104 protein-coding genes and 28 pseudogenes (1 of these 132 running past the window's edge) are annotated in these 114,316 nt (G+C 62.4%); 76 read left to right on the top strand and 56 right to left on the bottom strand.

The window, feature by feature from the left end:
- Positions 1-182: 182 nt before the first annotated feature.
- Positions 183-2,132: pseudogene (locus A4G99_RS22590) on the top strand (heavy metal translocating P-type ATPase).
- Here A4G99_RS22590 and A4G99_RS22585 read toward each other — a convergent pair.
- Positions 2,133-2,957 carry an NAD(P)-dependent oxidoreductase gene (locus A4G99_RS22585; RefSeq protein WP_255359179.1) on the bottom strand — a complete coding sequence of 275 codons (825 nt, stop codon included), beginning with the start codon at positions 2,955-2,957 and terminating at the stop codon, positions 2,133-2,135. It abuts the pseudogene before it with no gap.
- Positions 2,915-3,112 (bottom strand): hypothetical protein, encoded by a 198-nt coding sequence (locus A4G99_RS28085; RefSeq protein ID WP_223302156.1) that lies wholly within the window; start codon positions 3,110-3,112, stop codon positions 2,915-2,917. Before A4G99_RS28085 ends, A4G99_RS22585 begins: the two co-directional genes overlap by 43 nt.
- Before the next feature lie 148 nt (positions 3,113-3,260).
- Here A4G99_RS28085 and A4G99_RS28080 point away from each other — a divergent pair, with 148 nt between their 5' ends.
- The 3 genes and pseudogenes from A4G99_RS28080 to A4G99_RS29125 form a co-directional block, all read left to right on the top strand.
- Complete coding sequence (locus A4G99_RS28080; protein ID WP_223302170.1) at positions 3,261-3,488, top strand: hypothetical protein; 228 nt, start codon at positions 3,261-3,263, stop codon at positions 3,486-3,488.
- A complete protein-coding gene (locus A4G99_RS29130) occupies positions 3,488-3,934 on the top strand; it encodes an MFS transporter (protein ID WP_255359178.1) in 447 nt (148 codons plus the stop codon). Before A4G99_RS28080 ends, A4G99_RS29130 begins: the two co-directional genes overlap by 1 nt.
- Before the next feature lie 55 nt (positions 3,935-3,989).
- Positions 3,990-4,532, top strand: a pseudogene (locus tag A4G99_RS29125) (MFS transporter); the annotation flags it as partial.
- A gap of 37 nt (positions 4,533-4,569) precedes the next feature.
- On the opposite strand, the gene A4G99_RS22575 reads toward A4G99_RS29125, so the two are convergent.
- Positions 4,570-5,220, bottom strand: a complete 651-nt coding sequence (locus A4G99_RS22575) for a helix-turn-helix domain-containing protein (protein ID WP_066148477.1) — start codon at positions 5,218-5,220, stop codon at positions 4,570-4,572.
- On the opposite strand from A4G99_RS22575, the pseudogene A4G99_RS29120 reads away from it, so the two are divergent.
- From A4G99_RS29120 to A4G99_RS22560, 6 genes and pseudogenes are all read left to right on the top strand, one after another.
- Positions 5,198-5,509 (top strand): annotated as a pseudogene (locus tag A4G99_RS29120) (hypothetical protein); the annotation flags it as partial. The gene A4G99_RS22575 and the pseudogene A4G99_RS29120 sit on opposite strands and share 23 nt — an antisense overlap.
- A 91-nt stretch (positions 5,510-5,600) precedes the next feature.
- Complete coding sequence (locus A4G99_RS29115) at positions 5,601-5,804, top strand: SDR family NAD(P)-dependent oxidoreductase (protein ID WP_082838000.1); 204 nt, start codon at positions 5,601-5,603, stop codon at positions 5,802-5,804.
- Positions 5,805-5,817: 13 nt separating this feature from the next.
- Positions 5,818-6,165, top strand: a complete 348-nt coding sequence (locus tag A4G99_RS29110; RefSeq protein ID WP_082837999.1) for an SDR family oxidoreductase — start codon at positions 5,818-5,820, stop codon at positions 6,163-6,165.
- 55 nt (positions 6,166-6,220) lie between these two features.
- Positions 6,221-6,472, top strand: a pseudogene (locus tag A4G99_RS28070) (zinc-binding alcohol dehydrogenase family protein); the annotation flags it as partial.
- A gap of 143 nt (positions 6,473-6,615) precedes the next feature.
- Complete coding sequence (locus A4G99_RS28065) at positions 6,616-7,167, top strand: zinc-binding dehydrogenase (RefSeq protein ID WP_223302155.1); 552 nt, start codon at positions 6,616-6,618, stop codon at positions 7,165-7,167.
- A gap of 1 nt (position 7,168) precedes the next feature.
- On the top strand, positions 7,169-7,807 hold the full coding sequence (locus A4G99_RS22560) for an NAD(P)-dependent oxidoreductase (RefSeq protein ID WP_066148475.1): 639 nt from the start codon (positions 7,169-7,171) through the stop codon (positions 7,805-7,807).
- A gap of 28 nt (positions 7,808-7,835) precedes the next feature.
- On the opposite strand, the gene A4G99_RS22555 is transcribed toward A4G99_RS22560, so the two are convergent.
- Both A4G99_RS22555 and A4G99_RS22550 read right to left on the bottom strand, forming a co-directional pair.
- Entirely contained in the window at positions 7,836-9,083 is a 1,248-nt protein-coding gene (locus A4G99_RS22555; RefSeq protein WP_066148473.1) for a hypothetical protein, read from the bottom strand.
- A 61-nt stretch (positions 9,084-9,144) separates the two neighbouring features.
- The gene (locus tag A4G99_RS22550) at positions 9,145-9,366 is read right to left on the bottom strand and encodes a hypothetical protein (protein WP_066148471.1); all 222 of its coding nucleotides are present in this window, start codon (positions 9,364-9,366) and stop codon (positions 9,145-9,147) included.
- 280 nt (positions 9,367-9,646) lie between these two features.
- On the opposite strand from A4G99_RS22550, the gene trpS reads away from it, so the two are divergent.
- From trpS to A4G99_RS22510, 9 genes and pseudogenes are all read left to right on the top strand, one after another.
- Positions 9,647-10,753, top strand: a complete 1,107-nt coding sequence (gene trpS, locus A4G99_RS22545; protein ID WP_066148470.1) for a tryptophan--tRNA ligase — start codon at positions 9,647-9,649, stop codon at positions 10,751-10,753.
- A complete protein-coding gene (locus A4G99_RS22540) occupies positions 10,753-11,220 on the top strand; it encodes a GNAT family N-acetyltransferase (RefSeq protein ID WP_066148468.1) in 468 nt (155 codons plus the stop codon). The genes trpS and A4G99_RS22540 overlap by 1 nt, the downstream gene beginning before the upstream one ends.
- Positions 11,221-11,393: 173 nt before the next feature.
- Complete coding sequence (locus tag A4G99_RS22535; RefSeq protein ID WP_223302154.1) at positions 11,394-11,810, top strand: QueT transporter family protein; 417 nt, start codon at positions 11,394-11,396, stop codon at positions 11,808-11,810.
- A 75-nt stretch (positions 11,811-11,885) separates the two neighbouring features.
- A pseudogene (locus A4G99_RS28060) lies at positions 11,886-12,692 on the top strand (APC family permease); the annotation flags it as partial.
- A gap of 121 nt (positions 12,693-12,813) precedes the next feature.
- Positions 12,814-13,218 (top strand): hypothetical protein, encoded by a 405-nt coding sequence (locus A4G99_RS28055; protein WP_223302153.1) that lies wholly within the window; start codon positions 12,814-12,816, stop codon positions 13,216-13,218.
- 93 nt (positions 13,219-13,311) lie between these two features.
- Positions 13,312-14,109, top strand: coding sequence for a creatininase family protein (locus tag A4G99_RS22525; RefSeq protein WP_066148466.1), 798 nt, complete (start codon positions 13,312-13,314; stop codon positions 14,107-14,109).
- A 286-nt stretch (positions 14,110-14,395) separates the two neighbouring features.
- Entirely contained in the window at positions 14,396-14,701 is a 306-nt protein-coding gene (locus A4G99_RS22520) for a hypothetical protein (RefSeq protein WP_150123207.1), read from the top strand.
- 264 nt (positions 14,702-14,965) lie between these two features.
- Positions 14,966-16,152, top strand: a pseudogene (locus A4G99_RS30070) (NRAMP family divalent metal transporter).
- A 10-nt stretch (positions 16,153-16,162) separates the two neighbouring features.
- A complete protein-coding gene (locus A4G99_RS22510) occupies positions 16,163-16,936 on the top strand; it encodes a sulfite exporter TauE/SafE family protein (RefSeq protein WP_066148462.1) in 774 nt (257 codons plus the stop codon).
- 30 nt (positions 16,937-16,966) lie between these two features.
- Here the strand turns inward: A4G99_RS22510 and A4G99_RS22505 are convergent, their stop codons facing one another.
- The 6 genes and pseudogenes from A4G99_RS22505 to A4G99_RS29105 form a co-directional block, all read right to left on the bottom strand.
- Entirely contained in the window at positions 16,967-17,623 is a 657-nt protein-coding gene (locus A4G99_RS22505) for an O-methyltransferase (protein WP_066148460.1), read from the bottom strand.
- Between the two features lie 191 nt (positions 17,624-17,814).
- Positions 17,815-18,638: pseudogene (locus A4G99_RS22500) on the bottom strand (amidohydrolase family protein).
- Positions 18,639-18,895: 257 nt separating this feature from the next.
- On the bottom strand, positions 18,896-20,053 hold the full coding sequence (galK, locus tag A4G99_RS22495; RefSeq protein WP_223302152.1) for a galactokinase: 1,158 nt from the start codon (positions 20,051-20,053) through the stop codon (positions 18,896-18,898).
- Between the two features lie 207 nt (positions 20,054-20,260).
- Entirely contained in the window at positions 20,261-20,749 is a 489-nt protein-coding gene (locus tag A4G99_RS30065) for an MFS transporter (protein ID WP_394337479.1), read from the bottom strand.
- A pseudogene (locus A4G99_RS22490) lies at positions 20,713-21,584 on the bottom strand (MFS transporter). Before A4G99_RS22490 ends, A4G99_RS30065 begins: the two are co-directional and overlap by 37 nt.
- Positions 21,473-21,868, bottom strand: coding sequence for an MFS transporter (locus A4G99_RS29105; protein WP_255359177.1), 396 nt, complete (start codon positions 21,866-21,868; stop codon positions 21,473-21,475). The pseudogene A4G99_RS22490 and the gene A4G99_RS29105 overlap by 112 nt, the downstream one beginning before the upstream one ends.
- A 222-nt stretch (positions 21,869-22,090) precedes the next feature.
- Here A4G99_RS29105 and A4G99_RS22485 point away from each other — a divergent pair, with 222 nt between their 5' ends.
- The 7 genes and pseudogenes from A4G99_RS22485 (at position 22,091) to A4G99_RS22470 (ending at position 26,167) form a co-directional block, all read left to right on the top strand.
- On the top strand, positions 22,091-23,050 hold the full coding sequence (locus A4G99_RS22485) for a PrsW family intramembrane metalloprotease (protein ID WP_066148458.1): 960 nt from the start codon (positions 22,091-22,093) through the stop codon (positions 23,048-23,050).
- 13 nt (positions 23,051-23,063) lie between these two features.
- Positions 23,064-23,606, top strand: a pseudogene (locus A4G99_RS29100) (SulP family inorganic anion transporter); the annotation flags it as partial.
- A gap of 124 nt (positions 23,607-23,730) precedes the next feature.
- A complete protein-coding gene (locus A4G99_RS29095) occupies positions 23,731-24,414 on the top strand; it encodes a SulP family inorganic anion transporter (RefSeq protein WP_255359176.1) in 684 nt (227 codons plus the stop codon).
- A complete protein-coding gene (locus tag A4G99_RS28050) occupies positions 24,375-24,632 on the top strand; it encodes an STAS domain-containing protein (protein WP_223302151.1) in 258 nt (85 codons plus the stop codon). The genes A4G99_RS29095 and A4G99_RS28050 overlap by 40 nt, the downstream gene beginning before the upstream one ends.
- On the top strand, positions 24,601-24,747 hold the full coding sequence (locus A4G99_RS28045) for a hypothetical protein (RefSeq protein ID WP_223302150.1): 147 nt from the start codon (positions 24,601-24,603) through the stop codon (positions 24,745-24,747). The genes A4G99_RS28050 and A4G99_RS28045 overlap by 32 nt, the downstream gene beginning before the upstream one ends.
- Positions 24,748-24,834: 87 nt before the next feature.
- On the top strand, positions 24,835-25,023 hold the full coding sequence (locus A4G99_RS22475) for a hypothetical protein (RefSeq protein WP_066148456.1): 189 nt from the start codon (positions 24,835-24,837) through the stop codon (positions 25,021-25,023).
- 52 nt (positions 25,024-25,075) lie between these two features.
- Entirely contained in the window at positions 25,076-26,167 is a 1,092-nt protein-coding gene (locus A4G99_RS22470; protein WP_066148454.1) for an AI-2E family transporter, read from the top strand.
- Positions 26,168-26,256: 89 nt separating this feature from the next.
- Here A4G99_RS22470 and A4G99_RS22465 read toward each other — a convergent pair whose 3' ends face one another.
- Together A4G99_RS22465 and A4G99_RS22460 are read right to left on the bottom strand one after the other, a co-directional pair.
- Positions 26,257-27,126: an AEC family transporter gene (locus A4G99_RS22465; RefSeq protein ID WP_223302149.1), complete on the bottom strand. Its 870-nt coding sequence runs from the start codon at positions 27,124-27,126 to the stop codon at positions 26,257-26,259.
- Between the two features lie 166 nt (positions 27,127-27,292).
- On the bottom strand, positions 27,293-27,961 hold the full coding sequence (locus tag A4G99_RS22460; RefSeq protein ID WP_066148452.1) for a helix-turn-helix domain-containing protein: 669 nt from the start codon (positions 27,959-27,961) through the stop codon (positions 27,293-27,295).
- A gap of 111 nt (positions 27,962-28,072) precedes the next feature.
- Between A4G99_RS22460 and A4G99_RS22455 the strand changes: the two genes are divergently transcribed.
- Positions 28,073-28,774, top strand: a complete 702-nt coding sequence (locus tag A4G99_RS22455) for a DUF502 domain-containing protein (protein WP_066148450.1) — start codon at positions 28,073-28,075, stop codon at positions 28,772-28,774.
- Here A4G99_RS22455 and A4G99_RS30060 read toward each other — a convergent pair.
- Positions 28,765-29,998 (bottom strand): annotated as a pseudogene (locus tag A4G99_RS30060) (M20 family metallo-hydrolase). The gene A4G99_RS22455 and the pseudogene A4G99_RS30060 sit on opposite strands and share 10 nt — an antisense overlap.
- 76 nt (positions 29,999-30,074) lie before the next feature.
- A complete protein-coding gene (locus A4G99_RS22445; protein WP_066148448.1) occupies positions 30,075-30,527 on the bottom strand; it encodes a pyridoxamine 5'-phosphate oxidase family protein in 453 nt (150 codons plus the stop codon).
- Positions 30,528-30,722: 195 nt separating this feature from the next.
- On the opposite strand from A4G99_RS22445, the pseudogene A4G99_RS22440 reads away from it, so the two are divergent.
- The 3 genes and pseudogenes from A4G99_RS22440 (at position 30,723) to A4G99_RS29555 (ending at position 32,714) form a co-directional block, all read left to right on the top strand.
- A pseudogene (locus A4G99_RS22440) lies at positions 30,723-31,468 on the top strand (ABC transporter ATP-binding protein).
- 8 nt (positions 31,469-31,476) lie between these two features.
- Positions 31,477-32,409 carry an ABC transporter permease gene (locus A4G99_RS22435; protein WP_342764548.1) on the top strand — a complete coding sequence of 311 codons (933 nt, stop codon included), beginning with the start codon at positions 31,477-31,479 and terminating at the stop codon, positions 32,407-32,409.
- Entirely contained in the window at positions 32,406-32,714 is a 309-nt protein-coding gene (locus A4G99_RS29555) for an FtsX-like permease family protein (RefSeq protein ID WP_342764547.1), read from the top strand. Before A4G99_RS22435 ends, A4G99_RS29555 begins: the two co-directional genes overlap by 4 nt.
- A 128-nt stretch (positions 32,715-32,842) precedes the next feature.
- Here A4G99_RS29555 and A4G99_RS22430 read toward each other — a convergent pair whose 3' ends face one another.
- Positions 32,843-33,622, bottom strand: a complete 780-nt coding sequence (locus tag A4G99_RS22430) for a hypothetical protein (RefSeq protein WP_066148446.1) — start codon at positions 33,620-33,622, stop codon at positions 32,843-32,845.
- Between the two features lie 486 nt (positions 33,623-34,108).
- Between A4G99_RS22430 and A4G99_RS22425 the strand changes: the two genes are divergently transcribed.
- The 3 genes from A4G99_RS22425 (at position 34,109) to A4G99_RS22415 (ending at position 37,678) form a co-directional block, all read left to right on the top strand.
- Positions 34,109-35,443, top strand: coding sequence for a tryptophanase (locus A4G99_RS22425; protein WP_082837998.1), 1,335 nt, complete (start codon positions 34,109-34,111; stop codon positions 35,441-35,443).
- A 127-nt stretch (positions 35,444-35,570) separates the two neighbouring features.
- Positions 35,571-36,938, top strand: coding sequence for a sulfatase-like hydrolase/transferase (locus A4G99_RS22420; protein WP_223302148.1), 1,368 nt, complete (start codon positions 35,571-35,573; stop codon positions 36,936-36,938).
- A 185-nt stretch (positions 36,939-37,123) separates the two neighbouring features.
- Positions 37,124-37,678 carry a flavodoxin domain-containing protein gene (locus A4G99_RS22415; protein ID WP_066148444.1) on the top strand — a complete coding sequence of 185 codons (555 nt, stop codon included), beginning with the start codon at positions 37,124-37,126 and terminating at the stop codon, positions 37,676-37,678.
- 2 nt (positions 37,679-37,680) lie between these two features.
- Here the strand turns inward: A4G99_RS22415 and A4G99_RS22410 are convergent.
- Positions 37,681-38,077: pseudogene (locus tag A4G99_RS22410) on the bottom strand (DUF302 domain-containing protein).
- A gap of 165 nt (positions 38,078-38,242) precedes the next feature.
- On the opposite strand from A4G99_RS22410, the gene A4G99_RS26270 reads away from it, so the two are divergent.
- The 3 genes and pseudogenes from A4G99_RS26270 to A4G99_RS22400 all read left to right on the top strand — a co-directional run bounded on the left by A4G99_RS26270 (position 38,243) and on the right by A4G99_RS22400 (position 40,947).
- Complete coding sequence (locus A4G99_RS26270; protein WP_190303852.1) at positions 38,243-38,395, top strand: hypothetical protein; 153 nt, start codon at positions 38,243-38,245, stop codon at positions 38,393-38,395.
- A gap of 99 nt (positions 38,396-38,494) precedes the next feature.
- Positions 38,495-39,600 (top strand): annotated as a pseudogene (locus tag A4G99_RS22405) (MBL fold metallo-hydrolase).
- A 73-nt stretch (positions 39,601-39,673) separates the two neighbouring features.
- Positions 39,674-40,947 (top strand): annotated as a pseudogene (locus A4G99_RS22400) (MFS transporter).
- A 60-nt stretch (positions 40,948-41,007) separates the two neighbouring features.
- Here the strand turns inward: A4G99_RS22400 and A4G99_RS22395 are convergent.
- From A4G99_RS22395 to A4G99_RS29085, 11 genes and pseudogenes are all read right to left on the bottom strand, one after another.
- Positions 41,008-42,246 (bottom strand): permease, encoded by a 1,239-nt coding sequence (locus A4G99_RS22395; RefSeq protein ID WP_066148442.1) that lies wholly within the window; start codon positions 42,244-42,246, stop codon positions 41,008-41,010.
- Between the two features lie 257 nt (positions 42,247-42,503).
- The gene (locus A4G99_RS26265) at positions 42,504-42,662 is read right to left on the bottom strand and encodes a hypothetical protein (protein ID WP_190303851.1); all 159 of its coding nucleotides are present in this window, start codon (positions 42,660-42,662) and stop codon (positions 42,504-42,506) included.
- A gap of 183 nt (positions 42,663-42,845) precedes the next feature.
- Positions 42,846-44,124 (bottom strand): annotated as a pseudogene (locus A4G99_RS22390) (ABC transporter substrate-binding protein).
- A gap of 2 nt (positions 44,125-44,126) precedes the next feature.
- Complete coding sequence (locus A4G99_RS22385) at positions 44,127-45,335, bottom strand: ABC transporter substrate-binding protein (RefSeq protein WP_066148441.1); 1,209 nt, start codon at positions 45,333-45,335, stop codon at positions 44,127-44,129.
- Positions 45,336-46,541, bottom strand: a pseudogene (locus A4G99_RS22380) (ABC transporter substrate-binding protein).
- Between the two features lie 75 nt (positions 46,542-46,616).
- Positions 46,617-47,537, bottom strand: coding sequence for a thioredoxin reductase (locus A4G99_RS22375; RefSeq protein ID WP_342764545.1), 921 nt, complete (start codon positions 47,535-47,537; stop codon positions 46,617-46,619).
- A 132-nt stretch (positions 47,538-47,669) separates the two neighbouring features.
- Positions 47,670-48,269 (bottom strand): HEAT repeat domain-containing protein, encoded by a 600-nt coding sequence (locus A4G99_RS28040; RefSeq protein WP_223302145.1) that lies wholly within the window; start codon positions 48,267-48,269, stop codon positions 47,670-47,672.
- Positions 48,269-48,685, bottom strand: a complete 417-nt coding sequence (locus A4G99_RS28035; protein WP_223302144.1) for a hypothetical protein — start codon at positions 48,683-48,685, stop codon at positions 48,269-48,271. The genes A4G99_RS28040 and A4G99_RS28035 overlap by 1 nt, the downstream gene beginning before the upstream one ends.
- A gap of 83 nt (positions 48,686-48,768) precedes the next feature.
- Entirely contained in the window at positions 48,769-49,677 is a 909-nt protein-coding gene (locus A4G99_RS28030; RefSeq protein ID WP_223302143.1) for a TrkA family potassium uptake protein, read from the bottom strand.
- Positions 49,668-50,369: a cation:proton antiporter gene (locus A4G99_RS28025; protein ID WP_255359187.1), complete on the bottom strand. Its 702-nt coding sequence runs from the start codon at positions 50,367-50,369 to the stop codon at positions 49,668-49,670. Before A4G99_RS28025 ends, A4G99_RS28030 begins: the two co-directional genes overlap by 10 nt.
- Positions 50,370-50,445: 76 nt before the next feature.
- Positions 50,446-50,616: pseudogene (locus A4G99_RS29085) on the bottom strand (hypothetical protein); the annotation flags it as partial.
- 291 nt (positions 50,617-50,907) lie between these two features.
- Between A4G99_RS29085 and A4G99_RS22360 the strand changes: the two are divergent.
- Both A4G99_RS22360 and A4G99_RS22355 read left to right on the top strand, forming a co-directional pair.
- Positions 50,908-52,703, top strand: a pseudogene (locus A4G99_RS22360) (S9 family peptidase).
- Between the two features lie 233 nt (positions 52,704-52,936).
- Positions 52,937-53,674 carry a CPBP family intramembrane glutamic endopeptidase gene (locus tag A4G99_RS22355; protein ID WP_066148439.1) on the top strand — a complete coding sequence of 246 codons (738 nt, stop codon included), beginning with the start codon at positions 52,937-52,939 and terminating at the stop codon, positions 53,672-53,674.
- On the opposite strand, the gene A4G99_RS22350 is transcribed toward A4G99_RS22355, so the two are convergent.
- Complete coding sequence (locus A4G99_RS22350) at positions 53,675-53,962, bottom strand: hypothetical protein (RefSeq protein ID WP_066148437.1); 288 nt, start codon at positions 53,960-53,962, stop codon at positions 53,675-53,677.
- A 31-nt stretch (positions 53,963-53,993) separates the two neighbouring features.
- Between A4G99_RS22350 and A4G99_RS22345 the strand changes: the two genes are divergently transcribed.
- Positions 53,994-54,272, top strand: a complete 279-nt coding sequence (locus A4G99_RS22345; RefSeq protein ID WP_066148435.1) for a hypothetical protein — start codon at positions 53,994-53,996, stop codon at positions 54,270-54,272.
- Positions 54,273-54,347: 75 nt separating this feature from the next.
- On the opposite strand, the gene A4G99_RS22340 is transcribed toward A4G99_RS22345, so the two are convergent.
- The 3 genes from A4G99_RS22340 to A4G99_RS29075 form a co-directional block, all read right to left on the bottom strand.
- A complete protein-coding gene (locus tag A4G99_RS22340; RefSeq protein ID WP_066148433.1) occupies positions 54,348-55,664 on the bottom strand; it encodes an AI-2E family transporter in 1,317 nt (438 codons plus the stop codon).
- Positions 55,665-55,776: 112 nt separating this feature from the next.
- Positions 55,777-56,295 (bottom strand): NAD(+) synthase, encoded by a 519-nt coding sequence (nadE, locus tag A4G99_RS29080; protein ID WP_255359186.1) that lies wholly within the window; start codon positions 56,293-56,295, stop codon positions 55,777-55,779.
- A complete protein-coding gene (locus A4G99_RS29075) occupies positions 56,228-56,575 on the bottom strand; it encodes a hypothetical protein (protein ID WP_255359174.1) in 348 nt (115 codons plus the stop codon). Before A4G99_RS29075 ends, nadE begins: the two co-directional genes overlap by 68 nt.
- 589 nt (positions 56,576-57,164) lie before the next feature.
- Here A4G99_RS29075 and A4G99_RS30055 point away from each other — a divergent pair.
- From A4G99_RS30055 to A4G99_RS28020, 5 genes and pseudogenes are all read left to right on the top strand, one after another.
- A pseudogene (locus A4G99_RS30055) lies at positions 57,165-58,537 on the top strand (ammonium transporter).
- Entirely contained in the window at positions 58,534-58,896 is a 363-nt protein-coding gene (locus A4G99_RS22325) for a P-II family nitrogen regulator (protein ID WP_082837997.1), read from the top strand. The pseudogene A4G99_RS30055 and the gene A4G99_RS22325 overlap by 4 nt, the downstream one beginning before the upstream one ends.
- A gap of 156 nt (positions 58,897-59,052) precedes the next feature.
- A complete protein-coding gene (locus A4G99_RS22320; protein WP_223302142.1) occupies positions 59,053-60,162 on the top strand; it encodes a Xaa-Pro peptidase family protein in 1,110 nt (369 codons plus the stop codon).
- A 212-nt stretch (positions 60,163-60,374) separates the two neighbouring features.
- A complete protein-coding gene (locus A4G99_RS22315) occupies positions 60,375-61,640 on the top strand; it encodes a PAS domain-containing methyl-accepting chemotaxis protein (RefSeq protein ID WP_255359171.1) in 1,266 nt (421 codons plus the stop codon).
- Positions 61,641-61,872: 232 nt separating this feature from the next.
- The gene (locus A4G99_RS28020; protein ID WP_223302169.1) at positions 61,873-62,085 is read left to right on the top strand and encodes a hypothetical protein; all 213 of its coding nucleotides are present in this window, start codon (positions 61,873-61,875) and stop codon (positions 62,083-62,085) included.
- 94 nt (positions 62,086-62,179) lie between these two features.
- Here A4G99_RS28020 and A4G99_RS22310 read toward each other — a convergent pair whose 3' ends face one another.
- The 4 genes from A4G99_RS22310 to A4G99_RS22295 all read right to left on the bottom strand — a co-directional run bounded on the left by A4G99_RS22310 (position 62,180) and on the right by A4G99_RS22295 (position 66,247).
- A complete protein-coding gene (locus A4G99_RS22310; RefSeq protein WP_066148432.1) occupies positions 62,180-62,539 on the bottom strand; it encodes a hypothetical protein in 360 nt (119 codons plus the stop codon).
- Positions 62,540-62,668: 129 nt separating this feature from the next.
- A complete protein-coding gene (locus A4G99_RS22305; RefSeq protein ID WP_150123206.1) occupies positions 62,669-63,532 on the bottom strand; it encodes an ABC transporter ATP-binding protein in 864 nt (287 codons plus the stop codon).
- Between the two features lie 75 nt (positions 63,533-63,607).
- Complete coding sequence (locus A4G99_RS22300) at positions 63,608-64,705, bottom strand: iron ABC transporter permease (protein WP_066148429.1); 1,098 nt, start codon at positions 64,703-64,705, stop codon at positions 63,608-63,610.
- A 342-nt stretch (positions 64,706-65,047) separates the two neighbouring features.
- A complete protein-coding gene (locus A4G99_RS22295; protein WP_066148510.1) occupies positions 65,048-66,247 on the bottom strand; it encodes an ABC transporter substrate-binding protein in 1,200 nt (399 codons plus the stop codon).
- Positions 66,248-66,416: 169 nt separating this feature from the next.
- Between A4G99_RS22295 and A4G99_RS22290 the strand changes: the two genes are divergently transcribed.
- Entirely contained in the window at positions 66,417-67,562 is a 1,146-nt protein-coding gene (locus A4G99_RS22290) for a hypothetical protein (protein WP_066148428.1), read from the top strand.
- Here the strand turns inward: A4G99_RS22290 and A4G99_RS30050 are convergent.
- The 3 genes and pseudogenes from A4G99_RS30050 to A4G99_RS22280 form a co-directional block, all read right to left on the bottom strand.
- A pseudogene (locus A4G99_RS30050) lies at positions 67,528-68,807 on the bottom strand (TIGR00341 family protein). The gene A4G99_RS22290 and the pseudogene A4G99_RS30050 overlap by 35 nt on opposite strands.
- A 53-nt stretch (positions 68,808-68,860) precedes the next feature.
- The gene (locus tag A4G99_RS28005) at positions 68,861-69,055 is read right to left on the bottom strand and encodes a helix-turn-helix domain-containing protein (protein WP_223302167.1); all 195 of its coding nucleotides are present in this window, start codon (positions 69,053-69,055) and stop codon (positions 68,861-68,863) included.
- A 60-nt stretch (positions 69,056-69,115) separates the two neighbouring features.
- Positions 69,116-71,352, bottom strand: a pseudogene (locus A4G99_RS22280) (PAS domain S-box protein); the annotation flags it as partial.
- A gap of 5 nt (positions 71,353-71,357) precedes the next feature.
- Here A4G99_RS22280 and A4G99_RS29060 point away from each other — a divergent pair.
- Positions 71,358-71,483, top strand: a complete 126-nt coding sequence (locus A4G99_RS29060) for a hypothetical protein (protein ID WP_255359169.1) — start codon at positions 71,358-71,360, stop codon at positions 71,481-71,483.
- A gap of 4 nt (positions 71,484-71,487) precedes the next feature.
- Here A4G99_RS29060 and A4G99_RS27995 read toward each other — a convergent pair whose 3' ends face one another.
- Positions 71,488-71,637, bottom strand: coding sequence for a hypothetical protein (locus tag A4G99_RS27995; RefSeq protein WP_223302139.1), 150 nt, complete (start codon positions 71,635-71,637; stop codon positions 71,488-71,490).
- An 81-nt stretch (positions 71,638-71,718) separates the two neighbouring features.
- Between A4G99_RS27995 and A4G99_RS22275 the strand changes: the two are divergent.
- Positions 71,719-73,448, top strand: a pseudogene (locus A4G99_RS22275) (DNA mismatch repair protein).
- A 100-nt stretch (positions 73,449-73,548) separates the two neighbouring features.
- On the opposite strand, the gene A4G99_RS25445 reads toward A4G99_RS22275, so the two are convergent.
- The 3 genes from A4G99_RS25445 to A4G99_RS22265 all read right to left on the bottom strand — a co-directional run bounded on the left by A4G99_RS25445 (position 73,549) and on the right by A4G99_RS22265 (position 74,774).
- Positions 73,549-73,677 (bottom strand): DUF4177 domain-containing protein, encoded by a 129-nt coding sequence (locus tag A4G99_RS25445; RefSeq protein ID WP_150123205.1) that lies wholly within the window; start codon positions 73,675-73,677, stop codon positions 73,549-73,551.
- A 73-nt stretch (positions 73,678-73,750) separates the two neighbouring features.
- Positions 73,751-74,227 carry an SHOCT domain-containing protein gene (locus A4G99_RS22270; RefSeq protein ID WP_066148424.1) on the bottom strand — a complete coding sequence of 159 codons (477 nt, stop codon included), beginning with the start codon at positions 74,225-74,227 and terminating at the stop codon, positions 73,751-73,753.
- A 118-nt stretch (positions 74,228-74,345) separates the two neighbouring features.
- Positions 74,346-74,774 carry a hypothetical protein gene (locus tag A4G99_RS22265; RefSeq protein ID WP_150123204.1) on the bottom strand — a complete coding sequence of 143 codons (429 nt, stop codon included), beginning with the start codon at positions 74,772-74,774 and terminating at the stop codon, positions 74,346-74,348.
- 132 nt (positions 74,775-74,906) lie between these two features.
- Between A4G99_RS22265 and A4G99_RS27990 the strand changes: the two genes are divergently transcribed.
- The 12 genes and pseudogenes from A4G99_RS27990 to ptsP all read left to right on the top strand — a co-directional run bounded on the left by A4G99_RS27990 (position 74,907) and on the right by ptsP (position 84,746).
- The gene (locus A4G99_RS27990) at positions 74,907-75,449 is read left to right on the top strand and encodes a helix-turn-helix domain-containing protein (protein ID WP_223302138.1); all 543 of its coding nucleotides are present in this window, start codon (positions 74,907-74,909) and stop codon (positions 75,447-75,449) included.
- Between the two features lie 434 nt (positions 75,450-75,883).
- Positions 75,884-76,300 (top strand): hypothetical protein, encoded by a 417-nt coding sequence (locus A4G99_RS27985; protein ID WP_223302137.1) that lies wholly within the window; start codon positions 75,884-75,886, stop codon positions 76,298-76,300.
- Positions 76,249-76,734, top strand: a complete 486-nt coding sequence (locus A4G99_RS27980) for a DUF5694 domain-containing protein (protein ID WP_255359168.1) — start codon at positions 76,249-76,251, stop codon at positions 76,732-76,734. The genes A4G99_RS27985 and A4G99_RS27980 overlap by 52 nt, the downstream gene beginning before the upstream one ends.
- 61 nt (positions 76,735-76,795) lie before the next feature.
- Positions 76,796-77,221 carry a thermonuclease family protein gene (locus A4G99_RS27975; protein WP_223302135.1) on the top strand — a complete coding sequence of 142 codons (426 nt, stop codon included), beginning with the start codon at positions 76,796-76,798 and terminating at the stop codon, positions 77,219-77,221.
- Positions 77,113-77,784 (top strand): lamin tail domain-containing protein, encoded by a 672-nt coding sequence (locus tag A4G99_RS22250; RefSeq protein ID WP_223302166.1) that lies wholly within the window; start codon positions 77,113-77,115, stop codon positions 77,782-77,784. Before A4G99_RS27975 ends, A4G99_RS22250 begins: the two co-directional genes overlap by 109 nt.
- Positions 77,785-77,953: 169 nt before the next feature.
- Positions 77,954-78,742, top strand: a complete 789-nt coding sequence (locus A4G99_RS22245; protein WP_066148419.1) for an HpcH/HpaI aldolase/citrate lyase family protein — start codon at positions 77,954-77,956, stop codon at positions 78,740-78,742.
- Positions 78,743-78,862: 120 nt separating this feature from the next.
- Positions 78,863-79,846, top strand: a complete 984-nt coding sequence (locus A4G99_RS22240; protein WP_066148415.1) for an aldo/keto reductase — start codon at positions 78,863-78,865, stop codon at positions 79,844-79,846.
- 170 nt (positions 79,847-80,016) lie between these two features.
- A pseudogene (glpK, locus tag A4G99_RS22235) lies at positions 80,017-81,554 on the top strand (glycerol kinase GlpK).
- A gap of 1 nt (position 81,555) precedes the next feature.
- A complete protein-coding gene (locus A4G99_RS22230) occupies positions 81,556-82,509 on the top strand; it encodes an MIP/aquaporin family protein (RefSeq protein WP_066148413.1) in 954 nt (317 codons plus the stop codon).
- A gap of 9 nt (positions 82,510-82,518) precedes the next feature.
- The gene (locus A4G99_RS22225; protein ID WP_066148508.1) at positions 82,519-82,761 is read left to right on the top strand and encodes a hypothetical protein; all 243 of its coding nucleotides are present in this window, start codon (positions 82,519-82,521) and stop codon (positions 82,759-82,761) included.
- 40 nt (positions 82,762-82,801) lie between these two features.
- A complete protein-coding gene (locus A4G99_RS22220; protein ID WP_066148506.1) occupies positions 82,802-83,071 on the top strand; it encodes an HPr family phosphocarrier protein in 270 nt (89 codons plus the stop codon).
- Positions 83,068-84,746 (top strand): annotated as a pseudogene (gene ptsP / locus A4G99_RS22215) (phosphoenolpyruvate--protein phosphotransferase). Before A4G99_RS22220 ends, ptsP begins: the two are co-directional and overlap by 4 nt.
- Positions 84,747-84,751: 5 nt before the next feature.
- Here ptsP and dhaM read toward each other — a convergent pair.
- Both dhaM and dhaL read right to left on the bottom strand, forming a co-directional pair.
- The gene (gene dhaM / locus A4G99_RS22210) at positions 84,752-85,132 is read right to left on the bottom strand and encodes a dihydroxyacetone kinase phosphoryl donor subunit DhaM (protein ID WP_066148411.1); all 381 of its coding nucleotides are present in this window, start codon (positions 85,130-85,132) and stop codon (positions 84,752-84,754) included.
- Complete coding sequence (gene dhaL, locus A4G99_RS22205) at positions 85,129-85,872, bottom strand: dihydroxyacetone kinase subunit DhaL (protein ID WP_082837996.1); 744 nt, start codon at positions 85,870-85,872, stop codon at positions 85,129-85,131. Before dhaL ends, dhaM begins: the two co-directional genes overlap by 4 nt.
- Before the next feature lie 276 nt (positions 85,873-86,148).
- Between dhaL and A4G99_RS22200 the strand changes: the two genes are divergently transcribed.
- Both A4G99_RS22200 and A4G99_RS22195 read left to right on the top strand, forming a co-directional pair.
- On the top strand, positions 86,149-86,505 hold the full coding sequence (locus tag A4G99_RS22200) for a hypothetical protein (RefSeq protein WP_150123203.1): 357 nt from the start codon (positions 86,149-86,151) through the stop codon (positions 86,503-86,505).
- Positions 86,506-86,886: 381 nt separating this feature from the next.
- On the top strand, positions 86,887-87,960 hold the full coding sequence (locus A4G99_RS22195) for a PQQ-binding-like beta-propeller repeat protein (protein WP_066148407.1): 1,074 nt from the start codon (positions 86,887-86,889) through the stop codon (positions 87,958-87,960).
- Positions 87,961-87,977: 17 nt separating this feature from the next.
- Here A4G99_RS22195 and dhaK read toward each other — a convergent pair whose 3' ends face one another.
- From dhaK to A4G99_RS22180, 4 genes and pseudogenes are all read right to left on the bottom strand, one after another.
- Entirely contained in the window at positions 87,978-88,979 is a 1,002-nt protein-coding gene (gene dhaK / locus A4G99_RS22190) for a dihydroxyacetone kinase subunit DhaK (RefSeq protein WP_066148405.1), read from the bottom strand.
- Between the two features lie 156 nt (positions 88,980-89,135).
- On the bottom strand, positions 89,136-89,237 hold the full coding sequence (locus tag A4G99_RS29055; RefSeq protein WP_255359185.1) for a BBE domain-containing protein: 102 nt from the start codon (positions 89,235-89,237) through the stop codon (positions 89,136-89,138).
- 825 nt (positions 89,238-90,062) lie between these two features.
- Positions 90,063-90,421: pseudogene (locus tag A4G99_RS27965) on the bottom strand (FAD-binding oxidoreductase); the annotation flags it as partial.
- Between the two features lie 220 nt (positions 90,422-90,641).
- Complete coding sequence (locus A4G99_RS22180) at positions 90,642-91,490, bottom strand: aldo/keto reductase (protein ID WP_066148403.1); 849 nt, start codon at positions 91,488-91,490, stop codon at positions 90,642-90,644.
- Between the two features lie 171 nt (positions 91,491-91,661).
- On the opposite strand from A4G99_RS22180, the gene A4G99_RS22175 reads away from it, so the two are divergent.
- On the top strand, positions 91,662-92,141 hold the full coding sequence (locus A4G99_RS22175; protein WP_066148402.1) for a DUF6789 family protein: 480 nt from the start codon (positions 91,662-91,664) through the stop codon (positions 92,139-92,141).
- 52 nt (positions 92,142-92,193) lie between these two features.
- On the opposite strand, the pseudogene A4G99_RS22170 reads toward A4G99_RS22175, so the two are convergent.
- Both A4G99_RS22170 and A4G99_RS22165 read right to left on the bottom strand, forming a co-directional pair.
- Positions 92,194-93,943: pseudogene (locus A4G99_RS22170) on the bottom strand (cbb3-type cytochrome c oxidase subunit I).
- Between the two features lie 138 nt (positions 93,944-94,081).
- Entirely contained in the window at positions 94,082-94,483 is a 402-nt protein-coding gene (locus A4G99_RS22165) for a universal stress protein (RefSeq protein ID WP_066148400.1), read from the bottom strand.
- A gap of 225 nt (positions 94,484-94,708) precedes the next feature.
- On the opposite strand from A4G99_RS22165, the gene A4G99_RS22160 reads away from it, so the two are divergent.
- The gene (locus tag A4G99_RS22160; RefSeq protein WP_066148502.1) at positions 94,709-95,482 is read left to right on the top strand and encodes a Sir2 family NAD-dependent protein deacetylase; all 774 of its coding nucleotides are present in this window, start codon (positions 94,709-94,711) and stop codon (positions 95,480-95,482) included.
- Positions 95,483-95,635: 153 nt separating this feature from the next.
- Entirely contained in the window at positions 95,636-96,163 is a 528-nt protein-coding gene (locus tag A4G99_RS22155; RefSeq protein ID WP_066148399.1) for a DUF6789 family protein, read from the top strand.
- A 16-nt stretch (positions 96,164-96,179) separates the two neighbouring features.
- Here A4G99_RS22155 and A4G99_RS26260 read toward each other — a convergent pair whose 3' ends face one another.
- Positions 96,180-96,350, bottom strand: coding sequence for a hypothetical protein (locus A4G99_RS26260; protein WP_190303850.1), 171 nt, complete (start codon positions 96,348-96,350; stop codon positions 96,180-96,182).
- A gap of 145 nt (positions 96,351-96,495) precedes the next feature.
- Between A4G99_RS26260 and A4G99_RS22150 the strand changes: the two are divergent.
- The 5 genes and pseudogenes from A4G99_RS22150 to A4G99_RS26255 form a co-directional block, all read left to right on the top strand.
- Positions 96,496-97,821: pseudogene (locus A4G99_RS22150) on the top strand (PAS domain-containing protein); the annotation flags it as partial.
- A gap of 79 nt (positions 97,822-97,900) precedes the next feature.
- Entirely contained in the window at positions 97,901-98,359 is a 459-nt protein-coding gene (locus A4G99_RS29050; RefSeq protein WP_255359184.1) for a bacterio-opsin activator domain-containing protein, read from the top strand.
- A gap of 214 nt (positions 98,360-98,573) precedes the next feature.
- A complete protein-coding gene (locus A4G99_RS22145; RefSeq protein ID WP_066148398.1) occupies positions 98,574-100,355 on the top strand; it encodes an asparagine synthase-related protein in 1,782 nt (593 codons plus the stop codon).
- Between the two features lie 591 nt (positions 100,356-100,946).
- Complete coding sequence (locus tag A4G99_RS22140) at positions 100,947-101,237, top strand: hypothetical protein (protein ID WP_066148395.1); 291 nt, start codon at positions 100,947-100,949, stop codon at positions 101,235-101,237.
- A 40-nt stretch (positions 101,238-101,277) separates the two neighbouring features.
- Positions 101,278-101,439 carry a hypothetical protein gene (locus tag A4G99_RS26255; protein WP_190303849.1) on the top strand — a complete coding sequence of 54 codons (162 nt, stop codon included), beginning with the start codon at positions 101,278-101,280 and terminating at the stop codon, positions 101,437-101,439.
- A 75-nt stretch (positions 101,440-101,514) separates the two neighbouring features.
- Here the strand turns inward: A4G99_RS26255 and A4G99_RS22135 are convergent, their stop codons facing one another.
- Positions 101,515-103,263 (bottom strand): ATP-binding protein, encoded by a 1,749-nt coding sequence (locus A4G99_RS22135; RefSeq protein ID WP_223302133.1) that lies wholly within the window; start codon positions 103,261-103,263, stop codon positions 101,515-101,517.
- Between the two features lie 938 nt (positions 103,264-104,201).
- Between A4G99_RS22135 and A4G99_RS22130 the strand changes: the two are divergent.
- Both A4G99_RS22130 and A4G99_RS22125 read left to right on the top strand, forming a co-directional pair.
- A pseudogene (locus A4G99_RS22130) lies at positions 104,202-105,049 on the top strand (amidohydrolase family protein).
- A gap of 106 nt (positions 105,050-105,155) precedes the next feature.
- Complete coding sequence (locus A4G99_RS22125; protein WP_066148393.1) at positions 105,156-107,519, top strand: PAS domain S-box protein; 2,364 nt, start codon at positions 105,156-105,158, stop codon at positions 107,517-107,519.
- 28 nt (positions 107,520-107,547) lie between these two features.
- Here the strand turns inward: A4G99_RS22125 and A4G99_RS27960 are convergent, their stop codons facing one another.
- On the bottom strand, positions 107,548-107,850 hold the full coding sequence (locus tag A4G99_RS27960) for a hypothetical protein (RefSeq protein WP_223302131.1): 303 nt from the start codon (positions 107,848-107,850) through the stop codon (positions 107,548-107,550).
- 104 nt (positions 107,851-107,954) lie between these two features.
- On the opposite strand from A4G99_RS27960, the gene A4G99_RS27955 reads away from it, so the two are divergent.
- The 5 genes from A4G99_RS27955 (at position 107,955) to A4G99_RS22100 (ending at position 113,728) form a co-directional block, all read left to right on the top strand.
- Positions 107,955-108,215 (top strand): helix-turn-helix domain-containing protein, encoded by a 261-nt coding sequence (locus A4G99_RS27955; RefSeq protein WP_223302130.1) that lies wholly within the window; start codon positions 107,955-107,957, stop codon positions 108,213-108,215.
- A gap of 203 nt (positions 108,216-108,418) precedes the next feature.
- Positions 108,419-108,778 (top strand): group 1 truncated hemoglobin, encoded by a 360-nt coding sequence (locus A4G99_RS22115; protein ID WP_066148391.1) that lies wholly within the window; start codon positions 108,419-108,421, stop codon positions 108,776-108,778.
- Positions 108,779-109,023: 245 nt separating this feature from the next.
- A complete protein-coding gene (locus A4G99_RS22110; RefSeq protein ID WP_223302129.1) occupies positions 109,024-110,454 on the top strand; it encodes an MFS transporter in 1,431 nt (476 codons plus the stop codon).
- A complete protein-coding gene (locus A4G99_RS22105; RefSeq protein WP_066148389.1) occupies positions 110,441-113,185 on the top strand; it encodes a cation-transporting P-type ATPase in 2,745 nt (914 codons plus the stop codon). The genes A4G99_RS22110 and A4G99_RS22105 overlap by 14 nt, the downstream gene beginning before the upstream one ends.
- 72 nt (positions 113,186-113,257) lie before the next feature.
- Positions 113,258-113,728 (top strand): universal stress protein, encoded by a 471-nt coding sequence (locus tag A4G99_RS22100; protein WP_066148387.1) that lies wholly within the window; start codon positions 113,258-113,260, stop codon positions 113,726-113,728.
- 16 nt (positions 113,729-113,744) lie between these two features.
- Here A4G99_RS22100 and A4G99_RS27950 read toward each other — a convergent pair whose 3' ends face one another.
- Together A4G99_RS27950 and A4G99_RS27945 are read right to left on the bottom strand one after the other, a co-directional pair.
- The gene (locus A4G99_RS27950; protein ID WP_223302128.1) at positions 113,745-114,227 is read right to left on the bottom strand and encodes a hypothetical protein; all 483 of its coding nucleotides are present in this window, start codon (positions 114,225-114,227) and stop codon (positions 113,745-113,747) included.
- A gap of 11 nt (positions 114,228-114,238) precedes the next feature.
- Positions 114,239-114,316, bottom strand: the 3' portion of a protein-coding gene (locus tag A4G99_RS27945) for a hypothetical protein (protein ID WP_223302127.1). The gene runs 336 nt beyond the window's last position; only the last 78 of its 414 coding nucleotides appear in the window; its start codon lies off the right edge, out of view; it ends in the stop codon at positions 114,239-114,241.

Raw genomic sequence — 114,316 nt, 5'->3', positions numbered from 1 at the left:
TATCTCGTGTTCAGAACGCATACTTGTGGACAGGTTGATGATTCTCACCGGCGTATCCCTCTCCAGGGTGGGTGAAGATGTCACACGTCAGTTCGGACAGTCCAGGGGAACCACACGACGCCGAAACACCGTCGTCCCGCGACGACCGTCCGGCACGGATAGACCATCACGGGCACGAGGGGATGTTCCGACGTCGGTTTTGGGTCTGTCTCGTCCTCTCGGTGCCGGTGCTCTACTTCAGCGAGTTCGTTCAATCGACGCTCGGCTACACCGCGATCGGATTTCCGGGGAGCGAGTGGGTAACGCCGGTTTTCGCCGTGATAGTCTTCGCGTACGGCGGGGTTCCCTTCCTCTCGATGGCGCGGGTCGAGTTCGAAAACCGCCAACCCGCGATGATGATGCTCGTCTCGCTCGCCATCACGGTCGCGTTCGTCTACAGCATCGCGGCGGTGTTCGTCCTCCCCGGGACGATGGGCTTCTTCTGGGAACTCGTGACGCTCATCGACGTCATGCTGTTGGGCCACTGGATGGAGATGCGGAGCGTCCGGCAGGCCTCCGGTGCGCTGGACGAACTGGCCCGACTGATGCCGGATACGGCGGAGCGAATCGCGGACGACGGAACGACGGACGAAGTTCCGGTCGCCGACTTGCAGGTCGGCGACCGAGTGCTCGTTCGACCGGGGGCGAGCATCCCCGCGGACGGCACGGTCGAGGACGGCGAGTCGTCGCCGACGAGGCCATGATCACCGGCGAGTCGCGCCCGGTGGGGAAACACCCCGGCGACGACGTCATCGGCGGAACGGTCAACAGCGGGGACGGAAGTCTCCGCGTCCGAGTCGGTGCGACCGGCGACGAGACGGCCCTCGCCGGTATCGTGCGACTCGTCGAGGAGGCACAGGGGAGCAAATCCGGAACGCAACTGCTGGCCGACAGGGCCGCCGGATGGCTGTTCTACGTCGCGCTGGGCGTCGCCGCCGTCACGGCGGTCGCGTGGATTCTCGCCACGGGGTTCGGCCTCGACGTGGTCGAACGCGTCGTCACGGTGTTGGTCATCGCCTGCCCGCACGCGCTCGGATTGGCGGTCCCGCTCGTCGTCGCCATCACCACCTCGATGGCCGCGACGAACGGCGTCCTCGTCCGCGACCGCACCGCGATGGAGGACGCCAGAAACCTCGATATCGTCATGTTCGACAAGACGGGGACGCTCACGGAAGGCAAACAGGGCGTCGTCGGCGTCGAGACGGCGGACGGGTGGAACGACCGGCGGGCATCGGCCGTCGCGGCCGCCGTCGAAACCGACTCCGAACACCCCATCGCCGAAGCCATCCGTCGCCACGCGAACGACGAGGACGCGTCTATCCCGCCCGCGAGCGACTTCGAGAACATCAAGGGACGCGGCGTTCGCGCGACGGTCGAGACCCGAGAGACGCTCGTCGGCGGGCCGAACCTGCTCGATTCCCTCGATGCCGCTCTCCCCGAGAACATTTCTGACTTCGCTCGAACCGCTGGTGAGAAGGGCCAGACCGTCGTTTACCTCGTCTCCGACGGGAACGTCGTCGCCGGATTCGCGTTGGCGGACGTGGTTCGGGAGGCGAGCAAGCGGACCGTCGATGCGCTCCACGGGATGGGAATCGAAGTCGCCATGCTGACGGGCGACAGCGAGGCCGTCGCCCGTTCCGTGGCCGACGAACTGGGTATCGACACCTACTTCGCTGAGGTGCTGCCGGAGGAGAAGGACGAGCGAGTCACGGACCTCACGGCGGGCGGCGAGCGCGTGGCGATGGTCGGCGACGGCGTGAACGACGCACCGGCGTTGACGCGCGCGGACGTCGGCATCGCCATCGGAGCGGCACCGACGTCGCCATCGAATCCGCCGACATCGTCCTCGTGGAGAACGACCCGCTCGACGTGGTGAAACTGATCCGCCTCAGCCGTGCGAGTTACCGGAAGATGCAGGAGAACCTCGTCTGGGCGACGGGGTACAACGTCTTCGCGCTCCCGCTCGCGGCGGGCGTCCTCGCGCCGTTCGGCATCCTGCTCTCGCCCGCCGTCGGCGCGTGCTCATGTCCGCGAGCACGGTCGTCGTCGCCGTCAACGCCCGTCGATTGCGAGGGGCCGACCTGTCGGTCTGATCATCGTACCTCCGACCCCGTCGCCAGATAGCGGTCGGGAACCGTCCGCCCGTCGAGCAGGGCGAGCGCGTTCGTCGCCAAACGGTCGATGCAGGCCACGCTCGCCTCCTCGGTTCGCGCCGCGATGTGGGGCGTCAGCGTGACCGTTTCGAACCCGTGGAGCGGCGAATCAGGGGTCAGCGGTTCCGTCTCGAACACGTCGAGTCCGGCACCGGCGATGGTTTCGTCGCGGAGCGCCCCGACGAGTGCCGACTTGTCGATGACCGCCCCCCGTGCGACGTTGACGACGACTGCCGACGGCTTCATCGCGGCGAACGCCGCTTCGTCGAGCATGCCGCGCGTCTCGTCGGTCAACTCGGTGGTGACCACGACGGCGTCGCTCCGTTCCAGCAGGGAATCGAGCGTCGCCATCGCCGTACCCGTCAGTTCCGCGTCCTCCTGGTCCACGTACGGATCGAACGCGAGCGTCTCGGCGTGGAACCCGTCGAGCAGCGTGGCGAACCGCTGGCCGATTCGACCGTAGCCGACGATTCCGACCGTCTTCCCCGAGAGTTGCCGACCGATGGGCGTTTCGTCCCGCCAGCCGCCGGATTCGAGGACGCGCTGGGCGTGAACCGTTCGTCGGAGCGTCGCCAGCAGGAGGCCGAGCGCGTGTTCGGCCACGGAGAGCGCGTTGAGTCCGGGCGTGTACGTCACCGGGATTCCGTGGTCGTTCGCCGCTTCGACGTCGACGTTGTCGAGGCCGGTGCCGAACTTGGCGACCACCGAGAGGTCCGTCGCTTTCAGAACTCGCCGCGAAATCGGCAGGCGGGATGTGGTGAACACCACGTCCACGTCGGCCAATTCGTCGACGAGCGCGTCCTCGTCGGGGTCGCGCCGACGGTGAGTTCGATGCGCTCCCCCACGCGCTCACGCAACGCCGACGACGGTTGTACGTCCACGTCCACGAGTCCCCGAACCGGTTCCGATTCCGTTTCCATCGTCCCCATCGTCCGAGCGATGACGACCTCTATCGACAAAACCACTCCGGCGAGGGGGGCCGGGTATCGTCGTGACGGCGGAATACCGGTGAAGATTGGGTGACATCCGCCCATTTAACCGGCCGCCGAACCATCCTCGAACTACCAGATGTCCGCTCGCTATCGTTCGCTATCTCGACAGTTACGGGAGACGGTTCGCGGCCTCCGCGGTGACGGCCGGGGCTGGCTGCTCGTCACCGTCGCAATCGGGTGGGCGTTCACGCTCGGTATGCGGTTTATCCTCCCGACGCTGTTGCCCCAGATCGAATCGAATCTCCACATCTCCGACTCGCTCGCCGTCGAGCCATCACCGCCCTCTGGATCGGTTACGCCTTGATGCAGTTCCCGGCGGGGGTGTTGGTCAACCGTCTCGGGGAGCGACGGTTGTTGACCGCGAGCCTCGGTCTGTCCGGATTCAGCATGCTCCTCCTCGGGTTCGCACCGGCTTTCGGCGTCTTCTTCCTCGGTAGCGCGGCCTACGGACTCACGTCCGGCCTCTACGGCCCGAGTCGAGGGACGGTCCTCTCGCGGACGTTCACGCGGAACGCGGGCGCGGCGTTCGGCATCACGTTGGCCATCGGTAGCCTCGGGTCCGCGTTCCTCCCGAACATCGCGGCGGCCGTCGTGACCGATGTTGGCTGGCGGGCCATCCTCGCCGGATTGGCGGTCCCGTTCTTCGTCATGTCCGTATTGGCGTGGAACGTCGTCCCCGAACGTCCCGCCGAGAACGACCGTCCGAGCGACGACCGGTCGGGACACCGACGCCGTCTCCGACGGCGGTGAATCCGACACGGCTTCGTCCTCCACGCTACCGGAGTTCGGCGAACTCGTCGGGACGCTCTCGGACCGCTCCATCCTGCTCGCGACCCTCTCGGTGGCGATTCTGCTCTTCGCCTATCAGGGGATCACCGCGTTCCTCCCGACGTATCTCCAGACGAAGGGGCTGAGTCAGGGAACCGCCGCCCTGCTGTTCGGGTTCATGTTCGTCGTCGGCGCGGCGTCCCAAATCGTCGCGGGCAGCGCCGCCGACCGAATCGGCATCAAACCCGTCCTCCTCGTCGTCACCGCCATCGGCGTCGTCGCTCCCATCGCACTGACGCTCGTCTCCGGAAAACTCGCGATAGCGGTCGTCGTCGGTATTCTCGGTACGCGCATGGCGGTCAACGCCGTCACGAACTCCTTCATCGTCGGCGCGCTCCCCGACCACCTTCAAGGCTCGGCGTGGGGATTCATCAGAACCGGTTTCTTCCTCGTCGGTTCGCTCGGTTCGACGTTTATGGGGGTCTTCGCCGACGCGAACGAATTGAATCTCGCGTTCATCATTCTGGGCGTGCTGTCGGCGGTGGCGCTCGGTCTGTACGCGCTGTTGCCGAACGAGTAAGAACGAATACTCCTCTCTTCCGCTCTCATATCGAATTTCAAGCGAGGAACGCGAACGCTCGGGCTTCGATCTTTCGCATGTGTTCGCTGACCGTGCTTGCATCGATTCCGACGCGCTCGGCGATTTCCCCGTGGGTGGAACGGCGCGGGTTCTCGTAGTAGCCGAGTTCCATCGCGATGTCCAAAATCTCCTGTTGGCGGTCGGTCAACAATCCGGTGAGATCGCTCGTCCCTGGAGAGTACACGCCGATTCGCTCGACTGTGATGTTGATTTCGTCGGGAATTTCTGCGAGCGCTCGCTGTAACACTTCGTTAGTCTCGCCGATCATGGTCACGCGGATTTCCTCCTCGGAGATGTATTCGATGGACTCGAAGAACACCTCGTGCTCGTCGAGCGGCCGGAGAATTCCGCGCATCGAGTCCGGAAGCTGACTGTGCAGATACATGAGTCCGGTACCATCCCCTTCGTCCGAAACGCTGTAGTCGATCACGTCCGGGTTTTGCCCGATCAGTCGGCGCATGCGGTCGGAATTTCCATGGACGTGAGCCAACATGACCATCGTTCCGTCGTCCAGCACGTTGAAGTGGAGGATCGATTTTCGGCCAGCGGAGGATTCGCTAGTGTGCAGTTCGTAGGCAGTCGGGTGAAATCCGTCAGGTCGAGTGATGGTGAACGTTATCGTTCTCATGCAGTATCGGTATCCTGTCCGCTTTGGTCGCCTACCGTGCTACTACTCATGCGACATTACCTTAAATACTGCCCCATTTTCGGGGCAGTCGGTGCATCCGCCGGGAAAACGTAGCGTTCGGTGTGGTCAGACAGCAACACGATGCGTCCGACGGCACGGACGAAAAACGCGCACAGCGCGATACAGCACGGCGACTCTCGACGACGGCGACCTCGATGGTGAGGTAGCCATCGTCACTGGTGGAAACAGCGGAATCGGCGAGGCCACCGCCTTGCGACTCGCCGCGGCAGGAGCGAACGTTCTGATTACCGGCCGGAACCGCGAGCGGTTGGAGGCGGCCGCCGAAGGGGCCCCGAATATCGACGGAATCGTCGACCGACATGACCGATTTCGAGGCACTGAAACGGGTCGTCCAGCGGGCGAACGATCACTGGGGACCGGTCTCGGTCCTCGTCAACAACGCCGCAGCGGCCGGTTTCGGACCGATAGGCGAGCAATCTCCGAAACTCGTCCGTCGGATTTACGAGACGAACGTCATCGGCCCATCGCTGCTTCTGAGGAAGAACCGTCGCGGATCTTCGTGAGCAGGGTGGGACGATAGTCAACGTCGCTGGCAGCGACATTCGACCGAGACCGCACAGCAGCACGTTCGGCGTCTCGAAGCGGGCGATGGAACACCTGACTCGTTACTGGGCGGTCGAACTCGCACCGGAGGTTCGCGTGAACGCGGTCGCTCCGGGACCGACTGCTACCGGCGCACTCGAACGGGCGGGCCTATCCGAGGAGCAACTGGAACGAATGCAAGAGCAACAGACGGTTCCGCTCGGTCGGAGCGCCGAACCCGAAGAAATCGCCGAATGGATCGTCCGGTTGGCGGATTCCTGTTCCGACTGGGTCACCGGTCAGGTGTTTCCCATTGACGGCGGCTACAATCTCATAGAATGAGTTCGCTGTCCGATCACGGGCGAATCAGATACCACGAATTCAGGAGAAATCACGGATGAAAGCAGTACGTATTCACGAGTTTGGCGACGCATCGAACCTCCGGTACGAGGAGATAGAGACTCCGGAACCAGCAGACGGCGAGGTCCGCGTCCGAATTCACGCGGCCGGTGTAAACCCTGCCGATTGTAAAATTCGGCAAGGTGCCCCATTCCCCATCGACCTCCCGTGGATTCCGGGATGGGACATCGCCGGTGTCGTTGACGAGGTCGGGACGGACGTGAGCGAGTTCGAACCAGGCGACGAAGTGTACGGGGTACTGCCGTTTCCAGGCGACGGTGGTGCGTACGCGGAAGCGGTCGCGGTTTCGCCTACGGAGGGAAAACTCGGTCAGAAACCGGCGTCGCTGTCGTTCGAGGAGGCGGCCGGTGTTCCGATGGCGGGACTCACCGCGTGGCGGTCCATGCACCTGACCGACTTGCAACCGGGGCAGCGGGTGCTGATTCACGCCGCGCGGGCGGCGTGGGCCACTTCGCCGTCCAATTTGCAAAGTGGCGCGGTGCCCACGTCGTCGGTACCGCCTCCGGTTCGAACGAGGAGTACCTCCGAGATTTGGGCGTGGACGAATTCGTCAACTACCGCGAGGAGCGCTTCGAGGACGCCATCGAACCGGTCGATGTGGCGATCGACGCGATCGGTGGCGATACCTTCACCCGCTCGCTCGAAATCACGAAGGAGGGCGGGGTCATCGACAATCTCCCGCTGAACCTCACGCCGGAACAGGAGGAGGCGGCGGACGAGCACGGCGTTCGCGTCGAACGGTCGGACACCTTCGACCGGGAATGGCTCGACGAGATTACCGAACTTCTCGAAGACGGCACCGTCGCGCCGACGCTCGATACGGTGTTCCCGCTGGCCGAAGCACAACAGGCACACGAACTGAGCGAGGGCGGCCACCTCTGCGGGAAGATCATTCTCACGACGAGCGAAGGGGACGGGAACTGAAATGGAGGTCGTCGTGTTCGGAGCGACGGGCAGGGTCGGTCGGCACGTCGTGGATACCGCGCTGTTACGGGAGCACGAAGTACGGGCGTTCGTTCGAAGCCCGGAGAAAGTTGATCCGATCCACCGCGACAACAGCCATCTGTCGATCGTCGAGGGTGATGCTCTCGACACTGATGCGGTCGAACGCGCCGTGCAGGGAACCGATGCCGTCCTCAGCGCGCTCGGCCCCGCAGACGGTTCCCCTATCGACGTGGCGATTCGCGGCGGGGAGAACATCCTCGCTGCGATGCAAGCACACGACGTTCCACGGGTCGTGATCCTCGGCGGCAGAGTTATTTCCCATCCAAAAGACCCGTTCTCCGTTTCGGGACGTGTTCTCTCGTTCGCGGTGGACCTCGTCGCAGGCGATCTCACCGGGGGAGGAGAACGACTCATGAGAACGCTCGCGGCGAGCGATTACGAATGGGTCATGGTCAGACCGCCGTGGATCAGGAGCGGTCCACGCACTCGTGACTATCGAACTGGCTACCTCAGACTCACCGCCTTGTCAACGGTCTCACGAGCCAACGTTGCGGCGTTCATGGTTCGAGCGGCGGAGACGGATAGATGGGTCGGCGAGGCTCCGATGATTACAAACTGAGTGGAACGGGTGAAAACTGACTCCTTTCTCACAACGAGTTCCGAAGCGCCCATGTATCTGCTCTCGGGTCGAGATTCGACGGCTCCGCGCCCCGCTCGGTCAGGATTCCGGCGTGGTACAGTATCGCCTTGAACTGGAAGACGGTCGGGGAGTGGTAGACGTTGCCGTTCGTCAGCGCGTTGATTCGAAGCTCTCCTTCAGGGCCCAGGACTCGATTTCTCGCGTCGTCCGTTCCGCGGACGAACAGCTCGATGGTGAACGTGGGATGCAGTTCGTACAGATATTCGACCAGCTGAACGAGATTCGGGTAGGTCTCGCCATCTTCGTGCAACCGCTGCAATTCTTCCACGATGAGCTGCGTCGCCGGATAGTCGAACACAACTCGCCTGGTGAGCAGCCCCCACTCCGGTGCGAGGTCGTAGAAACAGCGCGATTTCCGGTACCAATTTTGAAACTCGTTCAGCGCCCGCTCGACCGATCCGTATCGGCCGAGTGCGAAGCGGACGACTTCGCGTCCGAGGGCGGTGAGACGAATGCCGTTTGGTCGTTTTTTCACGAGTCCGAGCACTATCGCACCTCGTTTCGCACTGTCGATTTCTCGGACGACCTTGTTTTCCCGCATCAGCTCTTCCGTCGAGCCGTCGGCGTAGTAGGCAAGCGGGTATCCGAGGTAGTTCTTCGGATGATTGAGACCGAACGAGTCGTCCACGACGCCTTGGGCGCTCGCTTGAAATCGAATCGCTTCGGCCTCCGTGGTCGTTCGGTTGCCCACGACCCGGGGCAGTTCGAGCGGCGTTACCGCGCCGCCCGGTTCGACGGCGAGGACGCCGACGTTCAACTCGCGGGCGAGCGTCCGAGCGGATTCCGAAATCGCGCTGCTGGGCGCGGTGACGTACGCGACGTTCGCCTCGTGCAACCGGTCGTACGCCTGTACGACCCCGCGCTCGACATCCACAGTCCCCGATTTCGTGTATCCCTTGGCCTCGATCGCTATCAGCGGTGGGTCACTCCCGAGCCGGTTCACGGCCACCAGTTCGTCGTCCAGCGAGCGAACCCCGACGAGGTCGGGGTATCCCGTCCCGATGCAGACGTGATTGAACGGCGCGAGCGTCTCCGTTATTTCCGGTGTGATGGCTCCGTCTGCCAGCCACTGCTCGGAGGTGAACTGCGTATCCACGACCGCATACGTCGTTCCCGCCCCGTCGTCCGGAAACAGGTGACGCTTCGCGTGCGCGAGCACGTGCGGTTCGCTCAGTTCACTCGCCGCGCTAGCCATGGCAGTGGAATTACGACGAATCCCACAAGAACGTTGTGTTGTCCTCGCTTTCGATTCCGTTCTACTCGTCCAACTCGCGCGCGGCCGAGAGCCACCAGCAGTGGCCTCGGCCGCGCGCTTCCGTGTGTTCGAGGACGCCATCGGCGACCAACTCGCGGAGTTGGTCGCCGAGTTGCTCACGGGAGACGGCCAACTCGTCCGCGAGATACGTCGTGTTCACCACCGGCGCTGGCGCGTTTCGAATCGCGGCGACGATCTCTTTTTCGCTGATCTCGGTTGGCATGATGGCTCCCCTACGACAGCCACGGACAACTGCGATTCGGCCGCCATGGCGGCCGAATCGCTCGCTCGGCAACTCGCGTTTGTCACCACTCGCGTTTGTCACCGTCTCTCACGCCCGCGAAACCCTTTTGCCCGCAACTCACGGAGTAGCAACCGGCATGTCTTCGTTCACTACTGCCGGTGGTCGATTTTGGCCGACCACGGCATAGTCAACTGATCCTGTCGTATCGTTTCACCGACAGTCCGTTCTCCACCAGCGGTTCGCTCGGCGGTGATGGCCGATGACCGACATCGACCCGTGGGGCGACGTCGAAATCGCCGACTACTCGGCGACGATGGAGGGGTTCGGCATCGAACCCATCGCCCCGCTCGCCGACCGTCTTCCCGATAATCGCCTCGTCCGGCGCGGCATCGTCTTCGGCCAGCGCGACCTCGAAACCGTCCTCGACGCCCGCGACCGGGGTGACCCGTTCGCCGTCATGACCGGCCTCATGCCCTCCGGCGTGTTCCACTTCGGCCACCTCGCCGTGGTCGAACAGGTCCGCATGTTTCAGGAGATGGGTGCCGAGGTCACCCTCTGTGCGGCGGACATCGAAGCCTACGCGACGCGCGACGTGTCGCTCGAAGACGCCCGCGAGTTGGTGATCGAGGAGTATCTCTGCAACTACGCCGCGGCGGGGGTCGATCTCGACCGGACGGACTTTTACTTCCAGTCGCGGGCGGGCAACGACCACCTCGCCCGGAGCAAACTGTTCTCGCGGTACATCACGGAAAACGAGTTCGAGGCGACCTACGGCGCGACCTCACCCGGAAAGATATCCTCGGCGCTGACCCAGTACGCCGACATTCTCCGGCCGCAGGCACCCGAGAACGGCGGGCCGAAACCGACGGTCGTCCCGGTCGGTATCGACCAGGACCCGCACGTTCGCCTGACGCGGGACGTCGCCTCGCGCTACCGCGAGACCGCGTACGTAAAACCCGCGAGTACGTACCATCGGTTCATGCGCGGGCTACAAGGGGGGAAGATGAGTTCGTCCGACCCGGCGAGTTACATCGCACTCACGGATACCGTCGAGGACGCGAAGCGGAAAATCGACGCGGCGAAGACTGGCGGTCGCGCCAGCGTCGAGGAACACCGCGAGAAGGGTGGAAGCGTCGAGGACGACATGGTGTTCGAACTACTCGCGTTCCACCTCGTTCGGGACGACGACGAACTCGGACGAATTCGGCGAAAGTACGAATCCGGCGCGATGCTCTCGGGCGAACTGAAGCAAATCGCCAAGGAGCGCCTCGAAACCTTCCTTCGTGATCATCAGGAAAAACGCGAGGCGGCACGACCGGACGTCGAGCGATACCTCGCCGAACACGGGTTCGGGGAGGCGACTTGATGCGAATTCGACGACTGCGAGCGGGGGAACTCGTCCGGTTCGTGGACGACCTCTGGGTCCCGTTCGCCCGCGAGATGGCGGAGATGGACGACTTCGACACGCTGGCCGACCACGGGGTCAGGGCGAACGTCTTCTCGTACGTGAAAGACCGTTTTTCCGACGCGAGCATCGCCACGTTCGTCGCGGACGACGACGGCTTGATCGGCTACGTGTCGGTCGAAAAACGGGATTCCCCGCCCGTATTCGCCCGCGGGCCGCGGGGCTACATCGACGGCCTGTTCGTCCGCCGAAGTCACCGACGGCACGGGATCGCTACCGCCCTCCTCTCGCGGGCCGAATCGTGGGCCCGACGGCAAGGGTGTGAGTTCATCTCGCTCGACGTTCACGCGGAAAACCGCGTCGCTCAGTCGCTCTACCGGCGCGACGACTACGTGACCAAACGCCACCGAATGACGAAACGATTGTAATTCGACCCGACGCCCGCTTCCGGTGGGATTCCTGCTCGACGACCACTTCCGGCGGGACTCCTGATCGATGCTCACTTTCGGCGGGACCGTTCGAAACGCGGGTCCAACGTGACAACGTGGAATACGCTTATTATCGTCGCCGCCGAGGACCTACTCTGGTAACAGACCTCGCTATGAGCGTTGCATCCGTGGCCCCGCAACTCGACCAGCACGAACGTCGGAGACTCATCTGGTTGCACGGTCTCCTCGTTCTCCTCGGACTGTGGATCACGTTCTCGCCGCTCACGCTCCGCTCCGAGTTTCGAGTCGAGGATCACGCACTGTTGGGCCTCGCGATAGTTTTGTTCGCTGGCCTCTACGTCGTCGGACTGCTCCGAAGCCGGTCGCTTTCTTTCGTGAGCGAATGGATGATCGCGCTGTTGGGATTGATCGTCTTCGGCATCTCGACCGTTTCCAGTCTCGTATCGGACAACGTTCTCTGGAGCGACGTCATCGCCGGTGGTCTCGTCACGTTCATCGCGGTGTACGTGATTTATACGCTCTGTCGGGTTCGAAAACGGGAACGGGAGGCCGTCGATGCCGATGCGTAAGTGCGTCCCGTCGTGTGGCTACTCCGGGTCGATTCGAGGCCCCAATTCGAGCAGTCGCGTCCTCGCGTACGACGGATGGTGACGGAGCGACTCGGCCTCACGGAAGCCGTTTCGTTCGCCCTCGGTGGGATCATCGGCGGGGGGATTTTCGCCGTCCTCGGCGTCGTGGCACGGGTCGCGGGGGCGACTGCGTGGGTCGCCTACCTCATCGCCGGTATCGTCGTCATGGCGACCGGCTACTCCTACGTCAAACTCAACGAACGGGTTCCTATGACCGAAGAGTCCGGCGGTGCGGTCGCCTTCATCGAAGTCTTTCTCGACCGGCCGACGCTGGCCGGGATGGTCGGATGGACGCTGATCGTCGGGTACGTCGGCACGATGGCGATGTACGCCTACGCGTTCGGTGCGTACTTCGGAGCCATCTTCGGCATCACCGAACTCCCGTTTCTCGGCCTCCCGTCACGGCCCATCCTGTCCCTCCTCGTCATCGTCGGTTTCATCGGCGTCAACCTCCTCGGCGTCCACGAATCCGGCGTGGTGGAGGACCTCCTCGTCGCCCTCAAACTCCTCATCGTCCTGTTGTTCATCATCCTCGGCATCAGGTACGGCTACACCCACGGCCAACTCGAATTCGGGGTCGAACGGACATTGAAACAGCCGGATGCACCCGTTCTCGCGGCCGCAGTCGCGTTCGTGTCGTTCGAAGGGTGGCAACTCCTCTTTTACGACCAGGAGAGCATCGGAAACCCGGTTGCGACGATCCGAAAAGCGGTCTACATCTCCATTCCCGTTTCGGCGCTTTCCTACATCCTCGTCGCGTTCGTCGCGCTCAGCGTGGCGAACCAGCGGGCCGTGATCGCCAGCCCCGACCTCGCGCTCGCCATCGCCGCCCGGGAGTTCTCCGGCAGGATCGGGTATGTCCTGATCGGCGTCGCGGCGGTGGTTCTCGACCGCCAGCGCCATCAACGCGACCCTGTTCAGCACCGCGCTGTTCGCGAAGGGGATGAGCACCGACGACCTGCTTCCCGACCGACTCGCCCCGACGCGGGAAGCGGGCGTCCCGACGAAGACGCTGCTCGTCATCGGCGGACTGACGATTCTGCTGACGGTGTACGGCAGTCTCACCGCAATCACGGAGTTCGCGTCCCTGTCGTTCATCGTCGTCTTCGGCGCGATGAACGCGCTCGCCTACACGCAACGCTCCGAACTGATCTCGGTCATCCCGCTCGTCGGATTGGTTGGAACGGCGCTCTTTCTCCCGATTTTCGTCTGGCATCTCTACACCGCCGAGTTCGGCGTGTTCTGCCTCGTCTTCGGCATCGCCGTCACCCTGATCCTCCTCGAAGGTCTCTACTTCGAACGCGACGAAGTCATGACCGGGGTCGAGTCCATCGAAAAGCGGTTCTGATTGTGGGTTCTCGCTCGCCGGTCACTGTCTGTCCTAGGAGAATCGTTTTCCGGCGTGCTGAAATTTATGCCCTCTCGGCACCCTCCCTCTCGTATGTACCTCGCCGACCAAGCGTGGCCGGACCTCGGGGACTACGTCGCGGAGGAATCCGTCGCCGTCGTCCCGTTGGGTTCGACCGAACAGCACGGCCCGCATCTCCCACTCGCCACCGACCACCTCATCGCCGAAGCGTTGGCCCGCGAGGCGGCCGACCGGGCGGGCTACCTCTGCACGCCGACGATAAACGTCGGCGTCAGCACGCATCACATGCAGTTCCACGGGACGATGTCGGTGGACCCGCCACAGTTCCGCGATTACGTCGAGAGTTTTTCGCGCAACCTCACCTACCACGGTATCGACCGCATCGTCTACGTCAACGCCCACGGCGGCAACATGGAGCACTTGCGTGAGGTCGGACGGCGACTGCGGCAGGACGAAGTCGCCTTCGCCGTCGAGTGGATGTGGGACGAATCGATTCCGGAACTCGTGAGCAGCATCTTCGAACACAACGGTCCGCACGGCGGTCCGAAGGAGACGGCGATGATCATGCACATCGCGCCGGAACTCGTGCACGAGGACCGACTGGCGGAGGCCCGCGACGACGGATTGATGGACATCTCGGCCGGAAACCTCACGAAGCACGGCGCGCGGAACTTCTACGACGCCATCGACAACAGCGAAAATGGCGTGTTCGGCGACCAGACCGACGCGACGCCCGAGAAAGGGGCCGAGATTTTCGAGGCGGCGACTGAGCAGTTGGTGCAGTTGCTCGACTGGTTGGACGACGCCCGTTTTTCGGACCTGATGGCGAAACCGCACGTGGACCCGCAACCCGGCAGTCGGCGGGACTGAGAATCCGGCCTCGTTCGGAACGACCCGACTTTTCAGTTGTTTGGTCTCTCGTGCCGTCCACCGATGGATTTCTGTACAGAATCCTGGATAGCTTTCCGGATAGCTATCTAGAAATATACTCCGATACTGATGATACGCTCTGTTCCTGACGAATTCCTTCGACGGGCGACGCTCGGTTTTTCGAGGTCGGCAGCCACCAGAACTCGTGGTCAGGGTTGTGACCTTCGTTTCGTGCTTTCGATGTCACCAGAAAACTGATGACTGGCTGTGGCGGATGGATACATGGATGTCTTCGTCCCCATTCCCGGCGATTCGTCGGGCCGACGTGTACGCGTACAACTTCGTACTGTTCGGCCTGTGGTTCGTCCTCGACAACGCCGTGACAGCGTTCACAAACGGCGTGACCGCGAGTTCGGCGGGCGGAACTGCTCTGGGCGTATTCTCGATTCTCGCCGGAGTGTTGGCGTATCGTAACATCGACAATTCGGAGCGGAACGAACGACCTGCGCCGACCTATCTGCTCGCCCTCGCCGGTATCGAAACCGTTCTTGTCGCGTACCTCATCCTCGACACCCTCGGCCGAATCGGATGACCTTTTGAATGCGCTTGGTCCTTCGTTCGTCCCTATTTCGAATGGCGATTATATTTTATATTTTAGTGGCCAGAACACCTTTCAATCCGATTTTTGACGTAAATACCCCTTGCACACACAGCCATGGGGGAATAACGGCCGACGCCCCACGATACTGACAGAATGGCAACGAAGAGCAGTGGGCAGTCGAAGATAGCGCAGTATTCGGAGGGCCTCCGCGACGCCACGAGCGGCTTCTTCCAGAAGTACGGTCTCGGATTCGTGATGGTCGCGAGCTACTTCGGGTCGGGGTCGGTGTTCATCGCCAGTTCCGCGGGGGTTCGGTACGGTTACGGTCTCCTCTGGGCGGTCGTGGGCGCGGTGTTCCTCGGGTTCATGGCGCAGGATATGAGCGCTCGGCTGGGGATTTTCGGCGAACCGTTGATGTCGTTCGTCCGCAAGAAAATCGGGGGAACCGGCGCGACGGTACTGGCTGTACTCCTCTCGGTTGGTTGTGTCGCGTGGACCCTCGAACTCACCGCCGCGGTCGGCAAGGCAGTCTCGATTCTGCTCGGCGGTGCCATCGGTTGGCAACCGCTCGCGCTGGCGACGGGGTGCTCGCCATCCTCGTCGGCGTGATGAACTACGACGGTATCGAGCGGATCATGACCGCGATGATGCTCATCCTGCTCGTGGTCTACATGGCCGTTGCGGGCGTGAGCACTCCGTCCGTGACCCACCTCGTGGGCGGGTTCGTCCCGAAGCTTCCGGCCGTCGGCGCGCTGACGCTCGCCGCGTCCATCAATCGGAACCACCGCCCTGTGGCCGAACTTCTTCCTCGAATCGAACCTCGTCTCCGAGAAGGGCTGGGTCGGCAAGGACGACGTCCCGGAGATGCGCCGCGACCTCGGCATCGGCTACGTCGTCGGCGGATTGACGACGCCGCCATCGTCGTCGTGGCGGCCGCCGTGTTGCGTCCCGCGGGCTACACCCAACTCGACACGTTCATCACGCCCGGCAAGGCGCTGGCGGGCGTGTTCGGAAAGTGGGCGATGTACGTCTTCCTCATCGGCACCGTCGCCGCCGCCTTCAACAGTATCGTGCCGATAATGTGGACTCCGGCGTACCTCCTGCAGAACGCGCGCGGCGGTCGCCGACAGCGCGAGCCGCGAGTTCAAGATAATCTACGCCGTCGGCGTCGGTCTCGGTAGCCTCTCGCCGCTCGTCCACCAGTTCGCGGGCCTGAGCATCATCGACATGATACTCCTGTTCCCGGCGTACAACGGCATCGTCGGTCTGCCGATCACGGCCCTCGTGCTGTTCTGGGCGGTCAACGACCGGAAGACGATGGGCGAGCACAAGAACGGCATCGTGATGGCCGGGCTGAACGTCCTGCTCGTCCTCAGTCGATTTACCTCGCAGTGACCTCGCTCCCCGGCTTCATCGACGCGCTGACGTCGGGAGGGCTCTGATTCCCGACGGATGCTCCCCGAACCGACGACGCTGACGATTCTCGTCGTCATCGCGTTCCTCTCGGGCGTCGGTATCACCGCCGTCGGCCCCGGCGGAATCTTCATCACGGTCGCCCTGTTCGCGCTCACGGACGTCTCGTCGTCCGTCGTCGCCGGGACGGCGATGACGACGTTCGTGTTCACGGGTCTCCTCGGAACGTTCACGTACGTCCGTTCCGGCGAACTCCGGTCGCGCTCGGGACGACGACTCGCGGTTCTCGTGACGGTTCCGAGCGTCGTCGGTGCCGTCCTCGGGGCGTTCGCCAACACGATTCTCGCCGCTGGTTCGTTCGGCACCATGCTGACGGCGTTCACCGCCCTCGTCGGCGTCACCATCGTCTATCGGGAGCGACGCGGCCTCGGTTCGAAGTGGTCGTTCGACCACGATTCGGCGGTCGGCGTCGCGGTATTCGGCGGTATCGGCCTCTGTATCGGCGTTGTGGGTGGATTGCTCGGCGTCGGCGGTCCGGTCATCGCCGTCCCCGTCCTCGTCGTGCTGGGCGTCTCAATGCTCGACGCGCTGGCGGCCGCGCAGGTCCAGTCGGTGTTCCTATCGGCGTTCGCGGCGATGACCTACCTGACGCAGGGTGCCGTGTCGGTTCCGCTGGCCGTCGCGGTCGGCGTCCCCGAACTCCTCGGTGTCGTCGTCGGGTGGCGGGTCGCCCACTGCGTCGAACCGTCCCGACTCAAACTCGCGCTCGGTGCGTCACTCGTCGCCACCGGACTCGCACTCGCGCTGTTCTGATCTTTCTTTTTCTCTCCACCTCTTCCCGAGTTATCGTCGATAACTCACGGCGATTCCCTCGCCCAGTGGAATCGCGCTCGTCTCGAAGTCGGGGTCGTCGCGCACCGCCAGCAGATACTCCACGATGCCGCGGGTGTTCTCGTTCATTTCCGGGTTTCCACCTTCGATGGCGTCGAGAATCGCGTCGAAGTCCTGCCGCCCGGCGACCATCGCGTTGTCGGCGATGACGACACCCCCGGGTGCGACTTTCTCTCGGATCGACTCCCACGCTTCGGGATAGCCATCCTTGTTGTGGTCGATGAGCACCACGTCGAACGGGCCATCGTGATGATCGACGATTTCGTTCGCGTCGCCGTTCTCGAAGGTGGCGCGGTCGGCGAACCCGCCCGCTTCGAGGTACTCACGGGCCTCGTCGAGTTCGTCCGCGTCGTACTCCGTGAGGACGATTTCTCCGTCCTCCGGCAGCGCCTCGGCGAACCAGTAGGCCGAGTAGCCGAACCCCGACCCGAACTCGAAAATTCGCTCGGCGTCCACCGCGTACGCGAGCAACCGCAGAAACTGCCCGACTTCCCGACCGACGGTCGGGAAGTCCTCGCCGCGCTCCTCCATCGCTTGCAGGGTTTCGTCCGGTTCGGCGACCGCGGCACGTACGAAGCGTTTCGTCTCGTCCGGAAGGATTTCCGTCATACGACGGCCTACACGTGGAAGGACGATAATTCTCGTGGGTGCGTGCACCATGAAGTACGGTTTCGGTCCTTCTCCTCGGAACAACGTCGTGACCCAGATTCCCGGAAAGAAGGGGGTTTACGACCGGTTTCTTTCGAACCGACAGGACGTGTCAATCCGTGCCCGAGATTTCAGACGACTCCGCGTATCCTTCACAGTCCCAACAACCGCTCCGCGTTTTTATGGGCAATTTTTCGCCTGTCGGCGGGACTTATCGGAAGTCGGCCCAGAAATTCACGGGCGTCTTCCATCGACGCGAACGGGTAGTCGGCCGAGAACGTGATCCGGTCGGCACCCACCAACGAGACCAAATTCTCGAAGGTCGGGACGGTGTTGAACCCGCTGATGGTGTAATGGAGGTTCCGCCGGAAGTACCGCCCGACCGGTTCGTCGAGACCCGTCAAATCGCGGTCGAACACGGATTCGATTCTCGCCAGCATCGACGCGAGTCCCTCTCCGAGGTGGCCGATGACGATTTCCAGGTCGGGATACCGGTCGAACACGCCGCTGAGCACCAATCGAAGGACGTGAGTCGCGGTATCGATGTGCCACCCCCAGCCTGCGGTCGACAGCACGTCGGTCACGTCGGTCGAGAAGTTCCCGGTGTAGAGGGTATCGACCACCAACTCCGACGGCGGCGTGGGATGGATGTAGAGCGGGACGTCGAGTGACTCCGCGCGGTCGAAGACCGACCAGAAGAACTCGTCATCGAGATATCGCCCACCGACGTGGCCGTTGATCACCCCGCGACGAAGTCGTGGTCGGACACCACGCGTTCCAACTCGTCGGCGGCGGCGTCGGGAGCCGGAGTCGGCAGGGCGGCGAACCCGGCAAATCGGTCTGGATGGCGCTCGACCGCCGCGGCGAGACGGTCGTTGGTATCTCGCGCGAGGGCCACGGCGTCGTCCGGGTCGAGCTGTTCGGTGCCAGGGGCGGCGAGCGAAAGGACCTGGACGTCGACGCCCGCCGAATCCATCGCCGCGACTCGTCCGTCGCCGATGTCACACAGTCGGTCGAGAAATGCCTCGTCGTAGTTCTCGGCGAGGTGTTCGCCCGGACCGTCGAGGAATCGTCGGGTTGCGAAGTGTTCTTCGAGCGCGATGGTCCGTCCGGGAGCGAACGGGTCGGATTCGGACATGATGTACTCTCCGTTCCGTACATCGTCGTTTGGTAAAATCATGCGGGTCAGTGTGGCAACCACGACCTGCGGTGCGTTCGCCGGTACGTGATTCATCAGCGGAATCGATGGTACGGTCTATCGGGACGAACGCTCCCCGTTACCCCCTCAATCCTCAAGTCCCGCTTCGACCCGTGCGCCGTCGGCGACGCGCACGGGAAGACGTCGGGTTCGATGCCGGTTTCGGCGAGATACGCCTCCCGAACGGTTTCCGCGAAGGATTCGACGGATTCCTCCCGGACGAGGCTCACGACACACCCGCCGAATCCAGCACCGGTCATCCGCGAACCGAGTTCGGCGTCGATGTCGCCCGCCACCTCGACCACAAAATCCAGTTCCGGGCAGCTGACTTCGTAGGAGTCGCGGAATGGCCCCGGTGGGATTCGTTCATCAGTTCCCCGACGCGTCCCATCTCGCCGGTTTCGAGCGCGTTCGCGGCCTCGCGAACGGCGCTCGTTCTCGTACACGACGTGTCCGCACCGCTCTCGTATCGTCTCCGGAAGTTCGTCCCCGACCGCCTCGAACTCGGCGACCGACACGTCGCGCAGTGCGCTTACGTCCTCGCCGAGCGCCTCGTCCAGCAGTTCGACGCCCTCCGCACACTGGGCGACCCGTTCGTTGTACGCGGAATCGACCAACTCGTGTTCGACGTTCGTGTTCGTCACGACGACCCGAACGTCCCCGTCCAGCGAGTGGCGCTCGTAGTTTCGGGTGCGGCAGTCGAGAAACAGCGCGTGGTCCCGCTCTCCGAGCGCGACGACGAACTGGTCCATGATGCCGCACTCGACGCCGACGAACTCCCGTTCGACCCGCCAACCGAGGTCCGCGAGTTCGGTCGGGGTGTAATCGAGGTCCCACGCCTCGTTCAGCGCCGTCGCGGTCGCCAGTTCGAGCGAGGCCGACGACGAGAGGCCGCTGCCCATCGGAACGTCGCCGTCCACGACGAGGTCGAACCCCGAAACTCCCGGCGCTCCCTCGGCGAGTTCCCGGGCGATTCCCTCGATGTAGCCGAGCCACGATGATCCCTCGCTCGGGGACGAATCGAGGGAGAACTCACGACTCTCGTCGAAGTTCGTCGAGTACGCCCGGACGGTACGGTCGGTACTGACGCGGGTCCCGGTGCGGGGGCGCACCGCGATTTCGGTTCGCCGATCGATCGCGACGGGAAGCACGAAGCCGTCGTTGTAGTCCGTGTGTCCGCCGATGAGGTTCACCGGCCGGGTGCGGAAGCCCGCACGAATTCCTCGTCGCCGTCGCCGAACTGCTCGACCGCGATTTTCCGTAGGTCGGAACCATCGTCGCCGTCATCCACGTGTCATCATCTCCACTCGCCGACGCGTCGTTTTTCCCGCCCGATTGGAGGGCCGCTCGTCTGCAACGTGCATGGCCACGGCTTCGGTACCAACCGTGATAAAATGGCGTCAGTATTCGTCCGTCCCCGAGATGAAGTGCGATACCTGCGGCGGTTCGTCGCCGACGTGAAACGACACCGCTCGGCTCTGTATCTCCCGGTCGGCTACCGACACGCGCTCGTGTTCGCGGAGGTGGGCCATCCACGTCCCCGTGAAGTACACTTCGAGGTAACGGTCGTCGGTTTCGGTGTCGCGGAACACGTTCCAGTATCGCGCCCCGTTCCGCCGCCGAACGCGCCCCAATTTCTCCACGGCCGCCAGAAAATCGTCCGCCGTCGCCGGGTCGATTCGATACTCGACGCTCACGAGCACGGGGCCGGTGTCGGGGTCCGGTTCGAACTCCGTTCTGGGGTCGAACCAGTCCGCGGAGGGTCGCAGGTCGAGGTCGTCCGTCTCGGGAATTCGCCAGTGAATCCCCCCGACGAGGCCGACGACCAACCCGACTCCTGCGATGACGAGCGCTATCGGCGTGCCGAGGTGGTCGGCGACGCGCCCCACCCGAGGCTGCTGACCGCCATTCCGCCGAGGAAGAACAGCATGTACACCGACAGCGTCCGTGCACGGACCCACTCGGGCGAGAGCGTCTGCACGGCGGTGTTCAGGCTCGACAGGACCGAAATCCACGCGAGGCCGCCGAGCGCAACCGCGACCAGCGCGACGAGGACGACGTGAACGGTCCCCAGCACCACCAGCACGAGGCCGAACAGGGCCGACGCCCCGAGGACGACTTGGTTCGTCGTGAAATGCTTTCGCGCCCGTTCGAGGACGGTGATTCCGGCCGCCGACCCGAGACCCGTGACGCCGAGAACGATGCCGTACCCGCCTGCACCGAGGTGGAGTTGATTACGGACGAGCAGGGGCAACAGCGCCCAAATCGCGCTGGCGAAGGCGATGAACAGCACCGTTCGAGCCAGCACCGACCGCAGGGCCGGGGCGTCCGGACGAACCGCACGCCGCGATAGATCGACTCCGACAGGCGCTCCGGCGGCAGTTCCGAGGTCGTCGGTTCGCGCTTCCAGCGATTCACGACGACGAGGACGGCGACGAACGACACCGCGTTGAGGAAGAACACCGTCGCCGTGCCGGTCGCCGCGAGGATGAGGCCGCCGACCGCCGGACCGACCGCGCGGGCGATGTTGAATCCCACTGCGCGCGAGCGAATCGCCGCCGGAAGCTCCCTTCGCGGGACCAACTCCGGTTGAATCGCTTGCCACGTCGGGTTCAGGAACGCGGTGCCGAAGCCGAGCGAGAACGTGAGCAACAGCAGTATCCACGGCGTCGCGCGCCGACCGCCGTCAGCCCGCTCAGTATCACGGCGCTGATCAGCATCCACGCCTGCACCACCAACAGCAGCCAACGCCGGTCCACGATGTCGCCGATGGCACCCGCCGGAAGCGACACGAGCACGACCGGGAGCGTCGTCGCCGTCTGCACCAGCGCGACCAACAGCGCCGAGGTGGTCAGCGAGGTCATCAGCCACGCCGCGCCGACGTTCTGCATCCACGTTCCGACGTTCGACACCAACGCCGCCGTCCACATCGCCCGGAAAACGGGTTCGCCCAAGGGTTCCCAGACCGAAACCGCGTCCTCCGTGTCCGCCGCGTCCGCCTCAGCCACGGCTCCCTCCGTTCACTTCGCTCGTTCCTCTCCCCTCTGCGTTCGATGGTACGAACTTCACCCTTCCCCCGTCCCCGAAGAACTTCTTCGTCGGACCCTAGAAACGTTCGCCTCGGATAAACCTCTGTCCCGTCAACACGACCCGCGCAGTCCGAAGGTCGAAGTAGCGGACCGCCCGTCGTTGCCAACAACGATTATGGCGTGTCGGGTTGTTTACGGGTTATGGGTGGGAGTGAAGACGAGCAGATAGAAAGATCGCTTCGGGAAGAAGACCTGTACGACGTTACCACGTGGGAGAAACGGACGGTACTCGACCGGGTGTCGGTCGGTATCTACCGTGGGCTCACGAACAACTGGCAACGGATATTCGTCGTGCTCGCGGTGTTGCTGTTCGTCGCGCAACTCGCGGCCACGGGGTTCATCCTGTTCGTGGAACCGGCGCTGGGGGTGTTGACGTTCCTGTCGGTGATTCCGGCGTTCGTCCTCGCGGCGCTCATCTGGTACGGCGACGACGTGCAGCGGGAACCGCTCGCGCCGCTCGCGGTGACGTTCCTGCTGGGTGTGTTGTTCGCGGGGTTCGCGTCCCTGCTCAACACGGCGCTGCAACCCGTTTTCCAGCTGATTCCCGTCGTCGGAACGATTCTGTTCTTCTATCTGGAAGTCGGTCCGGTCGAGGAGACGTCGAAGTGGCTCGCTTCGCGGTTGTACGCCTATCGAACCGAGTACCTCTCCGCCGCCATCGACGGCGCGGTGTTCGGTGCGTTCGCCGGACTCGGCTTCGCGACCATCGAAAACTTCACGTACATCACGAACGCGCTGTTCACGGCGGGTAAGCTTCCGATGTCGAGGCTCGTCAGCGTCGTGGTCGGCACCGCCGCACAGCGGTCGTTCGTCGGCCCGGGCCACGTCATCTACGCGTCGTTCGCGGGCTACTACCTCGGCTTGGCGAAGGGGAACCCGGAAAATCGCGGTCCCATCATCGTCAAAGGCCTGCTCATCGCCGCGCTCATTCACGCGACCTACGATACGCTGGTGACGTACCTCCCGCTGACGGGGGTGACGTTCATCGCCTTCGTCATCGTTTACGACGGCATCTTCCTCGCGATCCTCTACCGGAAGATTTCGCGGTACCGCCACAAGTACCAGCAGGCGACCGAACAGCCCGAACAGAGTCCGTCGTAGTCGAGGACGTCGAATGGCTCCGGAATCATCGCGTCGGAACGGAAATACGGACGACGGCCCCATCGAATCGATCCTTCCGATCGTTCGCTGGCTTCCCCGCTACGAGGCGTCGTTGTTCCGTCCGGACCTGTTCGCGGGCATCACGGTTGCCGCCGCCATCCTTCCCGAGGGGATGGCTTACGCCTCGCTGGCGGGTCTACCGCCGGAAACAGGCCTGTACGCGAGTCTCCTCGCCCTCCTCGCGTACGTGTTCGTCGGCACGTCGAAACAGGTCATCTACGGTCCGACGTCCGCGCTCGCCATCCTCGTCGCCTCGGGTGTCGGCTCGGTGGCCTCCGGTTCCCCGGCCGACTACGCCTCGCTCGTGGCGCTGACGACGCTGCTCGTCGGTCTCATCTCCGTCGTCGCGTGGCTGTTCCGACTCGGCTTCGTCGTGAACTTCATCTCCGAATCCGTTCTGACCGGCTTCTCGGCGGGCGCGGCGCTGTACATCACGTCCACTCAGCTCGACAAACTGTTCGGGATTCCGCGGGCCAGCGGCACCTTTTTCGACCGACTGGGGTTCGTCGTCTCCCACCTCGGAGCCACGAACCTGCCGACGCTCGCCGTCGGCGTCGACCGCCATCGTCCTGCTCGTCCTCGGCGAACGCTACGCGAGGCGATTTCCGACCGCGCTCCTTGTGGTCCTCCTCGCGACCGGTCTGCTGGCGGTGACGAATCTGGAGGAACGGGGCGTCGAAATCGTCGGGAACATTCCGAACGGCTTGCCGCCGCTCTCGATTCCGACGCTGACCGCCGGAACCCTCCCCGACCTGCTCCCCGTCGCGCTCGCGCTCTTCCTGCTCTCGTACGTCGAGGGGATGAGCGCCGTCGAGACGTTCGCCCGGCGACACGACGACTCCGTGGACGCGAATCAGGAACTCCTCGCGGACGGTCTCACGAACCTCGCGGCGGGAATCGGTCACGGCTTCGTCGTCGGGGGGAGCATGTCCCGAAGCGCGCTCAACGACGAAGTCGGCGGAAAGACACAACTCACGAGCGGCGTCGCGGCGGTTGCTATCACCCTCGTCCTCCTGTTTTTGACCGACTTGTTCGCGACGCTTCCCGAAACCGTCCTCGCGCTCCGTCGTCGTCGTCGCCGTCTCGGGACTCGTCGACGTGTCGGAACTCAAGCGCATCTACCGCATCGACAAGCCGGAGTTCGCCACGGCCGCGTCCGCGTTCTCGGCGTCCTCTTCTTCGGGATGCTGTCGGCGTGTTCATCGGCGTCCTCGTCTCGATCCTCGTCGTCGTGGCGCGGGCAACCTACCCGCACACGGCTACGATGGGCAGGGTTCCGGGGTCGGACGAGTTCAGCGACCTGACGCGTCATCCGGAAAACGAACGCGTTCCGGGCGTGCTGGTGTACCGCGTGGACGCCGAGTTGTTCTTCGCCAACGCGCCGACAATCCGTGCGGCGGTCATGGACGAGGTCGATACCCGCGAGCGCCCCGTCTCGCTCGTCGTCCTCGACATGCGCTCGTCGCGACGGCGACCTCACCGCCGCCGACATGCTCGTATCGCTGGCCGAGGACCTCGATAAGCGCGGTATCGACTTTCGATTGGCCGAGGCCGACGGCCCGGTTCGGGACACCCTCGCCGCCATCGATTCCACGAAACCGTTCGGCGACGTGCCGCTCAACGAGAGCGCGTCGTGACGGTCATCGACGAGTGGGAGCGGGAGCGGTGACGCACTGCTGTCATGAATTCGAAACGATTATCTGAAAATAACGGAAGGAAAGTGTATGAGTCGAACGACTGACATCCTGCTGTTCGCCATTCTGCTCGTGCTGATTGCCATCTGGATGACTCTCGATTACGCCGTTCCCGGAACTCATGGCGATTTGATAGCCTTCGGCGGCTTGTTCATCGGTCTGATCGCGTTCGGTAGTCAATTGATCACCCTTCTCCCGGACGACGACCGGTCGGAATGACCCACCAAACTAACATCCTTCTCGATGTATCCCCCCGTATCCGGAGGAGTTCATGAAATTCGAGCGCGACGATGGCACGAGTTCGACCGAACTCGGTTGGTGGGTGTTCGCCGCCGCGTTGGCCGTCGTGCTCGTCACGTCGCTCGATTCGTATCTCGGCTGGTTCGTGTTCGGCCTCTTTTTGTACTACGTCGCCCGGCCAATCTCAAGATGGCTCCAGGAGCGGGGAGTGCCGTCAGGAATCGCCACGATTCTGACGCTGGCGCTCATCATCCTGCCGTTCATCGCGCTGCTCGCGGCGATAGCCGTGATCGCGTTCGGTCAACTTTCGGCCGTCCGCGCCGCCGACGTCGAACGGCTGGTTCGAACCCTCTTTCCGGGCTTCGACTTCGGAACGATTCCGACGACGCCCGAAAGGCTGTACGACTCGGTTTCGGAACTGCTTACGAACCCATCGATTCGTTCGTTTCTCTTCCGGATTCGCGGGTTCGTGGGGACGTTCGCGGCCCAATCGTACAACCTGTTTCTCACGCTCATCTTCGTCTTCTTCCTCGTGCGCGACGAGGCGACGATGACGGGGTGGTTCCGGCGGACGGTCGCGGACGAGGAAACGAGCACCTATCGGTACCTGCAAGCCGTCGATCAGGGGCTGAACTCCGTGTTCTTCGGCTACACCCTGACCATCTTCGTCATCATCGTCCTGTCCGCGGTCATCTACAACCTGCTCAACCTCGTCGCGCCGCCGAGCATGGTGATTCCCCAGACGATGCTCGTGGCGGTTGCGACCGGCCTCGCCACCATCGTCCCGCTCGTCGGGCGCTCCATCGTCTACTTCTTCGTCGTCGCCTACCTCGCCATCGTCGCGTTCGAAACTGACCCCGTTCGGCTCTGGTTTCCGATCCTGCTCCTGCTCATCATGGAAATCGCGTTCGACAACGTCGTCCGGACCTACATCCGTCCGGTTCTCTCGGGACGGTTGTTCCCGACGAGCCTCATCGTGTTCGCCTATCTCCTCGGCCCGCCGATTTTCGGCTGGTACGGTATCTTCCTCGGCCCGTTCATCATGGTCGTCGTGGTGCAGTTCCTCTGGGTCGTGTTTCCGACGTTGTCGTGGCCCGGATCTCCGGAATCGAATGACGGTTGATGATTAAAAGAGATAGCCACCCTGAATGGCGACCACGAGCGCGGTCAGGATGACGACGCTGAGGACCGTCGTGACGAAGATGACGGTGCTCATGTACTCGGCGGTCGAGAGCGACTCCCCGTCGTGGTCGCTGTAGGCGATGGTGAGGGCGAGCGGAGTGACGGCGGCGGGCGTCGCACATTCGAGGATGAAGATGTTGCCCACGTGCGGTCGCGTGAACCCGACGACGACCGCGATACCCGCCCCCAGAACCGGCGCGACGACGAGTTTGAGCGCGTCGGGAGCGCGATTCGGTGCAGTCCGCCGAGGTCCACCTCCGCCAGTTGGATGCCGACGACGGTGAGCATCAACGGGACGGACGCCGACCCGACGCTATCGAGCGTCGTCATGAACGTTCCATCGACGGGCGGAACGAGACCCAGAAAACGGACGAGCGCCGCGAGGACGACGGCGTAGACGAGCGGCAGTCGAAACACTTCTCGGACCGCACTTCGCACGCCCGCGGTGTTATCGCTGCTCGCGGAGACGACGTAGACGCCGACCGTGTAGAGGATGACGCTCTGTATCGTGAGAAACAGCGTCGCCGTGGTCCGCCCGACGTCGCCGAAGACGAACTCCGTGAGCGGGATTCCGACGAACCCGGAGTTCGGGAACGCGCTCGCCAACACGACGCCGGGCAGGGCGGCGTCCGGCAGGTCGAGCGTTCGTCCGCTGAGGTACGCGACGCCCATCATGACGAGCGTGTACGCGAAGACGGCGAGACCAAGGTTGAGCACCGTCTTGCCGCTCAAATCGGTGGTGACGATTCCGTGGAAGACGAGCGCCGGGAGGAAGAAGTTCAGCGCGACCGTGTTGAGTTGATCGACCGAGATGCCGGTTCGCCACCCGATGACGTATCCGACGCCCGCGATGGCGATGATCGGGAGAATCGCGGAGGTGAACGCGGATACCGCACTCATCGACTGCCCCTCGCATCGGCTATCGTCTCGTAGGCCATCGAACGATACTCTACTGACGACCGAATTAAAGCCACGTTCTGCGGTCAATTCCGCATATATTTGGATAATCGTTATATTTTATGATGGATAAGGATGGTTCAACCGAAGCTGGATCGACGACAAACGACTATTCCAGTTCGCCTTCGCCGATGACGAGCGCGTTCGCTATCAGGTTCGTGTACGCACGACGGAGTCGTTCGGAGAGGGCTTGGTGTGAGATTCCGAGGTCCCGGGAGAGTTCCTCGCCCGAAATCGTCCGCGGGATGTCGTAGTAGCCCTCCTCCAGCGCGGCGACGAGGGTGTCGTACTGCTCCTTCGTGAGTCCGTACTGTCCCCGTCGAGGGGATTCGTCGAGTCGATATATCTGCTCGATTTCGAGCGGAATGTCGTGTTCTTCGCAGTACTGGTACGTCACGCCCAGTGCGTCCCGAGTGGGAAACAGGATGCGTAGTTTCCACTCGTCGCCGTTACCGTTCGCGTCGATTATCGTTCCGCTCTCCTCGACGAGGACGTGGATGACGAATCTGGTTTTCCCGACCCACTCCATACGAAACAGCCACTCGTCGTCCAAATCAGCGAGAAGCTCTATATCGTCGGTTGTCGGGTCGTCTTCGAGGGCGGCGTGGAGGGCGTCGAACTGGTCCGGGTCTGCCGTCGCCCAGACGTAGGGCATTACCCGCTCGGCTTCGGGTGCGACGACACGTTCGACTTCGAACGTAACGCCCGGAACCCGTTCGAGTGTCGCCTCCAGTGCGAACTCCGATGCCGGGAGTCGCACGATGGCGATTGTACTCATGGAGGTAGAGCTAGGCGCTTCCGAGGGATTACTCTGCTGGCGGCTGATGAATTTCCCTGCTGGAATATTCAGCCAGTACGCTCTTTAGCCCCCGCCCGAGTGTGCTGTACGATGGCTACTTCGGACGATTTGTCACTATTGGATAAACTACGGGAGACGGCGCTCACTGGTATTACCGTCGTCGTTCCCCTTCTCATTACGTTGTACGTCGTCGTCGTTTTGCTCAAGTTCGTCAGGAACATGCTGATTCCGCTCTTGGGGCTCGTTCCCGTCGGCTCCATATTCGTCCTCGGTGGCATCGCGGTACTGGTCATCGTGTCCATGATATTGATGGTCGGGTTCGTCGCCCACTCGCCGGTCGGCGAGCGCGCCATCGATAACTTCGATTACGCTATCAGCCAGATTCCCGGACTCGGCACCGTCTATCGGAGTTTCCGCCGGATGGGGGACGCGATGATCGAGAGCGACGAGGACCACTTTCGGGACGTGAAACTGCTCGAATTCCCGACCGACGACACGTACACGTTCGCGTTCGTCACGGCGGAGACGCCGGACGAGGTGCGAAAAGCGACCGGCGAGGAGAAGATGACCACCGTCTTCCTGCCGATGGCTCCGAACCCGGTGATGGGCGGGTTCGTCGTCAACGTTCCCAACGACGACCTCCTGGACGTCGATATTCCACTGGAAGTCGCGTTCCGCGCCCTCGTCACCAGCGGCGTCGGACTGGACGAGATGGGAGCCAGTACGGAGGGGCTGAGCGAAGACCAACTCCGACGTCTGACGGGGCAAGACGTGGCTCGGTATCAGGACTGATTTCCGGCTAGCGATGTGAGTCCGCCAGCGAGCACTCGCGTCGAGCGCACAGTCCTCCCAGTCGGTCCATTCGGCGGGGTTGTGCGAAATCCCGTCGCGCGACGGCGCGAACAACATCGCCGCGTCCGTCACGTCCGCGACGTGCATCGTGTCGTGGGCCGCCCCCGAGTGGAGGTCGAGCGTCTCGATTTCCGACTTTTCGCCCGCTTCGTGCACCGCTTCCCGACAGCGCTCGCTCATGTCCGTCGGTTCGAGGTCGAAGTCGCGGGAGAGGGCCGTCCTCGACGCCGCGCTCCGATTCGAGAATCGTGAGCGACTCCTCCGCGCGCGAGACCAGTTCGTCATCGACTCGTACTCCACGTCCCGAATATCGACGCCCATCGTGACCGTTCCGGGGACGACGTTCGTCGCGTTCGGTCGCGCATCGATCTTTCCGACGGTCCCGACGGCCGTCTCGCTGACTTCGTTCGCGGCCCGTTCCACGTCTTGAACGAACTCGCCTGACGCGACGAGCGCGTCCGTTCGCTCCGCCATCGGGGTCGCCCCGGCGTGGTTCGCCTCGCCTCGAACTTCCACGTCGCAGTGCGTGATCCCGTGATCGTCGTCACGACGCCGACCGACACGTCGGCCCGTTCAAGGCGTCGGCTCTGTTCGACGTGGAGTTCGAGCCACGAGTCCCATTCGCTCGCATCGAGTCGTCCCTCCCCCCGGAATCCCATCGAATCGAGCGCGTCGGCCAACGTCGTCCGCCCGTCGTCAGCGCCAGCGCGTCATCGACCGACCGCTCGCCGACGGCGACCGAGGACCCGAGCAGGCCGCTGGCGAACCGCTGGCCTTCCTCCTCGGTGAACGAGACGACGTCGTCCGGACGGTCGGTTCGATTCCCGAATCCTGCATCGCCCGTACGGCTTCCAACGCCGAATACACGCCAAGCGGGCCATCGAAGATGCCGCCCTCCGGCACCGAGTCGAGGTGGCTCCCGGCCGCCACCGGTGCGGCGTCCGGGTCGGCGCTTTCGGGCGTCCACCGCCCCGCGATGTTGCCGACGGCGTCCACGCGAACGTCCAATCCGGCGTCCTCCAGTCGCTCCACGAAGTACTCCCGCGCCCGCCGGTTCGCTTCCGTTCCAGTCAGGACGGTTCGCCCGTGTTCGGCGTCGTCCAGCGCGCCGAATTCGGCGTTCGCCTCGATGTCCTTTCGCAGTCGGTCCCGGTCGATTCTCATGCGTTCCGTGTCGTCCGCGCGCCACAAGTAGGTCGGGGTGGGCGGTATGAACTGCCGGAAGTCCCCCGTCGTCACGTCATGGAGATTGCTCGCCCATTCGAGCGGTGAAATCCCAACTGTGCAGGCGGTTCGGTTCGATCCGGACGGTCACCTCGGTTCGGTCGTCCGACAGCAACTCCCGGGCGAGTCGTGAATCGGCGTCCCCGAGATACCGAGTCACCAACTCCCGAAGCAGTTCCTTCCCCGGATCGGGTTCCACGCTCGCGGTTCCGTTCCCTCGTACCCCGGTGTACGGCGGGTCGTTCGTTGACACCTCGAAGGCGACGGACGGATTCTTCCGAAGCAGGCCGACGATGTCCGCGCTCGCGGCGGTCGCACACCGGAGGGCGTCGCCGTCGTACAGGTACCAGAGCGATACCATCCACAGGTTCCCCGACGGGGTCCTACAGGCCAACCGAAGCGGAACGGTCGTCCGCTCGAAGTACCCGATCAGTTCGTCCTTCGACCACTCGCCTGATAGTTCGGTCATCGGAAATTCACCGACGATATACGCCCCCGACGACCGAATAACCCGCGATTGTGGAGACGGAAATGCCCGGTACCTGAGACGTTTCACGTTCCGAACCGGCGACGATGAGTGTAACCCCGCTCCGTCGTTATTTTTCCCATCCCCGGTATCGTGTTATGGAGTAGGGTTTAGACTGTCGGGATAGTAACCTGTACTATGGCAGCCAGCCACTCGGCGAGTTCCGACGAGGGGCAGAGAAATGCGGTGACACTGGCGGACGTTCGAAAAACGTACTTTCTGGGGGAGCCGGTTCACGCACTCGACGGTGTGAACCTGTCGATTCCCCGGGGGGCGTACACGGCAGTGATGGGACCGAGTGGGTCGGGAAAGAGCACCCTCCTCAACCTCATTGGGTGTCTCGACACGCCGACCGAGGGACGCATCTCCATCAACGGACGTGACGTCACCGATCTGTCGGACAAAGAGCGGACGAGGGTTCGTGGCGAGGAGATAGGTTTCGTCTTCCAGACATTCAACCTGATGCCGCGTCTCACCGCCCGCGAGAACGTCGCGCTTCCGCTCGTGTTTCGCGGCGTCTCACGAACGACCGCCGGGAGCGGGCCGACGACTTGCTGTACCGGGGGGGCCTTCGCGGCCGGGAGGACCACCGGCCGAACGAACTATCGGGTGGCCAACGCCAGCGCGTGGCCATCGCCCGCGCGCTGGCGAACGATCCGGCCATCATCCTCGCCGACGAGCCAACCGGCAACCTCGACAGCGAGACGGGTCAGCAGATAATGGCCCTGTTCGAGGAACTCAACGACGAGGGGAACACCGTACTGATGGTGACGCACGAGCGCCACATCGCCGAACACGCCGAGCGCGTGGTTCACATCCTCGACGGCACCGTCGAACGGGTGGAGGAAATCGATTCGCGGCGGCGGGTCGAAGGGACGCGGTAGCGAGACAAATGGAGTTCCGCGAAACGCTCCGAATGAGCCTCAGGGCGATCCGAAGCCATCGCGTTCGCTCCTCGCTTTCGGCGTTCGGCGTCGTCATCGGCATCGCCGCCGTCATCACGCTCGTCACGCTCGGCACCAGCCTTCGCGTCGATATCCTCCACGAGTTCACCGGCGGCCACGCGCCGAACGTGTACGTCTGGGCGGGTCCGCCCGGCGGCCAAGCCGGATTCGGTGCACAACCCGTCTTCACCGCCCACGACGTCGACCGACTCCGCCACATCGACGGCGTCGCGACGGTGGTTCCGAGAGGTATCCTCCCCGTCATCGCGCTCTCCCACGGCGGCCAGACGGTGAGCCAAAATCAGATCGTGGCGACGACGCCGGCGCAGTTCCGAACCCGAAAATTCGCTCACGGCGAGTCGTTTCGGCAGGGAAAACGCGAAGTCGTGGTGAACCCGGCGGCGGCGACGATGTTCGACGACACCCTCCGCGTCGGTGACAGCGTCGAGATCAGAACGAGCGACGGCAGTACCGTGCGCGCCCGCGTCGTCGGCGTGTTACGCCACTCGAACGGGAACGGCCAGTTCGACAGCGGCGGGTCGCTCCCGCAGGTGTACGTCCCGACACGGCCGTTCTACAGTTCGACGGTGAAGAGTCCGACGCAGGGTACCGACGAGCGCGTCTACCCGCTCCTGACGGTGGTCGCAAAGAACCACGCGACGATTCCTCAAAGCAAGCGGGCGGTGAAAGCCTACCTTCACTCCAATTCCGACGCGGTCCGACTCACGCCCGACAAGTACGCCATTCGGGTGCGAACCGACCAGGACCTCGTGAATCGGCTGAAGGACGTGCTCACGACGCTGACGACGTTCATCACGAGCATCGCGGTCATCTCGCTCGTCGTCGCGGGGCCATCGGCATCGCCAACATCATGCTGGTGAGCGTGACCGAACGCACCCGCGAGATCGGTATCATGAAAGCCGTCGGCGCGGGGAACCGCGACGTGCTCCAACTGTTTCTGATGCAGGCCGTCCTGCTCGGCGTCGTCGGTTCTATCTTCGGCGTCGCACTCGGTGCCGTCGGTGGCTACATCGCCACGCAGTACGTCGGTCTGCCGCTCGTCTTCGCGTACGAAGTCGTCCCCCTCGCCATCGGGGTCGGTATCCTCGTCGGAATGGTCACCGGTCTCTACCCGGCGTGGAACGCCGCGCGGGTGGACCCCATCGACGCGTTGCGGTACGAGTAGAACGAGTCGTGACCGCGCTGGATTTCGTGGGCGTCTACGACCCGCTCATCCGACTGAAAACGATGAAATTTAGTAACGAGAGGTGTCGTGATACGGTTCTACCGTACGGATAAAAGTCGATAGGTATCTCAACAGCTGGTCAGATCGATGCTGAAGCTCGCATCGCAGGAGAGCGAGTCTTTCTTGTCCGCAGGGGCACTTGCGGGATTGTACATCACGTCCGCGGTAAGTTCCACGTCGAACTCGTAGGTTCCCGTTTGGCAGTCTCCGTCCGTGCCGAAATCGATCAACATGTCCGTCCCACACGTCTTGTCCACCCGAAGCTCGGGATAGGTTGCGGTGAACCCGTCCTTGTCGCTCAGTCTCGAAATCGGGTTGTTATCCTTGGGGGCCAAACTGAGTGGACTCGGTGCAGGAATTTCGGACAACGACCACAGGGTATCGAGCGCGTACCGAACCACCGTCGGTATGGTCTCGCTGCCTTGGTCGTAGTACTGTATGTCCGAGACGGCGATATCGGCCGGACCCGACGCCTGACGGAACGTGAGTTCGAGGTTGTCGAGCGTGTAATACGTGGTGGAGTTCAGCCCCCAACTGAGACCTTGTTCGATGGTCGTCGCGTTGGAACTGATCGGCCCGCCGGTGGCAAGTTCTATACCGGCGATGTCGCCATAGCTGTCCGTATCGTGGTTCTGCACGAACGTTCCGTCGCCGCCGCCGCCACCACACTGTGCTTCGACACCGGTTGCGCATATGTTTGCCGCATCCGCTGGGGCGGAAAACGTGGTCGCTGAAAGCCCTCCGACTCCGAGCGCGCCGAGCCCGGCGAGGGATCCCTTCTTGATAACGTTCCGGCGATTTATCCCACTGTCCTCCGTTTCGGCTGCTTTTTCGTTTCCGTCTTTCATCGCTGCATGAGAAAACAGTTGGCCATTCGCACATAATATTATCTGACGACAAATTATTTATTTTATCTTTTGCAGAGAAATAATTGAACATATGTGGGAGACTAGATGTTGATTTACTAGTCGTGTTCTGATCCGATGCCGATCTCGACTATCGGTTTTCACTCTGTTCGTCCGCTTTCATCTTACTTGTCGTGGAACTCACCGTTTCCCGATTACAGGACTTTCGATCTCTACAAATGAAATGAAGTATTTTCCGAAGTGATTTTTCGTCACGCGGTCAGTTCACTGCCACGACAGCATCCGCCCTCGTGATCGTCCCATCGACGGTCGCGGGACCGGCGAACGACACGACTCGGGGAGCATCACAACACGGATGGACTATGGAACGTAGCGATGTGCAGATCCGGGGTTTGACACCCGGATACGCCCGTTTTCCACCGATGATTTCTCAGCAACGTTAAGAACTCGGACTCCTCCTATTCGGATATGCGAGCCTACCGGGCCAAAGTCGTCGAACCGATTCACCTCCCCGACCGCGACGAGCGCGTCGCGAACATCGAAGCGGCGGGCTACAACGTTTTCAACCTCGACTCCGAGGACGTGTTCATCGACCTGCTGACCGACAGCGGGACGGGAACGATGAGCGATGCACAGTGGGCCGCCATGATGCGCGGCGACGAGGCGTACGCGGGCAGTGACAGCTTCAAACGCCTCCAGGAGAGCGTTTCGGACGTGATGGGCTTCGACAAAATCGTCCCGGCCCATCAGGGCCGCGGCGCGGAGAACGTCCTTTACGGCGTCACCGTCTCCGAGGGCGATTACGTCCCGAACAACACCCACTTCGACACGACGCGGGCACACGTCGTCAACAACGGCGGGAAACCGGTCGATTGTCCCGTGGACGTCGCGCCGGACGACCCCTTCCAGGGTAACCTCGACCCCGACAAGGTCCGCGAGTTGGCCGACGAGGTCGGAGCGGAGAACATCCCCGCTGTCCTCGTCACCATCACGAACAACTCGATGGCGGGCCAACCCGTGAGCGTCGCAAACATCCGCGAGGCGCGCGAGGTGGCCGACGAACTCGACGCCCTGCTGGTCATCGACGCCTGCCGATTCGCGGAGAACGCGTACTTCGTCCAACAGCGCGAAGCCGAGTTCGAGGGGGAGGAGCGTGGCCGACATCGCCCGCGAGGAACTTTCCTACGCCGACGCCATCGTCATGAGCGGGAAGAAGGACGCGCTCGCCAACATCGGCGGGTTCGCTTCGGCGTGCGCGACGACGACCTGTTCGAACACGCGAAACAGCGCGGCATCCTCTACGAGGGGTTCACCACCTACGGTGGACTTGCCGGACGCGACCTGGAGGCGATGGCGGTCGGTCTTCGTGAAGCGGTCACTCAGCCCTACATCGAGTCACGCGTCGAGCAGGTCGCCGAACTCGGCGACCTGCTCCTCGAAGCGGACGTTCCGATTTACAGTCCCACCGGCGGCCACGCGGTGTACGTGGACGCGGAGGAGTTCCTGCCGGAAATCCCGCGCGAGCAGTATCCCGGACAGGTTCTCGTCGGCGAACTGTACCGCGAGGGCGGCGTTCGCGCCGTCGAACTCGGCGAGTTCGCGTTCCCCGGCGAGGACCGCCCGCAACTCGTCCGGCTCTGTCTCCCCCGCCGGACCTACTTCCGCGAGCATCTGGAACACATCGCCGAAACCTTCGAAGCGGTCGGCGAGAAGCGCGACCAACTCTCGGGCTTGGAAATCGTCTGGGAACCGCCGATGGAGGAACTGCGTCACTTCAGCGCGGAACTCGAACCCGTCGAATAAGGAACCATTGGCCGCCGCGTCTCACGAGTCCTATCGTGAACTATAGCGGCAATAGAGTCACCGTCTCGCAAGCTATTTGACTGCGCTACCGAATTCTCACGTAGCGAACCATCACTCACCGCGACAGATGAACACGAACGATATTCCCATTACCGTCCTGTTCACCGTCGATTCGCTTCGAGCGGACGCCCTGCCGAAGGACGGCGAGATTGCCGACCTCGAACGACGGGGAACCACATTCGAAAACGCCTTCGCACACGGCAACTGGACGCCGTTTTCCTTCCCCTCGATTCTCGGCGGTGACCACGTTTTCACCGATTCGAGCGACATCGGACTTTCCGATAGACCGACGCTCGCCGAAACGCTTCGAGACGCAGGAATTCCGACTGCGGGGTTCAACGGCGCGAACGGATTCCTGACCGACCATTGGGGCTACGACCGTGGCTTCGAGGCGTTCGAGACGTTCACGTCGAGCACGACCGACTCGTTTTACAGCAAATACCTCACCGCCCATCCGACCGTTCAGGCGTGGCTCCAAGTCGCGGCGTCGCCGTTCCGACGACTGCTCGGCGGCGACGGTGGAGCACGAAACGTCTCCCGGATGCAAGACGTGGAGCGTCACGCCATCGACTTCATCGAGCGCGCGGAACCGCCCTTCTTCCTCTGGGTGCACTACATGGACGTTCACACCCCGTACGTCCCCGCGCCGAAGTTCGTCCGCGACGAAACCGGGGTCAACGTCGGGTCGCTGAAGATGCTCAAGGCGCACGCCCAGGCGGGACTCGGTCGGGAGGTCAGCGGCGAGACGCTGGACAACCTCCAGTCGCTCTACCGCGCCGCGATTCGGCAGGTCGACGAGAGCGTCGGGCGCGTCCTCTCGGCGCTCTCGAAGCGGGGGCTACGGGACGATGCGTTCCTCGTCTTCGCGGGCGACCACGGCGAGGAGTTCATGGAACACGGCCACCTCGCTCACTACCCGAAACTGTACGAGGAGTTGATACACGTCCCGCTCCTCGTCTCGCATCCTGGCGGCGACACCGATGCCGACACCGTCGAACAGGCCGTCGGTCTCGACGCGATTCCGCCGACGATTTGCGATGCGATGGGGGTCGAACACGACTTCGACGGCGAGAGTTTGCTGGACCGGCAATCGGTCTCCACGCCGGTCACGTCCGTCGCCGTTCGCGGGCCGAACGTCACGTATCAGCCGATTCCGCGGCGATTGGACGACGGCGAACTACTCGTGAGCGCCAGGACGCGGGAGTGGACGTACATCTACCACACGGAATCCGAAAAACGCGAACTGTACGACCGCCGTGAGGACCCCAAGGAATCGAACGACCTGCTCTCCGGCGACGAGGACTCGCGGTCCCCGAGGGCCTTCACGAGGCCGTCGAGGAACGAATCGCCGCGATGGTGTCTGGGGGGTCCGACGACGAAAATCGAAGCGACGAGGACGGGGACGCCCCGCCGGAGGAAATCACGGACCGGTTGAAGGCTCTCGGGTATCAGTAAAACCCGATCATAGCGTCCGGCCACAAGTAAAACCCGATCATAGCGTCCGGCCACACGGTTTACGGCGGCGGCGGGCGACACTGTATGGGGGGAATGGGAGATGCAATCGGGAATGGAATTTCTCGTCGCCGTTGATGCGACGGATTCGAACGGGGGGAGTCAGTAATGACGCGCGTACTCGTGTTGTACGGTACGTCCGAAGGACAGACCGAGACTGTCGCTGAGCGAATCGGCGACGTGCTCGAAGCGGCGGGCCACGACCCGACCGTCACGCACGTCCTGTACCGGCCCGAGTCGCTCCGACTCACGGACTACGACGCGATCATCGTCGGCGCGTCGGTTCACGGCGGGAAACACCAGCGGTACGTCACACGCTACGTGAAAAAACAGGTGGACGAGTTGAATCGGCTACCGTCCGCGTTCTTCTCCGTGAGCCTTACCGCCGCCGAGGACACCGACGAGGCGCGGGACCGCGCCCGTCGATACGTCGCGGCGTTCCTCGCGGAGACGGGGTGGAATCCGGACGAAACCGCCGTCGTCCCGGGGGCGCTCAAATACAGACAGTACGGCACGCTCAAGCGGTTCGTCATGAAACAGGTCGCGAAACGGACGAGCGAGGACAGCGACACGTCGCGGGAGTACGAGTACACGGACTGGACGGACGTCGAGAGCTTCACGACCGACTTCGTCGGTTCGTTGGAGAAATCGTCCGCGAGGTAATATTACTCGTCGGAAAGCGAGGCCAGCACGCGGTCGAACCGACTTTTGTCGTCGTCCGCGATGCCGTCCAGTTCCGGACTGTCCACGACCGAGAGCATCGTTTCGGGGTCAACCATGCTGACGACCACGTCGTCGTCCGGTCTCGTAGACGACGACGTTGCAGGGGAGCAGGGTGCCGAGGTCGGATTCGGCGTCGAGTCCCTGCTTCGCCAGCGGCGGATTGCACGCGCCGAGAATCCGGTAGTTCGGGTAGTCCTCGATGTCCAGTTTCTTCGCGAACGCCTCGCTCACGTCGATGTCCGAGAGGATGCCGAACCCCTCGTCGGCCAGCGCATCGGTCGTTCGCTCGACGACCTCGTCGAATTCGCCGTCCACCTGCCGCTTTTCGTAGTACGTCATCGGCTTTCCCTACGGCGTCGGGGATGTTAGTAGTTGAGGTTTCGGCCAGCTTGTCTTGCAATGATGAAACAATACAAGTGGCTGTAGCACCTAGCTTCACCTGTAGCGTTCGTCGTCCCCCTGCGTCGGGACGACTACCACGATGAACGTCGATAACAGAGAACCATGACCCAACGAACCGATTCAGGCGATGTGTGTACCATCGACGACGGACCGAACTGCCGCACGTCCCCCGTCGAACAGTACGCGCTGTTCGTGAAACGAATCGCGCGAAAAGTACGGGGAATCGTCGGTTCGAACCCGGAGCGGGAGCGATAACGTCGTCTTTTCATCGGTTGTTCTGCCTCGAATCGTCGAAGCGGGCAACGAACGCGGAAATCCACAGGTTTATCAATACTGTATTTCATAGTATTGTGTATGACGAGCAATACCAATATCAGCCCGACGGAAGTCGCTGCACGGCTCCGAGACGGTGACAACGACCTGTACGTCCTCGACGTTCGAAACGAGGACGACTACGAGGAGTGGAACATCGACGGAAGCCACAACGTCCCCGTCTACGACCAGCTATCCGGCGGGAACGCCATCGGACTCGAACAGTCGCTCGATGAAATCCCCCACGACGCGGAAGTCGCAACCGTCTGTGTCGCTGGCGTCATCTCACAGCGGGCCGCACAGGTGCTCCGAAACAACGGCTACGACGCCAAATCGATGCAAGGTGGCATGCGTGGCTGGGCGATGGTGTATCAGGCCTATGACGTGACGGACGCGGACGCCGTCACACAGGTCGTCCGCCCCGGTACCGGTTGTCTCTCGTACCTCGTCGCGGACGGCGGCGAAGCGCTCGTCGTCGACCCCGGTCAGCACACCGAAGTGTATCAGAACCTCGCCGACACGCGTGACCTCGACATCGTGGCCGTCGCGGACACGCACGCTCACGCCGACCACATCAGCGGCGGGCGCGACCTCGCCGCGGCGGAGGACGTTCCGTATTACCTCCACGAGAAGGACGCGCGCGAACTCGACCGGTACACCGCGGTCGGAGACGGCGACGAGATTTCGGTCGGAAGCTACGACGTCGAAATCCTGTTCACGCCGGGCCACACCCACGGAAGCATCTCCTTCCTCGTCGGTGACGCCCTCCTGAGCGGCGACACCCTGTTCGTTCGAAGCGTCGGGCGCCCCGACCTCGAAGGCGGGAGCGACGTCGCCCGTGAGGGTGCGACGCTTCTCTTCGACAGTTTGGACCGACTCGCCGACCTCTCGGACGACACCGTCGTCCCCCCGGACACTTCAGCGACGAGGAGATACGGCCGCTCGGCGCGACCATCGAGCACCTCGAAGCGAACAACGAACTGTTCGGCATGGACACGAAGTCGGCATTCGTCGAAACGATCCTCGAAGACCTGCCGGACACGCCCGCGAACTACAACCGAATCAAGCGGGTGAACACCGGCAAAGAACGGGCTACGGCGGAAGCCGAAACGCTCGAACTCGGCCCCAACAACTGCGCGTCGAACTGAACCCGGCTCTCCGTTCGAAAGCTGAACTCGATTCACCCCCTCTTCGGAAACTGACCTCCGAATCCCCCTTCGAATGAACTACACACAGGGTATCCGACGCAACTGGCGGCAGTTCGCCCTTCAGTTGTTCGTCGTGTTCGCCGTCGGACTCACCATCGGGTCGGAACGGACCGTCGTTCCGGTCCTCGGCCGCGACGTTCTCGGCGTCGAGTCGCTCCTCGTCATCGGGTCGTTCGTCGTCAGTTTCGGCTTCGTCAAAGCGATTTTGAACCTCTACGGCGGCAAGTGGGCCGAGGAGTTCGGTCGTCGGCGCGTGCTCATCGCCGGATGGCTCGTGGCGCTGCCGATTCCGTTCGTCCTCATCTACGCGCCCAACTGGTGGTGGATAACCGGGGCGAACGTGCTACTGGGCGTGAACCAAGGCCTCGCGTGGAGTATGAGCGTCAACGCCAAGATCGACCTCGCGGGAAGCGAGGCACGCGGACTCGCGGTGGGATTGGACGAGGCGTTCGGCTACGGCGGCGTCGCAGTTGGGTCGTTGGTTACCGGGGTCGTCGCGGCTCAGTACGGCCTCCGGCCCGAACCGTTCTACGGCCTGCTCGGCGTCGTCGTCCTCGCAGGTCTCGTCTCCGTCCTCTTCGTGGAGGAGACGCTCCCGTACGCACGGGCCGAGTTCGACGGGGACGAGACGGACGCCGACCTGTCGTTTTCCGAGGTCGTCAAACGAGCGACGTACGGCGATCAGACGCTGTTCGCGGCGGCACAGGCGGGCAGCGTGGAGAAGTTCGTCGACGTTCTCGTCTGGATCGCGTTTCCGCTGTATCTCTCGGCGTCCGGCCTCGGCGTCGCCCAAATCGGGCTCGTCGTCGGCGTCTACGGCGGCGTCTGGGGCGTACTCCAACTGTGGACCGGCCGACTCGCCGATACGATCGGTCGTCGGCCGCCGGTCGTCGCCGGAATGTTCGTCGCCGGTGCGGGCGTGCTGGCCACCACCCTCGTCTCCGGATTTTCGTCGTGGGTCGTCACGGCGGGCGTGACGGGCGTCGGGATGGCGCTGTTGGTTATCCCAACCTCATCACGGTCGTCGGCGATGCCGCACATCCGTCGTGGCGGGCGACCGGACTCGGCGTGTATCGGATGTGGCGCGATGCTGGATACGGGTTCGGGGCGGTCGTCATCGGAATCACGGCCGACGTGTTCTCCATTCAGGACGCGTTCTACGTGACCGCATACGCGATGTTCGTTTCCGGAGTCATCGTTTTCGTCTCGATGCGCGAGACACACCCGACGCTCGGCGAGTACGAACGGCCGCGAACCGCCGAGCGAAACTCGGTTTCGGACGAGTAACTGGGGATGTGAGAAGAACGTGAGAAAACCGAGGACGTGGGAAACCGAGGATGTGGGAATTTAGTCCGCGTGGGCGGCCATCTCTTCTTCCCCTTCGCCGCTCGATTCGAAGTAGGTGACGTACAACTGCGCGGCGAAGACGACGGTGAAAATCACGTCGAGCACCGTCGTGTAGGCGTGCGGGACCGATCCGCCCGTCGCGTTGTGCTTCGGAATCAATCCACCGGCGGCCCACGCGTAGTGGGTGACGATACCGGCCACGGTCGCTACGACGAAGATGGAGACGAACAGCACCGCCGCCATCCGCTTCCCGTAGTATTTCCGGTACATGTCCACGATGTTCGGGACGATGAGGTCGGCGTAGATGAACGACATGACGCCGCCGAACGGGATGCCCGCGTTCCACAGCACGAGCGCGAAGGGGACGTTCGCCACCGAGCAGACGAACGTGATGATACCCACGAGGACGCCGATGGCCGACCCGAGGACGACCCACCCGACGGTTCCCTCCGGAACGAGCGTGAACAGTTGCGCCCACCACGCTCTGGGGATGAACGCCGCGAGGAGCGAGGCGACGATGAACCCGACGACAAGGTCGTCCCACAGCATCTGCCACTCGCCGATGGCGTTCCGGAAGGCGTTCTTCCACCCCGAGACGGTGAGCAGTTTGTCCTTCCACGTCGCGTCCTCCTGCTGATTGACGAACGTCTCCTTGCAGGACTGTGAGCAGAAGTATTCGGTTCCCTCGTCCGTCTCGACGCTGAGCGTGTCGTCGTCGTTCGGATCCACTTCCATGCCACAGACGGGGTCACGGACGGTACCGCTCTCCTCCTCGTTCGACCGAACGTGGTCGCGGGCCGCGTCGAACCACGAGTCCGGGACGACGTACTTCGTGATGGCGGCGAGCAACAGGATCATCAGAATCCCGCCGAATACGTCGGCGGCGACGAACTGCCACCCGAGCAGGATCCACATCACCAGTCCGATTTCGATGACGAGGTTCGTGCTGGCGAACTGAAACCCGGCGAACGAGGCTTCCGGCGATGCGCCCTTCTCGAACAGCGATTTCGTCGTCGCGACGGCCCCGAACGAGCAACTGGACGAGATCATCCCGAAGAAACTCCCGATGGTGATCTCCCGCAACCCACGCCCGCCCAGCAGGTTCGTCATCCGCTCTTCGCTCACGAACGCCTGCACCGCTCCCGAAATCGTGAATCCGAGGACGAGCGCCCACCACGTCTTCCACGTCATCTCCCCGAAGAACGTGGCGGCGTCGGTCAGGCTTCCTGCGATGTTCATGGAAACTAGTACGGCATCGAGGTTTTCTACAGTTGCGGCTAAAGGGGAAAATCCTCCGGTGTCCCGTTTCGCCCGACTGATCGCCTGACTCAGACTCTGTAACGCCGGATTCGATCTAAATGGCCGTCACCGATGTGGGTCTCGAAACTCCATCGCCATCTCAACCTAATATTCTTCGGTAGAAAAACGCCAGTCCCTTTTCTTCTGAGCTTATATCGTGCTCTCGTTCCACTGCGAGTAGCCGTTCCGACGACGCATCACTGGCGTATTTCCATGCTCGTGCTCGCCATCAACCATTGAGCGTCCGAATCGTCGGGGTTCCGTAACTCAACCCAGCCGTTATCACAGAACAACATCTCGTACTCGGCGTCCGACGACGGTGCATCGTCCGTCGTCTCGTTGTCCTCGACGGACATCTCACGCGCCCCCGCTGGCCGCGTGCAGGTCGGATACGATGCTGAATCGGCCGCGATTGTGAGTTCGGAACATGATTTCCTCGTCTCTTTCGGCGACCGATTCGTCCTTTGTTATGCGGCGCGATACCCGAAGTAAAGGGATCCTACCATCGATAGGTCGTCCCTTCGAAACGGGTCGCGGACTCAGTTACCGCCCGTGACGATGTCCGATACCCGGCCCCGGTCGAACAGTCGTTCGTCCTGCCGGAATTTCGGGATAGGGGTCGCCGTTCGTGTATCCGGGCCACTCGCCGAACTGCTCGGGATACAGCTGCTTCGCCGTCATCTCCAACTGGAAGAGGTTCATAAGCGGACCCTGAACCGGGTTTCCGGACGGATAGACGGCGTCGTTTTTGACCGCGGTGAGTTTACTCCCGACCGGGTCGTTCCCCATCTGCGTCCGGATTTTCTCCACGTCGTAGTACGAGGCGATTCCGTACCGTTCGAGGATGATGTCGGGATCGACCTTCAGCATCGTCTCGTAGTCGTACGTCGTCTGGTACGTCACGTTACTGTCCGTGAACGCGTCCGTCGCGCCGAGCGGCCTGATGTGGGCGTTGGCGAAGCCTTCGGTGTTTATCTTCCCGGGGTAGAACTTTCCGTCCATGAAAATCACGGAGCCGACGGTCGGTCGCTCGTCCTCCGGCGGCAGGTTCGATTGTATCCTGTCGATGAGGTCGTCGTGAACTGACGCGAGTTTCGCGTGCCGGTCCTCTTCCCGGAAGACGGCCGCGACCTTCTCCGCGATTTCCCACAGCGTGTAGTACTGGTAATCGTCCCGGTACGCCTTCGGCGGTTGGCTGTTCCGACGGCTGTAGTTGTTGCCGAACCACGGTGCGACGTTCTTCCGAATCTCCTCGATATCGGATTTCTCCCACCCCTTGAACGAGACCACGAGCGCCGGGTCGATCATGTGGAGGTCGGAGTCGAGCTTGTAGAACAGTTCCTTATCGATGTTGACGCCTCCCGTCCCGCTGTTGAGTTGGGTCAACCCGTCCCGGTCGAAGGAGACGCCATCGAGGCGTTCGTAGTACGCATCCAGCGTGTTTCCACCGGCCTCGGAGTCGAAGCCGAGGGAGTTCACCGCGTCGCCGTGTCCGTACGCCACCGCCGCGTCGGCGTACAGCAGGCTGTAGATCATCACGTTCTCCGGGACGCTCTCGAACTCGACCTCGCCGACCGGCGACATCGTCACCGAGTACGGCCCGTCCTCGCCACCTTGGTCCGTCGTTTTGCTCGTCTCGCTCGTCCCGCTCGTTTCGTCCGTGGAACTCGTCCCCTCGGTCGAGGTGTTCCCGGACGTCTGTTCGCCTCCGCTGCTCGAACAGCCCGCTAGCACGCCGCCGGTGACGACTGCGCCGCCGTATTTCAGGTACTGCCTTCGCGTCGGTACGCCGGTCCTACTGCCGTTGTTGTCTGTCATGTTCAAAACGCTCCGTTGACGATGTCCCTCACTCGTTGTCTGTCGAACAGTTTCTCGTCCGCGCCGAACTCGTCCGGATACACCTGCTTGACCGTCCGCTCGGTGTTGAACAGGTTGAGAAGCGGTCCCGCCTGTGGCGGTCCGCCGGGGTAGACGGCGTCGTCTTTGACGGCCGTGAGTTTCTCCCCGACGGTGTGGTCTCGCATGGGTTCGACGTAGGTACGACGCCACTCGTCGGTCCCGCGGAGTTCGGTCGAATCCATCGCCGACGGAATCTGTGCGTCGTAGATGAGCACGTCGGGGTCCACGTCCAGCAGCGTCTCGTATCCGACCGTCGGATACTCCCCGGCCTCGACGTCCATCGACGCCCACGCGTCCTCGAAACCGGCATCGCGGTAGTGCATCTGCCGGAACCCCTCGTCTCTGAGTTGAATGAGCTGAAACGATCCCTTCGAGGGGTTCGACCCGACGAAGAGGACGCCGACGGTCGGCCGGTCGCTCTCGGCGGGCAATCGGCCCTCGATGTCGTCGAGCATCTCCGCGTGTAACTGTCTGAACTGTTTCCCGCGGGCCTGCTCGCGGAACACTTCGGCAACCTTGTCGAAGAGGTCGTACAGCGACGGCATGTAGTCGCTGTTCCAGTCGTACGGCCGGGCACCGTACGCGCCGAAGAACGGGCCGACGTTCTTCGATACCTCCTCGATGTCCTTCTCCGACATGCCGTACGCCTGCAGGTAGTTCGGGTCGGCGAAGTGCACGTCGGAGTCCGCTTCGTAGAATATCTCCTTGTCGAAGCCGCCGTCCTGCCAGATGACGGGGATTTCGTCGGGGTTCACGTCGATGGATATTCCCGTCGCTTCGAACGCCACGGCCGGGAACAACCCGAATCCGGTGGCGACGACCCCGTCCAGTTGTCCGAGCGCGATGCCCATATCGAGGTACGCGGGACCGCCGGGGTTCGACCAGCGTTCGGGCACCGACTCGAATTCGACCGCCCCGACTGGCTCCATCGTGACCGTGTACGACCCGTCGGCGTCGGTCGTTTTCACCGTTTCAGCGTCGGACCCGTCCGTCGGTTCGCTCGTCGCCTTCGTTTTCCCGTCTTCGGGCGTCGAATCGCTCGTACACCCCGCCAACAGTCCGCCGCCGATGACGACGCCGCCGTATTTGACGTACTCGCGTCGCGTCGATCCGTCGCTCCCGTCGCGCATTCAGAACTCTCCCTTGATGATGTCCGCAACCCGCTTGACGGTCGAACAGTTGTTCGTCGTTCGTTACCTCGCCGAACGTATCTGGATACAGTTGTTTCGCCGCGCGCTCGGTCAGGAAGAGGTTCTGAATCGGTCCCTGATAGAGGTAGCCACCGCGATAGACCCGCCCGTTCTTCACGGCGGTTAGTTTGCTCGCGACGGGGTGGTTCCGCATGAATTCGAGGACCGTGTTCCGGAATTCGGTCGCTGACTGTCGCTCATGAGCGCGCAGCAGTATCACGTCGGGGTCGATTTCGAGCATCGTCTCGTAGTCGATTCGCCCGCGGTCGGTGGTGCTGATGCCGTCGATTCCGCTGCTGGCGAGCGCGTCGCTGACGCCGAGATCGTGCCACTGCTTCTTGCTGGTCCCCTTGTCGTTGATCCGATACGGCGAGAACTTCACTGGTTCGTTGCTCCCTTCGTACACGAGCAACACGTTCGGACGCTCGTCGGCCGGTGGGAGTTTGGCTTGAATATCGGCGATGAACTCGTCGTGGAGTGTTTCGAACGCCTCGTACCGTTCCCGTTCCTGGAAGAGTTCGGCTATCTTTTCGAACGCCTCGTAGAGTGTGTAGTACCGATAGTCGTGCCACTCGTCCTCGCGGCGGAAAATCACGTTCCCGACGAACGGTCCGACCTTCGTCGTGATCTCTTCGACGTCCTTCTCGCTCCAGTCGAACCAGTTGACGAGCATCTTCGGGTCCATGACGTGCACGTCGTTGTCGAGTTCGTAGAACAGTTCTTTGGACATCCCGGCTTTGCCGAAATCGTTCTTTTCGAGCGTCTTTCGGTCGACGCTCACGCCGGGCAGTTCGTCGTAGACGCCGGTGTAGTACCGGTCCGGACTACCGATACCCGTCATCCCATCGGCCTTCCCCAGCGCGACGCCCATGTCCGCATAACCGCCGTCGTATGCGACCCATCGACCGGGTACCGACTCGAACGTGACCTTCCCGGTCGTGCCATCGAAACCGAATAGGACTCGTCTTCCGTCTCCGTCGACCCGTCGGACGACTTCGATGTGGTCGTCGTCCGTGTCGTCGATGATGCTTCCGTTTCCGTTTTGTTTGCACATCCCGCCAACAACCCGCCGCCGATGACGACGCCACCGTACTTGACGTAGTCGCGTCGTGTCGGCATTTCGTGGCTTCCACCGTCTCTTGCCATGTTTTTAGGCTAGCCTAACAACTGATAACTACTTCGATTTTTTAGGCTAGCCTAAAAGAGGCCGTGAAAGAAACGTCACTCCACTCGTTCGTCGCTTCCCTCGGTTCCACGTTCGTCCCTGATTTCGCGGGCGGCTTCGAGGATGAGTTCGTCGTCGATGTGTTCGAGGAGGGTTTCGTGTCCCTGCCGACGCCGACGTTCGATTTCCTCGTCGGGCAGATACGCCTCGAACCGCCGGTCGATTTCCCGCTCGCGGAGTTCGGTTCGCCCGTCCTCGTCGAGATCGTAGTCGTCGGGTGTCTGCTCGGCGAACCATTCACGCCATCGGTCACGGTCGCTCCACTCGCCGGTTCTCCCCGCCTCGCGTCGTATCCAATCGTACTGGCTTGCGATCGTTTCGGGATAGCCGCGTTCCTCCCGAACGTCTTCGAGAAGCGTGATACCGACGCGTGCACCGCGTCCGGCGGCCATGAGCGTCTGTCGATCCGCCGCCTCCGCGGGTGCCGCGACGTACAAGCCATCGATTTGTGTCGTCCCGTCGTCCTCGGCGTACGACCTGTTGAACTTTTCGTACTCGTCGCCGTCGTACTCGTACGTCTCGAACATCGACCCGTCGTCCAGCGATGAGAGATACTCGCCGCCGTAGCGGGTCGCGGCGACCACCCGATCACTCGTGATCCGGCGTCCGTCTTGCGTTTCGACGACGAACCCGTCTTCCCCTTCCTCGACTACCTCCACCGATTCGACCAAATCGGATACGAGTTCACAGCCCGCTTTCTCGACGTGGTCGTGCATCAACTCGTAGAACGTTTGGATGTCGATACCCGCCGGAAATCCGAGGTAGTTCTCCAGATGGCCGCACCGTCGGAGCGAGGATTTCCCGCGGTCGAACACCACGACGTCGAGTCCGTATCGCGCGGCGAACACCCCGACGGCACTGCCCGTCGGCCGCCGCCGACGACGACGACGTCGTTCTCCGCCCTCGGTCGCCGTCATCGATGATCACCGTATCGGGCCCTCTGCCGTCCCATCCGTGAGATCTCGTCGTCTCTCCCGTTTCGAGCCATGTTTTTAGGCTCGCCTAAAACAGTAAAGCGTTTTCGGATTCCGAGACGTCTCTCGTTCCGCTCACCGGGGCATCCCACAGCCGGGACACAACGGCGGCCCGGCGTCCGGGAGTGCGAGTCCGCAGTTCGGGCACACGTTCTCCTCGTCGGGCGACGAGAGTTCGTCGAGGGCCGCCTCGGTCGTCTCGCGGACCCCATCGAGCGTCCCGATTTCGCCGTTCGGTTCGTCGACCGCCTCGGGATCATCGATCCCATCGAGCGCGAACGCCGCTCTCTCGCGGACGAACTCCGGTTCGTCCTCGCATCGACCCTCCAACCGCGAGGTCGCTTCCGGCGAAACCGACCCATCCTCAGCGCGTGCGGTCAATCCCAGCGCTTCGGCGGCCCGCCCCCGAACGTGGTCGCATTCGTCGTCCAACCGCGTCGTGAGCGCGTCGGTCGCTTCCCCGATTTTTTCGGGTTTCGCACAGCCGACAGCCACCAACGCCGTGCAGAGATGGTAGCGGACGAGTTCGTCGTCGTCATCGAGGTGGTCGGTGAGCTTCGAGACGCGATGGGCGAGCCGATTCGGATCGCCGAGCGAGACGTGTTCGAGCGCTTTCGCCAACTTCCGTTTCACTTCCGGTTCGTCGAACGACAGTCCGATCTGTAGATCGGCCATCAGTTCGGGCGACGTGACCGAATCCGGGTGGTCGAGGGCGACGTAGCCGAGCGCCTCGGCCGAGCGAGCGCGAACGTAGTAGAACTCCTCGTCGTCCGCGCGCGCTCGGCGAGCGCTGGCACGACCAGCGCGACGGCGTCGGATTCGTGCTTGGCGACGGCGACGAACGTCTTCGCCGTCGTCAACCGAACCGACCGCTCCGCGTCCGTGAGGAATCGAACGAGCGCCGGGACGACCGGTGCCAGCGCGTCGGGCGTCTCCTCGCCGACGCGTTGGAGTTCCTGTGACAGCCCTCTTCGGTCGTCGGCCGGTGCCGTTTCGAACCGCTTCAGGCAGGCAGTCACGTCGTCGTACGCCCGTGCGTCGAGCAGTTCGCTCACCTCCTCGACGGTCGGTGGCTGGGATACGTCCTCCATTTTCTCTGTGTCACCTGTAGCGTCTCACGGCGACACCAAAAATACGCGGGACGATGGGTCGATCCGAATCCGACCGATTCCGACTACTCCAACATGACGACGCTCCGTTCGACCGCTTCCCGCTTTCCGATAAGTGTCACCACGTCGCCCTCTTGAATCCTCAGGGTCGGTTTCGGGACGATGAATTCGTCGTCGCGGCGGAACAGTGCGATGACGGCGTCGTTCTCTAGTTCGATTTGCTGTATCTGTTCGCCGACGGCCGCGTCCGACTTGACGACGACCTCCGCGATTTCGTTCTCGTCGCCGACCGCCGACAGCCATTCGTAGAAGTTCGGCCGGAGGATCAGATCGTCCATCATGTCTACCGTCGCCGTGACCGGCGTCACCGGCTGAACGCCGAGGTCGGAGAAGGCGTCCGCGTTCTCGAGTTTGTTCACCTGTGCGATGAGTCGGTCGATGCCGAACCGGGTTCGTGCCGTCTGGCAGGCGAGGATGTTCTGGTCGTCGTCGCTCGTCGCGGCGCTGACCATCTTCGCGCGGTCACCCCCCGCCTCTTCGAGCACGGCCGCGTCCGTTCCGTTGCCGCGAACCACCGAGTAGCCCTCCGACCGCAACTCGTTGATAACCCGCACCGTCGCGTTCGATGATGATGGCGTTTCGCCGCGTTTGTCCAACCTGTCCGCCAGCGCCCGTCCGATTCGGCTCCCGCCGATGATGAGTACGGTCATGGGTATGATGTCGAGTGTTTTGGCCGCGAGCGGCGCGCCGCCTGCCTCCACGACGACGGTCACCAAAATCACGAGGAAGACGACGTGAACGACGCTCTTCGCGTTCGGCACCCCCGCGTTGGCGAGTTGTAGCGAGAACAGCGTCGCGGTCGAAGCGGGGATGATCCCGCGCGGGCCGACCGCGGCAATGAACGTGCGTTCGTTCCACGTGAACTGCGTCCCGGTCGTCGAGAGAAACACCGCTAGCGGGCGAATCACGACCATCGCCAAAACCACGACGATGAGACCGCCCACCCCGAGCGTGAGGAGATGCCGGAAGTCCAGCAGCGACGCGAGATGATGTACACCACGCTCAACACGATGGTCGTGACATCGCCGCTGAATCCCGCTATTTCCCGCTCGAACGGGATATCCACGGTACCCAGAATCAGCCCCGCGACCGCCACGGTCACGATGCCCGCTTCCGACGCTAACGCGTCCGCGATGGCGTAGGAGATCAGCGCCGTCCCGATGACGGTGATCCGCGAGTTCTGTGGAGACAGGCTCAGGTATCGAAGGACGTATCCCGCCAGCAAGGCCGTGATTATCCCGATGAGAACGCCGGTTCCGATTCTCGACACGAAATCCACGATGACGTCCGCGCCCATGTGCCCCCCGAACGGGTCGGGATGGTAGCCCAACGCGGCCACGCTGAAGATGACCGCGCCCAACACGGAGGCGGTCACGTCGTTGATAACGCCTTCCGTCTCCAGTAGCGTCTTGACGCCCTCTCGAACCTCGATTTGATTCAATACGGGCGTGATGACGGTCGGTCCGGTCGCCACGAGCAGCGCGGCGATGAGACACGAGAGGTTCCACTGGAGGCCGAGAAGATAGTGGACGAGGCCGCAGAGGGAGACGAACGTCAGTGCCGCCCCGCCCGTCACCAGTTTCAGCGTCGATTTCGGCGCGGTCACGAACGTTCGACGCGGACAGCGTGAACGCCCCTTCGAGGATGATGATGGCGACCGCCAGCGAGACGATAGTCGAGAGCGAGTCGTCGAACAGCGTCGGGTCGATGAGTCCAACCCCTGCCGGTCCGAACAGGATGCCGAAACCCAGCAGAAACACCACGTTCGGAATCTCGTACCGGTCCGCGAGCAGTTTCGACGCCGCTCCGAGCGCGATTATCGACGCCGACACGAGGAGCAGATCCGATGACATTGGCTGGATGGACTTCGCTGATGGGTTCTCGCATCAATTGAACGTCATGAATCACGATAGGTCTTGCTCCGACGTTCGTGGTGAGGAGTTGGATCTGAAGTCGGTTTTGCTGTAATCGTAGCTACAGGTGAGCTGACTTCGAACGTCCTCAGCCGTGTGCGACGAACGAAGGAGTTGATTCTGCTGGGATTGTAACGACTGCAATCACGAAATTTTCGAACACGTCCGCTTCGACCCATCAAAACTACCGTGAGCCGAATCCTTTTCTCGTCCCTCTTCGCACGCTATAGCATGCCAACCGCGCCGTATCCGCTCACGCGCTATCTCGGTATCGACTCGGCCAGTTCCCCGACCATCGCGGTCGATGGGACGCTCGTCTTCCTCGCCGACACGACGGGGACGCCCCAGGTCTGGTCGCTCGACGATTCGGATTCGTTCCCGAAGCGACTGACGAGCCACGACGAGCGAATCTCGTTCGTCTCGGCGTCGCCCTCGCGCCCGGAGGTCGTCTTCGGCATGGACACCGGGAGCGACGAACACGACCAACTGTACCGCTACGACCTCGAAACGGGGACCGAAACGCCGCTGACGGCGACCCCGGAAGCCATCCACCAGTGGGGCGGCTTTAGTCCGGACGGCGAACGAATCGCGTTCACGGCCAACCGCCGCGAGGGATCGACGTTCGACGTGTACGTGCAGGGCCGCGACGACGAATCGGCCACGCTCGTTCACGAAGGGGCGGGCGGCTTTCTGACGGTCGAAGCATGGGGCGAACCCGGTCTCGCCCTCTCGAAGGCGAACGCCAGTTTCGATCAGAACTTGTTCCTGCTCGATCCCGAAACCGGGGAGCATCGGCGACTTACCGACGACACCGACGCGCAGTATCACAGCGCGCGGTTCGACGTCGACGGGAACTGCTACTGCGTGACGAACCACGATTTCGACACGACCGCCATCGCCAGACTGGACCTCGACGATGGAACTCTCACGACGGTCGAGGAGGGCGGCGACTGGGACGTTTCTCACTTCTCGCTCCACGGTGGAACGGGTCGAGTCGTCTGGGCACGCAACGTGGACGGCTACTCGGAGGTGCACGCGGGCAAACTGGACGCCGAGGCCGATGTGATCGAGCGCACGGCGACGCCTCACTTCCCCGATGGCGTGCTCTTCGGTGCGGGATTCGGTCCCGACGGTGAGCAGTGCGCACTCACGTTGAGTCGGAGCGACGACCCGCAGAACGTTTTCGTCCTCGATCCGGAGGCCGGAAGCGTCTCGCAGTGGACCGACTTCGGCACGCTCGGCATCCCACGCGACACGTTCCTCGAACCCGAAACGGTTCGGTTCGAATCGTTCGACGGGCGTGAGATTCCGGCGTACTGGACGCTCCCGCCGAACGCCGAACCCGGTAACACGCCCCCGTCATCGTGGACATCCACGGCGGCCCGCAGCACCAGCGCCAGCCGTGGTTCTACCCGACCAAGCAGTACTTCCTCCAGCAGGGGTACGCGGTTCTCGAACCCAACGTCCGTGGCTCGTCGGGCTACGGCGAGGCCTACGCTCATCTGGACGACGAGGAAAAGCGCATGGACTCGGTGGCCGACATCGAGGCCGGTGTCGAATGGCTCCACGCGCAGGACGCCGTCGATCCCGACCGAATCGTCGCCTACGGCCGCTCCTACGGCGGGTTCATGGTCCTCGCGGCGATCACGGAGTACCCGGACCTCTGGGCCGCCGCCGTCGAGTTCGTCGGCATCGCCGATTTCGAGACCTTCCTCGAAAACACGGGCGAGTGGCGACGGAGTCACCGCGAACAGGAGTACGGTTCGCTGGACGACCCTGAACTCCTCGAACGGATCAGTCCGATTCACGACGCCGAGAAGATCGACTGCCCGCTGTTCATCCAGCACGGCGCGAACGACCCCCGCGTCCCCGTCGGGGAAGCCGAGCAAATCGCCGAGAAGGTCCGAGAGCAGGGCCTCCCGGTCGAAACCTGTATCTTCGAGGACGAGGGCCACCACACCACCTCCCGCGAAAACCTCGTGGAGGAGTTCGAGCGGATTTCAGCCTTCTTGGACGAACACGTGTAGATCGAATTGCCGTGTCGGGACGGCCACCTATTTTCATATCATCGCTCTCACCGTTTTGATTCCAACCGCGATTCCCACTCTCTCAACCGATTCCCGCCGTTTTCGTTCCCGGGTTACTGGCAGTATTTCTACACAACAACCAGTACCCTGCGAGTAAACATACGAGGCGGAGGATTTGGGGTGAACGGGAAAATTACGACAGCGACTGGCGCGAATCTCGATGAGGCGAGCGAATGAGCGCGATCTGGAACCCGAAGACTCGGGCGACGTTTACCGCAGTCGGATTGGGATTTGGAGGGTACGCGTTCGCGGTCATCGTCGTCCTGTTCACGGCGATTCTGTTTTCCGCGGCCGGTATCGCCCTGCTCTCCCGACCGACGTTGCTCGTCGCGGTTTCGATCGTCATGGGACAGGGCGTTTCCTTCGGTCTGTTCGCACTGGCGTATCTCCACTACACGGGACGCGGCCTCGGCTACATTCACGCACGGATTCCGACGCTCTCGGACCTCGGGTGGACGGTCGGCGGATTCGCCGTCTTCTACGGCGGTCTCATCGTGGTGTCGCTCGTGCTCACGACCTTCGGGATTCAGTCGGCACAGAACGAACTGGCGGCCATCGGGGAACGCGACCCGAACGTGTTTTTGCTCCTGATTCCGCTCTCGTTCCTGCTCATCGGACCCGGCGAGGAACTGCTGTATCGCGGGGTGGTCCAGGGGCGTCTCCGGGAGTCGTTCGGACGGTGGCCCGCCATCGCGCTGGCGAGTCTGATCTTCGCGCTCGTCCATTTCTTCTCGTTGCAGGGCGCGGGAAAACTCGTCTATCTCGCCATCCTGCTCGTGCTCTCGCCGGTCCTCGGTGCGGCCTACGAGTACACGCAAAACCTCGTCGTCTCGGCGCTGATCCACGGCGCGTTCAACGCGATTCAGTTCGCGCTCGCCTATCTGATGGTGACGGGTCAACTCAACCCGTAGTCACTGATTCTCGCTTCCCTGCCAGCGAACGACGAGAAATTCGGTGTAGCCACCGTAGGCGATTTCGAGCGACCCGACCCACCAGTTCCACTTCTCGGGGAGGGACATGTCGTCCGGTGCGTCCTCCAGATGGCCGACGATGGCAGACGCGGTGAGTTCGATGCCCGCGTGTTTCCGATACCGGCCCGAATCGGACAGGTCGCGGGCTTCCCGGACGACGACCCTGCGTGCACCTTCCGGTGCGTCGAATCGCTCGCGTAGCCGTCGGTCGAGTTCGCTCGGGTTCATTTTTAATATCGTTCCGTGCGTCGATTCACACATGCCCACGGTCTTCGCGGTAGACGAATACGAGGCACAGGAGTACGACGCGGTGCTCGTGCAGGAAAACGCGGTCGTCTGTATTAATGCTGACCCACCGCTGGCCCGCGTCATCCCGTTCCAGAAGGTGAATCACGTCGATTCGGACCCCGAACTGCTCCTCACGGATTCCGAGGTGCCGGATTCGTTCTTCGGCGGCGCCGAGTACGCGTTCGTCGAGGTCGATAAGTTCGACCGAATCCAGCGCCATCTGGAGGACATCGATAAGGAACAGTACTGATCATCGGGTTTCGTTCCCGAAGATTTCCCATCTCCACCTTTCGTCCCTCACGTGGGACTCGTAGTGTCGTCCTCGTCACGGTGACCCTCGTCCGGGAGATCGGTTCACGTCGTCCTCGGTCCCGTTCCCCGATTCCGTTTTGCCGTCCGACTCCTCCTCGCCATTCGATTCCGTTTTACCGTCCGACTCCGTTTCGTCCTTCCCCAACTCCCCCGCTTCTTCCCATTCGGTCCCCATGTTCACCTTCTCGCTCTCGTCGGTCCGTGGCTCCCCGCTTTCGGCCGGTTCACCCGTCGCGTGCCGTTTCGGGAGCGGTTCTCCCTGTATCAAATCGGGGAGGACGACGCGATTGAACTGGATCAGCAAGACGAGCAACAACGGCCCGAAAAACAGCCCGTACCAGCCGAACAGCAACGGCCCGAAGATGTACGCGAACAGCATCAACCCGACGTGCAACTCCCGTCCCGTGATATATGGTCGGATGACCGTTTCCGCCACGAGGTCGATGACGATGATGAACAGCGCGACGAACGCCACCGGGAACCAGATGGTTCGAATCCCGGTGTCGAGCGATTTGACGAGGAGGTAGGCCGCGATAGGCACGTAGATCAACTTCACCCCGACGATCGGAACGAGGCTAGCGATTCCGGTGAGCAAGCCGAGTAGCGTCGGAAGCGGCACCGCGAGTCCCGGCGGTGCGAAGACGTTGGCGAGGTTGTACACCACGGCGGCGGCGAGGCCGACGACGAAGGCGTTCAGGATGTTGCCGAAGTACACCGTTTGCAGGCTTCGGTCCACCGCAGCGAGGTAGCTGTACGCCGTGCTCCGTTCGCCGCCGATGTCGCGCACGAACCACCGGACGAGTTTGTCGTCGTCCCGGAGCAGGTAGAAGGCGAACGCGAGCGCGACGAACAACTGGAGGAGCGCGGTTCCGAACGCCGCCGCCAAGTCGGCCGCCGTTTTGAGCAGTTCTGGCCCGCCGAACCGCATGATCTCTCCCTGGCTCTGCTGGAGGAGATGGACGATTCGCTGCGGATGGACCGTCAGCGATGAGAGGTCGAAATACGGCCGGAGAACGCCCTCGTACCCCTTCAACGACTCGCCAGCTATCGCCGCCACTTCGACCGCGCTCACGGCGACAGCGTAGGAGATGAGCACGACGACGGGAAGCGCGACCGCTATCAACGACGCGAACGCGGTCAGTCCCGGATGACCGAGTCGGTGTTCGAGACGGTTGTATATCGGCCGCGTCGCGTAGTACATGAACAGGCCGAGTACGAACGTCCCCTCGAACGAGTAGAAGACGAACAGAACGATGATCGCAAGGACGACGCCGACCAACCACCACGCGAGACGCGACCGCTCCATCGGCAGCGCTGTATCGTCAGCCATCTGCGTTCGGGTCCCCACCCATACAGCCCTTACGTGGTCCGTGATTATATCGCTCGGGGTAAAATCGCTGACCTCCTTCGAATCTCGACCAGTCCGTCGGAACGGGAGGTCGTTATTCGGTGACTTCCCTGCCCGGTGTGGCTGGCAGACGGCGTTTGTGGTGAGTTTCGAGGTGTCTGTTGACGACTTCCCAGACCGTCTCTATCGGAATGTCGAGTTCCTCCGCGACCGTTTCCGCCCGGTAGCGTCTGTCCACGACGTAGTGGAGGACCGCGTCGATTCGCTCGTAGGACGCACCCAGTTCCTCTTTGTCGGTCTGCTCGGCCCACAGTCCCGCCGTCGAGGGCTTTTCGACGATCCGCCGGGGGAGTCCGACGTGCCGGGCGAGCGCGCGTACTTCCGTCTTGTAGAGGTTCGCTAACGGGAGGAGGTCACACCCACCGTCTCCGTGTTTCGTGAAGTAACCGAGCAGTTGCTCCGACCGATTGCCGGTTCCGAGCACGAGCCTGGATTGGGTGTTCGCCGCGTAGTACGTGCTGGTCATCCGGAGGCGTGCGATGGCGTTACCGAGCGCTTGCACCCGATCGTCGCGCTCCGCGTCGCCGCTTATCAGTTCTTCGAACCCACGAATGAGCGGTTGGAGGTGAATCTCCTCGTAGTCGATGTCGAGCGCTTCCCACGGTCAGGGCATCGTGACTCCCCGCTTCGGCGGTCAAGTTACAGGGGAGCAGGAGTCCGAACACGCGGTCGGAGCCGAGCGCCTCGACCGCGAGGTACGCAGCCAACGTCGAATCGACGCCGCCGCTCATTCCGACGACGACACCCTCGGCTCCCGACCGTTCGACGTACTCCTCGATGAAGAGCGTGAGTTGCTGATACGTCGCCGAGACGTTTTTTTCGTCGGTCAACATCTCCGCCGGAGGAAGATAGGACGTCGTCACGTTCCCATCCCCCCCACATCACACGGACGACGGCTCACACTGCCAAACGGACTAGAACAACAAAGGGGGCAATTCGGGCGGTATTTGACCACGTTTGTATTTCTGCTCACGAAATAACGAAACAATACGGTAGTATAAAACACTTCTCGTGTGCCAATCCATATTTTCGGATTCTGTAATAGGGCCTTTAATCACGCCGTTTGTGCACGGTGAACATATGTAATTGTGCACAGTGAAGTACGTTCACAGATAGCGCGCGGCTCGAATTCCCGGCCTCGGACATGTCAATTTATAATGTTTACACTCGTCCGATTTAGACACTACATACATCCTATTTCTGTACGCTTTACAACCTTATATGGAATATATTCGATTGTAAAGTGGCTGTTCGTCAACAAAGAATTGATTAACTGGACGCTTGTAAACGATCAATTTTATATCCTTATGAATCACGACTCTATACCGTGGCTTGGATTACGAACGCAGTCAAAATGGGTGAAAAGGCAAACAATCTTGTTATCGATACCCCTCCAACGGGGTTCGAGGAGTGTGACGGCTGATGGTTGACATCGGCACTGTCGCGGACGGAGTCAACAACGTCTGGATACTCACCGTCTCGTTCCTCATCTTCTTCATGCAACCCGGATTCGCCATGCTGGAGGCTGGACAGGTTCGGGCGAAGAACGTCGCGAACGTCCTCATGAAGAACTTGATGGACTGGTCGCTCGGCGTCCTCATCTACTTCCTCGTCGGGTCCGGCATCGCGGCCATCGCCGCGACGTTCCTGGCTCCCGGCGGACTGTCACTGGCCGGTGCGTTCTCCTACGTCAACAGCCCGGATTCGTGGATCGGTTGGCTGTTCGGCGCGGTGTTCGCCATGACGGCGGCGACTATCGTCAGTGGGGCAGTCGCGGAACGCCTGAAGTTCAAGGCGTACCTGTTCTACTCCATCGCCCTGACGGCGGTCATCTACCCCGTCATTCAGGGATTCGCGTGGTCCGACGCCGGTCTGCTGACTGCCGGCGGGTTCCTCGGTCAGGCGGTCGGATCGATTTACGGTATCGCGGACGGCGTCGGTTACATGGACTTCGCGGGCGCAACCGTGGTTCACATGCTCGGCGGCATCGCGGGGCTCGTGGGCGCGTACATGGTCGGACCTCGCCGCGGACGGTTCGACAAGGAGGGAAACAGCGTTCCCATCCCCGGCCACTCGCTGACGCTCGTGATGCTCGGGACGTTCATCCTCGCGTTCGGCTGGTACGGTTTCAACGTCGGAACGCAGGCGACCGTCCTCGATGCGTCGAGCGGTAGTCTGGTCTTCACCGGTGCGCGCTCGGTCGCGTCGCGTTGAATACCACCCTCGGCATGGGTGCGGGTGCCGTCGCCGCGGCGATTGCGACGACGTTCCTCGAAGGCAAACCCGACCCGCTGTTCACGGCGAACGGCTTGCTCGCCGGTCTCGTGGCCGTCACGGGTGCGGTCCCCCACGTCACGTGGTTCGGCGGAATCGCCCTCGGTGCCATCGCGGGCGTGCAGGTGCCCCTCGTCTACCGCTGGGTCGTCGATACGCTCAAAGTCGATGACGTCTGTGGCGTGTTCTGCGTCCACGGAAGCGCGGGTGCGATCGGTACGTGGTTGATTCCGGTGTTTGCCGTTTCCGGCTTCTCGCTCGCACAGTTCACCATGCAGACGGTCGGCATCTTGACCATCGCTATCTGGACGCTCGTCACCTCCTACCTCGTGTTCAAGCTCGCGGAAGTCACCGTGGGCCTGCGCGTGGACGAGGAGGACGAACACACCGGTCTGGACAGCTCCGAACACGGCATCGTGGCCTACCCCGAGTTCGTCGAATCGTTCGACGAAACCGGTGGTGGCTCGCCGACGGGAGCGACGGATGGTCACGCCATCGCGGACGGGGGTGAACACAAATGACCGCCGCGGCCGATTCCGGAATCGAGATGGTTGTCGCGATCATTCGTCCCGACCGATTGGCGGACGTAAAGCGCGCGCTCGTGGAAGCCGGTGCGCCCAGTCTGACCGTCACGAACGTCTCGGGACGCGGCAGTCAACCGGCCACGAAAAGTCAGTGGCGCGGCGAGGAGTACGTCGTCGACCTCCATCAGAAGGTCAAAATCGAGTGCGTCGTCGCGGACACGCCCGCCGAGGACGTCGTGGAAGCGATCCGCGAAGCGGCTCACACCGGCGAACCCGGTGACGGAAAGATATTCGTCCTCCCGGTTCTCGACGCCTGTCAGGTCAGAACCGGGAACCGCGGAATCGACGCAGTGTAGGTTCGGAGCGTCTGTCGGTTCGGCGATTTATTCGGCAACCTTGTCCCGGTCTTCGTTATTCGTTTTTCGTCGTCACTCCCGTTTCCAGCGGAAGCTTCCCGTTCGGGATTGCCCCGGAGCACCAACTTTTACGCTTCGGGTTCCGATATCCGGGACATGACGGACGCTTTCGCGGAACGAACCCGCCGGTGTCAGCAGCGATTGGATGCGGCCGACGCCGATGCCCTCGTCCTTTTCCCGAGCACGAACCTGTTTTACCTCTCCGGCTTCCGGGAACATCCCGGCGAACGACACCTGCTCCTCTTCGTCCCGGAGGACGACGACCCCGTTTTCGTCGTCCCCGACATGTACGGCGAGCAGATAGCCGACGAGTCGTGGATTTCCGACGTTCGGACGTGGAGCGACGGCGAGGACCCGCTCTCGCTCGTGGAATCGGTCGCCGACGAGTTCGGCCTCCACGGCGGCCACCTCCTCGTGGACGACCGGATGTGGGCGCTGTTCACCCAAGGTCTCCGGCGTACCCTCCCCGACGCGACGTTCGGACTGGCCAGCGAAGTGCTCGACCACCTGAGAATGCGCAAGGACGGGGGGGAAATCGAAGCGCTCCGAACGGCTGGCGAGGTCGCGGACCGAGCACGTCGAAATCCGGGAACTCGGCGAGGACGCCATCGGGATGACGGAGTCCGAACTGGCCGCCGAGATCGAAGCCCGACTGTCGACGCGGGGGGCGACGAACTCGCCTTCGACACCATCGTCGGTTCCGGTCCGAACGGCGCGAAACCGCACCACGGCTACGGTGACCGCGAAATCGGCTACGGCGACCCCGTCGTCCTCGACTTCGGCGCGTTCGTTGGCGGCTACCCCGGCGACCAGACCCGAACCGTCGTGTTCGCGGGCGACCCGCCCGAAAGGTACGAAGAGGTACACCGGGCCGTCCTCGAAGCCGAACAGGCGGGTGTCGAAGCCGCCCAATCCGGCGTCACCGCCGAATCCGTGGACCGTGCCGCTCGTGAGGTCATCGAGTCCTACGGCTACGGCGACGAGTTCATCCATCGCACGGGTCACGGCGTCGGGTTGGACGTACACGAAGGGCCGTACATTGTGGAGGGCAACGACCTCGAACTCGAACCCGGAATGGTGTTCAGCGTCGAACCCGGCATCTACCTCCCCGGCGAGTTCGGCGTCCGAATCGAGGACTTGGTCGTCATCACCGAGGACGGCTGTGAGCGCCTGAACGACTCGCCCCGGACGTGGCAAGCGCTCTGAAGACCCGACCTCGGCTCCGGCAATCCTTTCGAAGCGTTACGGACCACGAGTTTGGAACTGACCGTCTTCGACCCATCGCCGCGATTTTTGCTCGACGACCCAGAGCCGATAGCGGCCAGATCGACGACCAAATCAAAAATCAGTGTCTGTGGAAATTTCCCCCTCGATTCTCAGGGGAAACACATATGAATATTTAGATAATTGAATTGAGTATGAATATTGCCTGGTTGCAGGGGGTCTACTCGTGGCTTCGCGGGAACGTGGTTGATACCGAGAACCACGCTGCCCGTCCCGACGGAGGACGTGTCACTGCGACACCGCGCACCGACGAAGCGGGCGAATCGTCGGATACGGACGAATCCGTGCCCGACAGACCGTCGGATTCGGTCGAACCCGGACCAGACAAATCGTCGGACTCGGACGCCCCAGAAATTGGAGAATCGGTCGCCCGGGGGTTCCACGTGGATGAGCAAGTGTTGCTCGACGGAATTCCTCAAGCCGCCTTCATGATCTGTACCGAGGGGAAGATCAGGGCATGGAATCACGAAATGGAAGTACTCACCGGCATCCCTTCTGAGCGTGCGTTCGAACGGACTGATATCGGTATGCTCCTCTACGACACTCCCGAGAAGACGATGATAGAGCAGGTGCTCGCCGCACCGAAGGCGGCCGACGAGGTCTACGGGCTACGGCTCGCAGACCGATCACGGCACCTCTACGTCAAGGAGGACCACGTCGCCGACCATAGCGGTGACGTCGAGCGCTACGCCCGGATTACCGTGATGCCGCTCTACGAGAACGGCGAACTGATCGGCGCTATCGAGATGGCACAGGATCTGACTGATGAGCGCCGACGGCAGGAAGCGACCGAGGCGCTGGTCGACGAGGTATCGGGGACGCTCCGTGCGCTGACGGCCGGAAACCTCGACGCCCGCGCTTCCTTTACCGACAGCGATGCCATCGATTCCCGGCTTCTCGGGGTCGTCGACGAGGTGAACGAGATGGCCGACGATCTTCAGGACGTCGTGGTTCGCGTCGACCAGCAGGCGGCCTTGCTCGGCGAATCAGTCGAACGATCCGTCACCGCCGCGGACGATATCGCTCGCAACGTCGGCGAGCAAAACGACCTGCTGGTCCAGAGCGTCGGCGAGATGCAGACGTTCTCGGCGAGCATGGAGGAGGTCGCCGCTACCGCCGAACAGGTTGATTCGGCCGCCTCGACGGCTCGTGAGGCCGCCAACGACGGTCTCGATGCCTCCGAGGATGCCCGCACTGCTACCAACGAAGTCACCGACATCGGCGAGGACCTCGTGGATAGCGTTACCGATCTCGGCGAACGGATGGACGACATCGAGGACGTGGTCGAGATAATTTCCGACGTGGCCGAACAGACCAACCTCCTCGCCTTGAACGCCAATATCGAGGCGGCCCGCGCGGCGACGACGGCGATGGGTTCGCCGTCGTCGCCGACGAGGTGAAGTCGCTCGCGGACGAAACCCGCCAGCACACCGAACGGATAGCGACGAACATCGACGACTCCAGACCCAGACCGACTCGACGGTAGTCGCCGCCGAGCAGTCCCACCAACGGATAACGACCGCGAGTGGCCAGATTTCGAACGTTCTAACCGCGCTCGAAGATATCGCGAACGCCATCGACGAGTCCGCGAACGGAATCGCGGAGGTTTCGCGGGAGACCAACAATCAAGCGGTGACGGTCGAGGAGTTGACCTCGACGTTGGAGTCGGCACGCGAACACGCTTCGGATACGGAGGAAGCCGCGGACAACATCGTGGCGGCGACGGACGATCAGACCGAAGCCATCGCCGAACTGGAGGCCCGCGTCCGGCGTCTCCGCGACGGCCATTCGGACACCGAGGAGACCGAGACGGCTACCGATTCCGGCTTCGAATTCGGGCGATAACCACTTGCCGCCAATCTCGATCCGTCGCCCCGTTGGGTTTCCCGGCTTCCCGGCGCGTTCGCTCCCTCGATTCGCCTCTCCAAAGCGACGTGGTTTACTCGTTCTCGCGGTAATGCTGGACGTACATCATGGCGAAAATTCCGAATAGTGGAATGACGTTCGCTACCGTCCCGGTGAACTCGTCCATCGGAACGAGTTGGTACAGCGCACGGCTGACACCGCCGAGAACGAGCAGGGAACCGGCGGCCATCGATAATGGACCGTCCGCTCCACGGAAGTACAGTTCCCAAACGCCCTTGAGAACGAACAAGGTTGGGAATAACCACCACACTACGGTTCCGAACGGTGGGTAGAACAGCGGTGCCGCGCCGAGGACGGTGATTCCGGCGATGAGTATCACTAGACGGCCGAAGGGATGGTCGGTGAGTCGGTCCGCGTACTTCACTGCGCTCATGGACTCGTATCGTCCTGTTATCTACCAGTAATCTTCTCGCTGTTAAAAATATACCCCAGCTAATCGGTCATTGGAGATGGACCCGACTCGGACTGCAATTGAACTCCTCCGAACTCACCCACGCTGCGTTCAGAGCGGTCGTTGCGGGTTCACGACCGGTCCCTCCGGTCCGAGACCGACCGTCGCTTCGACGCCGAACACCTCGGCGAGTAGTTCCTCCGTCACGACTTCGTCCGGTGGTCCCCAATCGTAGGGTTCGCCGTCGCGGAGGGCGACGAGGTTGTCGGCGTAGCGAGCGGCCTGCGAGATGTCGTGGAGGACGATGCCGATGGTCAGGTTCTCCTCGCGGGCGAGCGTTTTGACGATTTCGAGGACGTTCAGCTGATGGCGTAGGTCGAGGTACGTCGTCGGTTCGTCCAACAGCAGCACTTCCGTGTCCTGTGCCAGCACCATTGCGATCCACGCGAGCTGTTTTTGTCCGCCGCTGAGGCTGTTCATCTCCTCGTCCCTGAGATGCGTGACGCCAGCGCGTTCGAGTGCGGTATCGACGGCCTCGTGATCCGCTTCCGTCTTCGACTCGAAGAGCTTGCGGTGCGGGTATCGACCGTGGTATGCGAGTTCCTCGACGGTCAGGCTTCCGGGCGACTTGTTCTGTTGTGAAAGGAGCCCCAGTTCCCGTGCGAGTTCCTTCGTCCCGAACGACTGGATGTCGTTTCCGTCCAACCGAACGATACCGTTTTCGGGTTCCAGTTCGCGGGACAGCGCCTTCAGCAGCGTGCTCTTTCCGCTCCCGTTCGGGCCGACGAGCGCGGTTATCTCCCCCGCCGGGAGGACGATGGAGTTACATTCCACGATGATTCCGGAGGTCGGATAGCCGATCGCCAACTCCTCGCCGAACAGTTCGCTCGCGCGCTCGTCCGTCGGCTCTTCGGTTCGTTCGTTCTCCGATTCGTCCGTTCCCTCGTTTATCGTTTGGTCTAGCTGTTTACTCATTCTGATTCCTCCGGCAGGCGTCCGGTTCCGTTCCGGTCGTCCCTTCGTTGGTGGCAGTGGTGTCTTCGTGTGTCATCAGAGTTCACCCATGTTCTGCTGTTTCCGCATGAGATAGAGGAAGTACGGCCCGCCGACGAGTCCGGTGACGATACCGACCGGAATCTGGATCGGCATGAGTGCGAGTCGCGCCCCCACGTCGGCGGCGACGACCAGTGCCGGTCCGGCGAACAGGCACCCGATCATGAGCTTTCGATAATCGCTCCCGACGATGTTCCGGACGACGTGGGGGACGATGAGGCCGACGAAGCTAACGATTCCGGCCACCGAGATGGCGGAACTCGCCGCGATGATCGCCAGTATCGAGAGTCCGAACCGGACCCGTTCGACCGACATGCCGAGCGACCGCGCGGTTCGCTCGCCGAGGAGAAGGACGTTCAACTGCCGGGACACGATCAGCGAAATCGGAATGACGATCAGTGTCGGGATGAGAACGATCCGAACTTGCTCCCAGCCCGTTCCCGTGAGCGACCCCGTGGTCCACGCGAGGGCCTGTTGTACCACGCCGATGTTGTCCGCGAAGAAGAAGAGGCCGCGTTGGAGCGACGAGAAGACCGTGCTGACGATGACACCTGCGAGGACGAGTCGGACGGGACTCGTCCCGCCCTTCCACGCGATGGTGTAGACGATGATGAACGCGACGATACCGCCGAGCGCCGCGAACACGGGGAGGAACAGCGAGAGGCCGCTGAACACGACGAGCGTGAGCAACACCGCGAGTCCGGCACCGCTGCTGACGCCGAGGATGTACGGGCTCGCCAGTTCGTTGCGCGTGACGGCCTGGAAAATCGCGCCCGAGACCGCCAGGTTCACGCCGACGAAGATTCCGACAAGGACTCGCGGAAGGCGCAGACTCCAGACGACCGTCGTGGTGTTGCTCAAGTTCGTACCGTCCGGAATCTCGCCCCCGAACAGGAGCGCCCCGAGTACCTTGGGATCGGCGATGACTTTCGGGTTGAACACGGCGTGCCACGCCTGCGAAAGCGTCGTGGAGTACGCGCCGAAACTGACTTGCACGAGCGCGGAAACGATCACGATTCCGATACTCGCCAGAATGAGCCCCGCCAGTGACCCGTCTATTCGTTCTCCTATCGTCGCCTCGACTTCCTCTGTCATGTGTCCGGCCCCGTACTCGGTTTTTCCATCGTTGTCACTACCCGGCGAAGCGACTCGCGCTTCACCTCTTGTTCATCTTTTAGGTCTGCCTAAACACCGATAAGAGCTTTGGTTTTTCTCCCAGAGCGCTAATTACGCCTCTATCGAGCTCTCACCGTCCACTCCGGGTTTGTTACACGGCTCCATCCTCGATTCGATGGATTACGATTTCGCACTGAAAAGTGATGACTGGGGATCTCGTCGAAATGATATGGGATGACGCGAGCGGTTGATGCCTACCGTGCCCGCGTCGCACTGAACTGGGATATACCTCCGGACGTCGCCGACCGTCTTTCCCTTTGCTTACATATCACCTTTCACGATGCTCGCGACCCGTTTCTTGTCGTAGAGGTCGCCCGAGGCGTCGTACACCTGCTTTGCCGCGCGCTCGGTGAGGACGAGATTCGTGATCGGGCCCTGGTACAACCCGCCGCCACGGTACACGTCGTCGTTTTTGACGGCGGTGAGCCGTTTGCCGATCTTGTGGTTCTTCATGAACTCGACGACCGTGTTCTGGAACTCCTTTTTCGTCTGGTTCTCGTGTCCGCGCAGGAGCAACACGTCGGGATCGATCTTCAACAGCGTCTCGAAGTCCACCTCTCCGCGCGTCGCGTGGAAGTCACGGACGTCCGTGTTGGCGAACGCGTCTTGGACCTTCAGGTCGCGCCACTGTTTGAAGCTCGTCCCCTCCGAGATGAGGTACGGCGAGAACGACTCGGGCTTGTTCCCGTTCGCCCACATGATAGCGACCGACGGCCGTTTCGACTTCTTCGACGGGACGACCGATTCGAGGTTCGACTGGAAGTCGGCGTGTAGGGACTTGAACGCCTCGTACCGGTCGGTGCGCTTGAACACCTTGGCGAGTTTTTCGAACGCCTCGTAGAGACTGTAGTATGTGTAGTCTTTGTGCCACTTGTATCCGGTCGAGAAGATGCTGTTGCCGAAGAACGGCCCGATGTTCTTTTCGACTTCGTCGACGTCCGACTGGGACCATCCTTTGAACCGGTTCATCAGGAAGTTCGGGTCGATGACGTGTACGTCGCCGTCCAGTTGGTAGAACAGTTCCTTGTTGACGCCGTCCTGGTACAGGTTCTTCATCCCGCTCTTGTCCATCGAGACGCCGGGAATTTCGTCGTAGTACTGCGTGTGGTACCGACTCGTCAACCAGACTGCTTTCGGCGGTTCGAGGCCGAGCGCGATGCCCATGTCCGCCCAACTGCCGTTGTTGGCGACCCAACTCTTCGGGACGGAATCGAACTTCACCGACCCGACCGGTTCCATCGATACCGAGTACGGACCCGACTCCGACGTTTCCGTCTCGGTCGTCTCCGTGCTCGTTCCGTCCGATTTCGAGCCCGTCGTCTCGCTAGTGTTCGTCGTGTCCGTTCCTGCTCCTGAACTCTCGTCGCCGCCGAGACAGCCAGCCATGATCGTCGCTCCGGCGACGCCACAACCGAACAGATACCGTCGACGGCTCGTGGTCTTAGGGTCGTCTGCTACCATGCCCATGTTTTAGGCTCGCCTAAAGGTACGTAAATGTTCTCATTTTTTGGCACCCCTAAAACTGCACTGTCGTCGTACCGATAATTCATCCGCTCGAACGGGGAACCTGACGGTTCAGCTTCAAGTACTCCCCCGTCGTACCCGAGTTCGGGAACGGGGAAACGACACGATGGGGAACCACGACGACATCGGACAGCGACCAGCAACGCGCTCGCTGCCACGGAGACGACTGGGGACGATGGGGCGGCGACGGTTCGTCACGACACTCGCGGGTGCAGGGTTCGGCTCGATGGCCGCCCTGCTCACGCCCGACGACGTGCGGGCGGCCGGACGCGACGAAGTGCCGCTCGTGTACGGTCGGGGGTCCGATTCCGAACCGCTGACGACGACGGTTCCGGCTGATTGGTTCGCGGACCTCCGCGCCGCGTTCGACGCACACGAGCGCCACGACTTGCTTTCTCGTCACGGAATCGTCGGTAGCGCCGTCGTTCCGGGCGAGTTCGGCGGACGAAACGCCGCCCTCGCCGTGGACGTGACCTACGACGAGGCGACGGGGTCCGTCCCCGAACGAATCGGCGACGTCGCCGTCGAAGTGAATCACGTCGAAGCGGCCGATACGACCGAAAAAAGCCGGACGTACGACGCTTCGTTCGACGACGACCGCGTGCCCGGAAGCGTCGAGTGCGGGAGCAAGCACGCCGCCGCAACGCTCTGTCCGGCGATGTACGACGACGGAGCGCCGTTTTTCGCGACTTCGAACCATCTCTACGGGGACGACGACGAACAACACCGCGGCGAACCGTTCTACGTCAAGGGACGCACCGGATGGCGAAAGGTCGGCAAAGTGGGACGCGGCTACGCATTGGACGACTTCGTTCGTATCGACCCGGTGAACGACGCGCTTCCGACGAGCGCCATCCACGGCGTTTCCCCATCCGCGGTCATGGGGCAGTTCACGCGCGCGGGACTCGCCCACCTCAAAGCACGTCGGTCGAAACTGCAGAAGGTCGCCGCCGTCTCCGGTTACTCGTCGGGTCGGATTCAAACCGTGGACGGGATGACCTGCGCGTACGGAACCGTCTGCAAACACGGACAACTGAAATGGGGGTCACGGTCCTCGTTTACCGATGGCGACAGCGGGAGCGTCAGTTTCCATCCCGACCTCCAGCGGCCGGACGATGGCGTTCTCGTCGCGAGTCTCAACAACGCCCGGACGTGGTGGCCCGTCGAGGATTACATCTGGGGGACGGCCGCCTACCGGATCACGGCCGACCACGGCGTCACGTTCTCGCCACCGACTGTTGGCTCTCGGTGAACTGCAGTTCGACTATCGTCCTCCCGTCGAGTTTGGCGGATATCTTCCCGGCGAGCTTCTTCGCCAGCCCGGGATACCGCTTTCCGGACGGCTTGGTCACGAGCACCGTCACGTGCTGTTTGTCGTCGACGAGGCCCATGTCGTCGAACTCGACGTTCACCTCCACGAGTTCGAGTTGCTCGTAGTGCTTCGATTCCAGTATCTTCTGTACCTCCCTGTTCGCCGTGTTTTCGGTGTGGACCTGTTGGGTCATCAGCGCTCCCGCGCCGACGAACGAGACGAGCAAAATAGCGGCCGCGACGATTCTCGGTGCGGCATCCCGAATACTCCCTTCGTTTTCCGGGCGGTAGCCGAGCGCCCAGAGGACGCTGCCGGACGCGGCATTGATGGAGACGACGTTCACCACCAGCAGGACGAACGCACCGAACGCCAACACCGGCGGTCCCCACGCCAATCCGACGCCGACGGCGGCGGCGGCGGGAATGAGCGCCGCCGCGATCATGACGCCGACGAGCGAGACCGGCAGTGCGGTTGCGACTCCCAACGCCCCCGCCGCGCCAGCACAGAGACCGACGGCGAGCGAGAGGAATCCCGGCGAGGTGCGCTGGCTTATCTGGTTCACCGTCGCCACGTTGAGGGCCGGTGGGATGAACTGCGCGGACTTGAGCGACCACCCGAATCGTCGCGCTGACGATGGCCACGGCGAGTCCGAGCACCTGCGACGACAACCCGTCGCGTATCATGTTGCGGTCGTTCAGGACGAGTCCGACCGCTCGTCGTCATCGCGGACCCCATCTGCGGGGCGATGACCATCGATCCGACGACCAGCGCGGGTGAGTTGAGCAACAACCCGGCGGTCGCGACGATCGCCGACAGCACGGTCATCGCGTAGTACGTCAGCGGACTCGGATTCATTCCGAGCGCCTTCGTCCGTATCTCCTCGGTCGCGATGCTGTCGTCCTCGTCTCGCCCCCGTACGAATCGTTCCTCTAACTCCTGAATGTTCGGGGTTCGGGCCGTCTCCAAACTGCCGACGACGGTGTAACCGTTCTCGTCCAGACCTGCGTCTCGAAGGCTCGTGAGAACGGCGTCCACCGCTTGCGTCGGCACTGGAAATTGAACGACCGCGGAATCGTCGTCATCTCCGTCCTCCCGTGTGAGCACGTAATCGATGTCCTCGTCGTCCAGCACGGCGAGAACGTCGCTCCGGCAATCGTCCGGAACGAGCACTTGAATGAGACGCATGACGGGACAAACCGAGGCGGGGATGAAAGTCCCTCCGGCCGGTACCGTCTCGCCTATCGGTCGAAAAACGTCTTCAACAACTTCGACTGGGCGTGTCGAAGGTGCTGATGAAACGTCGGTGCCGAAACGTCGAGTAGTTCCGCGACTTCCTCGCCGGTGCTGTTTCGCGGCCACTCGAAGAACCCGGCGAGGTACGCCGTCTCCAGTGCCGTCCGTTGCCTGTCGGTCAGCGACTCTGCGAGTTGCATCCTGAACTCCGTCGCCGTCGGTTCGGGTTTTTCCCGCTCCCGCTGGGCGACGACCCGAGCGGTCGGCGCGATGCGTTGTACCGCTTCGACCATCCCCCTGATGTCCGCGTCCCTCGGTAGTTCGATGGTTCCTCTGGCCTTCTCCGGCCCCGCTTCGACGTGTCCGAGCGTCGCCCCCCTGTCCACGAGCGCCTTGACGAACGACGGCCGTCGTAGCTGACTTCGAATATGCACTCGTCTTCGCGCTCGTGGACGACTCGCGTGTCCGTTACCCCGTCGTACTGCTCGGTTCGCTCGCGGATGACCTCCGGCGGCGCACCTGAAGCCGTGACGAAACAGAGGATTTCGCCGGTCGGCGAAATCGTCGTTCCCTGCAAGACGAACGTACACCCGAGTTTCTGCGGAATATCGATGAGATAGTGGTCGGCCTCCGGCGCTTCCATCTCGACTTCCACCACGCAGTCGGAGACGAGCGCCTTTCGGCTCTCCATCGCGGCGATAGCCATCCCGATCGTTTCGCCGAGTTCGACGAGCACCGACTGCTCGCGGCAATCGAACGCCCCTTCCCGGTCGGCGTGAACGACGAGGACGCCGTATTGGGTTTCGTCGTACCGAATCGGTAGCGCCGCCAACGATTGCTGATCGCCGTCGAGCGCTTCCGTCACCCACGATTCGAACGCTGGATCGGTCGGTACGTCCTCGACCACCACCGTCTGCCCGGACCGCAGCGCTTTGGCGACCGGACAGTTCCGTTGTCCCGCCTTCTTGTCGGCCGATTCGTAGTAAGTATCATCCCCCGCGTTCGCCACTGCTCTGACGGTTTCGACTCCCATCTCGTACTCACCGATCCACGCGAACTCGTACGGTCCGGCCGACGCCAACCGCCCCACGACCGTCTCCTCGATTTCCTCCCTGCTCGTGGCCTGCACCAGCGTTCGATCCACGTCCCGGATGACCTCGTTGATCCGGTTCAGTTCGACCAGTTCGGCTCGCTGCGCCGCCAACGTTTCCTCGCGCTCCGCCCGGTCGAGCGCCGACCGGACGTTCGTCGCCAATATCTCGGCGAAGTCACGGACGTATTCGTCGAACCGTCCCGCGGAAGGGGAACCGAGCAGGAAGACACCGTGGGCCCCCAACGGAATCACGATCTCCTGTTCGACTTCCATTCCTTCTTCGCATACCCCGAGATCGTCGTCCGATCCGTCGAACGTGATCGCTTCACCCGATTCGAACGCCGACCACACCGGATCATCGTTCCCCTCGAAACGTGGAACCTCGTCCAGTAGCGTCTCGGTCGTCTCCGTCATCGCAGCAGGAACGAGCGTATCACCTCCCTCGTTCGTGAGGAGGAGCATCGAGAGGGGGAGGTCGAGTTTATCCCCGGCGGCTTTCACCGCAATCTCACAGATGTCCGTCTTCGTCTCCGCCGTCATGAGCCGACGCGTCGCGGAGCGCAGATATTCGAGCGTCCGTTCGCGGGCCTTCCGCTCCGAGATGTCCTTGAAAATGGCGTTGACGAGCCGTCGACCGCCGACTTCCGAAACGTTCGCGCTGATTTCGACCGGCACTTTCTCGCCGTCGGGTCGAACGACCGAAAGGTGATCCACGTTCCGTATTATGCCTCCCCTCTCCGCGTGGTTCTCGAATATCTGCCGATACTTCTCTCGTCGCCCCACCGGATGGATTTCCGACTGGTGCATCCCACAAATCTCGTTCCGAGGGCGACCGAGCAACTTCTCCGCCGCTCCATTGGCGTCCACGATGATACCCGTCTCGGCATCGGCGACGAGGACCGCCTCCGGACTCGCGGCGACCAACCGCCGATAGCGTTCCCGTGACGCTTCGAGTTCCGTCTCCACCTCCTTGCGCTCCGATACGTCGCGGATGATGCCCGTTATCAGTTCCTCGCCGCCGCACATGCCGTTGTGAAACGAGAGCAGTACCGGAACTTCGTGGCCATCACGGTGTCGTGCAGTCGTTTCGACGTGCTCCCAGTCGAGTCGTCGCTCCCCGGTTTCGACGTATCGGTCGAACGATTCCCGATGTGTCGACCGGAGGACCGACGGGATCACCGTCGTCAACTGTCCCCCGAGCATTTCGGTCGGGTCGTACCCGAGAACGCGTTCGAGGGCGTCGTTGGCGTAGCGGATACGTCCCTCCTCGTCTATCGCTACGACGGCGTCCGCCAACCCACCGAGTATCGCCGTTGCCTGTTCCAACTCCTGTGCGGTTCGGTAGTCGTCGATTGCGCGCTCGACTTGTGTGTGTGAGTAACTCGGGACGGGCGGGATTGACACAGTCGGTGACTCCCGCCGAAAGCGCCCTCGTGATCGTCCCGTCGTCGGTCGGTGACGATGAAGAACGGCAACTCCGTGTCGCGTTCGCGTACCTCCTCCAACACGGCCACCGCATCGTATTCCGCCGGTGAATGCTCACAGACCACGCAGTCGGTCGATATCGAGTCGGTCGAGTACCTTCGTGGCACTCGTTCGCCGCTCCGTGGCACCCTGTAGTCCAACTCGTCCGCTCTGCCCAACGTAGACGATTTGTGGCGTGTCCGGGTATGATTCATGGAGGGACATAGGAATATTAATACCGCGGAGCTATCTCTACCTTTCGGTCAAACGGGAATGATTAATACCCGTCCGTGTCAGCCAACAGGTATGAGGCTGGAGGATTACTGGGGCGTCGGGCCGAAGACGAGCGAGTTGCTCGCATCGGAACTCGGCGTCGAACGGGCGATTCACGCCATCGAATCGAGCGACGTTCGCGCACTGACGAAAGCGGGGCTTCCCCGAGGACGGGCGACACGTATCCTCCGGCAGGCCAACGGGGGCGAGGGGATGAACGTTCTCGCCACGCGGGATGCTCGTTCGGTGTACAAGTCACTGCTCGACCTCGCCAGCGACTACGCCGTGACGCCCGACGCGGGCGACCGAATTCGCGTCTTCACCCCGGTTCGATCCCGGGAGAAGGCGGAGGAACGACTCGACTCCGTGATGGCGGCCGTGGAATCGTGGGATGAACTGGACGACGAGACGCGGGAAACCGTCCTCGATTCGTTCGACGCCTACGACGGCAGCGAGCGAACCGCCGTCGAGACGGCGCGGGCGCTCCAACGAACCGGCGTCGATGACGGCGCGTTCGCCACCGTCGCGGAAATCGACCCGGACGACCTCGAAGTCGCGGAGGGTGCCCTCGGAAAACTCGACGACGGATCGGTTGCGGAGGGTGCCGACGAGGAACTCGACCGCCTCCGGGAGACGCTCGCAGCGGCCGAACGACTCGAAAGCGGGTACCTCGACGTGCTCGAAGCCGTCCAGTCAGGTGACGTTCGAAACCCCGACGAGTTCCGCGAGAGCTACGTCGAGTACGTCGCCCGTGAGACCGACATCGAACCGGGGAGCGAATCCGCGACGCGACGGTGGGCGAGGCGACCGACGCCACTGACTTCGTCGGCGGGTCGCTCCGCGAACTCGTCGCCGAAAGCCGTGCCGCGGCCGAGGAACGCGAATCCTCTGTGGTCGAGCGACTCGAATCCGACATCGAAACCGCCCGTGATGCCATCGACGCCGCCGTTTCGGCCGTGAGCGACCTCGCGGTCTCGCTGTCGCTCGCCCGCTTCGCCGCCGCGTTCGACCTCACGCGTCCGGAGTTCGTGGACTCCGGGTTCGCCGTCGAGGGCGCACGGAACCTCTTTCTCGCCACGGGGAGCGGCGACGTCCAGCCCATCACCTACGGCATCGGCGACCACGCCGTCGCGGGACCGCCGAAAGGTGACCGCGTGACCGTCCTGACCGGCGCGAACAGCGGTGGGAAGACGACCCTGCTCGAAACGCTGTGTCAGGTCGGCTTGCTGGCACAGATGGGCCTTCCCGTCCCCGCATCGCGGGCGCAGGTGTCGATTTCCGACGCCATCGTCTTCCATCGCCGCCACGCCAGTTTCAACGCTGGCGTGCTCGAATCCACGCTTCGGAGCATCGTCCCGCCGCTCACTGACGACGGGCGGACGCTCATGCTGGTGGACGAGTTCGAAGCGATCACCGAACCGGGGAGCGCCGCGAACCTCCTCCACGGTCTCGTGAGTTTGACCGTCGACAGGGGCGCGCTCGGCGTGTTCGTCACCCACCTCGCGGACGACTTGAATCCACTCCCCGAGCAAGCCCGGAAGGACGGTATCTTCGCCGAAGGGTTGGACGAGGAGTTGGACCTGCTCGTGGACTACCAACCCCGCTTTGACACGGTCGGCAGGTCCACGCCGGAGTTCATCGTCTCGCGGCTCATCGCGTCCGCCGACGACCGCGCCGAACGCGCCGGTTACGACGTTCTCGGCCGAGCAGTCGGCGAGGCGCTGGTGCAGGAAACGCTCGATTCTTGGACGGTCGAGGAGTGACGCGGTTACTCATTCGGACGTTTACTACCAGCGCATTCGCCTCGCTTTTGGGTCGTCCGCCAAGTGACCCGTTCGACCCGGTCGACGATGCCGTCAGTTCTCACCCCTGTCTCCCCAGTTCCCAGCCTCGTTCGCCGAGTTCGTTGAGGCCCGCTTCCGTCGGTTTCTCGCTATCTCCGAAGAGGCCGCCGTTCGACAGTTCCACAATTTTGTACTCCCATTCGTCCATAGAGCACCTTGTCCCGGTTTCAGTTATAAATCTTCGCGCGTCGGGAGACGAGTAAAAATCGGGTCGGTTTCGATCATTCGCGTTCGAGGTTTCGCTCCCGATCGGTTCGGAATCGGTCCTCGACGTCCTCCACGGTGTCGTTCTCCATGAGTTTCTCCAGTTTTCGCTCGAACTGCTCGTCGGTGAGTTCGCCGCGTGCGTAGCGGTCCTTGAGCGTTTCGAGGGCGTCGCGGTTGTTCGCCGCTCCGCGTGTGCCATCGTCGTTTTCCTGTGGGTCGTCTTCCCACCGGTCTCGTCGTCGGTTCCTTCTTCTCTCCCTGTGCTCCTGCCGTCGCTGTTTCCGCGAGGACGGTTCATCGGCCGCTTCCTCCTCGTCTTCGTCACCGAACAGCAACTCGACTATCGGAATAACGACGATGTAACCGCCCAATAGTGCCCACAGCCACCATCCTTGGCCGGTGAGCAAGGCGAGGAGCCAAATCCCCGTAACGAGGATCGACGCGATTTCGGTCGCGTTCTCCTGAAATCGCTCGATCGGGGTCCCGCTCATACCAGTTCGTTTCTTCGCCGAGGTATAAAACGTCCTTCTTCTCCGATCCGTTACTCTTTCGCGACCACCGCGACGGGAGCACTCCGAGTCCGTTCGAGTCGAAGGACCGTCGAGGAAATTACGCCGGGTGGACGCGTTTCGACACTCGGTCCTGAAGCCCGAAAGCGATGGCCACCAGCAGCACGCCGGTTAGAACGACGGGCGAGAACTGGAGGAATCCCCAGGTCGGGGAGATGGTGAGTGCCGTGATCGCACCGCCGAGACCCAGCAGAACGACTCCAAAGCCACCGATCGTTACTCGCCCAATTCGACTCCTTCGAGCACCGACTGACACGAGTGGCGACACGCTCACCGTGAGCAGGAGGACGCCGATCGCGGGAATCCAGACGTATTGACCCACTGCCGTGAGCGTCCGGTCGAGCAACGGGAACGTAACGGACGGGACGTACGACGTCGTCATGATACTCACGACACCCCAATACAGGAGGAATGCTCCAACGATCCCCACGATTCCGTACAGCACTCCTGACGAATCCGATTTATTCATTACTAATAACAATTCCCCAGTGATAATAAATGTTCCGTGAGAAATCGCGATTCGAATTCCGAACTTTGGATGTTGAGTATTGGAGGGGGCGCGAACCACATCGCATATGGTCCCGTTTTTCGACGAATACGTATGACACGAGACGATGACCCCATCGTCACCCGACGCTCCCCGGACGAGGCCTTCGGGTTGCTCGGCAACGAAACCCGGTTTCGGATCCTTCGCGTATTGAACGACGCCGACGGGTCGCTTCAGTTCTCCGAACTGCGCTCCCGCGTCGGTGCTGACGACCCCGGCGGATTCAACTACCACCTCGGAAAACTCACGGGGCAGTTCGTCCGCGAAACGGACGACGGATACGCCATCGCGTCGCCGGGAGAGCGAATCGTCGGTGCGGTTCTCTCCGGTTGGCTCACGGCCGAATTCGGTGCCGGTTCGGTCCCCGTCGATGGGGCGTGCATCCACTGCGGAGGACGATTGGAGGCGGTCTTCCGTGACCACGGGATAACCATCGACTGTACCGACTGCGAGTGGGCGTTTACCGACCCGGAAATACCCGCGGGCGTCATGGAGGGATTCGACGCGACGGACGCACCGACCGTCGTCGCCCGCTGGCTTCGCATGACGGCGACGCGACGGACCTCGGTATCTGCACGAACTGCCATGGCAAGCTAGAATCGACGCTGTACCTCTCCGACGACCCCGAGGCACCCGATTGGCTCGAAGGGAGCGGATTGGTCGGGATGCTGTTCTACGACTGCGAACGCTGTGGTTACAGCTACAACAGCGCGGTTCAGTTGGTCGTTCTCACTCACCCGCTCGTCGCCGCCTTTCATTACGAACACGGCATCGACCTGCGCGAAACGCCGCCGTGGGAACTGCCGTGGCGGGCGACGGACAACGCGACGGTCGAATCGACCGATCCGCTTCGCATCGCCGTTCCGATGACGCTGGACGGCGAAACCCGAACGTTCGTCTTCGACCGCGAGTTGGACGTCGTCCAACAGCGCAGAAGTTGATACATTTCCAATAGAACTGGCGTTCTGCAATTCAGCCTATAGAAATGATGCTCTGCAAACATTTATTCCAGTTTCGTTCCTTTCGAGCGTATGGCTTCTCCCAGCGAAAGACGGACGCCGAACGGATGGCCGGAACCGACGCCCGAACAAGTGCAAGTCATGTTGCTCGGCACCTACCACATGGACAACCCCGGATTGGACGAGGTGAACGTCGATGCCGACGACGTGCTCGCCTCCCACCGACAAGCCGAACTGCGCGAGTTGGTGACTCGCATCGCGGAGTGGACCCCCGACCTGATCACCGTCGAGCGACCGTACGACCGAAACGACGTGCTCAACGACCGGTATCGGGAGTATTGGTCGGGCGAACGCGCGTACGACCACGAAGAGACGTTTCCGGCACTCCATCCCGTCGCGACGAACCGGCGACCGAATGCCGAAGCGAAGTCGTGCAGGTGGCATTTCGACTCGCGGCTCGACTCGACCACGAACGAGTTGCCGCGATAGACGAACACCCGCCGGAACCCGAGGCGGACCCGTTCGAGGACCGCGGGATCGATTCGGGACGAAAGACCGACGTCGAACTTACGGGCAGCGAGGACCGACAGCGCGAGAGCGACGAACGTCTCTCGTCATCCACGATTCCGGAATACTTCGGCTGGATCAATAGAAAAGAGGAGAACCGATACAACCACGACACCATGTTCGACAAAGGGGTTCGAGCTACTGGTGAGGGATTCGGTAGCCCGACCGTCCTCGCCTACTGGTACGACCGCAACATCCGGATGATCCACCACCTCTGGCGAGTCATGTCCCCGGACGACGACAAACTCCTCCTCCTCGTCGGTTCCGGACACGTCCGCGTTCTCCGCCACCTCCTCACCGAAGCGCCGATGTTCTGCCCCGTCAGTCCGCTTTCGTATCTGCCGACGAGCCAGTGACCCGCGAACTCACTCGCCTCTCTCACCTAGTTTTATCCCCCGACCCCGTCTCGATATCGTCGTGTCTCTCACCGTTTCCTCCCGATTCGCCGTCTTCGCCGTTCTCCTCCTTCTCGGGACGAGCGTGCTGACCGCCGGGTGTACCTCCGTACAGCAGTCCACGACGACCGGACGGTCGAACCCGGAGTCCGCCCACAGTTGGACGGTGACCATCACTCGAATCGTTGACGGCGACACGGTGAAGTTCCAGTACGAGAACGGAACGACGGACACGGGACGATTGCTCGGCGTGGATACGCCCGAGGTCCACACCGAAAACGACCCGACGGAGTTCGAGGGTATTCCGGACGACGCCGCCGGTTCGAGTTGCCTGCGCGACTGGGGCCACAAGGCCAGCGAGTTCGCCGACACCGAACTCGCTGGCACGCGGGTGACCATCACGCTGGACGAGAACGAGGGCCGCGCGGCTACTACGGACGACTGCTGATCTACATTCGCGAGGGGGACGGCACCCTATTCAACTACCAACTGGTCAAGCAGGGCTACGCGCGGGTGTACGACAGCGAATTCACCAAGCGCCAGCGGTTTTACGCCGCCGAATCGGCCGCACAAAAGACCGGTCTCGGACTCTGGGAGTGTGCGAGCGGAGGGAGTGACGGCGGGCAGACGACGACAACCGCCACCTCGACGACTGGAGGGAGCACGACCAGCCCCCTCGCCATCAGCGAAATTCGTGCGGACGCCCCCGGAAACGACAACGAGAATCCGAACGAGGAGTACGTCGTCCTGAAGAATACGGGGAACGAACCGCTCGACATCTCCGGTTGGTCGGTTTCGGACGCGGCGGGGCACAGCTACGAAGTGCCGACCGGGACGACGCTGGCCGCCGGTTCGACGGTCACGCTCCACACCGGCAGCGGAAGCGATTCCGCGTCGGACCTGTACTGGGGTGAGGGAAGCGCCGTCTGGAACAACGGCGGCGATACGGTCGTCGTTCGGAATTCGAGCGGCGGCGTCGTTGTGCGAAAGGAGTATCCAACCGAGGAATAGCGCGATGTCGACGGCACCGTGTACTTTGGTATCACTGACCAACAGGGATACTACCTCCGGTAGCGTAGCAGGTTCGCCGCTCCACAATCGGGTGCGGTACGGAAACGGTCGGGGGGAGAAAGCACATCCGAGGAATCCACCGTAATCGATTCCTCGTGGGGGGAGACTCATGACACAGACAGAAGACACAGCTAGTTTGCGAAATCGGCTCGAAAACGGCGAAATCGTACTCGGAATAGCCGACGACACGTACGCGCCGACGGTCGTCGAACTGTACGGCGACCTCGGACTCGATTTCGTCTGGATCGATTTCGAGCACGCGGGACCGAGTCCGTGGGATGCGGGCGCAGTGGAATCGTTGCTTCGCGCGAGTGAGCTCACGGGAACGGAACTGTTAGTTCGGGTTCCGGTTACGGAACCGGCGCTCGTCCGGAAGGTACTGGATGCCGGTGTGAGAAACGTGTTCCTCTCGCACGTCGATACAGCGGACGAGGTGCGGGATATCGTTCGAGCGTCGTATTTCGGCTACGACGGCGAACCGGGAGAACGCGGCCTCGCGGTTCCGCGAGCGAGTCGGTGGGGACGGGAGGACGATTACGTCGCTACCGAGGACGCAGAGGTCCTCATCGGTGTGACGATTGAGTCGCGCGAGGCGGTCGAGAACATCGACTCCATTCTGGCCGTTCCCGGCCTCGGGTTCGTTTTCGTCGGCCCGTTCGACCTTTCGGTCGCGGTCGGCTCCCCCGGCGAACTCGACCATCCGGACGTACGGGACGCCGTCGAAACCGTTCGTACGGCGGGTATCGACCGAGGCGTTCCCGTGGGAAACCTCGGTTTCGGGATGGACGATGTCAACGAAAAAGCTCGGAACGGGTATCAAATTCTGAACATCGGTACGACGACCCTCGGGATTCAAGAAATAGTCGGCGATTGGTTGAGCGAGTACGACGGGGCCTGAAGACGCGACCCGGGCGACCCTCCACGCTCGGTCCGTTTTACGTACGGAATCCGCGTTCCGTCCCTTTCCGAACTTAGCCGCTTTCCGGGCTTTTAGGACCCTTCCCGACGACGCCGTGGTATGGAGTATCGAACTCTCGGTTCGACGGGCACGAAGGTCTCGGAACTGTGTTTCGGGACGTGGCGATTCGCCATGGAATCGAACGGCACGGTCGAAACGGATTACGACACAGCACACGACCTGCTCGACACGGCGTGGGAGAACGGCATCAACTTCATCGACACGGCGAACGTCTACGGTAGCCCGAACGGCACCAGCGAGGAGTGGATCGGCGACTGGCTCTCGGAGTACGACCGCGAGGACTTCGTCATCGCCTCGAAGGTGTACTTCCCGTTCGACGGTTGGGGCGAACCGGGACCGAACGATTCCGGCCTCTCGCGTAAACACATCCGCGCCCAGATAGAGGGCACGCTCGACCGCCTCGGCACGGATTACCTCGACGTGTACTACATTCACCGCTGGGACGACGAAACCCCGATAGAGGAGACGCTCGCGACGCTGACGGAACTCGTGGACGAGGGCAAGGTGAACTACCTCGGCGCGTCCACGATGGCGGCGTGGCAACTCACGAAGGCGCTCTGGAAATCGAACGTAAACGGCTTCGAGCGCTTCGACGTGACTCAGCCCATGTACCACGCGGCGGCGAGCGGTCCGGTGGAGGACTACCTCGACGTCTGTGCCGACCAGGACATCGCGGTCTGTCCGTACTCGCCGCTCGCGGGCGGGCTTCCTGACCGGCAAGTACGAACGCGACGGCGACATCCCGGCCGGTCGCGCGCGGACCTCGTGGACTACTTCGAGGACTACTACATGTCCGAGGAAGGCTGGGAGATTCTGGACGAGATTCGAGCGGTCGCGGACGAACTCGACGCAACCCCGGCGCAGGTCGCGCTCCGCTGGCTCATCCAACAGCGCGAGTTCTCCTGTACGCCCATCGTCGGCGCGCGGACGACCGACCAACTGGAGGAGAACGTCGGCGCTGCCGACATCGAACTCTCGGGCGAGCAGTACGACCGGATCGAGAACGTGGGTCGAGACGAATAAGCGACGAAATTGACGACTATTTTTCACGACTGGTTGGCGAGAGAGTGAAAACCCAGGGCTACGGGCGTGGAAACCTCCCTGTGGGAAAACATCATTATTCTCCGTCCCGTCTCTCTCCCAGAGGTGTCGTCGAGTGGGGGAGTCCGGCGCACCAAAACGAGGGCATTCAGATGTCAAATACATATGTCGGCGCTATCGACCAAGGCACGACCGGAACCCGGTTCATGCTGTTCGACCACGACGGTCGGGTCGTCGCCAGCGCCTACGAAAAACACGAACAGAAATACCCGGAACCGGGGTGGGTCGAACACGACCCGCTCGAAATCTGGGAGAACACACAGCAAGTCGTCACGGCCGCGCTGGAGGAGGCGGACGTCGCCGCTGATCAACTCGAAGCCATCGGCATCACCAACCAGCGCGAGACGACGCTGTTGTGGGACAAGGATAGTGGCAGTCCGATCCACGACGCCATCGTCTGGCAGGACCGGCGGACGACCGACCGTGTCGAGCAATTGGAAGCGGACGGAAAGGTGGACGAAATCCGAAAGAAGACGGGGTTGGAACCCGACGCGTACTTCTCGGCGACGAAGGCCGAGTGGTTGCTCGACAACGCCGACCCCATCAAACTCCAGCGCGCACGACCTGCGGATATCCGGGAGCGCGCCGAGGAGGGCGAAATCCTGTTCGGAACCATCGACTCGTGGCTGATCTACAACCTGACGGGCGAACACATCACGGACGTGACGAACGCGTCGCGGACGATGCTGTTCGACATCCACGAGATGGATTGGGACGACGAGTTGTGCGAGGAGTTCGGCGTGCCGCGCGCGATGCTCCCGGAAGTACGTCCGTCGAGCGACGACGAGACCTACGGTTCGACGGACCCCGACGGCTTCTTCGGCGCGGAAGTCCCGTCGCGGGCGCGTTCGGCGACCAGCAGGCCGCCCTGTTCGGGCAGACCTGTTTCGACGCTGGCGACGCGAAGAACACCTACGGCACGGGCAGTTTCTTCCTGTGAACACGGGCGACGATGCCGTCGAGAGCGAACACGGCTTGCTCACGACGGTCGGCGTTCCAACGCTCCGGGGAACCCGTGCAGTACGCGCTCGAAGGCTCCATCTTCGTCACCGGCGCGGCCATCGAATGGCTCGTGGACGTGGGATTCATCGACGACGCGGCCGAAACGGAATCCATCGCCCGAAGCGTCGATTCGACGACGGCGTATACATGGTCCCCGCGTTCACGGGACTCGGTGCGCCTCACTGGAACCAGCGCGCCCGCGGGACGCTCGTCGGCATGACGCGCGGAACTCGTCGGGAGCACATCGTCAGGGCGACGCTCGAATCCATCGCCTATCAGACCCGCGACGTCGCCGAAGCGATGGAAGGCGATAGCGGCATCGAGGTCGAATCGCTGAAAGTCGACGGCGGCGCGGTGAAGAACAACTTCCTCTGTCAGCTACAGGCCGACATCCTCGGTGCCGATATCGTCGTCCGGTCGTGGACGAGACGACGGCGCTCGGGTCGGCCTACGCCGCCGGTCTGGCCGTCGGCTACTGGGAGCTCGACGGACGACCTTCGCACAAACTGGCAGGTGGACCGCGAGTTCGAACCGGACATGACGGAAGCGGAGGCGGACGAGAAGTGACGCTCGCTGGGAGGACGCGGTCGAGCGTTCCCTTGGCTGGGCAAGCGAGGGGGGTGCCTGAGATGTCGGAAACGGCCGACGAATCCGGAGCAGCAACGCAGGGCCCCCAGGAGTACTGGCGTGCGAAGTACATCAACGAACTCGTCGGCACGTTCATCCTCGTCCTGCTCGGTGACGGGGCGGTCGTCGTCACGATACTGACGGGGGGATACGACCTGTTCGGCGTGTCCATCCTGTGGGGGTTCGCCGTGATGTTTGCGGTGTACTGGGTCGGCGGTGTCTCTGAAGGTCACATCAACCCGGCGGTGACGATTGCCAACGCCGTCTGGCGGGACTTCCCGTGGCGACACGTCCCCGGCTACATCGTGTCCCAAATCATCGGGGCGTTTCTGGCGGCCGGAACCCTGCTCATCACGTGGTCGGGATATTACGACTCGTTCTCACAGGCGAACAACGTCGTTCGCGGGGAACCGGGGAGTTCGATTACGGGGATGACGCTCTGGACGTTCTTCCCGAATCCGGCGTTCGCGGGTGTGAAGACCGGTGACCTCAACTCGTTACAGCAGGCGGCGGGACTCGTCTCGTTCCCGCAAGCGTTCTTCAGCGAGATGGTCATCACGGCCATCCTCGTCGCCGTCATCTTCGCGCTCGTGGACGACGAGAACCCGATGGGAACGCGCGCCTCTCCGGCGCTGGCGGCGTTCCTCATCGGCCTACTCGTGGCGGCACTCGTCCAATACGAATCGCCCATCAGCATGGCCGCGCTGAATCCGGCCCGCGACCTCGGCCCGCGAATCATGGGCTACTTCGCCGGATGGGGATCCATCGCGTTCCCCGGTCCGCGCGGTGAATGGTGGGTTCCAACCGTTTCGACCATCGTGGGCGGCATCATCGGCGGTGGGTTATACGACGTACTGACTCGGAAGTACATCATCAAACTCGAAGCCGAGGATGTCGAACCCGAGGAACCGGCGGTCCACGATGAAGAACACGAAGGTTCGACGGGAGGGAGCTAACGAGTGCCCGTGACGACTTCAGACGACCCGGATCGTTCGACGGGAGCGTACCTCAGACTGGTGTTTCTCGATCCGGTGAGTCTCGTCGGACTCGCCGTGCTGGTCTCCGGTCTCGTGCTCGTCTCCATCTCCGCCCCCGGAACGGCGGTCAACAAGCCGCTTCTCGGCGGGACGCTGATGCTCGTCGGAACCGTGTTGTTCGGTCTCGGCTACACGCGAGCACAGTGGGGATTACGGCGGTGGCGGCGATAGCATGAAGCGGGTACCACACCAAACGTTGGAAATGACCCGTATGGAACGTACTGTCACCGTCGTCCCCGAGGCCGGACTGCACGCCCGACCAGCATCGCGCTTCGTCACGACCGCCAACGAGTTCGAATCGGAGATCACCGTCGCCCTCGCGGACGGCGACGCGGTCAACGCCCGAAGCATGCTGTCGGTGACGACGCTCAACGCGCGCCAAGGAGATGACGTTCAACTCGTCGCGGAGGGAGACGACGCCGAAGACGCCCTCGACGCACTGGAAGACGTGCTCACCACGCCGGAGGATGGGGAAGCGTGACGACCGAACTCTCCGGAATCGGCGTGACGCCGCGCGCCGGCGTCGGTGGGGTCGTCTGGTATCGCGGAGCGACGGACCTCCCCGACCCGCCAGACCCGACGACGGTCGATCCCGAGGAAGAACTCGCGGCGTTCGAGGCCGCGCAAGCGACCGCACACGAGGAGCTCGAACGGGAGCGGAAGCGAACGAGCGACCGCGTCGGCGAGGACGAAGCCGAGATTTTCGACGCGCATCGCGCGTTCGTGGACGACCCGGAAATCGTCGGCGGCATCGAGGCGGCCATCGAGAACGGCCTTCCGGCACCGCACGCGATCCAGCGTGCGTTCACCGACCCGATCGCCCGATTCGAGAACCTGGAGGGTTCGATGTCCGAACGGGCCGACGACCTGCGCGACGTGCGCGACCGACTCCTGCGAATCGTCACCGACGGCGACCGCATGGACCTCGGCGACCTTCCCGACGGATCGATACTCGTCGCGGAACGGCTCACGCCGAGCGACACGGCCCAACTCGATCCGGACGTGCTGTCCGGGTTCGCGACCATATTCGGCGGGCGAACCTCGGAACGCGATCTTCGCCCGCTCGCTCGGCATCCCCGCCGTCGTCGGCGTCGGCGACGAACTCGCACAGGTCGGCGACGGGCGGGAACTCCTGGTCGATGGCGAGAACGGCGTCATCGTCATCGATCCCGACGAGGACGCGAAGCGTCGAATCGCCGACGCCGAAACGCCCGTCATCGACGACCACGTTTCGACGGCGGACGGGGAGGAAATCGAAGTCGCGGCGAACGTCGGGACGCTCGCGGAACTCGACGTCGCGGCCGAACAGGGTGCCGACGGCATCGGCCTGTTCCGAACCGAATTTCTGTTCCTCGACCGCGACGCGCCGCCGGACGAGGACGAACAGTACGAGGTGTACACCGAGGCGTTGGCAACCTTCCCGGACGAGCGGTGCGTCGTCCGAACGCTGGACATCGGCGGTGACAAGCCGATTCCGTACCTCGACGCGCCGGACGAGGCGAACCCGTTCCTCGGCGAGCGCGGGATTCGGCGCTCGCTCGGCCCGGATTCCGACCTGTTCGAAACCCAACTGCGCGCCTTGCTGCGCGCGGCCGCGGACGATTCGGTGGGAACCCTCGCCGTGATGTTTCCACTCGTCGCCAGCGTCGAGAACTCGACGCGGCCGCTCGCGCGGGTCGAAACCGTCGCCGAGGAACTGGACGAAGAAGGCGAATCGTTCGACGTGCCCGAACTCGGCGTGATGATAGAGACGCCGGGATCGGTGTTCATGGCCGAGTCGCTCGCCGAGCGGGTGGAGTTCCTGAGCATCGGGACGAACGACCTCACCCAGTACGTGATGGCCGCGTCGCGTGAAAACGAGCGAGTCTCGGACCTCCACGACCCGCGCTATCCGGCCGTCCTACGAGCGATTCGTCGGACGGTCTCGGCGGGACACGAGGGCGACGCGTGGGTCGGCATGTGCGGCGAGATGGCTGGCGACCCCGACCTGACGGAACTGCTCGTCGGTCTCGGCCTGGACGAACTCAGCATGAGCGCGATAACCGTACCGGACGTGAAAGCGAACGTCGGGGATATCGACACCGAGGCGGTGCGAAGAACGCGCCGAGCGGGTTCTCGCGGCCGAAACGCGCGAAGAGGTCGCCGAGTTGTTGTAAATCCCTTACAGCTTCGAAATTTCTCCCGCTTCTTCCGCGGCCTCCAACACCGATTCGACCGTGGCCTTCGGACTGTTGGCCGTGACGGCCGCGTTGACCGCGCCCTCCAGAATGGGCGCGTCGGCGATTTCCGCCTCGACGTCGGCCATTTCGATGGCGAGTTCGGTGTTCATCACCGCACTGCCCAGGTCGACGAGGACGACGACGCCGTCCTCGTCGGCGAGCGAATCCAGCGCCTCCTGAATCACGGGTGTGCTCGTCCCCAGACCGCCGTCCGGGTCGCCGCCGACCGCCTCGATGGGAACGTCGCCCGCCATCTCGGCGGCGACCTCCCGAATCCCGTTTGCGGCCTGTTCGCTGAGCGAAACCACGACGAGTCCGATCATTCGGACACCTCCGTTCCGTCGCCGTCGGCCGCCTCGGGTGTCGCTTCCTCGTCCGGTACCGTCGGCGACGTCGCGTCTGCTTCGAGGTCGCCGTCGCCGAGGTGGGAAACGGCGGTCTCCTGAATCGCTTCGAGCATGAACAGGGTGCTCGTCGCGCCGGGGTCCTGATGCCCGACCGACCGCCAGCCCAGGTACGACGCCCGGCCCTTCAGCGCGCGAATCGGCGTCGTGAAGTTCACGCCGCGCTCTGCGGCATCAACCGCCTTCGTTAGCGCCTCCACCGGTTCGAGGTCGTCCTGCTCGATGGATTTCTTGTAGGTGTGGACGGCGGGCGTCAGCGCGTCCACCATCGTCTTCGCGCCGACCGGCGCGTCTCCCCTGTCCTGTACCTTCTCCAAGAACGCTTCGGCGAACGCCACCGTGGTTTCCGGTGTCAGACCGTCCGCCAGTTCCGCGCTGGCGCTCATGAACGACCCGCCGTACAGCGGTCCGGCGGCCCCGCCGACCTCCGAGATGAGCGTCACGCCGACCGTCTTCACGATGTCGGCCGGTTCAGCGTCGTCCATTCCGTCCGTTTTTTCGAGGACGGCCTGAAAGCCGCGGTTCATGTTCGCCCCGTGATCGGCGTCGCCGATGGCCGAGTCGAGGTCGGTCAAGTAGTCCTTCTCGTCCGCCATGCGCTCGGCGACCCGTTCGATTGCCGAAAATACCGCCTCACGTTCCGTCGCTGTGTCTGCCATCGTTTCCTGATATCATGCACCCTATCGGGGTAAACCTTCGCTCCTGTCGGGCCGTGGTGGTATGAGTCGAGAAAGATATCATCGTCTCCGTGCGAGACCATGCCACCATCTTTATGATCTCATGCACGTATTCATCGTGCAACGGCCGAGTGATTACACACTATGCGCCCACTGCCGGTCATTTGCGGTTCCTCGGCAGTCTAGTGGCATTCTATTCGTGTGACGGAAGGACTCACGCGGAGCGCATCACACAGTTCACGCTCGCTCCACGCTACCATGACCGTCCCAACGCGCCGACCCGACAGTGACCAGCACAGTGGCGAGAAGATACACGACGATACGTCGATCACGTACCATTTCGTCTGTGAGTTCTGCGACGAGGTGTTAGAGACCGAATCCATCGACGGGATGTACGACCGAGGCACGGCACATCTCGAAGATCACAGAAACGATCTGTTGGTGTCGTTCGTCGACGGACCTCGACGGAACCGCTGTGAAAACGACTGCGGGTGCGTTCTCCCCATCGTACGCGACGACGTCGATGGTTTCGAGTGTCCCGATTGTGGGCACGATAATTTCGGCTCGCTCGCGAGACGACATCTCTACTGGGAGATGGAACTGATATCTCCGTGAGTGCCTCGCAGTGTCCCCTATCGCCGAACGGGTTCCGATTGCGGGTCAATTCCTGCTTGCGACTCGGTGGAACTCCTCTCGGGTCGTCTCTGCACGTCGGAACTCCTACCGTAATCGTCGGAAGCCGTTCACTTCCCCTTTCATCGACACTTCTTCTCGGGTTCGTCGGATCCCTGACCGACTCCTCTCTTCCGAACGTCCTCGGATTTGACTTGATAGCCTGGTTCGTCGTGATTTCGCTAGCGGCGCTCCTGTTGGTCGAAGCTGGTGTCTTTGGACGATAACCGACCTTCGACCGAATCTATCGCCATACTGTGCGGATACTTCTGCGATTTGTTCGGAACAGAAGACTCATTACTGATACTGATTGAGCCTCGTCCAATGGAATTGACGAGGCGAGCGGCCCTCTCCACCGCCTTAGCGACGACGCTCTCCGGTTGCAGTACGCTCGGTGGCAACGGAAATTCCGTCGATTGGTCTGCTCCGTTCGAGGGCGATTATATCGCCCAAAAACCGTATCTCGGTCACAAATACGTCGCCGTTGCCACCGATGACGGTGGAATCGGTCTCCTTTCCGCGGATTCCGGAAACTCCGTCGCGAGTACGCGGCGCAACCTTTCGAACGCTGCGGGCACACCACCCGTTCCTATCGCGGACTCGTTTCTCACCGTCACCGACCACGTCGTCCTGCTCCATCCGTCCGGGGAGTTGAGGTGGTCGCAAGCACTGCCGGACGGAGGATACGCGAGCATCCAGTCCCGTCCCATCGTCATCGATGGCTCCGCGTTCGTGACGACGAGCGAATCGTACGTGTACCGTATCGACGTTCGTGACCGCGAGATACATCGTGTCGGCGACCTCACCGTTCCCGGTCGCTGGTGGAATCGGGATGGACGTCAGGTCGTCGTCGGCACTCGGTCGCTCGAAACGGCGCTGTTCGACCTCGATTCCGGCAAAGAGCGCTGGACGACGTTTTCGAACATGGTGGCTCACCCGTTCCTGTACGAATCGGACGTCGTGACGTCGGTGTACCGAAACGGCAGTCTCGAACTCGTCTGCATCGACCCCGACGGCGACACGGAACGCTGGAGCAGAACGCTTCCCGGTTCGGTCGTGTCGTTCGCTGGTTTGGTGTCCGACGATTTGCTCGCGGTCGTCACGGGTGAACCGTGGGAACGGGATAAACAGGGTCAGGTTTCCCTCGTCAAGCCGAAAACTGGCGAAGTCGTCGCTACGAATGACCTTCCACCGAGGGTGAACGCGCCGGGCGATATTCGCGGTTCGACCCTCTTTCTGACGAGTTACGACGGAACCGTCCTCTCCATCGATCCGAACCGCGGAAAACGCGTCGAGTACGAACACGACGGTCACATCACGTCGCCGCCCGCCGTTCGCGACGGAAACCTCGTGTTCGGAACGGACGAGCCGAAACTCTACTCGATTCAGTTGGACTGATAAAAATCAGTTTCCGCCTACGTCACCGTCAGCGCGGGCGTTTCCACCGGATGCGCCAGCAGTTCCTTCAGTTCGTCGTCCAGTTCCAACACCGTCACCGAACAGCCCTGCATGTCGAGCGAGGTCATGTAGTCGCCGACCCACGCGTCCCACGTCTCCAACCCTTTGTCTTCCAGTATCGACTGGAGTTTCCGGTTCACGATGTACAGTTCCGACAGCGGCGTTCCGCCCATCCCGTTGACGATGGTCGCGACCTCCGTTCCGGAGTCGAGGTCGAGGTCGTCGAGGACGTTCTCGGTCAGTCGCTCGGTGATGTCGTCGGCCGAGGTCATGTCCACGAGTTCGACGCCGGGTTCGCCGTGAATCCCGATGCCGAGTTCGATTTCGTCGTCGCCCAAATCGAAGGTGGGTTCGCCCTTCTCGGGCGTGATGCAGGACGTGAGCGCGGTTCCCATCGTCGCCACGTTGTCGATAACCTTCTGGGCGACCCGCTGGACTTCGTCCAGATCGCCGCCTTCGTCGGCCATCGCGCCCGCGACCTTGTGGACGAAGATGGTTCCACAGACGCCGCGTCGGCCGGAGGTGTACAGCGAATCCTCGACGGCGACGTCGTCGTTGACGACGACTTGTGCGACCTCCACGTCGGATTCCATCTCCGCTAGTTCCCCCGCCGTCTCGAAGTTCATCACGTCGCCCTCGTAGTTCTTGATGACCATGAGGACGCCCTCGCCGCCGTCACAGGCCTGTACCATCTCGCTGACCTCGTCGGCGGTCGGCGACGTGAACACTTCGCCCGCCGCCGCCCCGTCGAGCATCCCGGGACCGAGGTAGCCCGCGTGTGTCGGTTCGTGCCCGCTTCCACCACCGCTCACGACGGCGACCTTTCCTTCCACCGGTGCGTCGTTCCGAACGAGGACGTTCGAGTCCGGCAATCGTCGAACCTCGTCCGGGTGCGCGGCGACCATCCCGTCCAGCATCTCGTCCACCACGGCGGATGGCTCGTTGATGAGTTTTTTCATGCGTCGTGTTATCATCTACACGCTGGCGCATAAGGGTTCCTTCGGACGGAACGAGTGTGTTCGGACGGAACGACTGCGCCTGTCCCGTCCGACTTCCCCTATCGGTTCCGCGTTCGATCCGTCGAATCGATGAATCACACCGTCGAATCGGTGGACTCAAACCGTCGGTTCGACGTTCTGGTTCATCCGGAACCGGTTGTCCGGGTCGTACTCGTTTTTCACCGCCACGAGGCGGTCGTAGTTCTCGCGGTACGCCATCGATTCCTCCCCTTCGCGTTCGCTGATGAGGTTCACGTAGGTTCCGCCGGTGGCATCGTCTGCGAGGGCGTCGAAGAACTCCCGCGTCCACGAGATACACTCCTCGTCCATCGCCGGGTCGGTCCACCGTGTCGTGATGTTCACGAGGAAATCGGCGTTCCGGTGGGGATAGGCGGTCGAATCCGGTGTGACGCGGTCGACGGCCCCGCCCAGATGGGTCATCGAGATTCGCGTTTCCGGCGTCGGGGCGCTACGAGCGTACTCCGTGATGACGTCGAACGTCTCGTCCTCGGGTGCGCTGAAGTTGTGCGATTTCCAGTAGTATCGGTCGCCCTCGGGGTAGCCCTCGTCGAACGCCCGTTGCCACTCGGTGAACGGCCGGAACGCGACGGTGTCCGCGACCGGGTCGCCGAACTTCCGCAGACGGGAAACGATCAGTTCTCCCTCGGACCGCCCTCTTTCGACCCCGCCCGCGTACACCGGAATCGTTGCGACGACGGTCTCGCCGTGGTACGCTTCGGGGATGTACTCCTCCGCCGGTGCGGTGAAGAAGTTCGCCCACACCGAGAGGTCATCCGGGGACTCTTCGATGACGGTTCGCCAGTTGCGAAGCACGTCCGGAGCGTCCGCCACGGGATACACGACCAACCCGGCGAGTACGTCGTGTTCCATCCCGCGGAGGTCGAACTCGAAGACGTGACCGACCCCGAAGTTGCCCCCACCGCCTCGCACTCCCCAGAACAGGTTTTCGTTTTCCGTCTCGCTGGCGTGGCGTAGTCGGCCGTCGGCGGTGACGATATCCACCGACCGAAGGTTGTCGAGCGCGAGGCCGTATTTGCGACAGAGCCACCCGAATCCTCCGCCGAGCGTCAGCCCTGACAGGCCGGTCGTGGAGACGACGCCGCCGGGGACGACGAGTCCGAACGGTGCGGTCTCGTGGTCCACGTCGGCCATTCTGACGCCGGGTTCGACCCGCGCCGTCTTCGAGTCCGGATCGACCCGAACCGCGTTCATCGGCGAGAGGTCTATCACGAGGCCGTCGTCGCTGACGGCGTGCCCGCGACGTTGTGTCCCCCTCCCCGAACCGCGAGGAGCAAATCGTGTTCCCGGGCGAAGTTCACCGCACGAATGACGTCCGCCGCGCCCGCACATCGAGCGATGATCGCCGGGCGGCGGTCGATCATCGCGTTCCAAATCGACCGTGCGTCGTCGTATCCCGCGTCCCCCGGTCGGAGCACCGCCCCTCGGAACTCGGCTGCGAACGCCTCAGTTTCCCCGTTCCCGATCCGGCGGGATTCCATGTCGGACATGGTACTCACCGATCGTCCTAGATTTGCGGGCCGCATATAGTTGTCTCGAATGTGTAAAAATACTTCCAATTGGGCCTTTCGACCCGGTAAATCCTCAATCCAGCCGTTTCATCTCGTCGTCCGAGAGTTCGATGTGCGAGGCGGCGACGTTCTCGTGGAGGTGCTCCACGCTCGACGTGCCCGGAATCGGGAGCGTGACGGGCGAGTGATGGAGCAACCACGCCAGCGCGATTTGCCGCTCGGAGGCGTCGTGTGCGTCCGCGACGTCTTCGAGCACCTCTTCCTTGTCGCCGAGGTCACCCGCGCCGAGCGGGAACCACGGGATGAACCCGATGTCGTACTCCTCGCAGGCTTCGAGCACGTCCTCCGATTCGCGGTTGCCGACGTTGTACTGGTTCTGCACCGTGGCGACGTCCACGATGTCCCGGGCTTCCTCCAACTGCTCGACGGAGACGTTGCTCAACCCGACGTGGTTGACCTTCCCCTCGTCTTTGAGTTCCGCGAACGTGTTGACGGCGTCCTCGAAGGGAACGTCGGGGTCCGGTCGGTGGTACTGGTAGAGGTCGATGGTATCCACCTTGAGCCGGTCGAGACTGCCCAGAATCGCGTTGCGGATGTAGCCCGGTTCGCCACATTTCGGCCACGAGCCGTCGCGGTCGTCCCGCCAGAGACCGCCCTTCGTGGCGACGTCGAGGTCGTCCGGGTAGGGATACAGCGCCTCGCCGATGAGTCGCTCGCTCACGGCCGGGCCGTAGGAATCGGCGGTGTCGATGAAGTTCGTCCCCGTCGAGACGACCTCGTGGAGGACGCGTCGGGCCTCCTCCTCGTCGTCCGGTCGACCGATGACGTCCTCGCCCGTGAGACGCATCGCACCGTACCCCAGTCGGTTGACGGTCAGTTCGCCGCCGATGTCGAACGTATCGCTCTCGTTTTCGAGCGTCATATCGAGAGAGGTAACCGCCCAGGAGGTAACTTCTTTTGGCAAACAGTGTCGTTTGCCGCTTCGTCCGGACCCCGAAAACCCGAACTCCCGCTGGCGGTTTCGCGGGTCGCCCGTAGTATATTCCGAACGAGGGGGAGTACCTATAAACGGCTTCCCGTCCTCGCTGTTACTATGTCACAGGAAGTCGCCGGATACGACAGCGATTCCGGTCTCCCGTCCTCCGTCGTGGAGGGTGTGCAGACCATCAAAGCAGGAATCGTGAGTACCGCTCTCATGCTGTTCATCTTCCTCGCCGCGGAGTCGGAATCGGGGTTCAAACTCGGCGTCCCGGCCGCGATTGCGAAGTTCGTCAGGATGCCGGGGGACGTCTATCTCGGGTTCTCCGTCTTCGTTTTCATCGGCGTCGTCGTTTGGCCACTGGTGTTCGCGGCAATCGAGGACAAGTTCGAAGCCCTGCCGGGGAGCGGGGATATCGCCGTTCGCGGCGTCATGTTTTCGCTCCTGCTGTGGTTGGCCTTCCTCGGGTTCGGTTCGACGGGGATGCAACTCGAAAGTTCCGCACTCCTCGTCCTTTACCTCGCCTTCAGCTTCCTCGCACACGTCGGCTACGGTTACTCGCTCGGCGTCTTCTACGCCCGGTTCACGCGGTAAGCCAGCCCCCCCGTCTGCTAAAAATAGAAAAACGCTCGCCTATCTCGGCGAACTACCGCGACTCCAATTGCTCCTCGAACCACTGCCACTCCTTCGAGAACATGCCGTACTTCTTGAGGTTCCACACGTCCGCGTCGGTGACGATGTCGCCGTTGCGGTAGGACTGGAGCATGTTCCATATCCAGACCAGCGACCCGAGCGCGATGAGAACCGCGCCGAAGGATGCGATCTGCTGGAGGAGTTGGAATTTGGCCGGGTAACTCGCGTACCGGCGCGGAAGCCCCATCATTCCGAGGACGATGAAGGCGTTGAACGTGATCATGACGCCGACGAAGGTGAGCCAGAAGTGGACCTTCGCGAGGGTCCTGTCGTACATCCGTCCCGTGAAGATGGGGAACCAGTAGTACACCGCCGCGAACATGCCGAACGGAATCAACCCCATGATGATGAGGTGGAAGTGGCCGACGACGTAGTAGGTGTCGTGGAGGATGAGGTCCACGGGAATCGCGGCGAGGAAGACGCCGTCACGCCGCCGATGATGAACGTCGAAATCGATCCCACGCAGAACAGCATCGGCGCGGTCAAGCGGATGTCCCCGTTCCACATCGTCGAAATCCAGTTGAACGTTTTGACGGCGCTCGGCACCGCGATTGCCAACGAGACGGCCATGAAGCTCGCGCGGAGGCGCGGGTCCATCCCGGGGTGGCGAACATGTGGTGGGCCCAGACGCCGAACGAGAGGACGCCGATGGCCAGCGTCGAGTAGACGACGAATTTGAACCCGAACAGTTTCCGTCCCGAGAACTTCGGGATGATGAGGCTGATCAGCCCCATCGGCGGCAGGACGAGGATGTACACCTCCGGATGGCCGAAGAACCAGAACAGGTTCTGCCACAACATCGGCCCACCTCCCCCCGTCCGCGTAGAACGTCGTCCCGAACACGCGGTCGAGCAGGATCATGATGATGGCGCTGCCCAGGAGGGGGAACGCGAACAGGATGAGGCCCGCTTGCGTGAGCGCCGTCCACGTGAAGATGTCGAGTTCACCCCAGTCCACGTCCCGAAGCGTGAACGTCGTCACGATGATGTTGATCGCACCCAGCGTAGTGCTGATGCCGGAGAGGTGTAACCCCAACAGCATTATGTTGATCATCGGGTTCGGCTTCTGACGCGCCAGCGGCGTGTACATCGTCCAGCTCGCGGCGGTTCGAGGCGGAAGAACGGGCTCGCAGCGGCCATCCCGAGCACGGGTTGAATCACGTGCCCGATGATGTCCGAGAGGAGTCCGAAGCGAACCAACACGAACGCCGCCGGAAGCATCCAGAACGCGACGGCGTTCAACCGCGGGAACGCCATGTCGTCCGCGCCGATGAGTAGCGGCAGGAAGTAGTTGATGAACCCGAACAGGACGGGCGTGGCGAAGAAGAACAACATCGTCAGGCCGTGCATGGTGAACAGCCCGTTGTACGTCGCCGTGTCCCACACATCGACGCTGTGGGTGAACAGTTCCGTCCGTATCATCATCGCGTCCGTACCGCCCCAGAAGAACGCGATGCTACCGAACGTGAGATACAACAGCCCGATGTCCTTGTGGTCCACCGTCGTCAGCCATCTGATGACGCCCGTCGGTTTCCCGTACCCGGACGGGAATCCGTGGGCGTAGCCGCCGTCCGTCTTCGCCTCCGGTTTTCGCCCGGCGCTGACGACGTCTTCGATGCGTATCGAGCGACCGAAATAGAGTGCGAGCGCTAGCAGCACGACGCCGATTCCGACACCGATCGCGGTTTCTCCAAGCAGGTTCATTGTAATCCTCTCGTAACCGAATATCTCTCGGCTGGTAACCGTAGTTTCAGGTGCGATACGACTCGTAATCCAACGTATGGCTGGATGTTTTGTAACCGACCGGGTCGTTCCCAGTCGGTGAAAACGGCCACCGCCATTTTACCTCGTGTCTTTCATCGGAACTCCGATAAGCGGGTGCCGGGTTTGCATCAAAACGGACTGGGTGTTGCTCCCGAACACGACCTTTTGGGCCGGGCTTCGCTTTTGACTCAGGCCGATGGCGATTTCGTCCGCGTCGAGTTCATCCGCGGTGGTGAGGATGTCGTGAGCGGGGTCGCTTCCGTCCGTGTTCTGTTCCGTTTCGATATCGAACCGGTCCCCGAGTCGGTCTTGGAACACCGCCAACGCCTCCTGCCCTTCTTGGACTAACTCCTCGTCGTTTCCGCCGTGAATCGAGTTCAACGCGTGAACCTCGTCTCCCTCGTGGAGTCGGCCGTCGAGATACTCGCATATCCGCTCGCTCGTCTCGGCGCTGTCTGTTCCTGCAACGATTCTCGTCATAAATAACGCGAGTATCGGAAGAACCATAAACGAGTTGGCAGGCAAAATGATGTGTCCCGTCGATACATATTTTCCTCCCGTCGAAACGAAAAGCGGTTTCCCTTCGTAGACGAGGGAACGAGACAGCCGTACTCGTTCGCGGAGCGGTTCTCGAACGGCCGCCACGCAACACGTTCCGTAGTGGATTTCCACAACTATACAATCCCCGCACCGCTGTTCTGGAATATGGACGATATCGCCCGGCTCGCGGAGCAGGTTCGTGACGCCGAAACCGTCGTGGCGTTCACGGGTGCCGGAACCAGTACCGCATCGGGGATTCCCGATTTTCGAAGCGATTCGGGGATTTGGACCCAGTTCGACGAAGCGGACTTTCACTACCGTCGATTTCGGACCGACCCGGCGGCGTTTTGGACCGACCGCCTCGACCTCCACGAAACGATGTTCGGCGGCGAAGTCGAACCGAACGAGGCACACGACGCGCTCGCCGAACTCGCGGCGAACGGCCAGTTGGACGCCATCGTCACGCAGAACACGGACGGACTGCATGCCGAGAGTCTGAACGGTCACGCGGACGGCCAAGACGCCACCGAGTTGGTCGAACTGCACGGTAACGCCCACCGCGTCGTCTGTGAGTCCTGCGGGCGGACGGCCGACGCCGCTCCGGTGCGAGAACGCGTGCGCTCCGGCGAACTGCCGCCCCGCTGTACCGACTGTGACGGCCTGTTGAAACCGGACGTGGTGCTGTTCGGGGAGCGGTTGGACGAGGGGACGCTTCGCCGCGCCCGCCAGTTTGCGAGGCGAGCGGACGTGTTCATCGCCATCGGGTCGTCGCTCACCGTCGAACCGGCGGCGTCGCTGCCGCGGACCGCTACCCGAAACGGGGCGACGACCGCCATCGTCAACTTCGACCGAACGCCGTTCAGTCCGCGCGCGACGTTCGACGTCCGAGGAGACGTGACGACGGTGCTTCCGGAGCTCCGTGCACGGGTCGTGACGTAGAGAAATTCCCTTGGAACTGAAATCGTAGAGGGAACTCCTTCGAAACTGAAACCACCTGATTCGACGCTTCTGGGGCCAAATATTTCGTTTTTGGAAATATCTCCCGTCTGGTTTGGGTACTGCTTTTTGTCGGTGTACGTTCTACCTCCATCCATGGCAGAGAATGACTCACAACCAACCGTGGACGTCGATATCGCCGAGGAGGTCGTGGAACCGGAATTCGATTCCTTCGCGGGAATCATTACCGACGGGTTCATCGGCGCAATCGGCGGTCTCGTCGGTACCGCCGTCATGACCGCGATACTGCTGGTTGGAACCACGCTCGGAGCGTTCGACCTGAACTCGTTCGCCGTGTTGGCGCAGTTGACGGGCGTCGACGTGCTCCTCCCATCGAACCCGGCGGCGGTCGGCTACCTCATCTTCCTCGGCGGCGGGATGGTGACGTGGCCGCTCCTGTTCGTCTCTATCGGGTCGTATCTGCCGGGGGAGAACTACGCTTCCAGAGGCCTCCCGTACGGGTTCGTCCTCTGGACCGGCTTCGTCATCGCGTTCTACGATGGCTACGTTGGGCTGTTGCTCGTCGTCTACCTCGTCATCACCCTCCTCGGACACCTCGCCTACGGATTCGCCCTCGGCGCGGTGTTCGATTACCTCTCGAAACGCCCGACGACGTTGGTGTAGTCGGGCAAAACTCTATCTACCGTTCGGGGTCCGCCGGGTTCGTGTACTCTTTTTCCGGTTTCCGTTCGTGCTCCTCGAACGTCTCCACGAGGTCGCTGACGTCGTCACCCGTCTGCATCCGGTACTCCCGAAGTATCGAGAGGATCCGTCTGACTTCGTCGTCCGTGAGTGACACCGTGGTTGGCATATGTTCACTGAAGCGGCGAGTCCCCAAAAGCGTCGTGCCAAAAGGGACAAAAAGGGAGCAGACGAGGGGCCGGAACCGCCGAAACGAACCCCTGACTCGGAATCGATAACTGAACTACTATTTCCCGTCAGCCCTTACCCTTCGTATGGACCTTCCTGACGAGACGCACGTGGGGGCGAGTCAGGCTCTCGAACGACTCTCCGATCCACTGATCGCGCTCGATTCCGACTGGCGGGTGACGTATCTCAACGACCCGGCACGGGAACTGCTCGGCGTCGGTATCGACGAACAGTTGCCGACGGCGCTTCCCACGGCGGCGGGTGAGACGATTCTCGACCACTGTAAGACGGCGCGGCGGAACGACCGCCCCGAACCGTTTCACATCACGTTCGATACCAGATATCAGGGGACCGTTCATCCCGGCGCTGACGGCGTGACGGTGCTCTTTCAGCGGTCCGAGGCCGCGACGGAGGATGTCGTCGCGGAACTCGATCTGAAGGAGCGGGCCATCAACGAAGCCCCGGTCGGCATCACCATCGCGGACGCACAACCGGACGACCAACCGCTGTTGTACGTCAACGAGGCGTTCGAGGAACTGACAGGGTACTCCTCCGACGAGGTACTGGGTCGCAACTGTCGGTTTTTGCAGGGAGAGGGGTCTGACCCGGAACCCGTCAGGACGATGCGCGAAGCCATCCGCGACGAGGAACCGGTTTCGGTCGAGCTATTGAACTACCGTCAGGACGGCACGGAGTTCTGGAATCGGGTCGATATCGCGCCGATTCGTGACGACACGGGCGACGTCAGTCACTTCGTCGGGTTCCAGACGGACATCTCGGAGCGAAAGCGAGCGGAGTTCGCCGCCCGCCAGCGGGCGGACGAACTCGAACACCTGCTCGAACGTATCGAGGGACTGCTCGGGGACGTCACGAGCGCGGTGGTCGAAGCGCCGACGCGCGAGGCCATCGAGACGGCCGTCTGCACGCAGGTGACGCAGGTCGAACCCTATTCCTTCGCGTGGGTCGGCGAGCGCGACGTTCGAACCGACGGCGTGGAGGTGCGGACGGTCGCGGGAGAGTGTGATCCGGACCCCGAACATCCCATCGTGAACGAGGCGCTGGAGACCGGAGAGCTACAGATAGCCCACCTCGACATCGAGGGATGTGCGGCGGCCGCGGCGCTTCCCATCTCGTACCACGACACGGAATACGGCGTGCTCGTGGTAAGTGCGACGAAATCGACGCGTTCGACGAGCGCGAGCAGGAACGTCCTGAAGTCGCTCGCTCGCGCCATCGGTAGCGCCATCAACGCCCGCGAGACGCGTCGAATCCTCATCGCGGACAGCGTCGTCGAAGCCGAGTTCTCGTTCCGAAGTTCGGACCTCTTCTTCGTGGATATCGCGGAGCGAACCGACGCCGAAATCAGTTACCTGCAATCGACGAACCACGACGACGGTTCGGTGGTATCGTTCTTCTCGATTCAGGGCGCGTCCGCGGACGACGTGTTCGACATCGTCTCGGAGCGCGAACGACGTCCTCGACGCACGACTGGTGGCCGAACAGGACGAGGAAACCCTCTTCGAGTTCGTCCTCCCGGCGGGGACGCTCGTCTCCACGATGTCGGATTACGGCGGGAAGACGCAGGAGATATCGGCCACGCCGGACGAATCCCGCGTTCTCGTCGAGTTCCCACAGGAGGCGGACGTTCGCGGCCTCATCGAGCGCTTAAAGGATTCGTACTCCGGAACGGAACTGCTGGCCTACCGCCACCGCGAGCGTCCCGCGAAGACCAAACAGGATTTCATCGAGAGCCTGACCGATTCGCTCACGGAGCGCCAGTTGGCCTCGCTTCAGAAAGCCTACGTCAGCGGCTTTTTCGACTGGCCGCGACCCGTGACGGGGGAGGAACTCGCCGAATCCATGCGCATCTCGCGTTCGACGTTTCACGAACACCTTCGGGCCGCGGAGCGGAAACTCTGTGCCGAGTTCTTCAGCGATGAGTCGGCCTGACTCCCCCGGTTCGAGGTTGTCCGCTTCCTTCCTTCGAGGTAGTTCGATCCAACCTTTTACCGTAGGGCAACCCAACCATTCCACGTCGCTCGACCCATCGTTTCGAGGTAGTCCACCCCAATTCGTTTCAGCTCCCCTTCGATTTCCTTCATATCGAGCCTAACCCGGTCGAAGGCGTCTCATAACAATATAGGCAGTGGTGAACGTTTCCTCCATGCCCGGCGTAACCGGTGGTACCCTTAGCGATCGAGCATTCGACGAAATGCTCGACGCGATGGACCACGAGGATTGGTACGAGACTGCGAAACGATCGATCGGCGACCGTCGAATCGGACTCGTTCACCACGGCGACCGAGACCCGAACGGATGGACGACGTGGCGTGACGGCAAGAAGGTCGGCGTCCTGCACGGCGTGATATCGAATCGGGACGAACTGGGTCGTTCGAACGGCGAGATTTTCGAGCGGGTGCTCGCTGATCCCGACCGAACCCTCCCGGAACTCAGCGGACCGTTTCTGCTCGTCGCAGCCGACCGCTCCTCCACCATCGTCGCCACGGACAAACTCGGAACGCGGCCCTGTTACTACTCGACCGTCGACGGATTCCTGTTCGGCAGCGAACTCAAATCCCTCATCTCCCAACTCCACGCGCCGCGGGTGGACGAACGCGCGGTGAGCGACATGCTGTTCATGGGCTACGTCTTCGGCCGCAAAACGCTCGTGAACGACGTACAGTCGCTTCGACCCGCATCGTACCTCCGATACGAGGAGGGGAACGTCCAATCCCGTCGTTACTGGGAGCCCGATTTCGGCATCGACCCGCAGGAGGGCTACGTCGATGAGGCGATCGAACGCTATCGCCGAGTGGTCGGCAACGTCGCGGGTACCATCGACGGTCGAACCGGCGTCTGGCTCTCCGGGGGCCTCGACAGCAGGACGCTTACCGCCGCACTGAAGGACGAGATCGACACCGTCCGAACGTTCACCTACGACAACTCGGCGACGCAGGAGGACCGCCTCGGTGCCGAGCGCGTCTCCGACGCGCTTTCGGTTCCCAACCAGTTCTGTGACTATTCCGCGAGCGAGTTCATGGAATCCATCGAACGCGGCGTGGACATCATGGACGGCATGCTCCAATGGTCGTTCTTCGTCAACCTCCCGCCCGTCCTGAACGACGTGTCGGGGGAAGTCGACGTACTGTTCGAAGGGAGCAGTCAGGGGGAGTTCTTCGGCGACGTGCTGTATCGGTCGTACCTGACCGGCAAGTCGTCCGTGGACGCGTTGGTCGCCCAGAAGGGTCAACTCTCCCCTCCCGAGGTGCGATCACTCCTCTCGTCGGACGTCTCGCCCACGCAGTCGCTCGGTCGAGTGGTCGAAGGGAGCACGCAGCCACGGCGGGAACACCGGACCCTCGATGCGCTCTGGGAACTGTTCGCCGACTCCCATTTCCGGTCGAACCGCCTCTATCGCAGTCAGGCCGGGACGCGCGTGCCGTTCGCCGACGGCGAGTTCATGAACCACGTCGCCCGGATGCCCTACCAACGCTATCGAATCGGGGCGATTCCCGGTACCCGTGGCAGGGTGCCGTCCGCAGTCGCGCCGCTCAAACTCGAAGTCGCCCGTCGCGTCGGCGGTCCTTCCGCACGCGTCCCCTACAATCGGACGAACCGGCCGCCGACGTCACCGCTCGCGCTGCACGCGCTCGGGTTCGTCGCGGACAACCTCAAAAAGCGGGCCACGGGACCGGACACGTGCCGGATGGGTCGCTGGTACAGAGACGACCCGAAGATGCGCGCGTTCGTGGACTCCCTGCTCGACGATGCCGCCGACCGCGAGATTTTCGATGCCGATGGAGTGCGGACCCTCCAACACGAACACCTCGACGGACACGCGGACCACTTGAAGCCGATTTCGGCCATTACGACGCTCGAACTCTGGATGCAAAAGCACCTCGACACGGTACGTCCGTCCGCTGGACAGCGTGTTCCTGTGCGCTAAATTAGCACAGATATATAAGATATCGCTCTAACATTGAACTGAAATAGCAACGTTCAAGGGTCGCCGATTGGACGGTTCGAATGCATGGTACGCGGCGGGGCGGTACGTGGCGTCAGTGCCCGGGCTATCGAATTCCCCCTCGTCAGTCTACTCTATCCCCCTTCGATTTCTCGTCCTTTCGGCCGTCTTCCGTTCTCTTGGTTCCTCTCCTTTCTGCTCTCTTTCTCCCGGTCCTTCTCCCTTCCTGTCTCTCTTCTTTCCCCCGCGTCGAGCGGTGGAGTAGGAGAGACTGCATACGCCCGGACGAAGCATATGGAGATACTGATTCGAGTCGGGAAAGTATTGAGAGAAAGGAAATGCGAAAAACGTTCGGAATGCGGAGTACACTTCCGTCGCTTGAAACGGCCGTCCCTACGCCACTTAGCGCACGAAGCCCTCGTCTTTCACGCAACTGTCTGAAAAATATCTGTATCTGATTTCTTACGAATCTTCGGTAATGTCGGCATCCTCCTGAATGATCTATTACCTCCTATCCAAAATAACAGAAACATATAAGCATTCGTGCCGTAATTCCGAGACAGGCTGATCACGGTGTCTCAACAAACGAACGACAAATCGGGGATCGGAATATCCAAGAAGCGCCTTACTGCGCTCGTGCTCCCAGTGCTGGGCATCTGCTGGTTGGCGTTTCTGCTCTTCCCCGGCTATCTCGGAGAGGAATCGACCATCGATTACGCCGCGATGACACTCGGCGTCGGACTGATGGTCGCCGGTATATTTCGCTTTCTCTACTCACCGGACGACGAATCGAGCGACGAATCCGAATCCGGTGAGTCTGCCGACCGGAACGACGGAACTGACTCGGCGACATCCGACGAATGAAGCCGAAAGAGAGAGCACGCTGCGGAACGTATCGTTAATCATGATGATCGGGGTCTTCCTCTTCGCCGAACTGTTCATCACGGTCGTCTTCCTCTCGGTCGCCGCGGGAATCCTCTATCAGTGCCATACGGCGGACGAGTGGGAGCCACGCGGCCTCGTGGACATGGAACGTGATGCCGGGATCGACGAGGAGTGGCGTTAATCGCGCCACTGGGCGTGGAGTTCGCTGTGATGTGCCCGCTCGTCCGGGTCGGTGATGATCGAAACCATCTCTTTTCTATCGAGCGCGTATCGACGCTCCTCGTCCCGCGTGACGAGCGAGCGATTCCGTAATTCCGCGAGGAGGCTCTGAATCTGCGCGATCGATGCCGCCACCTCGTCGATCGATTTCGTGGACCGTCATCGGCCCACTCTTCGCGAGCGCCGCGACGACGTCCCAGGTGTGATTTTCGTTGCACAGCGAATCCCGACGCGCGGCATCGATTCGAACCACGACGGCGTCGGTGTTCGCCAACTCCACCAACGACGACGTTTCGGGGGTGGACCGATTCGAAGCGGCGCTCCCGAGTTCGCGTCCGCGCTCCTTGAGTTCGCGTTGGTAGGCCTCTATCGACCCCTTGTCGTCCGGACTGGTTCGATCGATGCCCGTCTCGCTCGGGTTCCCCCACGTCGTTCGTCCCTTCGGGATGGCGTCCGTCGATTCGGCATTTCGTACAGGCCACGGTTCGGCATCGTCGGAGGCGGCCGATTCCTCGTCCTCGGCCCCATCCCGCTCGACGTTCGGTGGGTCTTCGCTTTCCGCGACGCCCTCGATTTCTCTGGTGTCCTCGAATTCCCTGACGTCTTCGACCTCCGCGGCGTCCTCGGTGTTAGCCTCCCAGTCCTGAAACGACCGCTGTTCGGTTCGCTCGTTCTCCAGTTCTTCGAGTCTGGCTTCGAGTTCCCGGATTCGTTCGTTCTTCTCGCGGAGTTGCTCCTCGAACTCCTCCGGACCGCCGATGTCGCCGTGGGCGAGGGCGTTGGCCATCTTCCGCGCCGCGTTGGACACGTCCCGCGCTGTCTGGAGTTCGTTCTCCAACTCGGCGATTTGGGCCTGTTTTCGTTCCAGTTGGCTCTCCAGTTCGGCCACGCGGTCGTGTTCCTGCTCCTGAAGCTCCGTGATGCCCTCCAAATCCTGCATCAGCGCGTCGCTGACGGATTTCAGTTCCGGGCGCTCGAAGTCGTCGAGGCCGGGCGTCGCACCCGCGTCGAACGTGCGCTTACGGTCGAACTGCACCCGTCGAATCCCGCCGTCGGTCCAGTCCGTCTGGACGAACGCTTCTCCAGCATCGAGGTTGGGTACCTCGTTCCCGTACTCGCTGCCGACGATTCGACTGACGACTTTCGTGTCGTTCTCCCACGTCAAGCGATGCCAGACCAGCCAGTTCGCCTGCGTGATGAAGTCCTTTTTCACGTCGGCGGGGCGCTGGCTGATGCCCATGATGCCGAGGCCGTGCTTCCGTCCGCGCTTGCCCACCTTGATGAGCATCTTGCCGGTCTCGCCCATGCCGCCGCCCTCCGGGATGTATTCGTGACACTCCTCGACCACCAGCAGGAACGGCTTCTTGAGCTTTTTCTCCTTGGCGAACAGGTGACGCGCCGTCTCGCGGATGAGCGCGTCCGCCTCGTCGTCGTCCAGAAACCCGGAGACGTCGATGATGATGGGAACGTTCTGTTCGAGCGCGAGCGACGCCACCTTCTCGGCGTGCTCGGCCCCGACTTGGATGTCACATTCCTCGTCCGCACCGACGTGGAGGAGTTCGTACTCCTCCTTCAGGCCGTAGTACTCGCCGTCCGCGTCGATGATGGCGACGGGGTATCCGGCGTCGAGCAGTTGTTCGACCACGACCGACGCCGTGTTCGACTTTCCGGACCCTGACTTTCCGGTGACGAACCCGCGCCCCGTCAGGATTTCGACGACGGGAATCGACACGTCGGTGTCGTCGGCGACGATGTGACCGACCGGCAGTTGTTGTTCGTTGTCCATTCTCTTACATTCTCGATTCGGCAGCGAATCCTTCAATTTTTGCATCGGGGGAATCGTGAGAAACGGTTCGTCTATGTTTTCCCGTTCTGTGCCTTTCGAATCTTCCACGTTGACGGCCAGCACGCTGTCAATTTTTTGGATTTAAGGTCGATTCAGCGCGGGACTGGATTATATTGAATCATGCTTGTTTTTACTGAAATAAATCCCCTCGAACATCTCACTACGAGCAGATGGATTTGATAACTGTGTGAGTGCAGTTGCTGAGAAGCAGACTTCGAAAGCCCCTGGCTGTTCGCTACGTAGAGACGTGTTTGATGGCTTTGTGATTTCCGCAACTGCGAACATGACCCCGAAAGCCCCCGCCCGTTCGCGGTCGCTCAGCGACATCTCGGCTCACACGGCAAGAGCGCAGCTCTTGCCTGCTCTCGTTCGCTCCTACGTCGCTCACGAGAAAACCTCACGCCGAGAGGGGTCGCTGAGACGACTACAACAAGCGCGAACGGACGGCCCCTTTCATCCCACCCACACCACCGCCGTCGCACCGTACCACGCCCTCCCCAACCGACTCCCTCACTCCGGAAGAGCTTCGCTCTTCTGTGCTCCCGTTCGCTACCGCTCACGGGAACTACGTTCAGTCGTCCACCGTCAGAGCATAGCTCTGACGAGCCGTTCGCTCGCTCCTGCGTCACTCACGAAGACCTCGCGCGGGCGCACCAGAGGTGCGGGCCGCGAGCGGGCGGGGGCTTTCGAGGTAGTCTTCTCAGTAGTTGCTGAAATCGAAAAACCACCAAACACGTCTCTTAGTGAACGGTTAGGGGCTTTCGGGGCCTTCTTCGTCGCTGTTGAAATCACGAAAAAGCCAAATTCACCTCTCAATTCTCCTTTTCGTCGTCTCCGTGACCCAATCCTTCAAACCGATTCCCCGACAACTTCGCAGTATGCCCCTTCCCGACCACCTGAACGGCCGTGTCATCGACGGCCACGTCCATCTCATGCCCCAAAAGCTGATGGCCGCGATTCGAACGTCACTCGCCGCAGAGGCGGGGTGGTCTTCGAGCATCCGACCGACCGGGAGCGGATGGAGGAACGACTTCGAGCGATGGGTGTCGAACGCTACATCGCCCTTCCGTACGCGCACAAACCCGGGATGGCGAGGGAGTTGAACGAGTGGGTACTGACCCAATCGAGGGAGTCCGAAATGGCGATTCCGTTCGCCACGGTGCACGGCGACGACGACGTGGCGGCGGTCGTCCGCGAGGCATTCGAGGCGGGTGCGAGGGGATTGAAGTTCCAGTGTCCGGTGCAGGAGTGCGGCCCGGCGGACCCCCGACTCGACCCAGCGTTCGAGGCGGCCGCCGAGTACGACAAACCGATCCTGTTCCACGCGGGGACGGCACCGATGTTCGAGGACAGTCCGCACGTTGGAGCCAACCAGTTCGCCGAGTTCGTCGAATCGTATCCGGAAATCCGGGCGTGTGCGGCCCACATGGGCACGTTCGAGACGGGGGACTTCCTGAACTTCGCGCGGGACAACGAAAACGTCTTTCTGGACACGACGATGGCGCTGTCCCCCCGCTCGGCGGACGTGTTGGGGTTCGACGCCGACGGGATTTCGGACGAGACGCTGGTCGAACTCGCCGAATCGGTGCAGTTCGGCACGGACTTCCCGAACGTGCCGTATCCCTACGAGGACGAGCGTCGGGGACTGCTCGAACGCGAGTTACCGGCGTCCGTGTACGAGGACCTTTTCCGGAACACGGCGGAGCGATTTCTGGGCGAACGATAGCCCCCTGATCGCTCGATTCGGCGTTTTGTAGCCGGGAAGAGCTCTAACGAAAGCGTCGAGCGATCCGCAAGGAAAATACTATGCTCGTCCGTCAGAGAGGAAGTGTATGAATCCCGAGAAAATAACCCTCGAAGCCCTCGACCGGATCGGGAATGGGGGGGAGCCGTTCTCGGCACGAGAGTTTGCGACGGAAGTGGGATGCGGTTCGGATGTCGGTGCGGCAATGCTCGAAGAACTCGCGGAGCAGGGGGTCGTACGCTCCAAGGAGATTCCCCCGGAAACCCGCGTCTGGTGGCGTCCGGGCGACTTCCAACAGGAGGACACGCAGTTACAGTCGTTGATCGATGAAGTCCAAGAGTACGCCATTTTCATGCTCGACCCGGACGGGTACATCGCGACGTGGAACAGGGGTGCGGAGAAGATCAAAGGATACACCGCCGACGAAGTCATCGGCGAGCACTTTTCGAAGTTCTACACCGAGGGAGACGAGGAGGCGGGCGTCCCGGAACACCACCTCGAAATCGCGGTCGAACGAGGACGCACCGAGTACGAGGGCTATCGCGTTCGGAAGGACGGTTCTCGGTTCTGGGCCAACGTCGTCATCACGTCCCTCTGGAACGACGATGGGAGCCTCAGGGGGTTCACCAAAGTCACTCGGGACATGACCGAACGTCGAGAGGCGAAACAACGTCTCCAGGAGGAACGCGACCTGATCGAACAGGCGCTCGAAACCGTCCCGGTCGGTATCTCGGTCATCTCGTCGGACGGGACCTTCTTGCGGTCGAACTCCTGGATCACCGACCGTCTCGGAATCGATGAATCCGAACTGAAGCAGTACACGGCCACGTCGTGGGACCTCTACGACGAGAATGGCGAGTCGATCCCGCTCGAAGACGACCCGTTCATTCGGGTGATCGAGACCGGCGAATCCGTGGTCGATTTTCATTGTCAGTTCCGTCCCGAAGGCGACGACCTTCGATGGCTCTCGATAAACGTCTCGCCTATCGAGGATACCGAGGACGAGGTCAGTCGTGTCGTGTACGCCGTCGACGACATCACCGAACAGAAAGAGCGAACGGAGCAACTGCGACGTGAGCGAAATCAGACCAAACGACTGTTGGAAACGTCACCGGTCGCCATCTCGGTGCAGGATGCGGACGGGACGATACGGCTCGCAAACCGGCGAGCACAGGAGCTCCTCGGCTTATCCGAACACGAAATGATCGCGGAACGCGAGAACGCCGACGAGTGGAGTCTCTTCGATGTGACCGGTGATCCCCTTCCTCCGGAGGAGTCACCGGCCGCGCGCGTTCACGCTACGGGCGAGCCAATGCACGACGAGGAAATCGCCATCGAAAAGCCGAGCGGCGAACGGTTGTGGCTGTCCGTCAGCGCCGCCCCCGTGTACGGTCCCGACGGGGAACTCGAACGGATCATCTCGGCTGGCGAGGACATCACCGAACTCAAACAGCGGGAGCGCGAACTCGAACGCAGACGGAGCGAACTCGAAACCGAACTGAGCGAGATTCTCGGCCGTGTCTCGGACGCCTTTTTCGCGCTCGACGACGAGTGGCAGTTCACGCACGTCAACGACCGTGCGGAGGAGATTCTGTCGGAGTCCGCCGACGAAGTGCTCGGAAAGCGGTTCTGGGACGTGTTTATCGACACCGGCGACACGCTCCTGTGGGAGGAGTTTCACGCCGCGATGGAGACCCAAACGCCGACCACCTTCGAACTCAACTACGAACGGCTCGGTATCTGGATCGAGATAAACGCCTACCCGTCGGAGACGGGTCTCTCGGTCTACTTCCACGACATCTCCAAACGAAAGGAGCGCGAACGCCGATTGGAGCAGTTCGCAAGCATCGTCTCACACGACCTTCGGAATCCGCTGTCCATCGCGCAGATGTACCTGACGGAGGCCGAGTTGAACGGGCGTGAGAGCGATTTCGAGGAGGTAAAGCGCGCACACGACCGGATGGAGCGGATCATCCACAACCTGTTGCGGATGGCTCAGAACACGGAGGCGACCATCGAACCGAGCAGCGTCTCCCTTTCGAGCGTCATCGACCGGGCGTGGCATCACGTCAAAACGTTCGACGCGACCCTCCACATCGACGAGGCGATGCCGGTAGTGCTGGCCGACGAAGACCAACTCCAAACGGTGTTCGAGAACCTGTTTCGGAACGCGGTCGAACACGGGGGGCCCGAAACGGAGGTACGCGTCGGGACGCTCTCCGACGGGTTCTTCGTGGAGGACGATGGACCGGGGATTCCGTTCAGCGAACGGTCCAAGGTGTTCGACTACGGCCACACCGTGAACGATGGGACGGGGTACGGACTCACCATCGTCTCCGAGTGCGTCGATACCCACGGGTGGGAAATCGACGTCGTCGGTTCCACGAGCGGCGGTGCCAGATTCGAAATCCGCGGCGTCACGGAAGGCAGTAGCTCGGCGGGACGGTACTGAGTTATTTATCCGTCGGCGGGGGATAGGTTTAGCTATGGCCTCCGGTATTCACGTCCAACTCGCGGTGAGCGACGCGGGTGGATGTCCCGTCTCGTCGATCAGCGAGGAGTTCGAAATCGAATCCGTCCGCGTGGACCAACACGCCAACGCCACGCAGAACGCCAACGCCAAGCAGGCGGCGACGGGAGTCGTCGGCGAACTGACGGTCGACCGCTCCGACGACGCCGGAGCGGAACCGGCGGCGGTCGAGGAAGTGTTCGTCGACGAGACGAAATCGGTGTATCGGTACACCCACGACGGCGAGTGTCCGTGTCAGCGCGTCCCGGATCACGGCTGTCCCGTTCGGACCCTCCGGGCGGATTCCGGTCGACTCGTCCTCTCGTTCATCGCGCCCGACCTCGAAACGCTCCGCGGCGTCGTCACCGACTTGCGGTCGTGCTGCGGGAACGTCACCGTGAATCGGCTCACACGGTCGGCGGCCGCGACGAGCGGTCGTTGCTGTTCGTGGACCGTACGGCGTTCACCGACCGCCAGTACGAGGCGCTCGAAACGGCCCACGAGATGGGATACTTCGCATCGCCGAAGGGGGCGACCGCCGAGGAGGTCGCGACCGAACTCGGGATTTCGGTCGCCACGTTCCTCGAACACCTCTCGGTCGCACAGACGAAACTGCTCGACCAAATCCTCTCGTCCTGAAACCGCCGTCGACGGATGAACTATCGGTCCGTGGGTGAATCACCGGTCTGAGAATCGGCGAATCCGTCGGGGTGAGCCAGGAATCGTGAACGGTGTCCCTCGTTCACATCCCTCTTGGCATCTGTTCTCACGGGCTTAAATAAACCCGAGTATGGTAGTGATCAACCGTATGCGAAATCCCCGCCGACTATCGTATCGACACGATGTCTCAATCAGTGTATCAGGAAATCGGCGGTCACGATGCGGTCGAAGCGGTCGTCACGGACTTCTACGACCACGTGTTGTCCGACGAGCGACTCGTCCCCTACTTCGAGGGAATGGACATGCAGGAACTACGCGCCCATCAAATCCAGTTCATCAGCGCGGTTGCCGGTGGTCCGGTCGAGTACACGGGTGCGGACATGCGGGAAGCACACGACCATCTCGACATCGACGAACCCGACTTCGATGCCGTCGGCGAACATCTCGAAACCGCGCTTCGAACGAACGGCGTCGATGACGACAACGTCGAGGCGATCATGGCGGAAGTCGTCGCGCTCAAAGACCCCATCCTCGGTCGATAACGGACTTCTCGGGGATGGATTCTGGGGGACGGATGCTTCGGGGATGGACTCCTCGGGGACGAACTCCGCGGGTGTGGTGTTCGAATACACCGTCCACTCCCCTCATTCTCCACACGGTATCGGTCCGACCAATCTGCCGTAAACCATCCGTTTATCTCTCTCAATCGGCTCAGTTTAGGTATGACCGATGATTCGTTTTCCCGATACGAACCGACCCCGGAGACGTACGTGACGGTGATCGCGGAGTGAGTTCCGACCACGACACGAAAACCGTCGTTCTCAGCCTCATCGCGGGCGTCTTCTTCGGCGGCATCGGCGGCGGCGTCGCCTTCCCGACCTTGCCACGACTCGGCACGCTACTCGGTTTCTCGGCACTAACCGTCGGCATCATCCTCGCCATCAACCGATTCACCCGAATGCTGCTGAACACACCCGCCGGAACGATCCTCGACCGCTTCGGCACTCGACGACCCATGCTCGTCGGATTCGTCCTGCAAGGACTCGCGCCGTTCGGCTACGTCCTCGGGTTGACGGGTGCGTGGACGAAGGGTCTCGCGGGTGCGCTTCCGCTGACGGCGACCGCCGTGAGCGCCACGACGTTCGCCGGGTCGCGCGTGCTGTGGGGAATCGGGTCGGCGTTCGTCTTCGTCGGCGCGTTCAGCACCGTGACGAAGGTCACGACGACGGAAAACCGCGGCAAATGGACGGGCTACCTGCGCGGCGGGCAGAGCCTCGGTTTCCCGACCGGACTCGTCGTCGGCGGACTCGTCGCGAACGTCTACGGGTTCACCCCGGCCTTCCTCGTCGCGGGCGTCGCCGGATTGTTCGCCGCGTTCGTCGCCTTCCTCGTCCTGCCCGACCTCCATCCCGCCGTCGAAACCAACACCGGACTGCGCGAGATACCGAGCATCGTCACCTCCGACGTTCGCATCCTCTCGGTCGGACTCGTGAACTTCGTCGTCCGATTTCTGTTCGCCGGGGTGCTCCTCTCGACGGTCGTGGAGTACGCCGCGGCGGTCGGCATCCACATCGGTTTTCTCGACGCGACCGGGATCAGCGGCGTCGTGATGGCCGTCAGCGTGCTGTTCTCCAGCGCCACGACGCTGGTCGCCGGTCCGGCGTCCGACCGCGTGTCGAATCGTGCGTTCGTCTCGATTCCGTCGCTCGGTTTCCTCGCCGTCGGTTTCGGCCTTCTCGCCTTCGTTCCGACGCTCGCCGGGACGTTCGTCGGCGTGGCTGTCATCGGCATCGGCGTCGAAGCCGTGAACATCCCCCTGCTCGCGTATCTTGGCGACATCAGCCCCGAAAACGACGTGGGTAAACTCGGGGGCGTCTACAACGTCTTCGGCGACTTCGGCTCGACGGTCGGCCCGCTCGTCGCCCTCCCGTTCGCCGTCCAGTTCAGTTACACCACGGAGTACCTCGTCTGCGTGCTACTGGTCGTCGCAACGGCTCTCGTCGGCGCGCTCACGTTGCTCGCGACAACGACACCCAACGTCCGATTGCCGTCCCGAGCGACGACTGAGTTTCATGCAGTTGGATGGGAATCACCTCCCGAGAAACCACCAAAGCTCTTTCACGACCGCAAACGTGCGGTGATATATGTTTTGTATCCGACGGATATCGACAGTCGAACGCGCCGTTTCCCACCGTCCGTGACCGATGAACGCCGTTGAACTCTCGGAAGAAGGACCGACCGAGTGGTATAGCGAACCGCTCGAACGCGTCTTCGAGCGACTGGATTCGGACGAGGAGGGGTTGACCGACGACGAAGCAACGGACCGGCGAGCGGAGTTCGGACCGAACGAACTGGAGCAGGAGGCCGGGGTTTCACCATACAGACTGTTTCTCTCCCAATTTCAGGATTTCCTCATCTACCTGCTGATATTCGCCGCCCTCCTCTCGGTCGCGGTCGGGGTGCTCCCCGGGACGGCCCCAAAATACGAGGAGGCGGCCCTGATACTGCTTATCCTGCTGGCGAACGGTCTCTTCGGGTTCGTGCAGGATTACCGAGCCGAGATGTCCATCAAATCCCTGCAGGAACTCTCAACGCCGAACGCGACCGTGCTCCGAAACGGGGAGACCGTCACCGTCGACGCCGCGGACGTCGTTCCCGGCGACATCGTCGTCATCGAGCAGGGGTCAGTGATTCCGGCGGACGCGCGCCTCGTGGACGCGACGGCGATGGAGACGAACGAGGCCGCCCTCACCGGCGAGAGCACGTCCGTCACGAAGGTATCGGGAACCGTCGACGCGGACGCGCCGTTGGCCGAGCGGGACAACATGGTATTCATGAGCACGACCGCGATCAAAGGCCGGGGACGGGCCGTCGTCGTGGCCACGGGGATGGACACCGAAGTGGGCGATATCGCGACCGAGATTCAGGAGGCCGAACCGCGGGAAACACCGTTCCAGAAGGAGGTGGACGAACTCGGAAAACGGATCGGGTTCGGTATCGTCGCGTTGATTCTCGTGATCGCGGCCACCCAATTCGTGTTCACTGCCGCGGGGTGGCTCTCGATACTGCTGACCGGAATCACGCTGGCAGTCGCGGCGGTCCCCGAGGGGTTACCGGCGGTCGTGACGTTGACGCTGGCGCTGGGGTCGAGAAAGATACTCGACCGCGACGCGCTGGTCCGGCGACTCCCGGTGGTCGAAAGTCTCGGCTCCGTCGAGGTCATCGTGAGCGACAAGACGGGGACGCTCACCGAGAACCAGATGACGGTCAAGCGGGTGTACTTCGACGGCGCTGCCTACGACGTCACCGGGTCGGGCCTTTCGACGGACGGCGAGTTTCGACGCGACGGTGAACGTGCGAATCCCGAAGAACTCACGCCCCTCCTTTCCTGCGGGGCGTACTGTAACGACGCCGAACGAACGCCGAACTCCGCGGACGACGAGTATTACGGCGACCCGACCGAGGTCGCCCTTCTGGTTGCCGCCGCGAAGTCGAACGTCGCTCCCGCTCACGAGCGTCTCCGTGAAATCCCGTTCTCCTCCGAACGAAAGCGGATGACCGTCGTCGCCCGGGAATCACTTTCCGTCCTTTCGCGCGGCGACTCCGTCGGCGTCGATTCGGACCTGACCGCCTACATGAAAGGGGCACCCGAGGTGGTTCTGGAACGCTGTGATCGATTCCTCGAAGACGGGGAAGTTCGGGAACTCACGGACGCGAAACGGGAGGAAATCCTCGAACGGAACCGGACGTTCGCTTCGAACGCGCTCCGAGTGCTCGGCTTCGCCGCTCGCTCGGTCGATAACACCGAGGCGGACCCGGAGGACATCGAACGAAACATGGTGTTTCTCGGTCTCCAAGGGATGATCGACCCACCTCGGGACGAAGTCCCGGAAGCAATAGAGGACTGTCAGCACGCAGGAATACGGGTCGTCATGGCGACGGGCGACAACCTCGACACGGCGAAAGCCATCGGTCGGAACATCGGGTTCGATTCGGAGACGGCGATGGTCGGCGCGGACGTCGAAGCCCTTTCCGACGACGAACTGCGCGATGTCGTCGAGAACGTGGACGTCTTCGCTCGCGTATCGCCGCAGCACAAAGTCCGAATCCTTCGGGCCCTTCAGGGGAACGGACACACCGTCGCCATGACGGGTGACGGGGTCAACGACGCACCGGCGCTCCGGAACGCCGACGTCGGCATCTCGATGGGCATCCGTGGCACCGACGTCGCCCAACAGGCGTCGGACATGGTGTTACTGGACGACAACTTCGTCACCATCCGCGACGCCGTCGCCGAGGGGCGTGCCATCTTCGACAACATTCGAAAGTTCGTGAACCTGTTGTTGTCCGCGAACGCCGGTGAGGTCCTCACCGTCTTCTTCGGCGTCTTCGTCGGCACGCTCCTCTTTCCGGACCTGTTCGCGGCCGAAGCCGATCCGCTCATCCTGACGCCGGTCATGCTGCTCTGGATCAACATCGTGACCGACGGCCTCCCGGCGCTCGCCCTCGGAACCGACCCCAAAGCGCCCAACATCCTCGACAGACCCCCGCGAAACGACGGGCAGGGTGTCATCGACCGTCGCATGGTGTTCTCCATCATCTCGATCGGTCTCACGATGACGGTCATCGGGTTGGGTGTCTTCTTCTACGGATTGGCGGCCGTCCGCGAACTCGTCACGGCACAGACCCTGCTGTTCACGTTCATCGTCACCGTCGAGATGGTCGTCATCCAGGTCATCCGGTCCCGATACAACCAATCCCCGTTCTCGAATCCGTGGCTGATCGCCGCCGTCGCCGTGTCGTTCGGTCTTCAACTGCTCGTGCTCTACACGCCGCTGAACGCCCTGTTCGACGTGTTTCCGGTCTCTGCCGCTCACTGGGTCTGGATCGCACTCGGCACCGTCGCGTTCGTCATCGTCACGACGGTCGTCGAACGAACGCTCGGATGAACTCACGATAGGCCCCGACCGTCGGTTTTCCCCGCCGCTATCGCTTATCCTAAACGGTCCCGTATAGACCCCATGGCACAACGAATCCTCGTCCCGATAGACGGTTCCCCGCTGTCCTCGAAAGCGCTCGAAGTCGCTCTTTCGGACTATCCGGATACCACGGTCACGGCGTTGTACGTCATGGACCCCATCGGGTCCGGGTTCAACATCGTCGAGGTCATGCGACCGAAGTTCACGGACGGTGCCCCGCCGGGGTCCGTTTCGATGGAGTACTGGAACGAGTGGTACGAATCCGCCCACGAGAAAGCCGACGACCTGTTCGACGCGGCACAGGAACTCGCGGACGAGTTCGACGTCACGCTGGCGACCGCCGTCGAATTCGGCGACCCGAAACACGTCATCGTCGAATACGCGGAGGAACACGACATGGACCGCATCGTCCTCGGAAGCCACGGTCGGTCCGGTGCGACCCGTCTCGTACTCGGGAGCGTCGCCGAGACGGTCACGCGCCGGGCATCGGTTCCGGTCTTGATCGTCAAGTGATCGGTTCCGCCCGTCGTCAGGTATCCCTGATCGCCGCTCGAAGGAGGCCGGTGTCGGTGGATTTCGTCGGGTCGCGCGTCGACAATCGTAGCTCCCAATCGTGGGTATCGACCGCCCGGGCCCACTCTATCGACACCGGATCGGGAAGGATTCGGTTGAGTTCGATGGCGAGCGGAAGCGTCGGAAGGTAGCGTTCGTCACCGTCGAGCGCGTATTCGGAGAGCGTAACGAGCCATCCGCGGGATGACGACGTGTCGTCCAGCGGAGTGAGGTGATAGTCGGCCGCGATGGACACCGAAACCAGACGCTGAAGGGCGGTTTCTATCGTCCTCCCGTCGTCTTCGACCGGCGGCATTCGTCTCGACGCGGCTTCGAGGACGTGGTGTTGTTCGTCCGCGGACAACTGGTCGGTCAACTCGACGACCATGCTTTCGAGCAGCACGAGACAGAACTCGTCCCGGTCCGCAACCGACTCCGCGGCGTCCAGATACACGTCCATCACCGCACGCTCTACGCGCTCGTATCCCTCGTCCGCGAGCGTCTCGAAGAGCGCGCCGGTAACGTCGTGACAGAAATCGATGAGCGGCT

Origin of the sequence: Haladaptatus sp. R4, assembly GCF_001625445.1 — an archaeon.
Lineage (GTDB): Archaea > Halobacteriota > Halobacteria > Halobacteriales > Haladaptataceae > Haladaptatus.
This window is presented reverse-complemented; position numbering and strand designations above follow the sequence as displayed.

Coding starts and splice junctions, on each gene's coding strand:
- A4G99_RS28085 (WP_223302156.1), bottom strand. CDS start 3,112: ATGGAAACGGAATCGGAACCGGTTCGGGGACTCGTGGACGTGGACGTA.
- A4G99_RS28080 (WP_223302170.1), top strand. CDS start 3,261: ATGTCCGCTCGCTATCGTTCGCTATCTCGACAGTTACGGGAGACGGTT.
- A4G99_RS29130 (WP_255359178.1), top strand. CDS start 3,488: ATGCAGTTCCCGGCGGGGGTGTTGGTCAACCGTCTCGGGGAGCGACGG.
- A4G99_RS22575 (WP_066148477.1), bottom strand. CDS start 5,220: ATGAGAACGATAACGTTCACCATCACTCGACCTGACGGATTTCACCCG.
- A4G99_RS29115 (WP_082838000.1), top strand. CDS start 5,601: ATGACCGATTTCGAGGCACTGAAACGGGTCGTCCAGCGGGCGAACGAT.
- A4G99_RS22560 (WP_066148475.1), top strand. CDS start 7,169: ATGGAGGTCGTCGTGTTCGGAGCGACGGGCAGGGTCGGTCGGCACGTC.
- A4G99_RS22555 (WP_066148473.1), bottom strand. CDS start 9,083: ATGGCTAGCGCGGCGAGTGAACTGAGCGAACCGCACGTGCTCGCGCAC.
- A4G99_RS22550 (WP_066148471.1), bottom strand. CDS start 9,366: ATGCCAACCGAGATCAGCGAAAAAGAGATCGTCGCCGCGATTCGAAAC.
- trpS (WP_066148470.1), top strand. CDS start 9,647: ATGACCGACATCGACCCGTGGGGCGACGTCGAAATCGCCGACTACTCG.
- A4G99_RS22540 (WP_066148468.1), top strand. CDS start 10,753: ATGCGAATTCGACGACTGCGAGCGGGGGAACTCGTCCGGTTCGTGGAC.
- A4G99_RS22535 (WP_223302154.1), top strand. CDS start 11,394: ATGAGCGTTGCATCCGTGGCCCCGCAACTCGACCAGCACGAACGTCGG.
- A4G99_RS28055 (WP_223302153.1), top strand. CDS start 12,814: ATGAGCACCGACGACCTGCTTCCCGACCGACTCGCCCCGACGCGGGAA.
- A4G99_RS22525 (WP_066148466.1), top strand. CDS start 13,312: ATGTACCTCGCCGACCAAGCGTGGCCGGACCTCGGGGACTACGTCGCG.
- A4G99_RS22520 (WP_150123207.1), top strand. CDS start 14,396: ATGTCTTCGTCCCCATTCCCGGCGATTCGTCGGGCCGACGTGTACGCG.
- A4G99_RS22510 (WP_066148462.1), top strand. CDS start 16,163: ATGCTCCCCGAACCGACGACGCTGACGATTCTCGTCGTCATCGCGTTC.
- A4G99_RS22505 (WP_066148460.1), bottom strand. CDS start 17,623: ATGACGGAAATCCTTCCGGACGAGACGAAACGCTTCGTACGTGCCGCG.
- A4G99_RS22485 (WP_066148458.1), top strand. CDS start 22,091: ATGGGTGGGAGTGAAGACGAGCAGATAGAAAGATCGCTTCGGGAAGAA.
- A4G99_RS28050 (WP_223302151.1), top strand. CDS start 24,375: ATGGGCAGGGTTCCGGGGTCGGACGAGTTCAGCGACCTGACGCGTCAT.
- A4G99_RS28045 (WP_223302150.1), top strand. CDS start 24,601: ATGCTCGTATCGCTGGCCGAGGACCTCGATAAGCGCGGTATCGACTTT.
- A4G99_RS22475 (WP_066148456.1), top strand. CDS start 24,835: ATGAGTCGAACGACTGACATCCTGCTGTTCGCCATTCTGCTCGTGCTG.
- A4G99_RS22470 (WP_066148454.1), top strand. CDS start 25,076: ATGAAATTCGAGCGCGACGATGGCACGAGTTCGACCGAACTCGGTTGG.
- A4G99_RS22465 (WP_223302149.1), bottom strand. CDS start 27,126: ATGAGTGCGGTATCCGCGTTCACCTCCGCGATTCTCCCGATCATCGCC.
- A4G99_RS22460 (WP_066148452.1), bottom strand. CDS start 27,961: ATGAGTACAATCGCCATCGTGCGACTCCCGGCATCGGAGTTCGCACTG.
- A4G99_RS22455 (WP_066148450.1), top strand. CDS start 28,073: ATGGCTACTTCGGACGATTTGTCACTATTGGATAAACTACGGGAGACG.
- A4G99_RS22445 (WP_066148448.1), bottom strand. CDS start 30,527: ATGACCGAACTATCAGGCGAGTGGTCGAAGGACGAACTGATCGGGTAC.
- A4G99_RS22435 (WP_342764548.1), top strand. CDS start 31,477: ATGGAGTTCCGCGAAACGCTCCGAATGAGCCTCAGGGCGATCCGAAGC.
- A4G99_RS22430 (WP_066148446.1), bottom strand. CDS start 33,622: ATGAAAGACGGAAACGAAAAAGCAGCCGAAACGGAGGACAGTGGGATA.
- A4G99_RS22425 (WP_082837998.1), top strand. CDS start 34,109: ATGCGAGCCTACCGGGCCAAAGTCGTCGAACCGATTCACCTCCCCGAC.
- A4G99_RS22420 (WP_223302148.1), top strand. CDS start 35,571: ATGAACACGAACGATATTCCCATTACCGTCCTGTTCACCGTCGATTCG.
- A4G99_RS22415 (WP_066148444.1), top strand. CDS start 37,124: ATGACGCGCGTACTCGTGTTGTACGGTACGTCCGAAGGACAGACCGAG.
- A4G99_RS26270 (WP_190303852.1), top strand. CDS start 38,243: ATGACCCAACGAACCGATTCAGGCGATGTGTGTACCATCGACGACGGA.
- A4G99_RS22395 (WP_066148442.1), bottom strand. CDS start 42,246: ATGAACATCGCAGGAAGCCTGACCGACGCCGCCACGTTCTTCGGGGAG.
- A4G99_RS26265 (WP_190303851.1), bottom strand. CDS start 42,662: ATGTCCGTCGAGGACAACGAGACGACGGACGATGCACCGTCGTCGGAC.
- A4G99_RS22385 (WP_066148441.1), bottom strand. CDS start 45,335: ATGCGCGACGGGAGCGACGGATCGACGCGACGCGAGTACGTCAAATAC.
- A4G99_RS22375 (WP_342764545.1), bottom strand. CDS start 47,537: ATGACGGCGACCGAGGGCGGAGAACGACGTCGTCGTCGTCGGCGGCGG.
- A4G99_RS28040 (WP_223302145.1), bottom strand. CDS start 48,269: ATGGCCGATCTACAGATCGGACTGTCGTTCGACGAACCGGAAGTGAAA.
- A4G99_RS28035 (WP_223302144.1), bottom strand. CDS start 48,685: ATGGAGGACGTATCCCAGCCACCGACCGTCGAGGAGGTGAGCGAACTG.
- A4G99_RS28030 (WP_223302143.1), bottom strand. CDS start 49,677: ATGGTCGTGATTCGCCCGCTAGCGGTGTTTCTCTCGACGACCGGGACG.
- A4G99_RS22355 (WP_066148439.1), top strand. CDS start 52,937: ATGAGCGCGATCTGGAACCCGAAGACTCGGGCGACGTTTACCGCAGTC.
- A4G99_RS22350 (WP_066148437.1), bottom strand. CDS start 53,962: ATGAACCCGAGCGAACTCGACCGACGGCTACGCGAGCGATTCGACGCA.
- A4G99_RS22345 (WP_066148435.1), top strand. CDS start 53,994: ATGCCCACGGTCTTCGCGGTAGACGAATACGAGGCACAGGAGTACGAC.
- A4G99_RS22340 (WP_066148433.1), bottom strand. CDS start 55,664: ATGGCTGACGATACAGCGCTGCCGATGGAGCGGTCGCGTCTCGCGTGG.
- A4G99_RS29075 (WP_255359174.1), bottom strand. CDS start 56,575: ATGTTGACCGACGAAAAAAACGTCTCGGCGACGTATCAGCAACTCACG.
- A4G99_RS22325 (WP_082837997.1), top strand. CDS start 58,534: ATGACCGCCGCGGCCGATTCCGGAATCGAGATGGTTGTCGCGATCATT.
- A4G99_RS22320 (WP_223302142.1), top strand. CDS start 59,053: ATGACGGACGCTTTCGCGGAACGAACCCGCCGGTGTCAGCAGCGATTG.
- A4G99_RS22315 (WP_255359171.1), top strand. CDS start 60,375: ATGAATATTGCCTGGTTGCAGGGGGTCTACTCGTGGCTTCGCGGGAAC.
- A4G99_RS22310 (WP_066148432.1), bottom strand. CDS start 62,539: ATGAGCGCAGTGAAGTACGCGGACCGACTCACCGACCATCCCTTCGGC.
- A4G99_RS22305 (WP_150123206.1), bottom strand. CDS start 63,532: ATGAGTAAACAGCTAGACCAAACGATAAACGAGGGAACGGACGAATCG.
- A4G99_RS22300 (WP_066148429.1), bottom strand. CDS start 64,705: ATGACAGAGGAAGTCGAGGCGACGATAGGAGAACGAATAGACGGGTCA.
- A4G99_RS22295 (WP_066148510.1), bottom strand. CDS start 66,247: ATGGTAGCAGACGACCCTAAGACCACGAGCCGTCGACGGTATCTGTTC.
- A4G99_RS22290 (WP_066148428.1), top strand. CDS start 66,417: ATGGGGAACCACGACGACATCGGACAGCGACCAGCAACGCGCTCGCTG.
- A4G99_RS28005 (WP_223302167.1), bottom strand. CDS start 69,055: ATGCAACTCGCAGAGTCGCTGACCGACAGGCAACGGACGGCACTGGAG.
- A4G99_RS27995 (WP_223302139.1), bottom strand. CDS start 71,637: ATGTCCCTCCATGAATCATACCCGGACACGCCACAAATCGTCTACGTT.
- A4G99_RS25445 (WP_150123205.1), bottom strand. CDS start 73,677: ATGGACGAATGGGAGTACAAAATTGTGGAACTGTCGAACGGCGGCCTC.
- A4G99_RS22270 (WP_066148424.1), bottom strand. CDS start 74,227: ATGAGCGGGACCCCGATCGAGCGATTTCAGGAGAACGCGACCGAAATC.
- A4G99_RS22265 (WP_150123204.1), bottom strand. CDS start 74,774: ATGAATAAATCGGATTCGTCAGGAGTGCTGTACGGAATCGTGGGGATC.
- A4G99_RS27990 (WP_223302138.1), top strand. CDS start 74,907: ATGACACGAGACGATGACCCCATCGTCACCCGACGCTCCCCGGACGAG.
- A4G99_RS27985 (WP_223302137.1), top strand. CDS start 75,884: ATGGCTTCTCCCAGCGAAAGACGGACGCCGAACGGATGGCCGGAACCG.
- A4G99_RS22245 (WP_066148419.1), top strand. CDS start 77,954: ATGACACAGACAGAAGACACAGCTAGTTTGCGAAATCGGCTCGAAAAC.
- A4G99_RS22240 (WP_066148415.1), top strand. CDS start 78,863: ATGGAGTATCGAACTCTCGGTTCGACGGGCACGAAGGTCTCGGAACTG.
- A4G99_RS22230 (WP_066148413.1), top strand. CDS start 81,556: ATGTCGGAAACGGCCGACGAATCCGGAGCAGCAACGCAGGGCCCCCAG.
- A4G99_RS22220 (WP_066148506.1), top strand. CDS start 82,802: ATGGAACGTACTGTCACCGTCGTCCCCGAGGCCGGACTGCACGCCCGA.
- dhaM (WP_066148411.1), bottom strand. CDS start 85,132: ATGATCGGACTCGTCGTGGTTTCGCTCAGCGAACAGGCCGCAAACGGG.
- dhaL (WP_082837996.1), bottom strand. CDS start 85,872: ATGGCAGACACAGCGACGGAACGTGAGGCGGTATTTTCGGCAATCGAA.
- A4G99_RS22200 (WP_150123203.1), top strand. CDS start 86,149: ATGACCGTCCCAACGCGCCGACCCGACAGTGACCAGCACAGTGGCGAG.
- A4G99_RS22195 (WP_066148407.1), top strand. CDS start 86,887: ATGGAATTGACGAGGCGAGCGGCCCTCTCCACCGCCTTAGCGACGACG.
- dhaK (WP_066148405.1), bottom strand. CDS start 88,979: ATGAAAAAACTCATCAACGAGCCATCCGCCGTGGTGGACGAGATGCTG.
- A4G99_RS29055 (WP_255359185.1), bottom strand. CDS start 89,237: ATGGCGTACCGCGAGAACTACGACCGCCTCGTGGCGGTGAAAAACGAG.
- A4G99_RS22180 (WP_066148403.1), bottom strand. CDS start 91,490: ATGACGCTCGAAAACGAGAGCGATACGTTCGACATCGGCGGCGAACTG.
- A4G99_RS22175 (WP_066148402.1), top strand. CDS start 91,662: ATGTCACAGGAAGTCGCCGGATACGACAGCGATTCCGGTCTCCCGTCC.
- A4G99_RS22165 (WP_066148400.1), bottom strand. CDS start 94,483: ATGACGAGAATCGTTGCAGGAACAGACAGCGCCGAGACGAGCGAGCGG.
- A4G99_RS22160 (WP_066148502.1), top strand. CDS start 94,709: ATGGACGATATCGCCCGGCTCGCGGAGCAGGTTCGTGACGCCGAAACC.
- A4G99_RS22155 (WP_066148399.1), top strand. CDS start 95,636: ATGGCAGAGAATGACTCACAACCAACCGTGGACGTCGATATCGCCGAG.
- A4G99_RS26260 (WP_190303850.1), bottom strand. CDS start 96,350: ATGCCAACCACGGTGTCACTCACGGACGACGAAGTCAGACGGATCCTC.
- A4G99_RS22145 (WP_066148398.1), top strand. CDS start 98,574: ATGCCCGGCGTAACCGGTGGTACCCTTAGCGATCGAGCATTCGACGAA.
- A4G99_RS26255 (WP_190303849.1), top strand. CDS start 101,278: ATGATGATCGGGGTCTTCCTCTTCGCCGAACTGTTCATCACGGTCGTC.
- A4G99_RS22135 (WP_223302133.1), bottom strand. CDS start 103,263: ATGGACAACGAACAACAACTGCCGGTCGGTCACATCGTCGCCGACGAC.
- A4G99_RS22125 (WP_066148393.1), top strand. CDS start 105,156: ATGAATCCCGAGAAAATAACCCTCGAAGCCCTCGACCGGATCGGGAAT.
- A4G99_RS22115 (WP_066148391.1), top strand. CDS start 108,419: ATGTCTCAATCAGTGTATCAGGAAATCGGCGGTCACGATGCGGTCGAA.
- A4G99_RS22105 (WP_066148389.1), top strand. CDS start 110,441: ATGAACGCCGTTGAACTCTCGGAAGAAGGACCGACCGAGTGGTATAGC.
- A4G99_RS22100 (WP_066148387.1), top strand. CDS start 113,258: ATGGCACAACGAATCCTCGTCCCGATAGACGGTTCCCCGCTGTCCTCG.
- A4G99_RS27950 (WP_223302128.1), bottom strand. CDS start 114,227: ATGGACGTGTATCTGGACGCCGCGGAGTCGGTTGCGGACCGGGACGAG.